This window comes from Streptomonospora sediminis (genome assembly GCF_054778995.1).
Genome location: NZ_BAAGYZ010000104.1, coordinates 1 through 108,026, shown reverse-complemented (window position 1 = coordinate 108,026; position 108,026 = coordinate 1). Strand labels below are relative to the sequence as shown.

Below are 108,026 nucleotides of genomic sequence, written 5' to 3'. Positions count from 1 at the left end.
GGCGGCCAGCCGCGCGTTCTACCGCGATGTGCTGGGGTTGGCGGTCTACCGCGAGTTCGCCACCGGCGGCGGCGAGTACGGGACCGTGTTCTTTCTGGGCGGCGGGTTTTTGGAGCTGTCGGGGCGCAGTGAGCGGGCGCCCGAGCCTGAGGCGGTGCAGTTGTGGCTGCAGGTGCCCGATATCGGCCGGGCCCGCGCCGAGTTGGTCGAACGCGGCGCGGTGATCGGGCGCGAACCCCGGCGCGAACCGTGGGGGCTGGTGGAGATGTGGCTGGCCGACCCGGATGGTCTGGCCGTTTGCGTGGTGGAGGTGCCCGAGGACCACCCGCTGCGCCGCCGCGATTGACCGCCGGGCCCGCCCCCGCCGCGCGGCGTGCCTCAGGTGTCGGGTGCGGCGCAGCGGGCGCGCACATCGGCGGCGCCGCCGGCGCCCACGGCTGCGGCACGCGTGTGGCGGGTGGCCTCCAGTTCGCGGCGCAGCCGTGCGATCTCGCGGGGGGCGAAGGCGGCCACGGCGCGGGGCAGGGCGCCGCGCACGCTCTGCAGCACGGGCAGCCAGCCTTGGCCGTAGATGTGCAGGCGGCGGCGGGCGATACCGGCCAGCAGGCGTTCGACGGCGGGTTCGGGGGCTCCGGTGCGGTTCAGCGGCCAGGGCAGGCGGGCCCGCATGCGGCGCAGCGCGGTGTCGCTGTCGGCGCCGCGGACCATGTCGGTGTCGGTCCAGCTCAGGTAGGCCACCCCCACCCCGACGCCGTGGCCGGCGAGTTCGGGCGCCAGGGCGTGGGCGAAGGCTTCGGCGCCGGCTTTGCCTGCGCAGTAGGCGCCCATGAGCGGTGCGGGGGCCAGGGCGGCCACGGAGGCGACCTGGAGGAGGTAGCCGCGGCTGGCGATGAGTGCGGGGGCGAAGGCGCGGGCGGTGGCGATGCTGCCGAGGAGGTTGACCTCGATGACGCGGTCGAAGGCTTGGGCGGGGGTGTCGGTGAAGGGGCCGCCGGTGGCGATTCCGGCGTTGGCCACGACGATGTCGATGCCGCCGCAGCGCTGTTGGATGTCGGCGGCGATGCGGTGCAGGGCGGCGCTGTCGGTGATGTCGGCTTCGTAGTGGGTGGCGCGGGGGCCGCAGTCGCGGGCGGCGGCGCGCAGTTCGTCGGGTTCCAGGCCGACCAGCACCGGGTGGGCGCCCTGGTCGGCGAGGCGGCGGGCCAGCATGCGGCCCAGTCCGCGGGCGGCGCCGGTGACCACGGCGGTCTTGCCGGCCAGGGCGGGGTGGGTGGGGCCGCTCATGCGGGCTCCTGCTGTTGGGGGCGGGCGGGGGCGAGGTGGGCATCGGCGAGGCCGGCCAGGGCGCGGGCGAGGGTGTCGGGGGCTTCCAGGGGGCTCATGTGGCCGGTGGCGTCGAGTTCGATGAGGCCGCGGCAGTCGGGGAGGAGGCGGGCCATGCGGCGGGCGTGGGTGATGGGGGTGAGCCGGTCGGCGGTGCCGGCGATGAGCAGGGCGGGGGTGTGCAGGCGTTTCAGGCCGCGGTCGAGGTCGAGGTGGGCCAGGACGCGGCCCCAGCGTGCGCGGGGCAGGGGCGGGGCGGCGTGGATGAGGCGGGTGCACATCTCGACGGCGGCGGGGTCGGCGCCGGGGGCCATGGTCGTGTAGTGCAGGGCGGCGCGGCTCAGGCGGGTGCGGGGGCCCAGCGGCAGCGGTGCGCCCAGCAGGAGGCGGTGGGCCAGTGTTGTGGCGCGGGGGAAGCGGTCGCCGCCGGGGATGACGCGGGAGGTCTGGGGCAGGGCGCTGGGGCCGGTGCTGGCCAGCAGGGCGGCGGCGGTGCGCAGGGCGAAGCGGGGGCGGTCGGCGGCGGCCAGCACGGTCATGGCGCCCATGCTGTGGCCGGCGGCGACGGCGCGTTCGCCGGGGGCCAGGGTGGCGTCCATGACGGCGAGCAGGTCGTCGGCCAGTGCGGTGGTGTGGTAGCCGCTGGCGCGGGGGGCTTGGCTTTGGCCGTGGCCGCGCTGGTCGTAGCAGATGAGGCGCATGCGGTGGGACAGGCGGGTGATGAGGGGGTGCCAGAAGGGGATGGAGCAGGTCCAGCCGTGGGCGAGGACTGCGGCGGGGGCATCGGGCGGCCCGTGGATTTCGGTGTGCAGGCGGGTGCCGTCGGGGGAGCGGACGGTGAGCGTGCGGCGGGGGGCGGGCGGGGTGGGCATGGTCGGCGGCTCCTGGGACCGGGCCGGGGCGGCGGCGGGGTCGGGTGGCAACCGAGCCTAAACCATGACAATGGCTGTTGGAAGAGTCGTGTCGCATCCGCGCGGTGCGGCGGTGCCGCCGCACCGCGCGGATGCGGGGACACCGCGGGCACCGGCCGCTAGAATCGCAGGCCGCACCGCACCCTCTGTCCGGAAAGGCTGTTCCATGGATCAGCGGGACCAGGAGCAGGGCCGGGACCTCACCCTTGAGGCGATCCTGGCGGCGGTGCCGCTGTATGCCCCGGTGGGCGGGACCCGGCGGGGCCGCATCAGCTCCACCGCGACCGAGCCGGGCACAGGCGGGCTGCTCAAGGCCGTGGTCGACTTCGGGTCCACGCCCGAGGGCCCCGACACCGGACCGGATCTGGAAATCGCCACCCGCCGCAGCGGTACCGCGCCGGCCGAAGGCGCCGAGCGCGAGCTGCGCGGTTTCTGCGGCGAACGCGATCTGATGGAGCGCCGCTCCCGCGACCCCGGCGCCGCGCAGTCGCTGGCGCTGCCCGCCGACGCCGTGTGGTCGAGCCGCACCCTCGCCCTGGACGGGCGCGAATGCGCCTGCACCGTGTTGTCCACCTCCCACTCCTGGGTGGCGGCGGCGCACGCCGGCGGCGGGATGCTGGTGCGCGTGTTCACCCCCGCGCCGGGCCCGGGCCCGGCGCGGCTGCGCCGCATCACCGACCCCGGCGAACTGCATCCGCTGCGCGGGCGCGGATAGCCCACCGGTCCGCGCCCGCTGCGCGTCGTGTGCGATCCGGCCGGCCGCAGCAGGGGCGCCGGGGGCCCGCAGCGCTCGCGGCATTTTCCGGTCGCACGGATCGCGCCGCGGCATCCGCGTCCTCGGCCGGTACGGTACCCGCCCGGGCGCCGGTCAGAACTGGTCCAAGGCCCGTTCGATCGCGCGGCGGGCCCGGCCCGGCGCCGCCCCATCGTGCTGGAGCTGCATGTCGGCGTTGAGGGCCAGACCGGCGGCCACGATCTCGAACAGCGCCTGGTCGATGTCGAATGCGGCGGGCAGTTCGCCGTTGTCCACCGCTGCGGCCAGGTCCGCCCGCAGCCGTTGCCGCCAGCGCGACCACACCTCGGCCACCGCGTCGCGGACCGGTCCGGGGCGGCCGTCGTATTCGGTCAGCGCCGCGGTCATCAGGCAGCCGCCGGGCAGCAGCGGCGCTTCCAGGTAGCCCACGGAGTTGGCGCACACCGCGCGCAGCCGCCGCAGCCCCGGCGGCTCGGCCAGCGCGGGCTCGACCACCCGGTGCCAGAAGTCCACGAACGCCTTGTCCAGCGTGGAGATCTGCAGTGTCTCCTTGGTGCCGAAGTGCTTGTGCACCCCGGACTTGCTCATCTGAAGCTCTTCGGCGAGCCGGCCGATGGTGATGCCTTCCAGGCCTTCCTCGGAGGCGATCTCGGCGGCGCGGCCGAGGATCCGGCCCTTGGTGGCCTGGGCTTCGGCCGCTGAGCGTCGTGGTGACATGGAACAACTATAGCGTACGTGCGTTCGCCATTGATTTAGCGAACGGTCGTACGATAAGTTCTGTGGCAACCACCGAACACGGGACAACCAGGACAAGGGAGCGCACCATGCGGGTACGGCGGCTGGGCTGGGCCGGACTGGAGATCGAAGCAGGCACCAGGCGGCTGGTGATCGACTACGTACAGGACCTCTCACCGCTGTTCGCGGGATGGAAGCCCGGCCGCGGCCTGGCGGCACCGAGCGGCACGGCCGGGGCCGCACTGCTCACCCACCTGCACCGCGACCACACCGACGCCGCCGCGCTCGCCGGCGCGCTGGCACCGGGCGCGCCGGTGCTGCGGCCGGCGCCCGGCCACGGCGACGACACCGACAACGTCACAACGCTGCCGGCCGAGCGCGAACTGGCCCTGCACGGGTTGGCCGCCGAGGCCGTCGATGCCTGGTCCACCCGCGAAACCGGCCCCTTCCGCGTCACCGCGGTCCCCGCCGTCGACGGGCTGGGCGACCCCCAGCTGAACTGGGTGGTGGAGGCCGAGGGGCAGCGGGTCTTCCACGGCGGCGACACGATGTTCCACGGTTACTGGTGGCGCATCGCGCGCCGGTTCAGCCCGTTCGACGCGGTCTTCCTGCCCGCCAACGGCGCGGTGGTCGACGCGCCGCACCTGCAGCCGCCCAGCCCGCTGCCCGCCGCGATGGACCCAAACCAGGCCGCCGCGGCCGCGGAGATCCTCGGCGCCCGCTACGCAGTGCCGATGCACTACGAAGCCGAGGTGCCGGACAAGATCGCGGGCTACGTCGAGGTCGCCGACCCCGAGGACGCGTTCCGCGCGCACGCCCGAGGGCGCGCGCACGTGCTGGCCGTCGGGCGATGGCTGGACCTGGCAACGTAGGCGGGGACTCCGCCGCGCCCGGACGCAGGAGAGCGTGCCGGCCGGCAGCCACGCGGCGCCGCCGCCACCGCGTTCGGCGGCGCCGCGGGCAGGGCCGGCGGTGCACCGCGGATCAGCAGCAGCCGCCCTGCGGCCCGTCGCCGGGGCCGGGGTCGCCACCGGCCGCGTTCTCGGCGGCGGCGGACTCCTGGGCCGCGGCGGTCAGCAACCGGCGCGGGCCCGGGCCTTGGGCGGCGAGCCGGTCCTGGGGGTTGGACAGCGCGCAGCGCTCCAGCGACAGGCAGCCGCAGCCGATGCAGTCGGTGAGGTCGTCGCGCAGCCGCTCCAGTTGGGCGATGCGGTCCTGCAGTTCGTCGCGCCAGGTCTGGGAGAGCTGCGCCCAGTCCTGGCGGGTGGGTGTGCGGGCCTCGGGCAGCCACCCCAGCGCGTCGCGGATGTCGGCCAAGGGGATGCCCACCCGCTGGGCGACCCGGATGAAGGCGACCCGCCGCAGGGTGTCGCGGCGGTAGCGGCGCTGGTTGCCGGCGGTGCGGCGGCTGGTGATCAGCCCTTTGCGCTCGTAGAAGTGCAGGGCGGAGACGGCCACCCCGCTGCGTTCGGCGACCTGGCCCACGGTCAGTTCTTTGGCCTTCCACGACGGCTGGCCCGACATTCGCTGCCTCCCATCGCACAACATCAACCCTGCTTGAGGTTAACCGGTGCCGACGGCGGAAACGAAACCACTGCAGGGCCGCGGCGGCATCCGGGCGCGGCGCGGCCGGTGCGCAGGCGGGTGCGGCGACTTGGCGCATACCGCTTGCACGCCCATCGGCCCTGGGTGATATTGGGATACCGCACCCGCGGCCTCGGCGTTCACCGCCGCAGACCGGCCGCGGATGCGCCGGGCGCGTGCGAAACCGGGGGAGCAGACCGAGCCGTGCACAACACGACCGCGGGTGCGGGGTCTGGCCCTCCCGGCGCCATCGCGCCCACCGAGGCGGCCGACCACCGCATCGCCTTCGCCGGGCAGGCCGCCAGCGTGGGGGCCATGCGCGACTGGGTCGCCCGGTGCCTGCGCCGCTGCCCCTTCGACCACCCCCCGGAAATGGTCGAGGACCTGCTGGTGTGCGCCAGCGAGATCGGCACCAACGCGGTGCGCCACTCCCGTTCGGGGCTGCCCGGGGGCATCTTCACCGCTTGCCTGTGGCTGCGTTCGGCACAGGTGCGCCTGGAGGTCGCCGACATGGGCCCGCGCCCGGGCCGGCCCACCCTGCCCCGCATCGACCCCGCCGCGCTGGACGACGGCGCCGCCGAGAACGGGCGCGGCCTGGGTTATGTGTACACCTTGTGCAACGGCCGGTGCGGTTCCACAGCGCCGCCCGACCCGCGCGGCCACGCCGTGTGGTGCGAGCTCGAACCCGGCGCGGCATCGGCGGGCTAGCATCGCCGCAGGGGTAGGGGATGCACCGCGGAAAGGGCGGACGATGATCACCAGAATGGGTGTGGCCAGCGTTTTCGTGTTCGATTACGAGCAGGCCAAAAGCTTCTTCGTGGACCGGCTCGGATTCAACGAGCTGTTCGATCTGCGGATGGACAACGGTATGCGGTGGTTGACGGTGACCCCGCCGGCCGATCCGCGGTTCCAGTTGAGTCTGGCGGTGCCGGGCCCGCCGATGCACGACGCCGAGACCGCCGCGGCCATCCGCGGGCTGGTGGCGGCGGGCGCCCTCAGCGGGGGCGCCTGGAACACCGACGACTGCCGCGCCACCCACGCCCAGTACGCTGCGCGCGGCGTGGAGTTCCTGCAGGAGCCCTACGAGGTGCCCTACGGGATCGAGGCGATCTTCCGCGACCCCTTCGGCAACTGGTACAGCCTCAACGAGCTCAATGCCGACGCGCTGGACCCCCAGGCCGCGGCGGAGCATTTCGCCCCCGGCTCGGAGTCCTGACCGCGGCCCGCCGCCGGTTCCGGCACCCGCGCGGGCAGTGCCCGCGTATACGGGCGGTGGCGATCACGGAGAAATGCCCGTCCCAGCGCTGGAACCGGGCATTCCTCCGTGGTCATCAGCGCGTCGGGCGGCCCCGTTCAGGCCGGCACCCGGGCGGTGTCGCGGTCCCATACGCGGTGGCCCGCCAGCACCCGGGCGAAGGCCGCGTAGAACTCGCCGGGGTCGCCGCCGCGGTGGGTGACCACGCCCTGGTCGGCCACTGCGGCGGTGTCGCCGTCGCCGGCCAGCCGCAGGCGGGGCAGCGGCGCGGCTTCCAGCACGCCCACGCCTTCGTGCAAGGCGGCCAGCGGCTTGGCGTGTTTGAACGCCTCGGCCACGAAGTTCAGCGCCAACCCGTCCTCGGCCAGCGATGCGGCCGAGGCGGCGCCGCCGGCCACCACAACGGCGTCGTAGAGCACCGAGGCCACGGTGTGCATGGCCCGGTCCGCACCCAGCGTCTGGCCGTTGGTGGAGCGCAGCCGCCCGTCGTGGGGGGCCAGCACCTCCACCTGCGCGCCGCGTTCGGCCATGGCCTCGCGCAGCCGCAGCACCTCGGCGGCGTTGACGCCGTCGGTGGCCAGGACCGCGATCTGGCGGGAGTAGATGGTGTCGGTGGGCGAGTTGGCCTGGCTCAGGGCCGGTGAGGAGCGGCCGTGGTTGGCGGCCGCTTCGGTGGCCGGCGGGTCGACACCGATGCCGTGGGCGACCTCGGCGGCCAGGGTGTGGTCGATGTGGTTGAGGTGGCCGACGACGCGTTCGCGCACGGCGGTGGTTTCGCATTTGCCCAGTTCGAATTGGAACGCCGAGGTCAGGTGCGCGCGTTCCCAGTCGGCGAGGCTGTTGAGGAAGAGCGTGGCCTGGCTGTAGTGCTCCTTGAAGCTGTCGCTGCGTTTGCGGATCTTGGCGCCGTCGACGCGCTCCTGGTAGTGGCTGTAGGGCGCTTCGCCCAGGTAGGGGCAGCCGCCGCTGAGCGAGTTGGGGAAGTAGCTGGTGCGGCCGCGGTGCACCGCCTGCTGGTTGTAGCCGTCGCGCTGGTTGTTGCTGACTTCGGCGATGGGGCGGTTGACCGGGATTTGCTGGAAGTTGGGGCCGCCCAGCCGGATGAGCTGGGTGTCGAGGTAGGAGAAGTTGCGGGCCTGCAGCAGCGGGTCGTTGGTGAAGTCGATGCCCGGGACCACGTTGGCGGTGTGGAAGGCGATCTGCTCGGTTTCGGCGAAGAAGTTGTCGGGGTTGCGGTCCAGCACCATCTTGCCGACCGGGGTGACCGGTACGACCTCCTCGGGGATGATCTTGGTCGGGTCCAGCAGGTCGAAGTCGAAGGCGAACTCCTGGGACTCGGGCACCAGCTGCAGCCCCAGCTCGTATTCGGGGTACTGGCCGCGTTCGATGGCGTCCCACAGGTCGCGCCGGTTGTAGTCGGGGTCCTTGCCGCCGATCTTCTGGGTCTCGTCCCAGACCAGGGAGTGCGTGCCCAGAAGCGGTTTCCAGTGGAACTTGACGAAGGTGCCTTCGCCGCGTTCGTTGACCAGGCGGAAGGTGTGCACGCCGAAGCCCTGCATCATCCGGTAGCTGCGCGGGATCGCGCGGTCCGACATCAGCCACATCATCATGTGCAGGGTTTCGGGCTGCAGCCCGACGAAGTCCCACAGGGTGTCGTGGGCCGACTGGGCCTGGGGGATCTCGTTGTCGGGCGCGGGTTTGACCGCGTGGACGAAGTCGGGGAATTTGATGCCGTCCTGGATGAAGAAGACCGGCATGTTGTTGCCGACGAGGTCGTAGTTGCCTTCGCGCGTGTAGAACTTGGTGGCGAAACCGCGGACGTCGCGCACCGTGTCGGCCGAACCGCGCGAGCCGGCCACCGTCGAGAACCGCACGAACACCGGGGTGCTCAGGCCGGGGTCGGTGAGGAAGTCGGCGCGGGTGTAGCGGGCCAGCGACTCATAGACCCGGAAGTGGCCGTAGGCGCCGGCGCCGCGGGCGTGGACGACGCGTTCGGGGATGCGTTCGTGGTCGAAGTGGGTGACCTTCTCGCGGAAGTGGAAGTCCTCCATCAGGGTGGGGCCGCGCTCCCCGGCGCTGAGGGCGTTGTCGGTGTCGTCGACGCGCACACCGGTGTTGGTGGTCAGCGCCTGTTGGGAGTGGTCGCGGACTCCGGCGAGCTGGCGGTCCTTCTCGTCGCCGTGGGCCGCCTCGGTGCGGGCGGACTGGTCGCGGGAGAACTCGGACATGGCGGTGCCCCTTCTGCTTGCGTCGGCTCGGGCCGCGGGCGGTGGCTGCGGGCGCGCCCGGCGGCTGGTGCGCCCGTGGCGCCCGCTGACCACAGGCGCCGCGGCCAAACGCGGCAGCGGGGCGGCTGTGGGGCCCGGCACAGGCGGTGCGGGTTCGGTGATCGGCGGGAGCGGCGCGGGTAGAGTCCGGGCACATGCGCGCGGCGCCGCCGTTGCGGCAAGCACCGTTTCACCGAAGTACCCGCAAACCCAACCGCCCTGAAGAGGAGTAGCGAGCGTTATGGCACAGCCCGGTCTGGTGCGCAGCACCCGCAACAAGATGATCGCCGGAGTCTGCGGCGGCCTGGCCCAGCGTTTCGGCATGTCGCCGTTTCTCGTGCGGCTGCTGTTCGTCATCTCCTGTCTGATCCCGGGTCCGCAGTTCATCATCTACATCGCGATGTGGATTGTGATCCCCAAGGAGTCCTGAGGCGCCTGCGGTGCCGCGCCGCGGCGGTTCATTGGGCCGGCTGCGGTGCGGCACCGCCCAGCAGGGCGGCCACCAGTTCGGCGGCGACGCGTTGGTGCGGTTCCCGGGCGCGGTCGCGATCGCCGGGGAAGTGGCTGAGGAAGGCGTGCTGCAGGCATGCGCCCAGCAGCAGGTCGGCCAGGGCCCGGGGGTCGGTGCCGGGGGCGAGCCGACCGTGTGCGCGTTCGGCGGCGAGGTAGCCGGTGAGTGCGGCGGTGATGTTGGCGGGGCCGGTGCCGCGTTCGCCCAAGGCGGTGCGGTGGGCCTGCAGGAGTGCGGGTTCGGAGAACACCGAGGCGGCGATGGGGAAGGTGTCGGTGTAGAAGGAGATGGCCGCTGCGGCGACCTCTTCGAGGGTGGCGGTGACCTCGCCGCGGCCGGCGCGCTGGGGCAGTTGGGCCAGCAGGGCCGGCAGGGCGCTGGGGACGCGTTCGCTGAGCACGGCCACGAACAGGTCGGTTTTGTCGCGGAAGTGCTTGTAGAGGGTCGCTTCGGAGTAGCCGGCGGTTTCGGCGATCTGGCGGGTGGTGGCGCGGGCCAGTCCGTGGCTGCGCATGACGTGTGCGGCGGCGTCGACGATGCGTTCGCGTGTGGGCACGGTGTCCTCCCGGTGGTGGGGCGCGGCGGGGACGGAGCCGGGTCCCCCGCTTGACAGGTGAGTAAGTGCTTACCCACACTACTGGTTAGTGAGTACTCACCAACCAGTGCTTACCCGCCTTGCACACCCCGGGAGACACGATGAACCTCACCCTCATGGGCGCCACCGGCGGCCTCGGCCGCGCCTTCGCCCAACGCGCCTGCGAAGCCGGCCACCGCGTCACCGCCCTGGTCCGCGACCCCGCCCGCATGGACTACGAGCACCCGAACCTGACCACCGCCCGCGCCGATGTCACCGACGCCGGGGCGCTGGCCCCGCTGCTGGCCGGGCGCGACGCGGTCGTCTCGGCGCTGGGCCACCGCGGCAGCGGCCCGGCCACCATCTGCGCCACCGCCGCCCGCAGCACCACCGCGGCCATGGCCGAGGCCGGTGTGGCGCGGCTGGTGGTGGTCAGCGCCGCGGGCATGTTCACCGACGGCGACGGCCCCATCACCCGCATGGTCGCCAAACCCATCCTGCAGCGGGTGCTGCGCGAGAACTTCGCCGACATGCACGCCATGGAGGCCACGGTGCGCGCCAGCGGCCTGGACTGGACGATCGTGCGCCCGCCCCAACTGCTCGACAAGCCCTACACCGGCCGCTACCGCACCGCCGTGGGCACCAATGTGCGCGGCGGCATCCGCATCGGCCGCGCCGACACCGCCGCCTGCATGCTCGACTGCGTGGAAGGAGCCGAGCCCATCGCCGACAGCATCGCACCGGCGTACTGAACGGGCCGGGCCCCGGCGCTTTGGCCGCCTCCGCCGGCGGGATCAGTCCATGCCCGCCGCGGCGATCCGCTCAGGTGGGAGCCGCGGCGCAAGCCGTGCAGCCGGTGGGGGCCGGACCGGGGCGGGGACGGGGGAGCGCCGGGGGGCCGATGTGGCGCTTCTCGCTCTGGCGGAGGCCCGACAGCGCAGCCGTCCGGCTGCGGTGGGGTGGCCGTCGGCGATCAGTAAACCACCCAGCCGGCAAAACGTTGGATTTTTGGACTTTTCGCGCCAGCCGGCCCGGCGCCGGGTCAGTAGATGATGGACACGATCCGGCAGGCCGCCTCGGCGAGGCGGCCATCGCCCCGGATGCGGGCGCGCGCCCGGGCCTGGGCGGGGCCGATGGCGCGCACGCACAACCGCCAGGCGGTGGCCGCGTCCAGTTCGACCTGCGCATCGGCGGACCCGCCGGCCGGGGCTGCCATGGTCCAGGCGCCGCCGGCGGTGGCCTCCGCCGTCCAGGTGCCGCCCGCGGCGCCGGGTACCGCGATGCGCACCCGGGTGCCGGCGGCGGCCGGGGTCGCGCGCAGGGTGTGGGGCAGCGCCCGCATGAACGTATCCAGCACCACCGCCAGAACCGGTGGCGCAGCAGCACCGCCGGCCCCCTCCTCGGCGGCGCCGTCCTCGGTGGCCAGGCCGACCGCCGCGCGGATCTGCTGGCGGTGGGTCCAGTACTCGGTGAGGTCGCGGGCGCCGTCCAGCCACAGCGGGGCCGCGCCGGCCACACCGGCCCAGGAGACCGGCAGCCCCGGGGCGTGCAGGTCGCAGGACCCCCACATCGCGGCGACGCGGCGGCCGGTCAGTTCCAGGGACTCCATCAGCATGGGCGGGCTGATGCGGCGCGCGGCCTGGACCCATTCGCGGTTGGCGCGGTGGATGAAGGTTTCGAACGCTTCGCCGGGGTGGGGCCGGGGCGCGGCGGTGTGGCCGTCGCGCAGCCCCGCCAGCCGGGTGTAGTCGTCGCCGAGGATGTGGGCGGCGGTGTCGCCAACGCTCCAACCGGGCACGGCCGTGGCTCTCCACTGCTGGGGTGCCAGTCCGCCGAGCAGTTCCAGCAGCGCGGCGCGCTCGGGCGCGAACCGGTCGCGGACGTCGATGGGCGGGCCCAGGTGCGCGGTGTCCTCCACGGAGCCGACACTAGTGCGCTTTGTTGGGCCTGCCCACCCCCGCCCGCGCTCGCCGTAGCGGTGCGGCGGGCGGCTCAGGCGCCGGGGGTGATCACGATCTTGCCGCGCAGGTGGCCCTCCTCGCTGCGCCGGTGGGCGCGGGCGGTCTCCTCCAGCGGGAACGCCTGCTCGATGGGCAGGTGCAGCCGCCCCTGCTGCATCAACGGCAGCACCTCGGCGAAAACCTCCTGCAGCGGGGCGCGTCCGGTGCCGCCGCCGGAAAAGTGCACGCCGTGCTCGGCGGCGTCAGGGGCGGCGATGGTGACCACGCGCCGGGATGAGCCCGCCAGCTCCACCGAGACGGCCAACTCCCCGCGGCCCGAGGCGTCCAGGACCGCGTCGACGCCCTGGGGCGCCGCCGCGCGCAGCCGTTGGGCCAGGCCGTCGCCGTAGGTGACGGGTTCGATGCCGCGTTCGCGCAGGAAGGCGTGGTGGCGCGGGCCGGCGGTACCGATCACGGTGGCGCCGCGGGCGACCGCCAGTTGGGCGGCGACCAGCCCCACCCCGCCGGCGACCGCGTGGATCAGTACCCGGCCGCCGGTGTCCACCCCCAGCAGCCCCAGTGTGCGGTAGGCGGTTTCGGCGGGTACCGGCAGGGCGGCGGCCGTCTCGAAGGCCAACCAGTCGGGTTTGGCCGCCAACTGGTCGGCGGGGGCCAGTGCGTGGGTGGCGGCGGCGCCGTCGGCGGCTTTGCCGAAGACGGCCTGGCCCGGGCTCCACTCGTGGACATCGGGGCCCAGCGCCTCGACGGTTCCGGCCAGGTCCAGGCCGGTGCCCGCAGGCTGCTGCAGGGGGCCTTCGGCGAACGCGCCGCTGCGGATCTTCCAGTCCACGGGGTTGACGCCGGCCGCATGCACGCGCACGCGGACCTGCCCGGGGCCGGGCTCGGGCGGGGCGGTCTCGTGCAGTGCGAGTACCTCGGGGCCGCCGTAGCGGGTGTAGCGGATGGCCTGGGCCATGTCGGATCCTCCTGTGCTGGGCTCGGATGGGCGGCGGGGGCGGTGGGGGCCGCGCGCGGTCACTCGGGACCACTGTGGAACCTGAAGGCTGCTTGAGGTCAAGGGGACGTGGGCGGGATCACCACCCGCGGCCGGGCCGGGGCGGGCCGGGGCTCAGCCGCCGAGTGCGCCGGCCAGCGTGCGCAACCGGGTCGCTATCTCCTCGGGGACCCGGGCCAGTTCGACGGGGGCGCCCAGCGCCGCGATCGCCGCGACGAACTGGACCACCAGTTCGGGGGAGTCGGCGCTGAGCCGCACGGTGCAGCGCCCGGGTTGGGTGTCGGTGATCTCGCCGGGCACCGCGGCGAACAGCCCCGAGCGCACCTGCTCGGCGGAGAGGCCGACCACCAGGTGGGCCGTGTGCCGGTAGGAGGCTTCGGCAAAGGAGCGGGCGAGCATGTCGGCGGCGCCGGCACCCGGCAGCGGCCGGGGGGTGAAGTGCCGGCGGGCGGGCGCGGGCCCGTCCATGCGGTCGACGCGGAAGGTGCGCCAGTCGCCGCGGCCCGGGTCGAAGGCCAGCAGGTACCAGCGGCCTTGGGCGGTGACCAGGTGGTGGGGTTCGACGCGGCGCCGGGCGGCGGTACCGGTGCGGTCGCGGTAGTCGAAGGCGATCAGTTCGGCGTCGCGGCAGCACCCGGCCAGGACCGCCAGCACGGCCGGGTCGACGGGCACGGCGCCGCGGTGGGGCAGGGCCGCTGCCGCGCGGCCCATCGCGGCCAGCCGCGGGCGCAGCCGGGCGGGCAGCATCTGCTCCAGCTTGGTCAGCGCCCGCGCGGCGCTTTCGGCGACGCCCGAGGCGCCGCCGCCGGTGGCCGTGGCCAGGGCGATGGCGGTGGCCAGCGCCTCGTCGTCGTCCAGCAGCAGCGGCGGCAGAGCGCGGTTGCCCGAGGCGAGCCGGTAGCCGCCGGCGGTGCCGGTGGTCGCCTGGACGGGGTAGTCCAGGGCCCGCAGCCGTTCGACGTCGCGGCGCAGGGTGCGGGTGCTGGTGCCCAGCCGCTGGGCGAGTTCGGTGCCGGACCATTCGCGCCGGCTCTGCAGCAGCCCGAGCAGCCGCAGCAGCCGCCCGGGCATGTCCTTGCGGGTCGAGGTGTCCATGATGGCTCCACATTCGCACGGCTTGCGGACAAGATGTGGCCGCAAGCCTTCCTAGGGTGGCGCCATGACGCAGACGACACGCGGCGCGCAGTCCGTCGCCGCAGAACTTGACCAGCGCAGTGCCGGGGCGGTGCACACGCCCGGCGGCGGGGGATACGACCGTGCGCGCACCGGCTACCAGCTGCTGGAGCCGCACGCGCCGGCGGTGGTTGTCGAGGCCGCCGCCCGCGAGGACGTGCGCGCCGCCGTCGAGGTGGCCGCCGGGGCCGGGTGGCCGCTGGCCGTCCAGGCCACCGGGCACGGGTTGGGTGCGTCGATGCGGGGCGGGGTGCTGGTGGCCACCGGCGGTATGGACGGCGTCGCGGTGGATGCCGGTGCGGCCGCGGCGCGGGTCCAGGCCGGGGCGCCCTGGAGCAGGGTGGTCGAGGCGGCGGCGCCCTACGGTCTGGCGCCGCTGTCGGGCAGCCTGGCGTCGGTGGGCGCGGTCTCCTACACCTTGGGTGGGGGAGTGGGGCTGCTGGCGCGGCGCTACGGTTTCGCCGCCGACCATGTCCGCGCCGTGGAGGTGGTCACAGCTGAGGGCCGACTGCGCGAGGTCAGTGCCGACAGCGAGCCGGAGCTGTTCTGGGCGCTGCGCGGCGGCGGGGGCAATTTCGGGGTGGTCACCGCGATGGAGATCGGCCTGGTGCCGGTCGCCCGGGTATACGGGGGCTCGGTGTACTTCGACGTCGGTCAGGTGCCCGATGTGCTGCAGGCGTGGGGGCGCTGGACCCGATCGGTGCCCGAGGAGACGACCTCGGCGGTGACGGTGCTGCCGTTTCCTGACACGGCCGGGGTGCCCGAGGTGCTGCGCGGCCGCCATGTCGCCCAGGTCCAGATCTGCCATGCGGGGCCGGCCGAGCAGGGGCGGCGCGTGGTCGAACCGCTGCTGGAGGCGGGCGAGCCGCTGCGTACGACGCTGCGGGAGCTGGCCTATGCCGAGTCGGGGGCGGTGTTCGAGGAGCCCGACCGGCCGCACGGCTACCGGTCGCGCAACCTGCTGCTGGATGCGCTGGAGCCGGCCGCGTTGGAAGAGCTGCTGCGCCGCGGCGGGCCGGGGTCGGATCCGATGTGTGTGGTGGGGCTGCGCCACCTCGGCGGGGCGTTGGCGCGGGCCCCGCGGTCGGCCGGTGCGGTGGGTGGGCGCGGGGCCGCCTACGCGCTGGCGGTGCTCTCACCGGTGGAGCCCGGCGGCGAGCAGCGGGCGCGCGCCCGCCACGATGAGCTGCTGGCACCGTTCGCGGGGCGGGCGGTGGGGCGTTCGCTGAACTTCAGTTTCGGCCCGCTGCCGGAGGCGGAGGTGCGTGCGGCGTTCGATCCGGACACCTACCGGAGGCTGGGTGAGCTCAAGGCGCGCTATGACCCGGGCGGGGTGCTGCGGGCCGCCCATCCCATCGCACCGGCAGGGCCCGCTGCGCGCGGGCGGTAACCGGGGCCGGGCCGGCGGGCCCGTGCCGCGGGGAAGGGGCGGGGCGGAACCCACCTCTTTTCTGATTATTGCATATACAATGGGGGTGATGCCGCGGGCAGGCAGCCAGCAGCACCGGAGGTCCAGCATGCGGGAATGCCCGGGTCCGGCGCCGGACCCGGGCATTCCCGCATGCTCGTTGCCGTGCACCGCCCCGGAAAAGCGGCGACCGCCGCACCGCGCCTGCACGCCCCAAGAAAGACCGGCCCACCCCAAGGTCGAACGGATCGGGAAGGCGGTGGCCGAACACGACCGCGCCCTGGAGCAGCGTGGCCGCGGGTCGGGTCGGTAGGACTTGGTAGAACTTTTTATCAGCGCTGAGAAATCCAGGGACCGAGGTAATCACGGTCGACAAGGTCGCATGTCGGAACGCGAACCAGCACGCCATACGCGTTCGGCTGTGTCTTTGGGGAGCGCGAAGTCGGCGTCGCGGGACATCGTGTCCTGGGGGCTGAACTGTCGCGCCGTATCGACGATTTGAGGAATAAAGCCTCGAATGTCGTCGGCGTCGTCCACGGCGGTGGCGGGGTCGAGGCCGGCGTCGGACAGGCGGGCCTCGATGTGGGTCAACTTTCGGGGGTGACTTCGAACCAGCGGCGCACGGTGACCGCGATTCGGGTGAAGCTGAAACTGATGAGCATGTCGCGTCCTTGGTGACAGTGTGGTGGTGGACGTAGACGAGGTTGGGAGTGATCACCGGGTGTGCGCGCTTAGTTGCTTTGCGAGGTCGGCGAGATCCTCCGCGTAAAGGTCGAACCGGTCGGAAGGCGCAGGCGGGTCTCCGACGGGCCGGGCAACGTAGGCGGTGCGCAGCCCGACGGTCTGTGCGCCTCGGAGGTCCCAGGCATGTGCGGCGACCATGAGCAGTCGCTCGGGAGGTGCGGCGGCGGCCGTGACGGCGAGTTGATAGACGGCGGGTGCGGGCTTGTAGGTTTCGGCGTCCTCGGCGGAGAGTGCCTGGTGCCAGCGCAGGCCAGCGTGGGCATTAAGGCGAACCAGCGCGGTGCGGCTGGCGTTAGACAGCCCGATCAGCGGGAAGCGCTCAGCCAGTCGTGCCAGGCCGGCGGTGCTGTCGGGCCACGGTGACAGCCGTTGACCCGCTCGGCTCAGTGCGGCAATCGCAGCGGGGCCGGTGTTACCGACGGCGTCAGCGACGACTTGAGCGGCTTCGCGGTCGAGTGCGTCGCTGGGGGCCCAGGGTCGATCACCGTCGAGGATGCGTTGTTGCTCGCGTTCGATGTGGGTCTCCCAAAGGGCCTGCAGCCTGTCCAGGCTAGCCTCGGCGGCGGTCGGGGCGTGGTCGCGGATACCGGCGCGGATCCCGGATGGTTCGTCGACGAGCGTGCCGAGTACGTCGAATACGACGACCTTGATATCTGATGCTGACACGCGGAGCCTTTCTCGCAAGGGGCAATGCCGTGCAATTGGATAGGCGTGTGGCCTGTGGTGACTAACTGACCGGGTCGATAGTCGGCGTGGGCAATGGGGTCTAGGGCCGGCACAGCGCGGGAATCCTGACGGATCGCTGGGGCGGACTCACGGGGTGCTCTGACTCATTCGCAGTGTGCTGTCGAGTCGGTCCAGGATTTGTTCGAGGTTCGGAGTAGTGGTGGCGAAGTTGAGTCGTGCGTAGGTCGAACTGGTCAGGTCGGTGTGCTGAGTGAATTCGGCACCGGAGTTGAGGTACACGCGTGCGCGCCGGAGCAGCGCGGCCGCGGGGTCGGGTCCGAGGCCTGCGCGGGTGAAGTCGATCCAGGCGAGGTAGGTCGCCTCCGGGGGGAGGTAGCCGAGCTCAGGGTGGGTGCGGGCCCAGGCGGTGACGCGGTCGCGGTTGCGGGTAAGCAGGTCGGTGGTGGCGTGGAGCCAGTCGTGGGATTCGCGCCAGGCGGCGACGGTGGCGATGCGGCTGAGGACGCTGGGGGTGCCGAAGTAGTCCAGCGGGGCGCGGTCGAGAGCGTCGGCGGTGGGTGTGTAGCCGAGGTGAGCGACCGCGCACCGGGTGCCGGCGAGGTTGAACGCCTTCGTTGCCGACGTCGCGGTGATGGTCAGGTCTTCCACGGCCGGGTCGAGGCCGGCGAAGGGGATGTGCCGGTGCGGTAGGTAGGTGAGGTCGGCGTGGATCTCGTCGGCCAAAACGGGGATGTGGTGGTCGGTCGCGATGTCGGCCAGCCCGCGCAGCTCCGCGGCGCTGAACGTGTGCCCGGTCGGGTTGTGCGGGTTGACCAGCACGAACAGCCGAGGCCGGTCGGCGGCGAAGACGGCGTGGTGTCGGTCAAGGTCGAGTTCCCAGCCCTCTGGTGCGCGGTCGAGGTGTAGTGGCACGATCCGGCGTTGTGCGCGGTGGATCGCGGCGAGGAATGGTGGGTAGTTCGGCACGTGCAGGGCGATGGGGTCGCCGGGCTCGGTGGTGTGTTCGATGACGATCTGCAGGATCTGGATCAGGTCGCTGAACACGTGGGTGCGGCCCTCGCGGAGTTGCCATCCGTAGCGGGACCGCATGCGGTCGGTGAACGCGTCGACGACGGGGTCGCCGTCGGGCCAGTAGGGGTAGCCCAGGTCCTGGCGTTCGATGGTCTCGAGCATGCGGGCGCGGACGGGTCCGGGGATGCCGATGTCCATGTCGGCGACCCAGGCAGGTAGGACGTTGGCGTCGACGGCGGTCCACTTGGCTCCGTGGCCGGCTCGTAGCCGGGTCGGGTCGAGCTCAGGACTGGGTGGGGCACTCATGCGGTCTCCAACGGCCGGACGGGTGCGGCGGTGAGGACGTCGCGCAGGGTCTCCATCTGCCCGTGGTGCTGGGCGAGTTCTTCGAACACGTGCTGCAGCGCGCCGCCCTGGGTGAGGCGGGTGGGCGGGCCGAGGAAGTCCGCGGCGGGTTCTTGGAGCAGGAATTGCTCGGGGTGCGCGTTGGCGACGTCGGTGTGCATCTGGGCGCGCACGGTCGCGCAGCGCTCGACGAGCAGCTCGACCGGGCCGGTGGCGACGAACTCAGCGTCGCGGTCGCGGTCGATCGGACGGCCGCGGACGAACCCGCCGACCCAGGTCTCGATCACGCACAGGCAGTGGTGCAGCAGCGCGTACGGCGAGTTCGCGCCGGGGTAAGCGGACCGGTTCGCGCGCTCGTCGCCGAGCTCGACCACGATCGCGGCCATCCCGTCGAGCGCGCGATCGGTGAAGTACAGGTAGTCCTCACGGCTAAGCATGCAACTCCAATCGTCACCAGTTCAGGAGGTGACGAAGTTTGCACGATTCGGTGTCACCGGTCAAGATGGTGACGTGAGATTCGCGTTCGTGAGCGGCAGTGCGGCACTGGATCTGGCAGGCACGCTGAAGTGGCGTCGGACCGAACCGGAAGAGCTGTTGGCCGGGCCGGCCGACCTGGAGCGCTGGCTCGGCGCCTCCACCGAACTCCCTGGCGACGTCAACGTCACCCAGGACGCGTTCCGGCAGGCCATCAGCCTGCGCGAAGCGGTCTACCAGCTCGCCGCCGACCGGCTCGCCGAGCGCGGGTTCGACCGCCGAGCTCTCGACCTCGTCAACGGCCTCGCCCAAGGTGCGGGCCTGACTGTGCAGCTCAGCGACACCGGAACCCGTCGGACCGGCAGCATCGGCGCCGTCCTGGCCGAACTGGCCCGCGACGCCGTCACCGTCCTCGCCGACCGCGAGGCTCACATGAAAGAATGCGGCCGCCCCGCCTGCACTCGCATCTATCTCGATCGTTCCCGCGGAGCCCGCCGTACCTGGTGTGGCATGGACGAGTGCGGAAACCGCGTCAAGGCCGCCGCCTACCGGGCGCGCAAACGTCGCTCCGACACTGCGGCCGCCTCCTGAGTCGTCTCACGACCAACGCGGCCCCGCTTGACGTCGTCCATGTGGCGGCGTCCTTGACACGGCTGAAATCGTCACCGCCTTGACAAGTGGCGCGGCTCGCTCCGACTATTCAATGCGTCACCGCTTAGACAGGTGATGTTCGTTGATCCGCAGGGAAGCTCGCCTCGGACTCCTCATCCCTGCAGCTACCAGCGCAGCCTGTTCCTGATCATCGCCCCCGCGTGGCTTTTCGACTCGGTCGACCTCGGTGCCCTGACGCACCTGCTTGCCCCGATCAGCTCCGAGTTCGGGCTGGCCAAGCTGCAGGCTGGCCCCGTGGGCAGCGCCACCTTCGCGGGCATGTTCGTCGGCGCCTTTTCCCGCCTGCACGCGGCGCTGGAAAAGCAGCGGATGGGCTATATGCCGGCCGTGTCCTGCTCGACCGCGGTGCCCACTGCGGCGGGCCGGTTCCAGGTAGGGGAGATGGCCGATCGCTTGCCCCGGGCGGCCTGGCAGCCGGTCTCAGCCGGTGCGGGGCCCATGGGCAGCGCTTCTACGGTTGGGCGCTGACCGACCCGCAACAGCCGCAGGAACCGGGGTGCGGGCGGCGCCGGCCCGCACCCCCGCAGACGGCGCGGCCGGGTTTCGGTCCGCCCGCGCGGCAAGCGGCATAACCTCCTGGCCGGGCACACACGGGCGGATGCCCAGAGCTTTTGGCGGGCCGCGCAACCGCGCTATGGTTCCTGCGCCCCGCCCGCGCGTCCGAAAACCCGAGAACACCGTCGCACATGCCATGCTTGCTCCACGGCGCAGGTCCCCTCCACCGGGCGGAGTTCACCCGGCGGACACCGCTGGTTGGAGCAGACCCGGTACACCGGCTGTCAGCACTGCGTACGCGCACCCGGCCGGCGCCGGGCGGGCGCACCCGATGCAGGTCCACTCCCCGAAAAGACAAGGCAGCCCCCGTGAGGATTTCGGTGATCATCCCGGCCTACAACGAGGAAGCGGTCATCGGCCGCTGTCTGGACGCCCTCGTGGCCCAGACCGTGCCCGCCGCGGAGATCGTCGTCGTCGACAACAACTCCGCCGACCGCACCGCCGAGGTCGCCGAGGAGTACGCCCAACACGGGGTGCGGGTGGTGCGCGAGGCCCGCCAAGGCGCGGTCCACGCACGCAATCGCGGGTTCGACGAGGCCACCGGCGACGTGCTCGGCCGCATCGACGCCGACACCATGGTGGGCCCCGAATGGGTCGGCAAACTCGCCGAGTCCTTCGGGCCCGACCCGCGCACCGGCACGAGCCCCGACGCCGTCACCGGCCCTTCCTGGTTCTACGACATCCCGATGCGCCGCGCGGGGCTGGTGGCGCACCGGTTCTTCTGCCACCAGCTCAACCGGCTGCTGTCGGGCCACCCCATGCTGTGGGGCTCCAACATGGCCCTGAGCCGCGACTGCTGGCACCAGGTGCGTCCCCACACCTGCACCGAGCAGGGCATGTGGGAGGACCTGGACCTGGCCGTGCACCTCAACCGCCAAGGGCTGCGGGTGCGCTACGTCGACCGGCTGCGCGTCCCGGTTTCGGCCCGGCGCATCGGCGTCTCGGTCCGCGACCTCTACTCCTACCTGCGGGCCTGGCCCTACACCTACCGCCTCCACGGCCAGCGGCGGGCCGCCAACGGCGCCATGGTCTCCCTGCTCATCGGAATCGTGCTCCTGCGCCCCTGCTCGTTGCTGGTGCGCGTCCACACCCCCTACGACGGCACCCTGTCCCTCAGCCGCCTGTTCCGCCGCTCCACCACCGTCAGCCGCCCCCTGCCCTGACCGGACCGCCCCGGACGGCGCCGGCACGAGGATGCCCGCGCCGCCCGCGGCGGCCGGATCGGCGATGCCGGTGGTTTGCGTCTCGGCGCCGCCGCTGCCGAGCCTGTTGGTGCGGCGCCGCCGGGCGGCCTAGCGTCGGTGGCGGACATCCAAGCGGTTGCCCCGCGCGGTGCGGGGCGCCCGTTCGTGTATCGACCGGCCGCCGGGCGCTTGTGCGCCGGAGGCCGACCAGGGGGAGAAAACAATGGCACGGATCCTGTTCGTCATCACCGGCGCCGATCACTGGACGCTGGCCGACGGCACCAAGCACCCCACCGGCTACTGGGCCGAGGAGGTGGCCGCGCCCTACCGGGTCTTCACCGAGGCCGGCCATGAGGTGACAGTGGCCACCCCGGGCGGGGCGCGGCCGGTGGCCGACGCCGGCAGCCTGGCGCCCGAGGCCAACGGGGGCGAGGAGGGCGCCGCGGCCGTGCGCCGGACGCTGGAGCACATCGCCACCCTGCGCAGCCCGCTGCAACTGGAGGAGGTCGCACTCGGCGACTTCGACGCGGTGTTCTACCCGGGCGGGCACGGCCCCATGGAGGACCTCTCCGGCGACGCCGCCTCGGCCCGGCTGCTGGTGGCCGCGCTGGAGTCGCGCACACCGCTGGGCGTGGTCTGCCACGGCCCCGCGGCGCTGCTGGCCACGGCCCGCCCCGGCGGCGAGTCGCCGTTCACCGGCTACCGGCTGACCGGTTTCACCAACGCCGAGGAACGCCAGGCCGGCTTGGCGGACAAGGCGCCGTGGCTGCTGCAGGACCGCCTGGTGGAGCTGGGCGCCGACTTCGCCGAAGGCGAGCCGTGGGCACCCAACGTGGTGGTCGACGGTTCGCTCTACACCGGGCAGAACCCGGCGTCCTCGGCCCCGCTGGCCACCGAGATGCTCACCGCCCTGCGCTGAGGCAGCACCGCCGGAAGGGGGAAACGAAACCGGCCGGGTGCGGCAAAGCGGGCCGCCGCGCCGCACCCGGCCGGGCAAATGGCCAGGTGGTGGGATTTTCGGCGGTTACCGCGCCACAAAACGGTTACCCATAGCTATCGGCACATCGCGCACAGCAATGGAGGATTCATGGGTATTCGCCCGCTGGTCTATGCCGCCGCCATCACGGGCGCCGCCGCCTGCAGCGCGGTGGCCGGCCCCGCCCTGGGTGCCCAGACCCGCCCCGCACCGGCCATCATCACCTACGACTGCGCAAGTGTGGACTTCAACCCGGGAACCGCCGAGGCCACCGGCTACCAGTGTGTCCGCGGCGATGACGGCCCTCCGGGCACGGTCGGCTACGCCCTCTTCGACCAGGCGCAGGAAGAGGAATACGGCTGCGATGACGTGAGCACCGCCCCGGACCCCGACGGAGGGCTGGTCGTCTCCGGTACCGGCTGCGAGCGAGTGGTCGCGCCATAACCCGCACCGCCGGGGCGCTCCCAGCGGCCCGGCCCCTGGCCACCCCCCTACCGCCCGACCGGCCCGTGCGGATGCACGGCGGCGGTAGCGTCGGCGCGAAGGGTTCGGGGTGCGGGACGGGAAAGGCGGCAGGCGGTGGAGGACGACCAGAACCGGTGGGCCCGGTTGACGGGTGGCGACCAGGGGCGGCGTTATGCGGAGCGGTTCGCCGCGCTAGCCGATTCCGGTGCCGACGTGCACGGTGAGGCCCGTTTCTGCGCCGGGCTGCTGGAGCCGGGGTCGCGGGTGCTCGACGCCGGGTGCGGCACCGGGCGGGTCGCGATCCGGCTCGCCGAGATGGGCCACGCGTGTACGGGCGTGGACGCCGACGCCTCCATGCTGGACCAGGCGCGCCGCCGCGCACCGGAGATGGTCTGGGTGGAGGCCGACCTCGCCGAGGTCGGCGAGCTGGGGTTGGCGCCGGGCTTCGACATGGTGGTGGCGGCGGGCAACGTCATCCCGCTGCTTGGGCCCGGCACCGAGCCCGCGGTCGTGGCGGGGATGGCCGAACTGCTGCGGCCCGGCGGGCTGCTGGTGGCCGGATTCGGCCTCGATGCCGCCCATCTGCCGCTGGATGAGGCCCCGGTGTCGCTGGCCGACTATGACACCTGGTGCGCCGCCGCGGGGCTGGCCCCTTCCAGCCGGCACGCCACCTGGGACGGCGACGCCTACACTAGCGGCGGCTACGCCGTGAGTGTGCACCGCCGCACCTGAGGCCCGGCGCCCTGGTGCCGCGCACCGGCTCGCACGCCGCCGCGCGTTGCCTAGGCTGCGAACAGGCAGGTCGCGGCGCCGGCGCCCGCCGGGGGCGCTGGGCGGCGGCGCGGGTTTTTGGACGATTCCCACAACTGCGGCCGTGTCGGCTCCGTTGGCTGCGACATGGCTTTACCGGCCGGTAGCGGGCAAGGTTGGCCATTGCGGCCGCCGTGCCCGTTGCGGCGCTGCGCACCGCGCGGGCCGCACGGATCGGACGGGGCGGATGGTGCCGGCGGAGGGGCCTTCTGGGTCCGTTGGCCGGCTGCGCGGGGCCCGCCCGGTGCCGCCCGGTGCGGTCGGCGTTGTGTTACCTGGTCAGCCTGCCTGGCCAACCAGTGTGTCTATGAGAAGGGTGCTGTCGGGTGTTCAGTCGTGTCGCCATCGTCAACCGGGGTGAAGCCGCCATGCGGCTCATCCACGCCGTCCGGGATCTGGCAGCCCAGACCGGGGCGCGGATCGAGACCGTGGCGCTGCACACCGACGTCGACCGGGCGGCCACCTTCGTCCGCGAAGCCGACCTGTCCTATGAAATCGGCCCCGCCGCGGCGCGCCCCTACCTCGACCTGGAGGTGCTGGAGCGCGCGCTGGTGGAATCCGGCGCCGACGCCGCGTGGGTGGGTTGGGGCTTTGTCGCCGAGGACCCGGCGTTTGCGGAGCTGTGCGAGAAGGTCGGTGTGACCTTTGTCGGGCCCAGCGCCGAGGCCATGCGCAAGCTCGGCGACAAGATCGGCGCGAAGCTGATCGCCGAAGAGGTCGGCGTTCCGGTGGCTCCGTGGAGCCGCGGCGCGGTCGAAACCCTGCAGGGCGCCACCGACGCCGCCGAGCGCATCGGCTATCCGCTGATGCTCAAGGCGGCCGCCGGCGGCGGCGGGCGCGGCATCCGGGTGATCAACGGCCGCGACGAGCTCGCCGAGGCCTTTGAGCGCACCAGCCAGGAGGCCGCGCGGGCCTTCGGCAGCGGCGTGGTGTTCTTGGAGCGCCTGGTCACCGGCGCCCGCCACGTCGAGGTCCAGGTCATCGCCGACGGCCAGGGGTCGGCGTGGGCGCTGGGTGTGCGCGACTGCTCGGTGCAGCGCCGCAACCAGAAGGTCATCGAGGAGTCGTCCTCGCCGGTGCTCAGCGCAGACCAGGCGGCCGAGCTCAAGGCCTCGGCCGAGCGGTTGGCGGTGGCGGTGGGCTACCGCGGAGCGGCCACCGTCGAGTTCCTGTACCACCCCGGCGACGCGATGTTCGCGTTCTTGGAGGTCAACACCCGCCTGCAGGTCGAGCACCCCATCACCGAGTCCACCACGGGCTTTGACCTGGTCCGGGCGCAGCTGCACGTGGCCGCGGGCCACAAGCTGGAGGGCGAGGTGCCCGCCGAGCGCGGCCACGCCGTGGAGGCCCGGCTCAACGCCGAGGACCCCGACCGCGACTTCGCGCCGTGCCCGGGCCGCATCGCCCACCTGGTGCTGCCCGCCGGGCCGGGCATCCGGGTCGACACCGGTGTCAGCGAGGGCGACACCATCCCCACCGACTTCGACTCGATGATCGCCAAGATCATCGCTTATGGGCGCGACCGCGACGAGGCGCTGGCGCGGCTGCGGCGGGCCATGGCCGAGACAACCGTGGTCATCGAGGGCGGGGCGACCAACAAGAGCTTCGTTTTGGATCTGCTCAACCGGCCCGAGGTCATCGACGCCACCGCCGACACCGGCTGGATCGACCGCGTCCGCAGCCAGGGCGGGCTGGTCTCGCACCGCCACTCCGCGGTGGCGCTGGCCGCCGCCGCCATCGAAGGCTATGAGGAGGAGGAGCGCGCCGAACGGCAGCGGCTGCTGTCGACCGCGTTCGGCGGGCGCCCCCAGGTGCGCCACGACAGCGGCCGCCCGCTGGATCTGAAGCTGCGCGGCGCGGGCTACCGGGTGCGGGTGGCGCGGGTGGGCGCCCACCGGTTCCGCGTCGGGATCGAGGCGGGCACCCAGGCGCGCACCGCCGATGTCGAGCTGGACCGCTTCGACCGCCACACCGGCCATATCGTCGTCAACGGCACCCGTTACCGGCTACTGACCGGCACCCACGGCCCCACCCACCTGGTCGAGGTCGAGGGGGTCACCCACCGCGTCAGCCGCGACGAGGGCGGTGTCGTGCGCTCGCCGGCGCCGGCGCTGGTGGTGGCCACGCCGCTGGAAGCCGGCGCCGAGGTCGAGGCGGGCGCGCCGGTGCTGGTGCTGGAGAGCATGAAGATGGAGACGGTGCTGCGGGCGCCGTTCAAGGCGAAGCTGAAGGAATGCGTCGTCTCGGTGGGCAGCCAGGTCGAGACCGGTGCCCCGCTGCTGCGGCTGGAACCGCTCGGCGACCAGGCCGAGGCGGCTTCGGCCGAGTCCTCCGCCGAACTGGACCTGCCCGCCGCACCGGAGGGCGGCCCGGCCGCGCAGCGGTTCGCGCGCGGGCGCGAGGACCTGCGCAGCCTGCTGCTGGGCTTTGACGTCGACCCCCACGACGAGCGGCGGGTCCTCGACGACTACCTGGCCGCGCGCACGGCGGCGGCGACCGAGGGCCACCGGGTCCTGGACGAGGAACTGGAGCTGGTGGAGGTCTTCGCCGACCTGGCCGAGCTCAGCCGCAACCGCACCGCCGGCGAGGACGGCGGCGACAACCGCGTGCACAGCCCCCGCGAGCACTTCCACACCTACCTGCAGAGCCTGGACGTGGACCGGGCCGGGCTGCCCGAGGCGTTCCAGGCCAAGCTCGCCGCGGCGCTGGGCCACTACGGTGTCGGCGACCTGGAACGCACCCCGCAGTTGGAAGCGGCGGTGTTCCGCATTTTCCTGGCCCAGCAGCGCGCCGCCGCCGACGCCGCGGCGGTGGCGTCGCTGCTGCGCACCTGGCTGCAGGAGCCGCCGCCCGGCGAGGAGCTGCGCGAACCCGCGGGGCTGGCGCTGGAGCGGCTGGTGGCCGCAACCCAGGTGCGTTTCCCGGTGGTCGCCGATCTTGCGCGCGGGGTGGTGTTCGCCTGGTTCGGCCAGCCGCTGCTGCGCCGCAACCGCGCCCGGGTCTATGCCGGTGTCCGCAGACACCTGCGCCACCTGGACGCCCACCCCGACGCGCCCGACCGCGCTGAGCGCATCGCCGAGATGGTGCGCAGCACCGAGCCGCTGGTGCGGCTGCTGGGCCGGCGGCTGCTGCGCCACGACCCCGCCACCATGGACAACACGGTGCTGCTGGAGGTGCTGACCCGCCGCTACTACGGCAACAAGGGCCTGTCGCAGGTGCGCACCCGCCACGCGGCCGGGTGCACGTTCGTCGCCGCCCAGCGCGCCGACTCGGCCGTGGTCTCGGCCGCGGCCGGTTTCGAGGAGCTGGGTGCGGCGCTGGGAGGGCTCGCCGAACTGGCCGCCGACACCGGCCCGCTCGACGCCGACATCTACCTGGCCTGGGAGAACCAGCCCGCCGACTCCGAGGCCATGGCCCAGGCCCTGGCCGAGGTGCTGGCCGCCCACCCGCTGGGCGAGGGGGTGCGCCGGGTCACCGCCACCGTGGCGGGCCGCAGCGGCGCGGTCATGCACCACCACTTCACGTTCCGCCCCGCCCCCGCCGGCGGTATGGACGAGGACCGGCTCATCCGGGGCCTGCACCCCTACATCGCCCAGCGCATGCAGATGGAGCGGCTGGAATACTTCGACCTCACCCGGCTGCCGTCCTCCGACGAAGAGGTCTACCTGTTCGAGTGCGCGGCCCGGGAGAACCCCGCCGATGAGCGGCTCGTCGCCTTCGCGCATGTCCGCGACCTCACCGAGCTGCGCGAAAACGACGGCCGGCTGATCGCGCTGCCCACGGCCGAGGACACCCTGGCCGCCTGCCTCGACTCGATCCGGCGCGCCCGGGCGCGCCGGCCCGCCAAGAAGCGGTTGAGCACCAACCGGATCGTGGTCTATGTGTGGCCGCCCAGCCACATCACCCGCGCCGAGCTGGCGACCATCGCCGAGCGGGTGCTGCCCACCACCGCCGGCGCCGGGCTGGAGGAGATCCTGTTCATCGCCCGGCGGCGCCACCCCGACACCGGCGAACTGGTCAAAACCAGTGTGCAGGTGACCTTCGACGCCACCGGCGCCGCCGAACTGTCGGTGGGCGAGCCGCCCACCGACCCTGTCGAACCCGTCGACGGCTACCGGCAGAAGGTGTTGCGTGCCGGCAGCCGCAACACCGTCTACCCCTACGAGCTGACCGGGCTGCTCGGCGACTTCACCGAGCACGACCTCGACGGCGCCAACGCGCTGGTGCCGGTGGAGCGGCCCAAGGGCCGCAACACCGCCGCGATCGTGGCGGGCACGGTCACCACCCGCACCGGCCGCCACCCGCAGGGCGTGACCCGCGTGGTGCTGCTCGGCGACCCGACGAAGTCGCTGGGTGCGCTCTCGGAGCCGGAGTGCCGCCGCGTCATCGCCGCGATGGACCTGGCCGAGCGCATGGGGGTGCCGCTGGAGTGGTACGCGCTGTCGGCGGGCGCCCGCATCTCCATGGAGTCGGGCACCGAGAACATGGACTGGGTGGCCGCGGCGCTCAAACGCATCGTCGAGTTCACCCAGGACGGCGGCGAGATCAACGTGGTGGTGGCCGGTATCAACGTCGGCGCCCAGCCGTACTGGAACGCCGAAGCGACGATGCTCATGCACACCAAGGGCATCCTGGTGATGACCCCGGACTCGGCGATGGTGCTGACCGGTAAGCAGTCGCTGGACTTCTCCGGCGGGGTCTCAGCCGAGGACAACTTCGGGATCGGCGGCTACGACCGGGTGATGGGCCCCAACGGCCAGGCCCAGTACTGGGCGCCGAACCTGGCCGGTGCCCGCGACGTGCTGATGCGCCACTACGACCACACCTATGTGGCGCCCGGCGAGCAGGCGCCGCGGCGGGCCGCCACCACCGACCCCGCCGACCGCGACGTCAGCGACTTCCCGCACACCGTGGAAGGCAGCGACTTCACCACGGTCGGCGAGATCTTCTCGGCCGAGGCCAACCCGGAACGCAAGAAGCCCTTCGACATCCGCACCGTGATGCGGGCCGTCTCCGATCAGGACCACCCGGTGCTGGAGCGGTGGGCGAACATGGCCGGCGCCGAAACCGCGGCGGTGCAGGACGCGCACCTGGGCGGTATCCCGGTGTGCCTGCTGGGTATCGAGTCGCGGCCGGTGCAGCGGCGCGGGTTCCCACCAACGGACGGCCCCGACTCCTACACCGCGGGCACCCTGTTCCCGCGGTCGTCGAAGAAGGCGGCGCGGGCGATCAACGCGGCCAGCGGCAACCGGCCGCTGGTGGTGCTGGCCAACCTGTCGGGCTTCGACGGTTCACCGGAATCGATGCGCAAGCTGCAACTGGAGTACGGCGCCGAGATCGGCCGCGCGATCGTGAACTTCGACGGACCCATCGTGTTCTGCGTGATCTCGCGGTACCACGGCGGCGCTTTCGTGGTGTTCTCCAAGGCGCTGAACGCCGACATGACGGTGTTCGCGGTGGAGGGCTCCTTCGCGTCGGTGCTGGGCGGCGCGCCTGCCGCCGCAGTGGTGTTCTCCGGCGAGGTCAACGCCCGCACCGCGGCCGACGAGCGCGTCCGGGAACTGGAGGCGCGCGCGGCGGCCACCGCCGGCACGGACCGGGCGGCGCTGACCGCCGAACTCGACGAGCTGCGGTCGGCGGTGCGCGCCGAAAAGCTGGGCGAGGTCGCCGCGGAGTTCGACCGGGTGCACAACGTCCACCGCGCCGTGGAAATGGGATCGGTGGACGCGGTCATCACCGCCGCGGAACTGCGGCCGCGCATTATCGCCGACATCGAAGCGCGGACGGGCTGAGGCTGAGCCCCCGCTGATCCCCGCCGATCTGCGCGCTGGGGCCCACCCGCACCGAGCGGGCGGGCCCCAGCTGGATGGCCAGGGCCCGTTGAGGCCCGAGCGGTGAGGAGGGCGCGTGCGGTTCGCGCTGGAAATACTGGTCGCCGACGTGCCGGCGGAGCAGGTCGATGAGGCTCGCGGCTTCTACACGTCGAGGGCGGCCGGGCATGGTCCCCGCACGTTGGAGGAGTTGCAGCAGGCGCGAGCGGAGAGTCCTGCCCCTGGTTCCGCCGAGCCGCCTGCCACCGAAGAGGTGATCGACGCCGCCGGAGCGCGCGTCGCCGTCCGGATCTGTGCTCCCGCCGGCGCTCCGCCGCGGGGCGTCCACCTGGACATACACGGCGGCGGCTTCTACATGGGCTCCGCAGCCCGCGGTGACCACCGCAACCGCGAGCTCTCCGACGCTCTGGGCATCGCCGTTGTCAGCGTCGACTACCGATTGGCGCCCGAGCACCCCTGGCCGGCGGCACCCGACGACTGCGAAGCGGTGGCGCTGTGGCTCGTCGAAGAAGCCGCTGCCCGCTTCGGCACGTCGCGGCTGTCGGTCGGCGGAAACTCCGCGGGAGCCACCCTGGCCTTGGCGGTCCTGCTCCGCCTGAGGGACCGGGGCGCCGTCGGCCCCTTCACCGGCGCGGTGCTGCAGTTCGGGACCTACGACTTGAGCGCGCAAACCCCGGCCGGTCGCCGCATCGCCGACGAGTACTTCATCCAGGCCTACGCCGGCCACGCGGCCGACCGCGCCGTTGCCGACATCTCTCCCCTCTACGGTGATCTCCGCGGGCTTCCCCCGACGCTGCTGATCGTGGGAAGCGCCGACGTGTTGCTGGAGGACAATCTGGCGCTGGCGGGACGGTTGTCGGCGGCCGGCAACGACGTCGACCTGCGGGTCTACCCCGATGTTCCCCATGGCTTCACGGGCCACCCCACGGCGATGGCCGCCACGGCGCTTTGCTGCGCCGACTCCTGGTTGGGCGAGCGGATGGCGCAGCCGTAGGCACCGGCCGCGATCCGCGAAGGGCCGGCGAGCAGCTCCTCCGCCATCTCCGATGTGCTTTGGTGCGGTAGCAGTTCGGGCGCGCCGGCCGGCAACCAGGGTCTTCTCGCCAGGGTGTCCGGTGCCGGCAAGAGCGGATACTGCGGAGCGGGTGGAGCACCGGGGATCTCGATGAGCGCGAGCAATGGTCACTGGAGGTCGGTGCCCGCAGGTCCGTGGGCAACAAGTCCGGCCGGCCCGGTTCGGATCCGCGCTAATCTTGAAATATTTCCATTTTGCGGGTCCTTTCCTTGCTTATTCGGAATAATTCCCCGTGGCCGCTGTTGCCCGCGTGGCCCACGAAGCGGGTTGATGCACTCTTGTTTACCAAGTATCCGTGGATGAACCGGACGATCGGACATCACCGCAAGCACATCCGCGGCGTTTTCTGGTCCCACTCGGTGTCCGGTGACAACGAAAAACTGCGTGTTCCTCCGTAAGGTCTATATCGTTCCGGTGTTGGCGTTGGTATGGTGTCTGCCATTTCACAGCTCGGAGAGGAGTGGAATGAAAGGGCTCCGCATGAAACTCCGCCGGATCACGAAGATCACCGCAGCCGCCGTGGCCACCGCATTCGTCGCCGCCATCGCCACCCCCGGAACCGCCGCCGCAGCGGATTCCAAAGACGTTTGGCTCTTGGTGAACTATAACGGAGAGACCGGAACCCGTTCCTGGGTCGAGTTCAATGCCGACCCAGGAAACGGCGATCCCGGGGACGCGATCCGCGCATGCGACCGGATCAGGGACCGACACTCGGTGATCGCGGTCCTGCAGTGGAAGGTCAAGGGAAAATGGCGCCACCGGTCCATGGAAAAGCGGGAAAGCTCGGGCCCCGGATGCACATCTTGGAAAACCGGCAATATTCGCGAAGGCACCAAAGTCCGGCTCTCCGGATGTATCAAACCCTATGGGAATTGCCGGGAAAAGACCGGCTACGCTTGATGCTGCTCTTCGCTTGACCGAACCGTTCGCCTTTCCCTTCGGCGGGCGTTATCCCTAGTCGCACCGACCTGCCGCCGGGGCGGTCTCGGGGCCTGAGCCACCCTAGGCGGCTATGGCACAGGCGCAAGTGCTGCTCCAGGTCCGGGACCGCCGCCTCCCAGGCCAAGCGGGTGTAGCGGGCGATCTGCCCATCGGAGGGATTTACCGATCCTCCTCACCCCCCGTCTGCGCTTCGGGTTCGCGGCCGTTGCCGGTGAGCCCGGCCGCGGTCAGGGTGAGGTGGCGGCACAGCAGTTCGGCCGCGGTGCCGGCGTCGCGCGCCAGTGCCGCCTCCTCCAGTCGGCGGTGCTCGCCGGCGCCGTCGCGGTCGGGGTCGCGGTGCGCCGACCAGCGCCGCGCCAGTTCGCTGGCGGTCCACATCCGGTCGAACGTCTCCAGCAGGACGGGGTTGGCGCACCCCTCCAGCAGGGTGCGGTGGAAGACCCGGTGGGCTTCGGACCAGGCGCCGCTGTAGTGCTCGCCCTCCTCGGCGACGTAGGGCGGCGTGCGCGCCAGCCGGTGGTGGGCGGCGCGTACGCGCGACTCCCAGTCGATGTCGCCGCGCTCGATGGACATTCGCAGCATGGCCGGTTCGATGGTGCGGCGGGCTTCGGCGATCTCCTGCCAGCGGCGGTCGGAGAAGGCCGGGACGGCGAAGCCGCGGTTGGGCAGCCGGTCGGCAAGGCCTTCGCCGACCACCCGCAACAGCGCTTCGCGCATGACCGCCAGGCTCACGCCCTGTTCGTTGGCGAGGTCCTGGGGTTTGAGGGCGTCGCCGGGAGCGTAGTCCCCGCGCATGATCGCCTCGCGCAGGTGTGCATAGACCTGCTCGGAGCGCCCTTGCTTCTTCGGCGGGGGCGGGGTGTGGTCCGTGTGAATCATATCTCCAGTTTAGATGATCCGGTGAATAATCGATTATTAATGCTACAGTCGATTCTATGGCCGATGGGAGGGCCGCGGCCGCCGCTGCGCGGCACCGCGGGCCCGGCACCGGCCACCGCACCGCCATCCCGCAGTACGGCCGCAACGGCCGGAAAGGAACGCCGCAATGAGCGCCAACGACCCCTTCGCCCGCCTGCCCGAGGCGGCCCCGTTCACCGTCATCAGCACCACCATCACCGATGGCGCCGCGTTGTCATCGGAGCAGTTCTCCTCCGGTGTCCCCGGCGGCAAGGACGTCTCGCCGCACCTGTCGTGGAGCCGCGCCCCGGAAGGAACCCGCAGCTATGCCGTGACCGTCTACGACCCCGACGCCCCCACCGGGTCCGGGTTCTGGCACTGGGCGGTCGCCGACATCCCCGCCACCGTCACCGAGCTGCCCGAGGGCGCCGGCGACGACACCGGCTCGGGCCTGCCCGCGGGCGCCTTCCAGCTGCCCAACGACGCCCGCGCCCCCCGGTTCATCGGCGCCGCCCCGCCGGCGGGGCACGGCCCGCACCGCTACTTCATCGTGGTGCACGCCCTCGACACCGAGTCCATCGGTGTTGGCACCGACGCCACCCCGGCGGTCCTCGGCTTCACGATGGCCGGCCACATCCTCGGCCGCGCGGTCCTGACCGCCACCGCCGAAACCTTCGCCTGACGACGGTCCACCCAACGCGGTCGGTACCGCCGCCCTGTTCGTAGGGTCCGAGAACAGGGCGGCGGCGCATCACGACGCCGGCTCAGCTCCGCTCGCCGGGCCGCTGCCCCACCGCGGCTGCGCAGCGTCCGCCAGGGGGAGTGCTCCCGACCGCCGTGCCGATTGTCCTTCCTTGGAAATCATGAACCACCGCAATGGTGGCCCCGCCTGTCGGGGGCGAGCAGGGTGGAAAGTACGAAGCGTTCTCCGGTCCGGGCGCTGCAGAGACTGGCTTGCAGACGGGCGGCACGCACGCGGCGCCGCTACCGAGCCGGAGGCGGGAGGGAGCCATCATGGCGGGCGGTACAGGACACCCGGGCATGCTGACCACAGCCTTGGTACTGGGGATCGTCGGAGGCGCACTGGGCATCGTCGCGGCATTCGCAGTGCTGATCTTCGGCGGTATCGGCGCCGCATTCGAGGCTGCTGGCTACGGAGAACTCCTCGGGCTCGGCTTTGCAGCCGTGTTCATCGGCGTTGTCGGGATCGTCGGAGGAGCACTGGCACGGGGAGCGTCGAAGACGGCCGCCCTGCTGCTCCTGCTGTCGGGGCTTGCCGGGTTCATCGCCGTTTCGATGGCATGGCTGATCTCCGGGCCACTGCTGGTCGCCGGTGCGATCCTCGCCTGGTTCGGACGCGCGAAGAAGAGGCCGGCGGAGCCCGCGCCCGCCGACCCGAATCCGGTGATCCAGCGGTCCGATGGTGGTGTCCGCTCCTGAGCACGCCGGGCTTGGGCGGTGACGAGCCCGTGGGAGCACCCGGCCCGGCCGCGGGGGCTGGGCCGGTGGAACGACAGCCGCTCCTTGGCCACCGTGTCTGCTGGGTCTGGCCCGCTGAGCGCGGGCGGGGCGCTCAACCCCTGAGCGCCGCCGCGACCGCCGCCTCGGCGTGCAGCCGGGTGGTGGGGAAGACCGGGACCGGGCTGTCCTGCGGGCCGATCAGCAGCTCGATCTCGGTGCAGCCGAGGATCACGCCTTGGGCGCCGCCGGCGACAAGCCCGCCGATCACCTCGCGGTAGGCCGCGCGCGACTCCTCGCGGACGGTGCCCAGGCACAGCTCCTCGTAAATGACCCGGTGCACCAGGGCCCGCTCGCCGGGGCCGGGGACCAGCACCTCAAGACCGTGCTCGGCCAGCCTGCCCCGGTAGAAGTCCTGCTCCATCGTGAACGCGGTCCCCAGCAACCCGACCTTGCCCAGCCCTGCTGCCGCCACGGCCCGGGCGGTGGCATCGGCCAGATGCAGCAGGGGGACCGAGACCGCTGCGGCCACCGTGTCGGCGACCTTGTGCATGGTGTTGGTGCAGATCAGCACCAGATCCGCCCCCGCGGCCTCCACCGCCTGCGCCGCGTCGGCCAGGACCTCGCCCGCCCGCACCCAGTGCCCCTCGGCCTGCAACCGCTCGATCTCGGCGAAGTCGACCGAGTACAGCACGCACTTCGCCGAGTGCAGCCCGCCCAAGCGCTCCCGCGTCAGCTCGTTGATCAGCCGGTAGTACTCCGCGCTCGACTCCCAGCTCATGCCGCCGATCAGCCCGATTGTTCTCATCCGCCCACTTTTGCACAGGCGGCGCGCGCGGGGATCGTTGTGAAGGGCGGGCGGGCGGGTGGGCTGGGTGAATGGTGGGGTGTGGCCGCGGCCTGCGGGGGATCGGCCGGGCTGCGGAGCTGCAGACTACAGAGTCGTGTAGTCGGTGAGGCAGTCGAAGGAGAGGGAGGCGACCCCGAAGGCCGCCCACACGGTCAGGCCCAGCTCTTCGGCGGGGGTGTGGCCCCAGCCGTCGGACAGTGCGGCGACCAGGTGCAGGCCGCGCCGTCCCGAGATGTCGCCGGTCAGCGGCCGCAGCTCGGGCCAGCGGCGGTGCCCGGCCAGCCGGTCGGCGCGGGTGGGGCCCTCGTCGGTCACCGACACCACGGCCAGCCCCTTCGGCAGCGCACTGATGCTGACCGCGAGCGTGCCGCCGGGGTCGCCGCTGCGGGTGTGCCGGCAGGCGTTGCCGAACAGTTCGGCGACCACCAGTTCGGCGTCGTCGGCGACATCGGGGCGGACACGCAGCGCGGTGCGGACCAGCCGCCGCACCAGCGGGCATTGACCGGTCTCGCCGGGGAACTGCCGGCACTCCGAGACCCCGGCAGTGCCGGGGGCGGGGATGGGGTCGGCGGGCCTGGCGGTAGCGCCGGTGGTGGAGCCGGGAACAGGGCCGGCAGGGCCAGCGGGTTCGTAACGGGTCATGGTCAAGCCGCCTTCCTGAGGAACGGGCGCCGATGCCGCCGGTGGGCGATCGGGTTGCGCTGATGCGCCCCGGTGGGCGGGGGAACGGGCAGCGGTGCCGACACCGGCACCCCAGCGGAGGTGGAGGCCCCCGCCACCACCCCCGCCAGGTGCGCGGCAACGGCCTCCACCTGCGCAGAGTCGGCCCAGCCCCTGCGCCCCCAGACGAACCCCCACCCGCCGTGGGCGTCCTGCACCAGCACCACGGCGATGGTGCGGCCCCGGTGGCCGACGTAGAGCACGGGGTGGGAGGTGCGACCAAGCGCGAGCACGGCCGTGCCACCGAAAGAACGGACAGCGGCGGCGAGCCGGGTGAGGTGGTGGAAGCGGGTATCGCTGTGGGTGGGTGGTCGGATGCGGTGTGTGGTCTTAGCGGACATGAGGAAACCTCCTGCGCGGGTTGCCTGCACGTGCGATCATCGACTTCAATCGACTACCGACAGTAATATATGACTCAAGTCATGTCGTCAAGGTTGCAAGTGACTTAGTCAAAAACACAAGGGGTGACTAGACTGCCACGCATGCAACCCACGTACAGCCCGAGTGTTCGCCGTCGCCGGCTGCGAACACAGCTCTTGCGGTACCGGGAGCGGGCGGGCTTGACGACCGCCCAGGTAGCCAAGGAGCTGAGCTGGCCGCAGATCAAGGTTTCCCGTATCGAGAACGGCTCGAAGAAGTCGGTGAGTCCTGCGGAGCTGGATGCCTTGCTGGACTTCTACAAGGAAGACAACGCGGAGGCCCGGGCGTCGCTCCATGAGTGTGCACGGTTGGCCAAAGAACGCGGCTGGTGGAACCGGTACCGCAGCGTCATGTCCACGGCCCTGCCTGACTTCGAGAACGAAGCTTCGGTGATCAGGACATACGAATGTCAAGTGGTACCGGGGCTGCTTCAAACCCCCGACTATGCGGAGGCGGTCTTCCGCGCTGATCTCGTGCGCAGCGATGCGGAGATCAGGGAGAGGCTCTCCGCCCGGCTCAAACGACAAGAGATCCTTAGCCGGGTCGATCCGCCGATGTACTGGGCGATCATCGACGAGGCGGCGCTACGGCGCACCGTCGGTTCGCCCGAGGTCCTGAGCCAGCAATTACGGCACCTCACCCACATGGCCGCTCGGCACAACATCAATATTTACGTTCTGCCGTTCTCCGCAGGGGCGCACCCATCGACCATGGGCAGCTTCGTCATCCTCGATTTCCCTGATCCGCTGGACTCCAGCATCGGGTATGTGGAGACGTCGGTCTCCAGTTTGTACGTTGAGGAAGGTCGTGATCTCACTGAACTGAACTCCCTCTTTGGTGGTGCTCAGGGTGCTGCTCTGAGCCCGGCACGCTCACTTCAATTCATCAACGACGTCATCGAGTCCATGGAGAGTGAACCAAGTGTCTGATCAGCGAGTATGGCGAAAGGCCAGCTACAGCGGCGCCAACACCAACTGCGTCGAAGTCGCCGACCTCCCCGGCGCCGCCGCGATGCGCGACTCCAAGCACCCCGACGCCGCCCACCTCGTCTTCCCCCCGGCCGAATGGGCCGCATTCCTGCGCAGCGTGGGTGAGGCACGGCTCTAGCCGAAGGGTGAACGGCCCGGAGTGTCCGGCTGTGCCACCGCAAAACCGCAGCGCAAAAACCGGAGGTACCGCCGCGGGAGAGCGGGCTACAGTCGCCGCATGTACGAGCATGCAGACCACTTCGGGCCGGATATCGCCGCCTCCTACGACGACTCCAGCGGCGAGATGTTCGACCGCGACAACATTGAGGCGACCGCCGATGTCCTGGCGCGGTTGGCCGATGGGGGAGCCGCGCTGGAGTTGGGTATCGGAACCGGCCGCATCGCACTTCCCCTCGCCCGCCGCGGCGTCGATGTCCACGGCATCGACCTGTCCACCGCAATGGTGGAGCGGCTGCGCGCCAAACCCGGCGCCGATGCGGTCGGGGTCACCATCGGCGACTTCGCCACGACCCGCGTACCCGGCGAATACGCGCTGGTGTACCTGGTGTTCAACACGATCGGCAACGTCACCAGCCAAGATGCGCAGGTCGACTGTTTCCGCAACGCCGCCGCCCACCTGCGCCCCGGTGGGCGGTTCGTCATCGAGGTGGGGGTGCCCGAGCTGCGCCGCCTGCCGCCGGGCCAGAACATCGTGCACTTCCACACCGGCCCCGCGGAGTGGGCCTTCGACATCTACGACACCGCCACCCAGGCGATGAGCTCGAACTACGTCGAAGTCACCGGCGACGGACGCGGCAGCTACCGCTCGATCCCCTTCCGCTACGTCTGGCCGGCCGAGCTGGACCTGATGGCCCGCATCGCCGGCCTGCAGTTGGCCGAGCGCTGGTCGGGCTGGGCCGGCGAACCCTTCACCCACGAGAGCACCCGCCACGTCTCGGTCTGGCGGAAACCCGCCGACTGAAGCGGCGAACATGCAGAAATGCCCGTCTCAGCGGTGAAAGCCCGGCATTTCTGCATGATCATCGGCGCGCCGGGCGGCTCAGCTGCGCAGGAACCCGGCGAGCCGCTCGCCCTGGCCCAGGATCGCGTGGCCGGTTCCGGTGAGCACGTCCACCTGCGCGTGGGGCAGGCACCGGCGCACGCGTTGGGCGGTGCCGCGGGAGTCGAACATGGCGTCGCGGTCGCCCACGACCACCAGCACGGGCATGGTCAGGCGCTCCAGCACCTGGTCGGAGAACACGGGCAGGCGTTCGGTGCGCGGCTTGAAGTGGCCGAAGGTCTCGACCACGGCGTCCAGCACGGCGGCGTGTTCGGGCCCGTTCAGGCCGGTGAGCGCCCGGGCCGACCGGCGCAGGCCCCAGCGTCCGAACCGGCTCAGTACCAGCGCGCTGAGTACGCGCCCCGTGGTCTGGCGCCCGATGCCGCCCGGGCACAGCAGCCCCAGGCGCTCCACGCGTTCGGGGCGCGAGGTGGCGTAGTCCAGCGCCACCCAGCCGCCGAGGGAGGTGCCGATCACCGCTGTGCTGGTGATGCCGAGCTGTTCGAGTACCTCGTCCAGCCACGCGGCCAGCGCGCCGGAGTCCAAAGGCGGGCGCGCGGGCGCGCTCAGCCCCGGTTCGCCGATGATGTCGAGGGCGTAGACGCGCCGGTCGCGGGCGAGAACGGCGGCGTCCTCGCGCCACATGGTCGTGTTGGCGCCGGAGCCGTGCAGCAGCACGACCGGCGGCGCGTCGGCGGGGCCGCAGGCCACGGCGAAGGTCTGCCCCTGGGAGGTGGGCAGGTGCAGGTGCTCGACGGGAACGGGCCAGGCCTGCAGGTCGCGCTCGTAGCGTTCGCGGAGGTCGCGTTCTGCGGCGGGGGACCGGTAGATCGTGCTCACGGGGCGAGGATCCCTTCGATGTAGTCGAGCAGCCGAGCGGTGTCGGCGGTGCCGCCCAGGACGATGACCTTCATCCGGGACCGGTCGGGGTCGTAGACGGTCTGCACCCGCAGCGGCCGGCCGCCCTGGCGGTCGTGGGTGGCGCTGCTGGTCAGGATGGTGGTGAGCCGGTGGGCGGTGTCGGCGTCGACGGCCTCGATCTCGACGATGCTCGACACCTCGGTGTGGCGCTGCCGGGGTGCCGGGTCGGGGGCGGCGGTTGCCGATGACCGGGTGAAGTCCTCCAGGTCGGCGTGGGAGATCCGGTACTGCTTGCCGATGCGCACGGCGTTGAGCCGCCCGTCGCGGACGTAGTTGCGGATGGTGCGCACGTGCAGGCCGAGTCGTTCGGCGACCTGTTCAACGGAGTAAAAGCGTTCGGTCACGAAACTACTCTATCGTTCCGTATGCATCGGACAAAACGGTGCTTGCCGGAAAATACGGAGTCTCGGGGATAGTTTTCGGTCCGCGGTGGGCGCGGCCCCTCCGGAACCGGGCGCCGGCTGTGCGGGCAACGGGCGGTCCGCGGGGGCCGCTGCCCCGCGCGAAATGCGATTGAGGCGAGACGATGCGCCTTGTTACGGTGGCGCCCATGGCTTTCCTCTTCTTCGTCTGAGTCCGGGCACGGCCCCTGCCGCCGTTTCTGCTGCCCGTCGACCTTTCGTATGCCCAGGGAAAGTTCCATGCGCGATCGCGCCCATAGCGCTCTGCCCTCAGCCGTGCCCGCTGCGGCGCAGCTGTCCGTCAAGTCCGTCACCAAGTCCTATGGCACCCGGACCGTCCTCGACCAGGTCTCCTGCACCGTCCGGCCGGGCGAGAAGGCGGCCGTCATCGGTGAGAACGGTTCCGGCAAGTCCACCTTGCTGCGGCTGCTCGCCGCGGAGGAGCTGCCGGACACCGGGGAGATCACCGTCCGCTTCCCGGGCGGCACCGGCCACCTCGCCCAGAAGCTCGACCTCGATGCGGACTGCACCGTGCAGGACGCCGTCGACCTCGCCCTGACCGAACTGCGCGATATGGAGCGACGGCTCCGCGCGGCGGAGCAGACCCTCGCGGACGCGTCGCACGAGGAGCTCTCCTCCTACGGCGCACTGCTGATCGCCTACGAGGAACGCGGCGGATACGAGGCCGACGCCCGTGTGGATGCCGCCATGCACGGGCTCGGGCTCGCCGGGATCACCCGGCAGCGCCCGCTCGGCTCACTGTCCGGCGGCGAGCAGGCGCGCCTCGCGCTGGCCTGCGTCCTGGCCGCCGCCCCTGAGCTGCTGCTCCTGGACGAGCCGACGAACCACCTCGACGCGGCAGCCGTGGGCTGGCTGGAGGAGCACCTGCGCGCGCACCGCGGCACCATCGTGGCGGTCACCCACGACCGCGGCTTCCTGGAGCGCATCGCCACCACGGTCCTCGAAGTCGACCGGGACGAGCGCACCGTGCGCCGGTACGGCGACGGCTGGGCCGGCTACCGCGCCGCAAAGGCCGCCGCCCGGCGCGGAGCCGAGCAGCGGTACGCGGACTGGGTTGAGGAGGTGGCCCGCACCGAGGAGCTGCTGGAGGCCGCGGGCAGGCGGCTGGCCGCCACCGGCCGCGACCCGAAGCAGGGCTTCGGCAAGCACCGCCGCTCCAGCGAGGCCAAGCTCGGCGGGCAGGTGCGCTCGGTGCGCGAGCGCCTGGACCGGCTGCGGCGCAACCCGGTGGCCAAGCCGCCGGAGCCGCTGCGGTTCACGACGGCGCTGCCGTCGGCGGCCGGCGGCCCGGTCCAGGGCACGCTAGCCGAGCTCGACAACGTACGGGTCGGGCAACGGCTGCGCCTGGACGGGCTCCTGGCGATCGAGCCCGGTGGGCGCCTCCTTGTCGCGGGCGGGAACGGCGCGGGCAAGACGACGCTGCTCCGCGTCCTCGCGGGCGATCTGCAGCCGGACGCGGGCACGGCGCGCCGCCCCGCCCGGATCGGCTACCTCGCCCAGGAACCGCCCGCGCCCGCCACGCGGCTGCCGCTGCTCGCCGCGTTCGCCGCCGGGCGGCCCGGGCTGCCGGACGAGTACGCCGAACAGCTCCTGTCCCTTGGCTTGTTCCGCGAACAAGACCTGCACGTCCCGGTCGCCGCCCTGTCCGTGGGGCAGCAGCGGCGGCTGCAGATCGCGACCCTGGTGACCCGGCCCGCGGACATGCTCGTCCTCGATGAACCGACCAACCACATCGCCCCCGACCTGGTCGAGGACCTGCAGGCGGCGCTGGCGGTGTACCCGGGGGCGGTGGTCGCGGTCTCGCACGATCGCGGTTTCCGTGCGCGCTTCGAAGCCGAGCGGCTGGAACTGCACGCCGGCTACAGGCGCTGATCCGGTGCGGCCCGCCCTGGTCCTGAACCGCGTTGCATCCAGCAATCCACTGAAACAAGGGATCTTATCCATGACCACGTTCCTGACACCGCAACAGCGCACGGCCCGCACCGCCGCCGCCGTCGAGGCGGCCGTCGCGGCCGGGCGGGGGCTCGGCCTGAACGCCGCCGAGCCCGCGGTGCTCCACGACCTCTTCTCGGTCGTCGTCCACCTGGCCCCCTCGCCGGTGGTGGCCCGGATTCCCACCGTCCTGCCCCGCCCGGACGACCTGGCCGCCATCGCGCGCCGCCAGCAGGACGAGCTTGATGTCACGCGGTGGCTGGCCGGACAGGGAATCGCCGTGATCGCGCCCAGCCCGCTCGTGCCGCGCGAACCCGTGCAGTGCGGCGGGTTCTCGATGACATTCTGGCCGTTCGTCGAGGAGGACCGGGACGGCGAACCCGACTACGTCGCCAACGCCGAGAGCGTCGCCGACCTGCATGCGGCACTGCGCGCCTACCCGGGCCGCCTGGAGTTCCTGTCAGCGGCCGACCCGGGGTTCATCGCGGACGGCCTCGCCCGGCTCGACCGGAATCCCGACCTGATCGGCGCGGCCGAGCTCGACCGCGCCCGCCGCCAATGGCAGCTCCTCGAACCCCTCGTACGCTCACGCAGCGCTTTCGAGGCCCGGTTCCCCGGAGTCGGCCTCCAGCCCATCCACGGCGACTCCCCGCCCGCGAACATCTTCCGCGCAGTGGACGGCGACCTCTACAGCGACTTCGAACTGGTCACCCTGGGGCCCGTCGAGTGGGACCTGGCCGCGCTGGGACCCGAGCACGAAGCCGCCTACAACCGCGGCGCGCGGCGAAACGGTACGAGGCCGCTGGACGAAGAGGTCCTCGGCTTCGTCAACGCCCTGGGCATGCTGCGGGTCATCGCCACCCTCACCCTGGTCCCGCAGCTTCCCGAACTGATGGAGTACCTCAAGCCCGCGGTCGACCATTGGCAGACGACGCCCTTCGCCGCCGGCTGAGCCAAAGATTTTGAGCCTGTCGTTGGGGGCGAGGGGGGCCGTACAGGCGGCGCAGGACCCCGCACGGATGTTCCGCCGGCCGCGGTTTGCCGCATTCCGATGTAACAGCTAACGTTACGACTAGAGCCGAGGAGCGAGGGAGGGGGCGCCCGGCGTGAGCGCCAACAGCAGACTGACCATCGCCGCGCACGCCCTGACGTGGATCGGGCTGTATCAGCGGCGCGGCAACAAGGTCGCCACCTCCGAGCAGATCGCGGGGAGCGTCAGCACCAACCCGGTGGTGATCCGCCGCCTGCTGGCCGAGTTGCGCAAGGCGGGGCTGGCCGATTCGCAGCGGGGGGCGGGGGCGGGCTGGATGCTCGCACGGGACCTGGCGGCGATCACGCTGCTCGACGTGTACGAGGCGATCGAGCCGGGGCCGGTCTTCGCCCTGCACCGCGCGGAACCCAATCCCGAGTGCGTCGTGGGCAACGGCATCGGGCCGGCGCTGGCCACCGTGTACGACGAGGTGGAGACCGCCCTGTGCAGGGAGCTGGCCAAGACCACGCTGGAGGACGTACTGCAAGACATCTTGCAGGCCGCCTGACCTCGGACCCCTGACTTCCCTTGACCGAGGGAGGTCATATGCATACCCATAAATGTAACCAAAATGGTTACTTCAAGGAACCGGAGTATCCCATGGGACAGCTTGACGGCAAGACCGCCCTCGTCACCGGCGCCTCCAGCGGCATCGGCCTGGCCATCGCCCGCCGTTTCGCCGCCGAAGGCGCGACCGTCTACCTCACCGGCCGCCGCAAGGCCGAGCTGGACGCCGCCGCCGCGCAGGTCGGCGGCATCGCCGTCCAGGGCGATGCCGCCGACCTCGGCGACCTCGACCGGCTCTTCGCCCAGATCGCCGACCGCAGCGCCGGCCTGGACATCGTGGTGGCCAACCACGGAGTCGGCGAGTACAGCCCGCTCGGCACGATCACCGAAGAGGAGTACGACCGCACCACCTCGATCAACCTCAAGGGCACGGTCTTCACCGTCCAGAAGGCGCTGCCGCTGCTGACGGACGGCGCCTCGGTGCTGCTGCTCTCCTCCAGCACGGCCCTGCGGGCGGCCCCCGGCCTGGGCGTCTACGCCGCCACCAAGGCCGCGATCCGCAGCCTCGCCCGCACCTGGGCAGCCGAGCTGGCCGACCGCGGAATCCGCGTCAACACCCTCACCCCCGGCGATGTCACGACCCCGGGCGGGGACGAACTCCGCGCCGCCTTGCCGCAGGACGACCGCTCCACCGCGGCCGAGCCCGCCCCGCTGACCCCGCTCGGCCGGATCGGCCGTCCCGACGAGGTCGCCGCCACCGCCCTCTACCTGGCCGGCGACCAGAGCACGTTCACCACCGGCGCGGAACTGCTCGTCGACGGCGGCGCCACCCAGCTGTAGGGCCTGCACCGGCGGCGCCCGCCAGGCGCGCCGTCGCAGGACTCGCGCTTGGCGGGCTCGATGCCGCGCCGCGCGGGCTTCCGCGGCCCGTTTCCCCCGCCGGACCGGCAGGGGAAACGGGCGATGCTCTGCGCCGCACCGCCCGACTAGGCTTGGGGGCCGGTGAAGGGCGGCGCCATGGTTCGACACGTGTTCCGGCCCGGCGGCAGGGCTTCCGCCGAGTTCCTCGACCGCACGCGGAAGTTCTCGGTGTGCCTCACGGCGCTGCTGTGCATGTGGCTTTTCGGCAACCTCTACGAGTCCGCCGTCTGGAACCTCGGCCTCATCGCCGATCCCCGGCCCGGAACGGTCGCCGGGGCCCTCGCCCCCGGCAGCCCCGTCTACTACTACCTGCCGTGGACCCCGCTGAGTGCCGTCTTGGCGGTCGCGCTGCGCGTGCGCTTCGGCGCGATCGCTCCCGCGCACATCCGGCGCGGCTGGAACGCGGCCATCGGCCTCGTCGTGTGCGCGATGCTCATGAAGGTCTTCCTCATCACCCAGGTCAACCCCGTTTTCCGGGAGCCCGATACGCCCGTCCGCGCCGTCCGCGACCAGGCGGTGCTCTGGGGCGTCGTCAACGCGGCGGTCATCGCCGCGCTGGCGTCCGCCATCGTCCTGATCACCGCCGGGCGCCGTCCCGGCGGGTGACCTGCGGTCCCGGTTGCCTACCCGGCGGCCGGTCCCGCTGTCAGCGCCGCCGCAAACGCCTCCACCGGCTGCTCGCCCGCCAGACTGGTGCCGTCGGCGAAGCGGAAAGCGGGCACGGAGGTATCGGTGAACCCCAGGCCGCGGACCCGTTCCAGTTCGGTGCGGAGTTCGGCGGCGCCGCCCGCGCCGAACCGGACGCCCGTCTCGGCGGCCAGGCGCACCAGGACGCCGGAGTCGGCGACGTTGGTGCCGTCGGTGAAGTAGGCGCGGAACAGCCGCTCGGCCATGGCCTCGCCCCGGCCCTGCTCCGCGGCCTGGGCGATCAGCCGGTGGGCATCGAAGGTGTTGGTCGAAACCACCCGGTTGAAATCCACCTCCAAACCGTCGGCGGCCCCGAAACCGGTTGTGGCCACGACCTCGCGGGCGGCGGCCGCGCCGCGGGCGCGGCGGTGCGTCTCATACAGGGGCTCCCCGGCGGGGGCGGCGCCGGGCCGGAACCGGTACGGCAGGAAGACCGTTTCGACGCTGCCGCCGCCGGCGCGCACCTGCTCGGCCGCGCGCCGGTAGCGGGTGAACACCAGGTAGGACAGCACGCACGCCACGTCCAGCACCGCTTCGACCCGCTGCGCGGGGCGCCCGCCGCCGGTGGCGGCGATGCCGCTGCGCTCCCCGCTCACCACGGCATCGGCCCATCGGCCGCGAAGAACCCGCCCGTGGGTCCTCCGGTCCCGGCCACGGCCATGCGCACGATGATCTCCGCGCCCTCCTCGACGGGCTGCGGCCCGGTGTGCTGGTTGAAGTCGGTTGCGGTGTGCCCGGGGTCGACCGCGTTGATGCGCATGCGCGGGTAGGCGTGGGCGTACTGCACGGTGGCCATGTTCAGCGCCGCCTTCGACGAGCCGTAGGCCGGCGCCGGAATCCAGGTCGGCACGCGCGCGGCCCGCAGTTCGGGGTCGGTCGCCAGCGCAATGGACCCCAGCCCGCTGCTGACGTTGACGACGACGGGCGCGGCGCTGTTGTCCAGCAGCGGCGCAAAGGCGTGGATCATCCGCACGGCGCCGAAGACGTTGGTGTCGTAGGTGGCCTGCATGTCCGCGGCGGTGATATCGGCGGCGCCGAGCCGCGGTCCGATGATCCCGGCGTTGTTGATGAGCACATCAAGGCGGCCCGTTTCGCGCGCCACCTGCTCGGCGGCGGCGCGCACCGAGGTGTCGTCGGTGACATCGACCAGCAGCGGGCGCGCGCCCACCTTCTCCGCCGCCGCGCGGGCGCGGTCCGGGGCGCGCCCGCCCAGCAGCACGTCGTGGCCTGATTCGGCCAGGCGCCGTGCGGTCTCCAATCCCAGGCCGCGGGTGCCTCCGGTGATGAGGGTTGTCGTTGTTGCCGTTGCCGTGTCCATGCCTTCCAGCGTCGGTACCGGCCGCCTGCGCAGCCAGTAGCCGCTTTTTCCTGGGAAAGGCGGTACCAGGGTGCGGCCCGGGCTGCGGCGCGTCGCCCTCACCCGCCCGCCCGGACCGCGCTGGTGCCCGCGTGTTGCCGGTGGCCTTCTGCCTGCGGCCGCTCGCGGAGCCGGTAGCGGTACTCGCCCGGGGGCATGCCCCGTGCACGCCGGAAGGCGCGGCTGAACGCGTGCGGCGAGGCGTAGCCGACCGCGCCCGAGATCGACTCGACCGGCTCGTCGGTGTCGCGGAGCCGGACCGAGGCCAGGTCCATGCGCCACTGCGCCACATAGGCGCCCGGCGTCTGGCCGAGGGCGGACCGGAAGCGCCTGGACAGCGTCGTCCGGGAGACCGCCGTTGCGGCCGCCAGGGACGCGGTGGTCCAGAGGCGCTCCGGCCGGTCGTGGACGCACATCAGGGCGTCGCGCACGACCGGATCGCGCATCGCGCCCAGCCATGAGCCGGTCCGCTCCTCGGGGTGGCGGGCCAGCCAGACGCGGATGAACTGGATGAGCAGCAGGTCGACGATGCTGTTGACGGCGGCGGTGGTGCCGATCTGCGGCCGCGCGAGCTCCGCCGTGAGCAGCTCGACGGTCTTGCCGAGCTGCGTGTTCTCCCGGCCGGTGACGTGCATGGGCCGGGTGAGGGAGGTGAGCACCGGCGTCGTCACCTCCGGGTCCTGCTCATAGTGCAGGACGAGCACTTCGGTCTGCGCCGGTGCCGAGCCCAGCTGCATGGCGCTGCCGTCGGCGAGGGCTTGTTCCGTCGCCGTGCGGTCGCAGGGGATCATCGCCGTACCGGATGCGCCGGCTATCCCGTGGGCGGTGTCCGGCGGCAGCAGGACGGCCTCTCCTGCCTGCACCTCCAGGGGTGTGGCGCCGGGGACGTGCAGCCACATCGTGCCGCGCGAGACCACGTGCAGTGCCGCCCCCGGATAGTGGCCCAGCCACAGGCCCCAGGTGCCGCCGGCCTTCAGCGCCACCCCGAGCGCGCCCCGCGCACCCGATACGCGCAAGGCCTCCGCGAGTACGTCCATCGTTGCCTTCCCATCGGTGGTGCTCAGGCCACGTCCAGCACGATCTTGCCGCGGACCTGCCGCGCGAACAGTGCCTGGACGGCGTCGTGTACGTCCTGCCAGTCGCCGCGCATTCCGACCGGTGACGAGAGCCTGCCTGCGGCCATGAGGCCCAGCAGGTCCGTCAGTTCCCCGCTGGTCGGCGCCATGTCGCCGTAGGTGGCGATGCTGCGGGGTTCGCCGAATCCGAACAGGGCCTCGGCCGGGAACGTGGTCTCCTGCCCCGAGGAGTAGCCGACCAGGTGGATGGTGCCGCCCTCGGCGAGGCGGTCCCACGCCTGGGCCACCAGCGGCCCGCCGACCGTGTCCAGGACGACGTCGAACCGGTCGCCGGACTCGGCGAGGTCGGTCAGGACCGGATCTGCGCCGAGGTCGCGGAGTCCGGCGGCCCGCTCCGGCGAACCCACGAGTGCCGTCACCCGGGCGCCCGCCAGTGCCGCCAACTGGACGGCGAAGTGCCCCACGCCCCCGCTGGCGCCGGTGATCAGGACGTTGCGCGCCAGCAGCGAACGTTTGCGCAGCACCCGCAGCGCGGTGACTCCGGCGATCCCCAGCGCGGCGCCATCGGCCGGATCCACGCCCTCGGGGACGGTGCCGAGCGAGGCGGGGCTGACCGCCATCCGCTCCGCCCACGCGTGGGGGGACATCCCCACCACAACACGCGTGCCTTCGGGCGGCCCCGAGCCGTCGGCTGCGGCGCGCACCACGACACCGGCCGCGTCGTGGCCGTGCACAGCGCCGACCGGCCACTGGTGGACGTAATTCAGCTCTCCGAAGTTGAGAGCGATGTGGTGTATCTCGACCAGCGCCTCGCCGCTGGAGGGCACGGGCTCATCGACATCGGCGAACCGGACGGGGCCGGACTCGCCGTGATCGACCACAAGGGCGCGCATAGGTGTTTCCTTCTCTAATGGAATGGATGCGCCTGGACACTCGGCGCGGAGGAGCGGGGGTGCGCGCGAATGCCGCGCTGCCGCCTCTTAGAACCCTACGCAGCACCAGCTCAGCGACCAGTCCCGTAAGACTCGAACAGTTGACCATCTGTAGCAGTGCGGCCCGCGCGCGGTGTCTGCCCGGTTTGCCGGCAACCAGCCCTACGGTGGAGCAATGAGCGAGAACGTCCGCGCAGGGGCGGCCGGGCCGGGCCCCGGCCGGCTGGGGGCCGCGCTGCGCCGGTGGCGCGACCGGGTCGCGCCCGGCGAGGTGGGGCTGCCCGCGGGGCGGCGCCGGCGTGCCGGGGGGCTGCGGCGCGAGGAGCTCGCGCAGTTGGCGGGCATGTCGGCCGACTACATCGTCCGGCTGGAGCAGGGCCGGGCGACCTCCCCTTCGCCGCAGATCCTCACTGCGCTGGCGCGGGCGCTGCGCTTGTCCGCAGAGGAGCGCGGCCACTTGTTCCACCTGGCCGGGCGGTTCGACCCGGGCGCGGAACGGGCCCCGGACCGGCCGGCACCGGGCGTGGCGCGCCTCCTCGACCGGATGGCCGACAGCCCGGTCGGCGTCTACGACGCGGCCTGGAGCCTGGTCGCCTGGAACCGGCCGTTCGCGGCGCTGATGGGCGATCCCTCCGGGCTCACCGGGCTCGAACGCAACGTGGTGTGGCGCCATTTCACCGGGCGGGCCACCCGCGTGCGCCACACCGGGGACCAGCGGGTGCGCTTCGAGGCGGCGGTGGTCGCCGACCTGCGCGGGGCCGCGGCCCGCTACCCGCGCGACGAGCGCCTGCAGTCGCTGGCGGCCGACCTGTACAAGGCCAGCCCGCGCTTTGCCGCGCTGTGGGACTCGGGCGAGGTGGGCGAGCACCCCAGCAGCTCCAAGGTCGTGCACCACCCCGATGCCGGACCGGTGGAGCTGGACTGCGACGTGCTGGCGGCGCCCAGCGGCGGCCAGCACATCGTCGTCTACACCGCCGAACCCGGCACTGAGGCGGCCCGGCGGCTGCGACTGCTCGGCGTGGCCGCCCCCGACTCCGGCACCGGTTCCGGTCCCGAGCCGGTGCCGTGGCCGCCGGGCGCGGACGACCCGCCCCAGCAGTGACAGCGGGGGCGGGGGGCTGCCGGGCGGCGCCCGCCCGCCCATCGGTGCGCCGCTTGGCGGGCGCGGTTTCGGCCGGGTCGGCGGACCGGACCGGCCGAAACCGTTGTCACAGGCTCAGCACCAGATCGCGGACCGCTGCCGGCTGGGACAGGAACGGGTGGTGGCCGGCGTCGAGTTCGACGACGTTGCCGGCCCGGCGGGCGAACTCGCGCTGCAGCCGCTCCGGGGTGCCCTGGTCCCGCGTGCAAACGAGGTACGTCGAGGGGACCTGCCGCCATGCGGCCGCCCCGACCTGCTGGCCGGTCACCTGCACGCTCTGCCGGGCGAGGTGGTCCGCCGCCTGCTCCTGGACCTCGGTGTCGCAGTCCTGCAGGAACGTGTCCACGAGCATTTCGGGGCGGACCCCGAACGTGCCGGAGTCGGGGTCGATGTCGAGGAACGGGGCCGGGCCGCCGTCGCTGAACTCCGACAGGCTCTGGCCGGTCTCGGGCAGGTAGCTGGAGATAAGCAGCAGGTGGCGCAGCGATGCGATTCCCGCGCAGGCTTCGGCGGCGACGATGCCGCCGTAACTGTGGGCGGCCACAACGGTCGGCTCATCGCCGTCCTGCAGCACCCGGCGCACCGCGGCGACATCCTCGGCCAGCCCTGGACCGTCGGCGCCACCGGGCAGGTCGCCCTCGCCGCAGCTCGGCAGCGCCGCGGCCTCGCTCGCCACCCCGCGCTCCTGCAGCAGTTCGGCGGTGCGGTGCCACCACCACGACCCGTCCCGCACGCACGCCCCATGCACGAACACGACCCTCATCGTTACCTCCACGTCTTCATCGACCGTCCTGCCACATTAGACGTAATGCTTATTACGTGAAAAAGTGGGGTCGTGGGCAGACGACCGCAACCGCACATCAAGGACCGGCTACTGGATGCCTGCGCCGATCACGCCCTCGCGCACGGCCTTCCCGACCGGCTTGAGCCGCTGGCCACCGCCGCCGGCACCTCGGCGCGCATGCTCATTTACCACTTCGGCACCCGCGACGCCCTGCTGCGGGCGGTCCTCGGGCGCGCGCGCCAACGCCAACTCGACATGTTCGGCGAACTCCTGCGGGCGCAGCCCGGCGAGCTCTACACAGCCACCCTGGACCGCGCCTGGACCGCTATCACCGGCCCGGAAGGGCAGCCGTACCTGCAGATGTTCGGCCGGCTGCGCGAGAGTGCCGAACAGCGGTTGTGGCCCGACTTCCGGCGCACCGCGACGACCGACTGGCTCGGGCCGCTGGAGGAGGGCCTGGGCAGCATCGGCCGACCGGACCTTGCGACACTCGTTCTCGCCGTCATCCGCGGTCTGCTGATGGACCTCGACGCCACCGGAGACACCGCCCGCACCGACCGCGCCTTCCGCGACTTCCTCGGTTCCGTCGAGCACCTGTCCAGCGCCTGACTCATGGCCCTCACGCGGCTGTGGCGGCCTGGCAGCGGGTGACGTCGTGGTCGGCCATCTTCCCGGTCACCCGGGTGTCCTTAGCCGCCGTTTCGCTCCGGTCGGCTGCCCGGGGTTACCGGCCGCCGGTGGCCGCCGCGGGCTCGGTGGCCGCGAACGGGCCGCCGGGGCCGAAGACCAGGTCGGCGAAGCGTTCGCCGATGCGGCGGTGCCCGGCCGGGTCGGGGTGGAGCCGGTCGGGCATCGGCAGTTCGGCTGCGTCGGCCTCGCCGTAGAGTTCGCGGCCGTCGAGGTAGTGCAGGTGCGGGTCCTCGGCGGAGCGCTGCTGCACGATGCGGGCGAGTTCGGCGCGGATGGCGTTGAGGGTCAGCCGCCCATCGGCGTTGCCGGCCGGGGTGCCGGCGGCTTGGAACCGGATCCGGCCCTGGCTGGTCCCGGTGAGGTCGGGGACGGTGGGTCCGGGGGTGTCCTCGTGGATGGGGCACAGGATGGGCGAGACGACCAGCAGTTCGGTGGTGGGGTGGCCGCCTTCGCGGATGGTGTCGAGGAAGCCGTGCACGGCCGGGGTAAAGGCGCGCATCCGCATCACGTCGGCGTTGACCAGGTTGATGCCGATCTTGATACTGATCAGGTCGGCGGGGGTGTCGCGGATGGTGCGGGCGGTGAACGCGTCGAGCAGGGCGCTGCCGCCCAGGCCGAAGTTGATCAGCTCCGCGCCGCCGCGGTAGGCGGCCACCGCCGGCCAGGTCGTGGTGGGGCTTGCGGCGTCGGATCCGTGGCTGATCGAGCTGCCGTGGTGCAGCCAAACCCGGCCGCGCGGCTGCGGCACCGCTTCGACGGGGGCGTCGGAGCGCAGCGCGACAAGCTCGGCGATCTCGTTGTGGGGCAGCCAGATCTCGACGTCCTTCATCGCTCCGCCCAGGCCGGTGAACGCGGCGGTGGCGACCGGGCCGGTCCGGGTCCGGGTGGCTCCGGTGGCCATGTCCACGGTCCGCACGTTGCCGCCGTCGACGGTTGTCGCGCCGGCGGGGCGGCCGTCGACGAACAGGTCGTAGACGCCGTCGGGGCGGTCGGGCGCGTCGTCGTAGACGAGCTTGGTGCGCAGCACGTCCAGCTTCAGGGCCGTGGCTCGGGTGCGCACCACCAGCCGCACACCGGAGGGTTGGGCCGCGGCCGTGGTCAGGGCCGTATCGGTGGACAGTGCACGGGCGCGGGCGGGCAGCCGGTGCGGCAGTATCCCGTTCTCGGTGTGCTCCAGGTCGATGGCACCGCGCAGGAGGCCGGCGGTGATGGGCGTGGTGATCCAGCCGGCCTGCGCACAGGCGGCGGGTTCGGCGGGGCCGGGGGAGGAGACAGGACGTTCGGTCATGGGTTCATCATCCCAATCCACTTCGCCCTCGCGTGGGCTGGTGCCCGCCTCCTCGTCGACGCCCGGGCAGACCGAAGAGGAAGCGACAGCAGAAGTGTGCGGACACGCTCTCCGAGGCGCTGCGCGCGCAGCTGGACGGTTCGGGTGTCGGCGTCGTCGAAATCGCCGGCCGTCGCCACGGGGGTCAGGAGAAGGTGAACCCGAACGCGCTGCCGGTCGGCGACTACCTGACCGAGGCCATGGACCTGCTCGCCCAGGAGCCCACTCCGCACGAGGTCCTGGTCGAGAAGGTCCGCATGCACCGCTGGGCCGAACGCGACGGCACCTACGACGACCTCGTCGCCCAGCGCGCAAAGGCGCTGTCCAGGCTCCCCGGCCGCCAGGGCTGAGCCCCGTCGCGGATCGAGGAGGATCGGTCCGGAATTGTGCGCCTGTACGCTCGGCCATCCAGATGTACCGATCCTCCTCGCACCCGCTGAGCGCAGCGTTCACATGCCCAGCGCGTCGGCCAGGAGGTCGACCTGGCTAGGGTCGGGGTCGTTTCCGGTGAAGATCAGTTCGTCGCAGCCGGCACGGTCGAACGCGGTGACCGCCGCCGCGACCTGGTCGGGTGTGGTATGGGCGATCGAGATCCCGTACTGGACGTGTTCATGGCCGGCAAAGGCGTAGTAGGAACTGATCGAGCGCCTGACCGCAGCGTCGGCGTGCGGACCGAGCGCGTACATTACCGCGGCGACGATGCGCGGTGAACCGTGCCTTCCCGCGTCGTGCCACGCCTGCCTGACCCGCGGAGCGAAGTCCTGGACGTCCTCGGTGGTGGCGTCGCCGGCGATCCATCCCGCGCCGCGGGTTGCGATGCGGCGCAGGGCCGCCGGCGAGGACGCACCGAACAGAAGCGGTGGCCCGCCCGGTGTCGCCGGGAGCAGACCGGTGCCGTCCACCGGGTGGTCGGCGAGGCGGTCGAGGAGGGCGTCGAGTTGCTTGCCGCGGGTGGTGTAGTCCACACCGCTGGCGGTGAAGTCGTCTTCGCGGATCCCGGGTGCGAGGCCGAGTTGCAGCCGGTTGGGTCCGCTCAGGTGGTCGAGTGTGGCGACCGCTTTGGCGAACAACCGGTGGTTGGTGTGCAGCGGGGCGAGTAGGACGCTGGTGAGCAGGCGGATCCGGGAAGTTGCTCCGGCAGCGGCGGCCAGTGTGAGCAGTGGTTCCGGTGTCGACCACTGCAGGCGGTCGTTGACGGCGAGGGTGGAGAATCCGCGCGCTTCGGCGCGGCGGGCCCACTCCAGGAGGTTCCTGCCCTCGCTCCAGGGGGCGTGGCCGGGAAGCCCGATGCCGATATCCATCGCTCTCACCGGGCCCCTTCGCTCTGTCGTCGCGGGGCGGTGAGGGTCGACCTGTCGAGGGTCTTTCGCAGGTGCGCTCGCAGGTCGGTGCTGGCCAGGAACGGGGCCGGAATGTAGCCGGGGTTGTAGCCGGTGATCGAATAGAAGCTCGCGTCGGAGCCCATAGCGGGACTGCTCCTTATTCTGTGGGACTCTCTCGGATCCGTGCAGGACTCTAAAACCTCAACCGCAGATGAGGTCAATCGCCGGTTCCAGCGATTGCTTGGCCTTGGTCCGCATCCGACCGACTACCAATAGCGATCACAGGGGCGGCGGGCCATGGTGACCGCGTGCCCTACCGGCCCCGCCACCTGGCAGGGGTGGATTCGCGGCACCCTTCGACCTGGGCTCGCGCGCCCTGCTGTTCCTCGGCCGCGAGGGCGTCGGGATGAACCCCCGGGGCGAAGGGCTTCCGCAGTGGCCGATCGACGTCGGTGGCGGCCCGGCAACGGCGCGGGCCGCCACCCCGGGGCCCCGAAAGCGCTGCCCGCCCTGCTCGCGGCGATACCGGAGGACGGCGCCGCACTGTTCCGGCACCACCGGCACCGGCCCCGCTACGCTGGCAGCGCGGCCGGTGCGTGCCGGTCGGCGACTACCTGGCCGAGGTCATGGAGCTGCTCGCCCAGGAGCCCACTCCGCACGAGGTCCTGGTCGAGAAGGTCCGCATGCACCGCTGGGCCGAGCGCGACGGCACCTACGACGACCTCGTCGCCCAGCGCGCCAAGGCGCTGTCCATGCTTCCCGGCCGCCAGGGCTGAGCCGCACCGGCCGATGGGCCGCCGGCCGAGCCGGGTCGTGGCCGTGCGGCCACGGCCCGGCGGCCGGATCCGGACGCGTCCCGCCCCTTCTTTTTAACGACCTTCCGTAGTACTACTGGACGTAGAACTACAGGGGGTAGGGGGACGGATATGCGCGTTCTCATCGCAGGTGCCGGAGTCGCCGGGCTGGCGGCGGCCCGCGGGCTACTGGCCGCAGGCCACGACGTGACCGTGCTCGAACGGGCGCCGGCCCTGCGCACCGGCGGCTGCGCGCTCACGCTCTGGCACAACGCCACGGCGGTGCTCGCCGGCCTCGGCGTCGACCTCGGCGGAGCAGGCCGGCGCCTGGACGCCGTCGATGTCCGCAGCGCCAAAGGGCGCCCGCTGATGACCGTGGACACCCGGCGGCTCAGCACCCCGTACAACACACCGGCGCTGGTGCTGCCCCGCCGGATACTGCTGGCCCGCCTCGCCGCAGGGCTCCCGGACGGAACCGTCGCCTTCGGCTCGCGCCTGAGCCGCCTGCGCGACGACGGCCGGTCCGTGCACGCCGAAACCGAGGACGGCACCCGCCACACCGCCGACCTGCTCATCGGTGCCGACGGCATCGGCTCCCAAGTGCGGACCGAGCTTTTCGGCGCCGGCCCGGCGGTGACCGCGCGCCCCACCGGCGCCGCCACCTGGCAGGGCCTGATCGCAGCACCCTTCGACCCGGGTCCGCGCGCCCTGCTGTTCCTCGGCCGCGAGGGCGATGTCGGCATGCACCCCGCGGGCGAAGGGCTGCTGCAGTGGCTGATCGACGTCCCCTGGCGGCCCGGCGACGGCTCGGGCCGCCGCCCCGGGGCGCTGCAGGCGCTGCGGGCCAAGTACGCGTCGTGGGCGTCGCCCGTGCCCGAACTGCTCGCGGCGATGTCGGAGGACGACGTCGAACTGTTCCCGCACCACCGGCACCGCGCCCCGCTGCACTGGCACCGCGGCCGGTGCGTGCTGGTCGGCGATGCCGTGCACACGATGCCGCCGATCCTCGCCCAGGGCGCAGGCCAGGCGCTGGAGGACGTCGCGGTGCTGCTGCGCGTGCTCGGCGGCGCGGGTCCCGCACCGGCGGCAGGCGGCCCCATCAGCCGGGACCCGGCCGATGCGCTGCGCCGCTACGGCCGGGCGCGGCGGCGCCCGGCCGCGCTGGCGGCGGCGGTGGCCACCAACGCCGTCGCCACCTCCGGCCCGCGGACCCTCTTCCAGAGCGAGGCGGCGCTGGCCCCGGCCGCCGCCATGCCCGACCGGATGGCGACCGGGCTGTTCGGCATGCTCATCCGCGGGGTCAGCGCCCGCCGGCCGGAGCCGGGCCGCACCGGCGCCGCCGCGGCGCCCCACCGCACCGATACCGGCAGCGAATCCACCGACGAATCCGGCACCGCGCTACCAAGGAGGAGCACCCCATGAAGGTCGGGATGATAGGCAACCACTACCCCCGCGCAGACCACCGCGAGGCGTTCATCGCACGCATGCAGCACGTCGCCGCCACGTTCCGGTCCATGCCGGGGTGCCTGGCCGCCGACTGCTGGCTGCCCGATTCCGGCGACGCGGTCGTCTCCACGGTGCAGTGGGAGTCCGAGGAGGCGATGGCGGCATCGTTCGCCGCGCTGGAGCACACCGACGTCGACATCGCCTACGACGAGCGCGAAGTGCGTCCCCGGGAGATCGTCCGCCTCACCGCGCTGTGACGACGGCGTGCGCGGCGGGCCCGGCCGGGTTCAGCCTGCGGCCGGGCCCGCCGCGGCGGTTCGCTCGCGGATGAGGGCCTCGACGCCGTCCAGGATGCAGGCGAGGCCGAAGGCGTAGTCGAAGCGGCGCTCGGTGGCGGGGGTGTCAGGCGGGTAGTCCAACGCGCCCGCATCGATCGCCGCGCGCAGGTCGGGCAGCCGTTCGGCGTCGGCGAGTCCGCCGAGCCGGGCGCTGTGGGCGGCGACCGACTCCGCCGACGTCGCCGGCCCCGGTTCCGTGCTCGCCCCCTCGCCCGCCTTCCGCGCGACCTCATCATGCGCCTGGGCCTGCGGCACATGGCCCGCACCGGCAACGACCCGAGCCGGTGGATCTACGACCACCGCATCGAATGGGCCCCGCCGGCCGCGGCCGGCGGGGCCGGCAGCGCCTCGGCGCGCGGCTGACAGCTGACACGGCCGCGGGCTCAGGCCCCGGCACCGCCGTCGACCTGCAGGATCGCCCCGTTGACGTAGGAGGCACGGTCGCTCAGCAGCCACGCGGCGGCTTCGGCGATCTCGCCGGGGTCGGCGATACGGCCCAGCGGGGACATGGTCTTCATGTAGTCCATGACGCCGGGCGTGTGCTCCTCCCAGGCGCGGACCATCTCGGTCAGGGTGGCGCCGGGGGAGACGGCGTTGACCCGGATGCCTTCGGGGCCGAAAGTGCGGGCCGCCGACTCGGTGAGGCTGTTGAGGCCCCGCTTCATCGCCCCGTAGACGGGCAGCTCGGGGTTGGCCCGCAGGCTGCCGACGCTGGAGTTGTTGACGATCGCCCCGGTCCCGGCGGTGGCGCGGATCGCGGCGACCTGGGCGGACATGGACAGCCACGGGCCCTTGAGGTTCACGGCGTAGACGTGGTCGAAGCCGCTCTCCGGCGTCTGATCCATCGGGCCCGGCGGCACGTTCGACGCCCCGTTGTTGAAGGCGGCGTCGAGCCGGCCGTACAGGTCCACGGCGCGGTCGACGGCGGCGCGCACACTGTCCGCGTCGGCGAGGTCGCAGACCACGTGGTCGGCGGTGCCGCCGGCCGCCCGGATCTCGGCGGTCACCGCTTTGAGCTGGTCCTCGGTCCGGGCCGCCAGCAGTACCCGGGCACCTTCGCGGGCGAACAGCCGCGCCGCGGCGGCGCCGATGCCGCGTCCGGCACCGGAGATGAAGACGGCCTTGCCGGCCAGCAGGCCCGGCTCGGCGGTGGGGGTGGCGGTGGATGTGTCGGTGTTGGCTGTTGCGTTCATGGTGGCCAGCCTGCGCCGAGCGCCCGATCCCATCCAGGCACCGCCGGTGCCGGGTACCGCCGGTACCTGGCTCGCGCGGCGGCGCACCGGCACACTGGGGGAGTGGACAGACAAGAGCTGGCATCGTTCCTGCGCAGCAGGCGCGAGCGGATCGCCCCCGCCGACGTGGGGCTGCCCGCCGGGCCGCGCCGCCGCACCCCGGGGCTGCGCCGCGAGGAAGCGGCGCAGCTGGCGTTCATCTCGACCGAGTACTACACGCGCTTGGAGCAGGCCCGCGGCCCGCACCCCTCGCGCGAGGTACTGTCCGGGCTCGCCCGGGCGCTGCGCCTGGACGACGCCGAACGCGCCTACCTCCACGACCTCGCCGGCACACCGCCGGCTCCGGCGCCCGGGCCCCCGCGCGAGGTCCGCCAGAGCATCCTGGACCTGCTGGAGCGGCTGCCGCTGGCCGCGGCGATCGTAACCTCGGCGATCCAGGAGGTGATCGCCTGGAACGATCTGGCTGCCGCCCTCATGGAGGACTTCTCCGCCGCGAGCCGGCGCGACCGCAACCTCGCGCGCCGGGCCTTCCTCGGGCCGCCGGCACTGTTCGGCGTGTCCGACATCTCCGCTTTCACCGACAACGCGCCCCGGACCCTGCGCGCGGCCGCCGCCCGCTACCCCGACGATGCCGAGACGGCCGATCTGGTGGCCGAACTCCTGGCCGGCAGCGAGGATTTCGCCCGGCGCTGGGCCGCCCACGACGTATCCGCCGAGCCCGGCCTGCGCAAGACCTTCCAGCACCCGCAGGTCGGGGCGATCACCGTCAACTGCGATGTCCTCGACATCACCGACCGCGACCAGCAGGTCGTCATTTACACCGCCGCCCCCGGCTCCCCGTCGGAAAAGGCCTTGCGGCTGCTCTCGGTCATCGGCACCCAACGCATGGACGCACCCCGCTAAACGGCAGCGCGAGGCGGGGCGCCCGGCCGGCCGTAGCGGTCGGGCGCCGCAGGACATGGCGCCGGTACACGCCCCTCAGCCGCGCCGGGCCCAGAACAGCGCGTGCCCGCCATCGCCTTCGGGAACGAACTCCTCCCGCACGACGCGCATACCGGCTCGGCCGATCCAGTCCCGGTTGGTCGCCGCATCCGCGTGGCTCCACCACATGGCGGTCCCGCCGCCCAACCAGTCCTCGTCGACGCCGGTCCAGGCGCTGTGGCCGGTGGTGGCGACGAACCAGCCGCCGGGCCGCAGCCATGCGGCGATTTTCTCCAGCAGCGGCAACTGCTCGGCGAGCGGGATGTGGATGAGCGCGTACAGGCAGACCACCGCGTCGAACCGCTCCGGTGCGAAATCCGCGGTGACGGCGTCGGCGCAGCAGAACTCGGCCTGCGGTACCTGTTCCCGCGCCCTGCGGATCTGGCCTTCGCTGATGTCGATGCCGGTGACGCGGTGGCCCGCCGCCGCCAGCGTGCCGGCGACGGGAACCCCGCTGCCGCACCCCACATCCAGCACCGCGCTCCCGGCCGGGATGCGCCGGCGCAGTTCGGCGATCCACGGCCGGTACTTGCCCTGGACCCCGTATGCCTGCTCATAGCGCAGGCCGAGCGCATCATAGCCGCGCCGGACCAGTTCCTTGGGATCGCCAATGTCCATGCCGGGCCACGCTAGCCACCCGCGGCAGGGGCGGCGAACCGTTTTCCCGGACCGGCAACGACGGCGCCGAACCACCGCAGCATGAACCACCGGCACAAACCACCGGTGGCCCGGCCGGGGCCCTCAGTCGATGACCGCGGTGGCCTCGACCTCCACCAGCAGGTCGGGTTCGGCCAGTGCGGCGACGCCTATGCCGGTGAGTGGCGGGAGCGGGGTGCCGCCCAGCTTTTCGGCGGCTCGGGAGACCCCTTCGACGAACAGGGGCATCTTGTCGGGGGTCCAGTCGACGAGGTAGACGGTCAGTTTCGCCACGTCGTCGAAGGTGGCGCCGGCCGCGGCCAGGGCGGTGGCGATGTTGAGGTAGCACTGCTCGGCCTGGGCGGCGAGGTCGCCCTTGCCGACCGTGCCGCCGTCGCCGCCCCAGGCGACCTGGCCGGCGACGAACACCAGTTTCGATCCGGTGGCGACCGACACCTGCCGGTAGATGCCGACCTCCGGCAGCCCGTCGGGATTCACCAGGGTAATGGCCATGGTGGCGCTTCCTCTCCTCCTCGGCGCCGCGGCGCGGGCCCGCTCGCGCAGGCCCGCGGATCCCGGCGCACTCGCTCACTTGCGGTTACTGGGGAACCGTAAGAGAGTGGCCGCTGAAAAGGAAGAACGCACTTTTCAGTGACTGGGGAACCCGATGGTGACAAACAAGTTCAGCGGCTCGCCCGCCGATGAAGACCTGACACGTGCCGACTCCCTGGCGCGGGAGATCTTCTCCGACGTCGCCAACAAGTGGGCGTTTCTGATCATCGAGTTCCTCGGCCAGGGCACGTTGCGCTTCAGCGAGCTGCACACCCGGGTCGAGGGCATCAGCCACAAGATGCTCACCCAGAACCTGCGCATGCTGGAGCGCAACGGCCTGGTCGAGCGGACGGTGCACCCGACCGTGCCGCCGCGGGTCGAGTACAGCCTCACCGAACCCGGCGAAGGCCTGCGCGCGACGGTCGGCTCGATGTGCGACTGGACCCACCGCTACCTCGGTGACATCGAGGCTTCGCGCCGCCGCTTCGACGGCTGAGGGGCCGGGCTCGGGCGCGGCCGGCCCCTCAGCGGCCGGGATCGGCGATCCGCACGCGGTCGCTTTCGCCGTCGGACAGAAACGACGCCAGTTCCCGCCCCTGCTCGGCGACACCGGCATGCTCGTCGCGGGTGAAGCGGCGCAGCGGGGCGACGGCCACCGTGCCCGCGCCGGCGCGGTCTCCGGCGCCGTATTCGACGGTCCAGGTCGCGGCGACCCGGCCGTCGACCAGGACCACGCGCGCGCCGGCGACCGACAGGCCGCGGTCGGCGTCGTCGATGATCCGGCTGCGGTCGTGGTAGCCGAGGACCGCGTTGTCGAACGCCGGCAGGAACCGCACCGGCGCGGGGGTGTCGGGGTCGGGGCGCGGCGCATCGGGCAGGTCCAGCAGTTCCCGGCCGCGCTCGTCGCGGAAGGAGACCAGCTCCTCGCGCAGGGCCTTGACCGCTGCCGGCAGCCCGGCCAGGCCGCACCAGGCGCGCAGGTCGGACGATGCGGCGGGTCCGAACGCGGCCAGGTAGCGCCGCAGCAGCGCCTGGCCCGCCGGGTCGGAGCCGTCCGCCGGCAGCGGGGCGATCCCGCGGCCCAGCCAGGCCGTCATCGGGAGGTTGCGCACGCCGCCCTTGGTCCGCCACAGTCCGCGCGGCGGCAGTTGCACCATCGGGACCAGCGCGGCGACCAGCATCTCCCCGAGCGCGCGCGTACTCACACCGGGCCACCGGCCGGCGAGCTCCCGCGCGAGTCCCGCCATCGAGCGGGCCTGGCCATCGGCCATCACCGCCCGGCCCGCCGCAGCGAGTTCGGCGAGGTCCACACCGCCGAACTCGCTGCGGTAAACCCCCAGTACCCGCTGGCGCAGCATGGCGTCGTGGCGGGCCCGCCAGGCCAGCGCGTCCTCGGCCGCGACAAGGTGGACGGTGCGGCGCATGAGGTGGGTCCGTACCACGCCGCGCCCGGTCAGCAGGTCCGACAGCTCCGCCGGGTCGAACGCGCGCAGCCGCGCCCACAGCCCGATGAACGGCTCCTGGGGCTCCTGCGCCTGCATGCCGCACAGGTGGGCGACGGCGTCGCGCGCCGGCAGGTCCGCGCGGTCGAGCAGCAGTTGGCGGGCGAGCGTGGCGCGGTTGAGCGCCCGGGTGCTGAGGACGGTCATCAGGTCGAGGTCCGCCCGTCGATCGTCTCGCGCAGGATGTCGGCGTGGCCGGCGTGCTGGGTGGTCTCGGCGATGACGTGCAGCAGCACCCGGCGCACGCTGTACACCTCTTCCTGCGGGTTCCACGGCGCCGGCGGCAGCGTGTGCGTCGCGGACAGGTCGGGGATGGAGGCGACCATCTCGTCGGTGCGGGCGGCGACCTTCTCGTAGCGCTCCAGGATTGCGGGCAGGGTGTCGCCGGGCAGCATCGTGAAGTCGTTCTGGCGGTCGATCGCCCACTGCGGGAACTCGCGCGCGGTACCGGCCATGAGGTCGGCCGGGGTAACACCGTCGGGCAGGTCGAAGGTCATCGCCGCGGGGCCTTCGAGGACGAACCGCAGCCACGACTCCTCCACGGAGGCGACATGCTTGATCAGCCCGCCCAGGCACAGTGCGCCGGCGGTCGGACGCGCACCGAGCTGCTCGTCGGTGAGTCCGTGCGCGGCGCGGGTCAGCGCCGCCCGCGCGGCTGCGAGTTCGGTGATCAGGTCGGCGCGCTCGCTGGCCAGCGGCGTGGCGGGTGCGGTTTGCGCGGTCATGGCGGAGTCCTTCCGGTTGTGCTCCGTTGCGATCTGGGGACCACATTGGCAGCAGAGGCGGACAGGTTTTGTCCTGTTCTTGCGGCAGGATGGATTCATGGCGAAAACTTCGGCCCGGCTGCTGCAAGTGCTCTCCCTGCTGCAGGTGCGCCGGGACTGGCCGGGGGAGGTGCTGGCCGAGCGGCTGGCGGTGAGCCCGCGCACCGTGCGCCGCGATGTCGACCGCCTGCGCGAACTGGGTTACCCGATCGTGGCGGCCAAGGGGCCCGAGGGCGGATACCGGCTCGGCGCCGGCGCGGACCTGCCGCCGCTGCTGTTCGACGACGAGCAGGCCGTCGCGCTGGCCGTGGCGCTGCAGATCGCCGCCACCTCCGGCGCCGGCATCGAGGAGGCGGCGGTACGCGCGTTGAACACGGTCCGGCAGGTGATGCCGGCCCGGCTGCGCCGCCGCATCGACATGCTCCAGGTAACCGCCGTCGACAACGCCCCAGCCGAGGTGAGACCGCAGGTCGGCGGCAGTGTGCTGATGGCGCTCAGTGCGGCTGTCCACGCCTGCGAGGTGTTGCGCTTCGACTACGCGGCCGTCTCCGCGCCGAGCGCTGCCGATGCAGGCGTTCCGGTGCCGCCGCGCCGGGCCGAGCCCCACCACCTCGTCACGTGGGGCGGGCGCTGGTACTTGGTGGCCTGGGACCTCGACCGCGGGGACTGGCGCACCTTCCGGGCCGACCGGATCACCCCGCGAACTCCGACCGGGCCCCGTTTCCGCCCGCGCGATGTGCCCGGGGGCGATGTGGCGGCCTTTGTCGCCAACCGGTTCAAAGGCAGCGCGGACGGATGGCCGTGCCGCGGCGAGGTGGTGCTGGACCTGCCCGCGGAGGCCGTGTCCCGTTTCGTCCGCGACGGTGTCGTCGCGGAACTCGGGCCCGACCGCTGCCGCGTCGTTGCGGGTTCGTGGTCCTGGGCCGGCCTGGCCGCCGCCATCGGCATGTTCGACGCCGACTTCGAGGTCGTCGGGCCGCCCGAACTCAGCGACGCCGTCGCCCGCCTGGCCGCCCGCTACGCCGCCGCAGCGCCTTCGGACGGTTGAGCCCGACGATCGGTGCACCCGGCGCACTGATGACCATGCAGAAATGCCCGGATTTTACAGCTGAGACCGGCATTTCTTCATGATCATCGCCAGCCTTCCGCACGCCCCAAGGCCAGCCGCTAGGAGGCCCTGCTCAGGGCGGGGTCGGTGCGCCAGGCGATGGCCAGATCGGACAGCGGGACGCCGAGGACCTCGCTGAGCCTGACGATGGTGCCGAAGGCCGGTGTGGGCAGCCGGCCGGTCTCGATCTTGCGGAGGGTTTCCGGCGAGATATCCGCCGCCATGGCCACTTCGGCGGGATTGCGTCCGGCCCGGGCGGAGCGCAGCGCCGCCCCGAGGCGTCGGCCCGCTTCGATCTGTTCGGGGGCGAGCGGATGGCGAACCATGCGCACATGCTAAAGCCGCGGGTACCCGGCGGCAACCGTGCGCGCCACTGGTATAAATATACCTATCGTCCGCCCCGGAGAGTCGAGGACCAACGTGATCGAGCACAAAACACCCAAAGACATCGAGCGTATGCACACCACCGGGCGGTTCGTCGGCCAGGTGCTGGCCGAACTCGCCGACCTCGCCGAAGTAGGGGTCAACCTGATGGACCTGGAGCACCATGCGCGCCGCCGGATCAAGGAGCGCGGCGCGGAGTCCTGCTACTGGGACTACGAGCCCTCGTTCGGCAAAGGCCCGTTCCGCAATGTGGTGTGCCTCTCGGTCAACGATGCGGTGCTGCACGGGTTGCCGCACAGCTACAAGCTGCGCGATGGGGACCTGCTGACCATGGACATGGCGGTGGTCATCGACGGCTGGGCGGCGGACGCGGCCCGCTCCGTTATCGTCGGCACCCCTGCCGAGCGGGATGTGCGGCTGGTCGAGGCCACCGAGGTCGCGCTGGAGGCCGCGATCAAGGCCGCCCAGCCGGGCAACAGGCTCGAAGACATCTCGGCGGCCATCGGCGCGGTCGCCGCGCAGTACGGCTACCCGGTCAACCTGGAGTTCGGCGGGCACGGCATCGGCCGCACGATGCACGAGGACCTGCATATCCCCAACAACGGCCGCCCCGGCCGCGGCCGGAAGCTGCGTCCCGGCCTCACGGTCGCCATCGAGCCCTGGTTCGCCGCCGGCACCAACAAGATCGTCTTCGACCCGGACGGCTGGACCATCCGCTCGGCCGACGGCTCGCGCACCGCTCATTCCGAGCACACGGTCGCCATCACCGAAAACGGCCCTCTGGTGCTCACCCGGGCCCCGAGCGGCGGCGCGGGGACGCCAGACCGACCGGCGCCATCGGCGACCGAACGCTGACACGGGCGCGATCGGGGGCGGGGTCCGTTTGCGCGGCTTGCGCGGGCCGGCCCGTTCGGCTCGGCCCGGTCGGGCGGAACATTGACAGCCTAGGTTAATGCCATTAGCTTTTAGCTAACGACATTAGCTTGTTGCTGTCCGGGAGATGCCATGACCGAATACCTTGCCGTCGACGACGGCACGATCGCCTACGACGTGTCGGGGACCGGCCCGCTGGTCGTGCTCGCGCACGGTATGGGCGACAGTCGCGCCGCCTATGGCGCCGTGGTCCCGCCGCTGGTGGCGGCGGGCTACCGGGTCGCTGCGGTGGACCTGCGCGGCTGCGGCGAATCCAGCGCCGACTGGCCGGAGTGGAGCCGCACCGCCATCGCCGGCGACCTGCTCGCCCTGATCCGCCACCTGGGCGGCCCGGCCGTGCTCGTCGGCCACTCGGTCTCCGGCGGCGCCGCCACCATCGCCGCGGCGCAGGAACCCTCGCTGGTCACCGCGGTGGTCGAGTTGGCGCCGTTCACCAGAAAGCAGTCGGTCCGCCTCGGCGACCTGCGGGTGAAGCGGTTCCGGCAGGGCATGCTGCGGCTGCTCGGTACGACCGTCTTCAGCAGCGTGGCGCTGTGGGGCTCCTACCTCGACGTCGCCTACCCCGGCGCGAAACCGGCCCACTGGGCCCAGCGGCGCGGCCGCGTCGAGGCCACCCTGCGCGAACCCGGCCGGATGAAGGCCCTCAAAGGCATGGGCGGCAGCGCCCCCACCGACGCCGGCGCGCAGCTCGGCAACGTCGGCTGCCCGGTGCTGGTGGTGATGGGCACGCAGGATCCCGACTGGGCCGACCCGCACGCCGAGGGGTCGGCGGTCGTCGACGCCCTGCCCTCGGGCCTGGGCCGCCTGGAGATGATCGAGGGCACCGGCCACTACCCGCACGACCAGTTCCCCGACCAGGTGGTTTCGCTCATCCTCTCCTTCCTGCGATCGGACGCCGCCCATGCCTAGGGCCGGACTGGACCCGGCGGCCGTGGTCGCCGCAGGCGCCGACATCGCCGACGAGGTCGGGGCGGCCAACCTGACGATGGGGCTGCTGGCCGAGCGGGTGGGGGTACGCACCCCGTCGCTGTACAAGCACGTGGGCGGCCAGGACGACCTTAACCGGCGCATCGCGGTCCTGGCGTTGAGTCAGGCCGCCGAAGCCGTCGGCGGCGCGGTCCAGGGGTGTGCGGGCCGCGACGCCCTGGCGGCCGCGGCGCGCGCCTTCCGCGCCTTTGTCCTGGAGCATCCCGGCCGCTATGCCGCCACGATCGGCGCGGAACCGACCGGTCCGGACGATCCGCTGGCCGTCGCAGGCCAGCGGCTGCTCGATGCATTTATGTCGGTTCTGAGCGGCTACGACATACGCGAGTCGGAGGTTGACCACGCGCTGCGGATGATCCGCAGCCTCTGCCACGGCTTCGCCACGTTGCAGGCGGGCAACGGCTTCCAGTGGAGCGCCGACACCGACGAGAGCTTCGAGTGGCTGATCGCCTTCACCGACCGGGGGCTGCGGGCATGCTGAGGCGGCCGCACCGGTCGGAGACCGGCGCGCGTGCGGCCGTCCCTCCGTGCTGTGGCCGCGGGGCGGTTGCGGCGGCGTGCGGCGTGCGTGCGGGGACCGCCGCACGCCGCAGGAGTCCGCGGCGGCCTTGGGTTTGCTAAACGGAACCGTGCTCCGTATGGTTAAACGGTACGGTGTTCCGTTTCCGTTGCCGCCGGCGGCAACGGGCCGGAGGCCGCGCCCGCAGCACCACTGCGGCCACCGCAACGCAGACCACCCGCAACGCAAAGGACACCTCTCATGCAGTACCGCACCTTGGGCCGCACCGGTGTGCAGGTCAGCTCCCTTGCGCTCGGCGCAATGAACTTCGGCCGGATCGGGGGCACCACCCAGGAAGAGGTCACCGGCATCGTCGACGCCGCCCTGGAGGGCGGGATCAACCTCATCGACACCGCCGACGCCTACAGCGGCGGCGAGTCCGAGGAGCTGCTCGGCAAGGCCATCGCCGGCCGCCGCGACGACATCGTGCTGGCGACGAAGGCGGGCCTGCCCATGGGCGAGGAGCGCAACCACCGGGGAAGCTCGCGCCGCTGGCTGACCACCGAGCTGGACAACAGCCTGCGCCGCCTCGGTGTCGACCACGTCGACCTCTACCAGATCCACCGGTGGGACCCCGCCACCAGCGACGAGGAGACGCTGTCGGCGCTGACCGATCTGCAGCGCGCGGGCAAGATCCGCCACTTCGGCTCCTCGACGTTTCCCGCCTACCGCCTCGTGCAGGCCCAGTGGGCCGCCCGCGAGCACCGCCTGAGCCGCTATGTCACCGAACAGCCCAGCTACTCGATCCTGCAGCGCGGCATCGAGACCCATGTGCTGCCGGTGACCGAGGAGTACGGGCTCGGTGTGCTGGTGTGGAGCCCGCTGGCCTCGGGCTGGCTCTCGGGCGCGGTCCGTCAGGGCCGGGAGGTCGCCACCCACCGCTCGGCGTTCATGCCGCAGCGCTTCGACACCGCAATCCCCGCCAACCGGGCCCGGCTCGATGCCGTCGAGCAGTTGGCCGCGGTCGCCGACGAGGCCGGCCTGACCATGATCCAGCTCGCGTTGGGGTTCGTGACCGCGCACCCCGCCGTGACCAGCGCGCTCATCGGCCCCCGGACGCTGGAGCACCTGCACTCCCAGCTCGCCGCCGCCGACACCGTCCTCTCCGCCGACGTACTCGACGCGGTCGACGCGATCGTTGCTCCCGGCACCGACCTGGCCGCGCACGAGAAGACCGACACGCCGCCCGCGCTGCTCGACGCCTCGCTGCGGCGCCGCTGACCGTCCGAGGAGCGGGGCGGGATCCTGCTCCCTTGCTCCGCAATCCGCAACCCCGGTATCCGGCCCGGCCGGTCCGCGCGTAAGCGGGCCCCTGCCGTACCAGGCAAGGGGCCCGCACTCGTGAACGCACGCGAGGGCCCGGCGCGGCCGCCACGCTGAGGCGGGGTGCCTACTAGGAGTAGTAGAACCACCAGCTCCCGCCGATGGGCGGATATTGGAAGCAGGCGCTGTCGATGTCGTAGTAGCGGTTGTACTCGTTGCGGGCTGATATGCAGCTGTCTTCGGTGTCGTAGGGGCCAGCGGTGCTGGCGGCGCTGGCGGTTGCCCCGAAGGTGAAGACCACCGCCCCGGCGAAGACGACAGCGACCAGACCCTGCAGCAAACGCGTCATGTAAGTGCTCCCTGTGTCCCGTGTCAGCGGCGTCTTTCCCGCGGGGGGATCACGCCGAAGGAGCCTCCTGTGTACCCCGCGGCGCCTGCGGGGGGCGAGGCACTTCGATATCTTTCGAAGTACCGCACCCGGTCCTCCCGCAGGCGCTCTGCGTGCGCAGGGCGGTTGGCGGAGTGGCCGTTGGGCCCGGAACGGGAAAGCCGACTGAACCGCGGGCGCCGCGGAGGAAGCCGGTGCAGCCGGTCCGCCTCGCCGGTCTGCCGTCTACGCGCCTATGCCGCCGCGGTGGTCACTCGGGTTGGCAGCGCTGGCCGGTGCGCCAGTTCGCGGTGGCGTTGCCGATGACGGTGCCGAGCTTGTCGCGGGCGCTGACCAGCTCGCCGATCTTCGCGTCGATACGGGCCTGTTCGGCCGAGAGCCGGTCGATCAGTTCCGGTGTCGCCCTGCCGTCGACGACGTGCGGCAGCATCTCCAGGATCGCCCTGCCCGACAGTCCGGCCGCGTAGAGCTGCTGGATGAGCCGGACGCGCTCGACCGCGCTGTCGGGGTAGTGGCGCTGGCCGCCGGCACTGCGTCGGGGGGTGAGCAGGTCCCGTTCCTCGTAGTAGCGCAGGGCGCGAACGCTGACACCGGTCCTGGTGGCGAGCTCGCCGATACGCATCAGTCCCCCCGAATATGACCTGCACCACACATCTTGCCTCTGACGTTAACGTCAGCTTTTAGCGTAGCGCATGAGGCCGCACCCCCTGCCGGAACCGTCGACACGGGCTCGGGCATGCGCAGCCCACCGATACGTGCGCCGGCCGCGGCGGGTGGCGGCGGCCCCGCCACCCGGCACCGACGCAGAAACAACAGCGAAAGAGAACGCTCCCATGCAGCCGACAAGAACCACCGCAACCGCAGCAGGCGCACCCGAAACCGACCCGGCGGCCACCGGCGTCGCCGCCTACGCGCCCGCGCCCATCGTCTCGACCAAGCCGGTGGTGCTACCGGCGCCGGGCCGCGGCACGGACCTGCACGTGCGCGTGTCCGCGCCTGCGACAGGCCGCGACCTGCCCGTCATCGTCTTCTCGCACGGCTTCGGCTCGTCGCTGGAGGGCTACGGCCCCCTGGTCGATTTCTGGACCGCCCGCGGTTTCGCGGTCATCCAACCCACCCACCTCGACTCCAAGACGCTGAGCCTGGCCGCCGACGACCCCCGCAGGCCGCGGTTCTGGCGTTTCCGCGTCGAGGACATGCGGCTCATCCTCGACCGGCTGGACCTGCTGGAGGCCGCCGTGCCCGGACTCCGCGGGCGCCTGGACCGCAGCCGCATCGCCGCGGCCGGACACTCCTTCGGCGGCCAGACGGCGGGCATCCTGCTGGGGCTGCGCGTCGCCGACCCGCAGGACGGTGCCCCAGCGGACCTGTCCGATGCGCGGGTCAAAGCCGGCGTACTGCTGGCCACGGCCGGCCGGGGCGGTGACTCCTTGACCTCGTTCGCAGCCGAGAACTTCCCGTGGCTGCGGGCTCCGGAGTTCGCGGACATGACCACGCCGGCCCTCGTGGTCATGGGGGATGCCGACCACCTCCCGCTCACCGTCCGCGGACCCGACTGGACGGCCGACCCCTACCTGATGAGCTCCGGCGACAAGAGCCTGCTCACCCTGTTCGGGGCCGAGCACTCGCTCGGCGGAATCTTCGGCTACGACGCCAAGGAGAACACGGACGAGAACCCGGAACGGCTCGCCCTGATCCAGCGGGCCACCTGGGCCTACCTCCGCCATGCCCTCGGCATCGACGGCTCCGACTGGTCGGCGGCACACAAGACGCTGTCGGAGGGTAGCCACCCGCTGGGTCGGATCGAGTCCAAGTGATGCCGCCCGCGTGAATCCCGGACGCCGCGGTGCACGGCTCCGCCCCCGCGAGCGCGGGGCGGAGCCCGCGGCGCGGAGCCGGTGAAATCCATCGGAGGTTTTTCGCGGGGGGATGTCGAGAACCCGCGCGCGGTTACGTCCCCGGTGGTGAACACGGCCACAATGGGTTGTACCGCAACAAGGAGAACACGATGGCCAAGTACCTGCTGCTGAAGCACTACCGGGGCGCGCCGGCAGCCGTCAACGACGTGCCGATGGACAAGTGGACGCCGGAGGAGGTTTCGGCCCACATGCGCTACATGGAGGACTTCGCCGCTCGGCTGGAGGAGACCGGCGAGTTCGTCGACAGCCAGGCGCTCTCGGACCAGGGCACCTTCGTGCGCTTTGACGGCGAGGGGCGGCCGCCGGTCACCGACGGCCCGTTCGCCGAAACCAAGGACCTGATCGCGGGTTGGATGGTGATCGACGTCGAGACCTACGAGCGGGCGCTGGAGTTGGCCGCCGAACTGTCCGCGGCGCCGGGCGCGGGCGGCGAACCGATCCACGAGTGGCTTGAGCTGCGCCCGTTCATGGGTGCGGCCCCGACCATCCCGGAGTGACGCAATGGTGGACGAGGACCTGCTGCGGCGGCTCACCCCCGCCGTGATCGGGATCCTCGTCCGCCGCGGAGCCGGTTTCGCGGCGGCCGAGGACGCCGTGCAGGACGCCCTGGTCGAGGCCGTGGACTCGTGGGCTCAGGGCCCGCCGCGCGACCCCAAGGGCTGGCTGGTCACCGTGGCCTGGCGCAAGATGATCGACGCTGCCCGCGCCGATACCTCCCGGCGCCACCGCGAGGAACGCGTCGAAGGCGAGCCCGCGCCCGGCCCGGGCGAGGCGACCGACGACACGCTGCAGCTGTACTTCCTGTGCGCACACCCGTCCCTGACACCGGCCTCGGCCGTCGCGCTCACGCTGCGCGCGGTCGGCGGCCTGACCACGCGCCAGATCGCACGGGCCTACCTCGTGCCGGAGGCGACCATGGCCCAGCGCATCAGCCGGGCAAAACGCACCGTCTCCTCGGTGCGGTTCAACCGCCCCGGCGACATCGCCACCGTGCTGCGCGTGCTCTACCTGGTCTTCAACGAGGGCTACTCCGGCGATGTCGACCTTGCCGGCGAAGCGATCCGGCTCACGCGCCAACTGGCGGCCAGGACCGACCATGCGGAGGTCGCGGGCCTGCTCGCGCTCATGCTGCTGCACCACGCCCGGCGCCCGGCCCGCACCGGCGCCGACGGCAGCCTCGTGCCGCTGGCCGAGCAGGACCGCGGCCGGTGGGACACCCGCCTGATCGCCGAAGGCGTCGACCTGCTCCAACAGGCGCTGGCCCGCGACCGGCTGGGCGAATTCCAGGCCCAGGCCGCCATCGCGGCGCTGCACGCCGACGCGCAAACGGCCGAGGAGACCGACTGGGTGCAGATCGTCGAGTGGTACGACGAACTGGTGCGCCTCACCGGCAGCCCGGTGGTCCGCCTCAACCGGGCCGTCGCCCTCGGCGAAGCCGACGGCCCGCACGCCGGACTGGCGGCCCTGGCCGAACTGGACCCCGCGCTGCCCCGGCACACCGCGGCTGCGGCCTACCTCCACGAACGCGCCGCGGATCCGGCCACCGCAGCACGGCTCTACGCCGAAGCCGCCCGGTCAGCACCCAACCTGGCCGAACGCGACCACCTCACCCGCCAGGCCGCACGCCTCAACACCCGCCTACGCGGCTGAGCCCGCGGGGGCGGTGTGGGCGCCCCCGCGCTACACTGCCCGCCGCAGCGGGGCCGGCGCCCGGCCGCGGTAGCCGGCAGGTTTGAGCGGAAGGTGCACCGGCTTCGCGCGTGTCCCCTCCGCCCCCGGAAAGGCCGCCCATGCCCGCCCCGCCCCTGACAGCCGCCGTCGTCGCCGACGGACACACCGCGGTAAGCCCGGTGCTGTCCCCCGACGGGCGGTGGGTGGCCTACGCCGTCACCGCCCCCGGCTCCGGTTCCACCTCGGCACGCCCGGTAAGCAATCTCTGGATCGCCGCCTCCGCCGACGCGGCGGCGCCCCGGCGGCTCACGGGCGGGAGGACCGCCCGCGACCACCGGCCGCGGTGGGCACCCGACTCCCGGCGCCTGTACTTCCTGTCCGACCGGGACGATCCGGAGCAGAGCGCATCCCGGCCGTACCGGATCAACGCCGACGGGACCGGGCTGCACGCCCTCACCGGCCCGGGAACCGACGTGGCCGACCACCGGCCGGTACCCGGCACCGCAACGGTGGCGGTGGTGGTCAGCGACCCCGACCTCCGGGGAACCGCGCCGCGGGTGTGGGGCGGTCCCGAACCCCGCGACCGGTTGGCGCTGCTGGATACGGGCACCGGCCGGCTGCGCCCGCTGCCCGTCCTGGGTGAACGGCACGTGTTGGAGACGGCCGCCCGCCCCGACGGCGCCGCGCTTGCCGTGATCACCCGGCCGGGCCGCGAGCACGACCCCGTCCGCTCGCGGTGGGACCTGCTCGTCGTGGAGCCGGGCACCGGGCGGGTCAGTGACCTGGGCGAACTCGGGTGGGACGCCAACTCGCCGGTCTGGTGGCACGACGGCGGCCACTGGCACATCTGCCACCTGGCGATGGACCCCGGCCCCGACGGCGCGCAGGCGGTGTTCGACGTGGCCGCGGCCGCGGCGGTCCCGGAGCACACCAACCTGACCGCGGGCCTGGACCGCTGCCCGGTCGAACTCGTCCAGGCCGACGGCGGGCCGCCGCTGGCCCTGTTCGCCCACGGGCTCGATACCGAGATCCACCGCCTCGATCCCCACATCCGCCGATTCGCCCGGACCCAGCGCACGCCCGGGCTGTTGGAGTCGCTGAGCTGCGACCGCACCGGAAGCCGCGTCGGGGTGGTGGCCGCCGGCGCCCGCGAAGCCGGGCAGGTGCACAGCGGCCCTGCCGACGGCCCGCTGGCCCGGCTCACCCGCCTGCGCCCCGAACTCGACCGCTTCGCCTGGGCCGGCCGGGAACGCCTGTCCTACCCGGCACGCGACGGGCTGTTCGACCTGGACGGGCTACTGCTCACCCCCGTGGGCGCCGCGCCGGACGATGGGCCGTTCCCCCTGGTCACCTGGGTGCACGGGGGTCCCTACAGCCGCTATGCCGACCGGTTCACCCTGAGCCCGCACGCCCCCGCCCAGTGGCTGGCCCACGCCGGTTACGCGGTGTTCCTGCCCAACCCCCGCGGCGGGATGGGCCGCGGGCGGGCGTTCGCCGAAGCGGTGGTGGGCGCGTTGGGTGCGGGGGAGTGGTGCGATATCGAAGACGGTATCGACCTGCTCGTGCAGCGGGGCGTGGCCGACCCCGGTCGGCTCGGGATCGGCGGGTGGAGCCACGGCGGGTTCCTGGCGTCCTGGGCGGTGGGACGCACCGACCGGTTCGCGGCGGCGGTGGTGGGCGCGGGTGTCAGCGACTGGGGGATGCTGGCCGCCACCGGCGAGGCCGGGGCCGATGAGGCGGGGCTGAGCGGCAGCGTCGGTTGGGAAGGCCCCGGCCCCCACCCCCATGACGCGGTCAGCCCCGTCTCCTTTGCTTCCCGTATCCGCACCCCGGTGCTGATCCTGCACGGCGACGAGGACACCAATGTGCCCGTTGGCCAGGCCGTCTACCTGCACCGGGCGCTGCGCCGGTTCGGGGTCGAGCACGAGTTCGTACGCTATCCGGGCGAGGGCCACGGCATACACGGCCGCGACAACCAGATCGACGTGCTGGAACGAACCAGAACATGGTTCGGTCGGTGGATGGCCCCAGGAAAAGATCATCCGCCGGCGGACCGCGGCGCCCGGTAGGTCAGCTTGCGCAGCAGCACCTCCGCCGGGCCCCGCCGCCCGGCCCGCTCCAGCGCCGCCGCACCGGCCACGGTCACCGCCCAGGTGGCCACGGCCAGCACCGACGCCGACCAGCTCGACAAGTGCGCGCCCACGCCCAGCCCCCAAGCGGTCAGCACCGGCCCCCACACCAGCGACTGCGCCAGATACCCGCTCATCGACCGCCGGCCCAGTGCCGCCAGCCACTGCACCGGCCGTGCCGCGGCCGCCGCACGCCCGCTCAAGCGGTGCGCCAGCAGCCCGAACAGCGCCGCATACCCGACCCCGGCGAAGATCCCGGCGAAGAAGTGCAGCCCTGTCAGCGCCGGCGTCGGAGCGAACCCGACGGGCGTCGTGTGCTGGAGAGCGAGCACCGCACCGCTGGCCCACCCCGCGGCGATTCCCCACACCGCAAACCGCCGCAGCAGCACCAGGTGCCGACCCGGCTCGTCCAGCAGCCGGTGCCGCGCCGCCAACGTCCCCATCAGAAACGCCGTCGGCAGCGCCAATGTCGCGATCGCGGAGAACAGCTGGATCGTCCACATCTGGAGCCGCGCCACCGCCGAGGAAGCATAGGAGGGTTCGGCGATACTGGCCCGCTGCAGCTCAACCCCTGCCGCCGCAGCGCTGCCATCGGGCGTCGTCAGCGCGCCGACCAGGGTGACCAGGGACATCAGCGCGCCCAGGCCCAGTAGGACACCGATCCAGATCTTGAGTGTGCGGTCGGAGCGGCCGAAGAACAGCGGCACCATGATCAGGCCGATCAGCCCGTAGACGCCGATGATGTCGCCCTGCCACACCAGCAGCGCGTGCACCGCCCCGAAGGCGATCATCCACAGATGGCGCCGGCGCAGCAGCCGGCGCGCTTGGACGGCACTGGTTCCCTTGGCCGTCTGGCGCGTGTACATCTGCCCGATGCCGTAGGCGAACAGGAATCCGAACATCGTGTGGACCCGGGCATCCACCACGATGAGCGTGAACCCTTGGGCGATCTTGTCGGCCACACCTCCCTGCGCCGGGTGCATCCCCGCCATACCCACCTCGGCGGCATAGAGGAAGTACGGGGTGTGCGCCAGCGCGATCAGCAGCAGCATCATCCCCCGCGCCAGGTCGGGTGCCAGGGAGCGCTCCGATAGCGGAGTCGGGCGCACCGGGCCGCTGACCGGCGGGGTCGGTACGCGATCGGGATTGCGGGTGCTCATGGTGTCCTTTCGGCGGGGGCGGGCTGCCTGCGCTGCGACGTGGCCGGGTGCAGCGGGCCGGAGTGCGCGCTCGGCGCCGCCCGGCACATCGGTGGGACAGGGACCCTGCCGGTGAGCCGGAGCGGCAGCAGGATGAGCGGTGCGCAGGCTCCGATCGCCTCGTTGCCCGGGGGACCGGCGGCCCTCCGGCCGGCACCGGCCACACTCCAACACGCTGTGCTAGTGGCAATGTGAGACTAACACAGCGTGCTAGTACGGCGTGCTAGTAGGGTGGGAGCGGAGGTGACCATGACCGAACCGTCGAGTGCGAACCCGAGTTCGCGCGACAGGATCCTCGCCGCGGCCATGACGATGGTGAGTGAGGATCCCACCGCCCGGCTGAGCGTGCGGGCGGTCGCCGCCAAAGCCGGGGTGAGCACGGGCTCGCTTCGCCACCACTTCCCCACACAGCGCGCCCTGCAGGACGCGGTGCTCGCCGGCATCTACGAACTGGCGTTTCCGGGCGATCCGATCCACGACACGGCCACACCCGCGCGGGAGCGGCTCGTCGACTGCCTGCGGCAGATACTTGCGCCTACCGGTCCCGGAACGCAGGCCAAAGAGGTATGGGGCCGGATCTACGAGGAACTCATCGCCCCTGAGCCGACCGAGGAGTCCCGAGCGGCCTACCTCGCCATGGAGCGGCAGATGCAGCACCGGGTCGAATACTGGCTGTCGGTCCTCGCCGAAGAAGGCGCACTGCCCGGCGGCGACAACGCCCAGCGCGCGAGGTTCCTGCTGACCGTCATCAACGGCCTCTCGGTGGAACGCGCACTCCCGGGCGCGGAGCCCCTGCTCACCACCGAGACCGCAACCTTGTTCACCGCCGTCGACGGCTTGCTGGGCGGTTGAGCAACCGGGCCCGGGACATGCCTTAGCGCGGGGGCCGCGCCCCGTTGCGGCCGTGCGGTTGCAACCAGGCGCGGCACCGCACGCCTGTGACCAGGTGCGCTGCAGCCGCGAACCGCCGTATCGCCCCCCTCGGGCCCATGCTCATAGTTTCGTTGGTGTAATTACGTAACTTGGCGACTTAAATATGAAACAAAAAACGAAACAGGGTCCATATCCTGGCTTCCGATAAGCGGGCCTTATCGGAAGTCAGGGGTCCAGGGGTGCCGCGGGGCCGATCGGGGGCTGCAACGGAACTCCGGAGCCTGCCCGGCACAGCCTCGCCGACCGCTCCGGCGAGCCCGTGCTCGACCTCTGCCGCGAACACGGCATCGCCTAGGTGCCCTACTTCCCTCTCGGGGCGGGCTTCGCCGGCCTGCCCAAGGCCGCCGACCGGCCTCGGTCCTGGAGGCGCTGCGCGCCGCCGCGGTGATGGCCCGCAGCCGCAAGCACTTTCGGGCCGCCGGCATCGCCGCTCCCGCGGAACTCACCGCGGGGTCGTGGAAGCGGCCGAAAGTAACCAACGGGTAGCTGAAGCTGGAGAGGGTCGGCTCTCCTCGCTCGGCTCCAGTGCCGGATGTGCCCGCCCAACGCGCAACTCGGCGAGGTCGGGGATGTGGTTGTAGAGCGTGCCGGGGTTGCAGGCGGTCAGCGCTGAGACACTTTGCGGTTTGCCTAAAGCCATTAGGCAAATATAATCTCCCGTTAGGTGGAAGGGAGAGGCTTGTGCAACGTGAGGGACTGACCCCGGAACGGCTCACCCGTGCGGGTGCGGATCTGGCCGACGAGGTCGGCTTCGACCGGGTAACCCTGTCGGAGCTGGCGAGGAGGTTCGACGTCAAGGTGGCGAGCCTGTACTCGCACCTGGGCAGCTCCGAGGAGCTTCTTAAGCGGATCGCCCTGCTGGCTCTGGAGGAGATGGCCGAGCGCGCCGCCGAGGCGGTGGCCGGGCGGGCCGGCAAGGATGCGCTCACGGCGCTGGCCCACGTCTACCGCGACTACGCCCGCGAGCACCCGGGCCGCTACGCCGCCGCCCAGTACCGGCTCGACCCGGAAACGGCGGCCGCGAGCGCGGGCATGCGCCATGCGCGCATGACCCGGGCGATCCTGCGCGGCTACGACCTGGCCGAACCCGAGCAGACCCACGCGGTGCGGCTGCTGGGCAGTGTCTTCCACGGCTACGTGAGCCTGGAGATGGGCGGCGGCTTCAGCCACAGCGCTCCCGACACCGACGAGACCTGGGCACGGACCTTGGACGCCGTCGACGCGCTGCTGCGCAACTGGCCCGCTCCCTGACATCCGCGCCGCGCGCCCCAACCGCTCTCCACCCGCCGGTCCATCCGGCCCCGACGACCACGGCAGGCAGGCCCACCTCATGCACGCACCGCAGACCACCGTCACCACGCCCATCACCGCCGATCTACTGCGCGGCGCCCAGGAGCTGGAGCACACCGAGCGCGGGGCGCTGCCGCACCGGCTGCCCGCCTGGGCCCGCGCCCAGTACACCGACCCGCAGCTGGCCATGGCGGAGTCGCAGCCCTCAGGCGTGCGACTGGCCTTCCACACCCGCGCCACCGCCGTCGAGCTGGACGCGCTGCCCACCAAGCGCATCCATGCGGGCCTCCCGCCGCGTCCCGACGGCGTCTACGAGCTGTTCGTCGACGGCCGGCGCGCCGACAGCGCCGTCCTGAGCGACGGCGACACGGTGACCGTCGACATGGCCACCGGAAACACCGAGCACCGGGACGGCCCGGTCGGTACCCTGCGCTTCGCCGGCCTGCCGGAGCGGGCCAAGCGCGTCGAGATCTGGCTGCCGCACAACGAGACCACCCGGCTCGTCGCCCTGCGTACCGACGCACCGGTCGACCCGGCCGACGACCGCGGCCGCCGCGTGTGGCTGCACCACGGCAGCTCCATCAGCCACGGCTCCGACGCCGCCGGTCCCACCATGACCTGGCCCGCACTCGCCGCGCGGATCGGCGGGGTCGAGCTGGTCAACCTCGGCCTGAGCGGCAGCGCCCTGCTCGACCCCTTCACCGCCCGCACCGTGCGGGACACACCCGCCGACCTGATCAGCCTCAAGATCGGCATCAACCTGGTCAACGCCGACCTGATGCGCCTGCGCGCATTCACCCCGGCGGTGCACGGATTCCTCGACACCGTCCGCGAAGGCCATCCCCGCACGCCGCTGCTGGTGGTCTCGCCCATCCACTGCCCGATACACGAAGACACCCCGGGCCCCGGCGCCTTCGATACCGCGGCCCTGTCCGCCGGAAAGATCCGGTTCGCGGCCTCGGGCGACCCGGACGAGCGCGCGGCCGGCAAGCTCACCCTGGGAGTCATCCGCGACGAGCTGTTGCGCATCGTCCGCCGGCGTGCGGCCGGCGACCCGCACCTGGCCTACCTGGACGGCAACGACCTCTACGGAGCCGCGGACTTCGCCGAACTGCCGCTGCCCGACGGGCTGCACCCCGACGCCGACGCTCACCGCCGCATGGGCGAGCGCTTCGCGGATCTGGCGTTCGGCGACGGCGGGGCGTTCGCCCGCGCCGCCGGCTGAGCAGCGCCAACCGGCCGACCGGGAGACGGCGCCCAACTGCGAAGAGGTGGACGCGCCTCCACCGGAACAAGCCGTCACCGTCGCAGATACGCGGATTGCGGTTACGACTCGCAGCATGACGCACCTCTTGTCCCGGGAGATTCGGCTACCCAACGCGGAACAGGCCGGCCGCTACTGGTTGGGTTGAGATGGCAGCGCGTCCAGACGCGGTTTCGAAAGCGGTGGTGATATATATGCCGCTGCAACCTACCTCGGAGTCCGCCGAAACCGGGCCGAACCGCAAAGCAGCCGTGGGGCGCTGGCCGGATCCCGGCGGTAAGCACGGTTGTGGGTACGTCCGGGAAGCGGACACCGGCTCGCCCCCGTCGCGTGCACGAGCTCATGCAGGTCGTCGGCCATCGCGGCGATGGTGCGCGCCTGGCGGCCCTCGGAACGGCCGACGCCGGCACGATCGTAGGTCACGACCGTCGCCATTTCGGGCAGTTCGTTATCGAGTTCCCGCCCCCAGCCGCCGTCGATCCCCTGGCCGGTGCCGCCACCGTCCAGTACGACGGTGGGCCCTCGGCCGCGCACCTGGGCGCACAACCGCCGCCCGTTGACCTCGGCCATGCCCAACCGCCCTGCGGCCGGGGGACGGGGGCCCGCAGATGCGGGGGGCCTGCGCGAGGCGGCGGGGGCGGGGACCTATCCGCACCTCTCCGCCACTCTGCCGGTGCTCACCAGTACGGACTTCACGGCACATTTCGAGTTCGGATTGGGGGTGCTCCTGGACGGGCTGCGGGCCGTACGGCAGTAAGCCCGGTGGCGGTGGCCCCCACTGGGAACCCCCCGCCGGACGTGCCCGGGCTTCCCCCGCCGACCGCCGTCGCAACCATGAAGCGGAGAGTTTTCCGGTTGTGCTAGTTTCGGAGCCTCCTCCGCTTATTGGTGAACCCACGTCGTTTCAGGAGCCGCGATCATGTCCACCACCGGCACCGCCGTGCCCCCGCGTCCGCGCCCGGGCGGAACCGCCCACCTGGGCGGGCGCCCGGTCTCCCGCATCGGATACGGCACAATGCAGCTTGAGCACACCGCCGACGAGTCCGCCCTTGCCGTGCTGCGCCGAGCCGTCGAGCTGGGCGTCGACCACCTCGACACCGCCGGGTTCTACGGCGCCGGCCGCGTCAACGCGCACATCCGCGCCGCCCTGCACCCCTACCCCGACCACCTGGTGCTGGCCACCAAGATCGGTGCCACCACCGACCCCGACGGCCCTCACGGACTGCGTCCGGCACAGCAACCCGCCCAGATGCGCGCCGAGGTGGAAACGAACCTGCGCGCGCTGGGCCTCGAACGCCTCGACGTGGTCAACTTCTATCCCATGGACGGCACGCCGGGTACCCCCGCCGACCAGCGGGTCGACTTCGACGACCAACTCGCCGAACTCATCGCCCTGCGCGACGCCGGACTGATCGCGGGCTTCGGGCTGAGTCACATCGACACCGGCCGGCTGCGCCGCGCCCTGCCCGCCGGTGTGGCCTGCGTGCAGAACGCCTACAGCCTCGCCGACCGCTCCGAGGAACCCGTGCTCGACATCTGCCGCGAGCACGGCATCGCCTGGGTGCCCTACTTCCCGCTCGGATCGGGGTTCGCGGACCTGCCCAAGGTCACCGACCGGCCGGCCGTGCAGGAGACGGCGGCGCGCCTGGGCGCGACGCCCGCCCAGGTCGGGCTGGCCTGGGTGCTCGCCCGGGGACCGCAATCACTGCTCATCCCCGGCACCCGCAGCATCGCCCACCTGGAGGAGAATCTCGCCGCCGGAGACGTCCTGCTCGACGACGCGGCCCTGCGCGCACTGGAGGCCTGAGCGGCGCAGGCGAGGGCGGGGAGGTGGTCGGCGAGGACCACCGCTCCGTGCCTACATCAACCGCCCGCTGAGCACACGATCGAGCGCCGCCCGGCCTGCGGGTCCCCAGGCCGGTTTGCCGCCCGGAAGGCCCCGGTCGCCGTTTCGGCCCATCAGCATGAGGAACAGGCTTTTCAGGGCGGCCAGCCCGCGGGCGCGCCGGATCGTGGCCTCGTCCACCTGCGTGTATTCGCCGAAGAAGCGTGCGGCGCCGCCCGCAGGAAGGACCACCCATGCGGCCGCGAGGTCCCACGCCGGGTCACCGGCGAACATGTCACCAAAGTCGATCACGCCCGCGAGCGTCCCGTCCGAGACGATGACGTTTGCGGGATGCAGGTCACCGTGCACCCATACCGGCGGGCCGCCCCACTCGGCGGCGGCAACGGCATCGTCCCAGACGGCGCGGACCCCGTCGGCGATGCCACCGGGGACAACGTCGTGGAAGAAGTGGTCGAAGCCGTCCGTGTACTGCCGGGGGTGAGCGCCGCGGTCCGATGCGGCCGGCGCCTCGGGGGGTGCCTCCACGTGGAGCGCTCTGAGGAAACCCGCCAACGCGTCGGCCGCGTGGTCGCCGCTGCTGATCGAGGCGCGGTCCAGTGGCTCGCCGGGAACCCACGTCACGATGGTCCAGGGCTTCGGGAAGCGCGCGGACGGTTCGCCGATCCGTACAGGGACCGGGACCGGGAGCGGTAGGCGCGGGGCCAGGACGGGCAGCCACCGGCGCTCCTTGCGTTGGAGGTCGGGGGCACGCTCCGTCCGCGGTATGCGCACGGCCAACCCGTCCCCAAGGCGCCACTGCCGGTTGTCCCATCCGCCCGCCACCTCGCGTATGGCCGGCCCTGCCAGGTCAGGGTGCTGCTCCTGAAGCAGGCCGTGGACCACCTCTGCGGTGATCTCGATCTCGGCGTCGGTCATATGACGCGACGGGCGGTTTCGTCGGGGGCGGCGTCGGCGACTCTGCGGACGAGGGTGTCGACGAGCTCGTCGGCGGTGGTGCTCCACTTGGCCGGGCCGAGGTGGCCGGTGAGCTCCATGCCCGCGATGCCGTGGGCGCCGGCCAGGAGCAGGGCGCCGTAGTGGGGTGCGTCCTGCTTCCCGATGAGGGCGGCGACGATGGCCAGGAACTCGTTCTGGAAGCGTTCGGCCGCCTGGACGGCTGCTGCTGGCCCGCCCGCCGCACCGCACAGCTGGTCGCGCACGCGGTCGGGCCCGTTCCGGTGTTGCCGGAAACGGTGTTCGCTGGGCCAGAACAGTATCTGGTAGAGGTGCGGCTGGTCGCGGCCGATGCCGACAAGGGCGCGTAGGGCACCGCTCAGCTGCTCGGCGGCCGACAGGGCCGGGTCGGTGCGCAGGGCATGTACGCGGTCGCCGATCCGCTCCCAGCCTTCGACCGCGATGCTGGCCAGCAGGCTGTTCTTGTCGGCGAAGTGCCGGTAGGGCGCTCCCCGTGTCACACCAGCCCGCGCACCCACCTCGCGCAGGGTGACGGCTTCGGGGCCGCCGGAATCCAGCAGCTCGGCGGCCGCGTCGAGCAGGGCGCGGCGGGTGAGGGCGGCGGATTCCGTGCGGGTGACCATGGCACCCATCATACAGTTGACATTGTCATCTGAAATGCTACCTTTGTTAAGGTGACAACGTCATCTGAAGTTCGGAAGCTCATCGTCGTAACCGGCGCCTCAACGGGCATGGGCGCCGCAACCGCCCGCGAACTGGCGCGCCGGGGATTCCACGTCCTGGCCGGGGTGCGGCGCGACCGCGACGCAGCGGCGCTGCGGTCGACCGGGATCGAACCGGTCATCCTCGACATCACCGAGTCGGCGCACGTGGAGGCGCTGGCCGCGCGGGTCTCCGACGACCCGCGCGCGCTGCACGCGCTCGTCAACAACGCCGGCATCCAGGTCAACGCCCCTGTCGAGGCAATGCCGCTCGCGGAGTGGCGGCGGGTTTTCGAGGTCAACCTGTTCGGCCACATCGCCGCCACTCAGGCGCTGCTGCCTGCGCTGCTGCGCAGCAAGGGCCGTGTGGTCAACATCAGCTCAATCGGCGGCACGGCCGCCATGGCCACCTACGGCGCCTACGCCGGCGCGAAGTTCGGCCTGGAGGCGGTCAGCGACTCGCTGCGCCGGGAGGTCGCGCCGCTGGGCGTGCAGGTGGTCGTGGTGCGGCCCGGCGGTGTCCGCACGGAGATCGCCGGCCGCGGTGCCGAGGAGGCGAACCGGCTGGCCGCCGGGATGACACCGGAGCAGCAGGAGCGCTACGGCGGCCTGGTCCAGGCGAACAATGCGCTGATGGCCTCGGGCACCGCTGCGGGCGTAAGCGCCGGCACCGCCGCCCGGATCATCGCCAAGGCCGCGACGGCACCCCGACCGCGCACCCGCTACACCATCGGCCGCGACGCCGCCCTGATCACCCGCCTGACCCGGATCCTGCCCGACCGCGCCCTCGACCGCATCCTCGCCGCCAACCTGCGCCGCCTCCGCCCCAAGGAGTCCGGGGCCGCGGCAAGCACGCCCGAACACCGCGCCGGCTAGGGCGGGCGACGGCGGCGGCATGCCGAGCCCGCCCGTTGGCGATCCGATGGTGCGCCCCCGGTGCACTGTATGGCGGCCGCGCGTCTAGGCGTGCTGCGCTGTGCCGTAGCGCAACCCGTCATAGAGGGTCGTGGCGATCAGATGCGCGTCGTCCTGCCACCCTTCAGCCCGCATCCCGCAGATGCCGCCGAGGGCGCGCAGGACGACGCGGCCGCTGATGCCGCTGCGGATGCGTCCTGCTGCAACACCTGCGGTGAGCAGCTCCTCCAGCGCCCGCTCCATCTCGGCGCGCGTGTCACCGAAGACCGGCGAATCGGTCGCCATGATGCTCTCCATCAGCTCGCCCATCCCTCTGCTCACCGCCGCGTGCTCGATGAGCAGCAGCAGGAAGGTGCGCAGGGCTTCGTCCGGCGGGTGCTCGGCGAGCAGCCGGGCTGGGGCCGCGCAGAGTTCGGCGACCTCCTGGCGGTACACCTCTGCGACAAGCACCTCGCGCGTTTCGAAGTGGCGGTAGAGGGTGCCCACGGCCACGCCGGCCCGCCGGGCGATCTCCTCGACATGGGCGTCGTCGTCGGCGAGGAATGCCTCCCGCGCAGCGGCCAGGAGCGCTTCGCGGTTGCGGCGGGCATCGGCGCGCAACGGACGTGGTGGGGGCAATGGTCCTCCATAAGGTGAGTCGGACTCCGTTTAGGTGTACAGTTTCCGGAGTCGGACTCACTTTAGTGGAGGAGTACACCCGTGACGATCGAACACGACGGGCTGGCCGGCCTGCGAGTGCTGGTGACCGGCGCAAGCCGGGGGCTGGGGCAGGCGACCGCCCGCCGCTTCGCCGCAGCCGGTGCCACCGTGCTGGCGGCTTCCCGAACCGCGCCCCCCGATGACCTGCCCGCTACCTTCATCCCCGCCGACCTGCGCTCCGAGGAGGGGGCGGCCGAACTCGGCCGGCGGGTGACCGACAGCGTCGGAGGCGTCGACGTCCTCGTCAACAACGCCGGAGCCACCGCCGGGCCCGTGGCGACCCTGGACCGCACGGACGCCTCCTGGCTCGCAGACCTGGAGATGAACCTGCTCAGCGCGGTCCGGCTCGACCGGGCGCTGGTTCCCGGAATGGTCGAGCGCGGCTCCGGCGCCGTGGTGCACGTCTCCTCCATTGCCGCGCGCCTTCCCCAGCCCGCCGAGGCGTCCTATGCCGCATCGAAGGCGGCGCTCAACGCCTACGCGAACTGGCCACCGCTGTAGGCGACCACGGCGTACGCGTGGTGTGCGTGCTGCCGGGCTTCGTCGTCACCGAAGGCGCGGCCGACCACCTCCGGCGGTTGGCCCACGACCAGGGTGTCAGCATCGGCGAAACCCAACAGCAGGTCGTCGACCACCTGCAGGTACCGATGGGGCGCCCAGGCGAACCCGAGGACGCCGCGGAGCTGATCGCGTTCCTGGCCTCCGACCGCGCCAAATGGCTCACCGGCGCGCAGTTCAGGGTCGACGGCGGCATCATCCCCACGGTCTGAAACCGGCCCCGCACACGAATCGAGGAGAGAGACCATGAACATCAGCCTGACGTCGCTCATCGTGGACGCCGCCGACCTGGAGAGCGAAAGCTCGTTCTGGCACCAACTGCTCGGCGGATCGGTCACCAGGACGGCGACGCACCATTTCCTGCAGGCCGAGGGCCTGCCCGTGATCGTGGTCCAGCACGCGCCGGGACAGGTGCCGCCGCAGTGGCCCGACGGGGCCTCCCAGCAGCTGCACTTCGACCTCGCCACGGACGACTCGGCGACCGCGGAGACGCGGGTGCTCGCCGCCGGCGGCCGACGCCTGCGGCCGGCCGGCGCCGCCACTGGTCAGGGCTCCCGGGTGTATGCCAGCCCGGCCGGACATCCCTTCTGCCTCCGCTCGACCTGATCCCCGCTGGTTCCCGGGCGCCCGACCGGCCCGACCGAGCAGGCTCGACCCGGGCGGGGCGGCCGGGTGCACCGCTCGGAGCTTGCCTTCGAGTCGGCTCGAAGGTCTACATTCGCCGGTATGACCGTGCTGCACGTCTCCGAACTGGCCGAACGCTCCGGCGTTCCGGCATCCACCCTGCGTTTCTACGAGCAGCAGGGCCTGCTGCGCGCGGACCGCTCGCCGGCCGGGTACCGCCTGTTCACCGAGGACACCGTCGACCGGCTCGCGTTCATCGCCACCGCCAAGCTGCTGGGGCTGGACCTGGGCGAAATCGCCCGCATCATGGCCGTACGGGACCAGGGCTCGTGCGCCCGGGTACGCGCCGACCTTCGCCCCCGGGTGGAAACGCGCATCGCCCAGGCCCGGGCCCGCAGCGCCGAGCTGGCGGCGTTCACCGCACGGCTGGAACAGGCACGCGCACACCTGCGCGGCCCCGATCCCGCCGGACCCTGCAGCCCCGCGTGCGCCAACCTGCACACACGCACCCCGGAGCGGCCGCCGGCGAAGGCGGCCGAAGCGGCCGCGCGCCGCCTGCTCCCCCTGATTTCCGCGGCCGGGGGCGGGCGCGCGGTCGCGTGCACCCTGGACGCCACCGCCCAGGACGAGCGCCTGCGGGAGTGGGAGCGGGTCCTGGACGGCGCCGACCGCACTCCCATCAAGGGCGGGCTGCGCCTGCACCTGTCCGGCGCGGCCGACACCGCCGAACTCGCGCGCCTGGTCGCGGCCGAACGGAGATGCTGCAACTTCATCGTCTTCGACCTGCACCTGGGCGAGCGCACCGTCCTGGAAGTGCGGGCGACCACCCACGCCCAAGACCTGCTCGCCGAGATCTTCGCCGGCCGGCCCTGACCGACCGTCCGATGCGGTCCGCGACGCATCCCGCCCCACCGGCGCTGACGGCGCCGGCCCTTCCACCTGGCCGCGGAACCTCCGGCAACCGCGAGCGCCGGGTTCCTCGCTCCTCCCTGGTGCGCCGTCCCGGCCCCGCCGGTGGATGTGCGCCAACGCGCCGGCGGTGCCCGCCGCCGGCTACATCGGGGCATTCGCCAGGCAGGCGCGGGCGAAGTCGGCGAAGGAGCGGGGCGGGCGGCCGGTCAGGCGCTGGACCGTGTCGGTGACGCGGTCCTCGCGGCCCGCGGCGATGGCGGTGTCCACACCGACGAGCGCCGCCGCGAACGACTCCGGCATGCCCGCGTCCAGGTTGCGCCGGACCAGCTCGGCCACCGGGGCCGGCACGTGGCGCACCGGCCGCCCCGTGGCCGCGGCGATGATCGCCGCCACCTGTGCATACCCCAGCGACTCGGGCCCGGTCAGCTCATACTCACCCGCCACCGCCTCCGGAGCCAGCAGCACCTCCGCCGCGACGGCCGCGACGTCGGCGGCGTCGATCCAACCGAGCCGCCCCGAGCCGGTCGCCGAGCGGATCTCGCCGCGTGCACGGATGCCCGCAGCCACCGGGTGCACCCCGGTGAAGTTCTGCATGAACCCCGCCGGACGCAGCAGCGCCCACTCCGGAAACGACCGCACGGCCGCATCCAGTCCGGCGGCGCCGGACCCATCACCCAGTACCGCCAGTGAGCCCAGCAGCACCACCCGCCGCACCCCGGCCGCCCGCGCCTCCGCCAGGAACGGCCCGACCATCGCCAACGGGTCCAACGTCAGCGGCGGCGGCACCAGGTACACGGCCGCCGCGCCGGCGAGCGCCCGGGCATGGGTGGCGGGGTCGGCCCAGTCGAAGGGCACGCCGCCGGGGCCGGGCGTGCGTGCGGCCACGCGCACGTCCGCACCGCGGACCCGCAGCGTCTCGGTGAGGAGGCGGCCGGTGTTGCCGGTGCCTCCGGTGACCAGGATCGTCATGTGTCCAACTCTTTCCGCAGTGTTTGCAGGCCGCCGGCAGCACGCGCGGCCTGAACCGGGCTCCAGTAGTCGCGGTACTCGGTGATCGCGCCGTCCTGCACCGTGATCACGGCTATGTAGTCCATCCGGTAGGGGGCGCCCGTGCGCACCGTTCGACCTTCGGTACTGAACTCGGCGACGATGGTTTCGGGTGTCCCCGCAGTGCGGTGCACCTGCACCGCGGGGACACCCGAGACGTCGTACACGCCGGGATATCCGGCCAGGTAGCCGCGGACCGCCTCCCGACCGCTCAACCGGGTGGGCGCCCCGGCCTCGGCGAACGGGAACACGGCCGCGCCCTCCGGCGCCCACAGCCCGGCGACGCCGTCCATGTCCTTGGCCACCAGCAGTTCCAGCATCCGCCGGAACACCTCCTCGGGTGATCGCTCCATGCCCGCCTCCGCTGTTGGGGCCCTCTTGCGGTCGGCCCGTCCCCGAACACGTTGGCGGGTCGGCCCGCGCGGGGGAACGGCCGCGTTGTCCCCGGACCAGTGGTCCGTGGCTCGCCGGGCACGCGCGTGGCAGGCTGAGTGCGTGGACAAGCGAGAACTCGGCGGATTCCTGCGCGCCCGCCGCGAGGCGCTGGGCCCGGCCGACGCCGGACTGGCCGAGACCGCGGGCGGGCGCGCGCGGCGCACTCCCGGGCTGCGGCGCGAGGAGGTCGCCGACCTCGCCGGGGTTTCGGTGAACTACTACGAACGGCTGGAACAGGCCCGGGCGCCGCGGCCGTCACCACAGGTCATCGACGCGATCGGGCGGGCCCTGCGGTTGTCGGAGGGGGAGCGGGCGCACCTGTCCCGGCTCGCCGGGCACGGGCCGTCGGCGCGCTGGGGCCCGGCCGAGCAGGTTCCGCCGGGGGTGCTCGCGCTACTGGAGCGGCTCGGCCCGGTCGCCGCCTACGTCTGCAACGCCCGCCATGACATCGTCGCCTGGAACGACCTGGCGGCCGCACTGATAACGGACTTCGGCGCGCTGGAACCGGCCCAACGCAACGTACTGCGGTTGGCCATGCGCCTGGGCCCCGCGGTGTGCTCGGCGCATCCGGAGGCGGCGGGCGGATTCGAGGCGCAGGTGGCCGCGCAGTCGCGCACAGAGCTGACCCGCCGCCCCGACGACGCCGCACTGCGGCGGCTGGTCGGCGAGTTCGCCGAGCAGGCGCCGGGGTTCGCGGCGGCCTGGCGGCGGAACGACGTCCGACCGCGCGCAACGCTGCGCAAACGCGTCGACCACAGCGAACTCGGCGTGCTCGACCTCGACTGCCAGACCCTGACCGTGCCGGGCGGGGACCTGCGGGTGATCATGCTCAGCGCGGAGCCGGGCACCCTCGACCACGACAAACTCACCCGCCTCCAGCTCCGCCGCGCGGTCGGCGAACCCTCGGCGCGCCCGTAGGCGGGGGCAGCCTGCCGCGGCTGCGCTCGGACGGCCGGAGAGCCGCACCGGCGCCGGTGCCGCGGCAGGCTGCGGGGTTGCGCGGCGGCCTCCGGCCGGGCGCTGCAGGGCTGTGGCCGCTTTCTCCGGAACCCCGTTCCAGAGCGGACGGCCCCGCCCGCACCGCGGGCACCGTCCGCGGAGACGGGCAACGGGCAGGTGGGCCTGCCCGCCGCCCGCGGGGACGCCATCACCAGGCGCGGCCGCCGGCGATCTCCTGGCCGGGGCGGTGGATCCCGAACGTCCACTCGCGTTCCTCGGGGTCGCGGACCCGGCAGGCGTAGTTGCCCCATTCGGTCCAGGCCGGCTCCCATACGGGCGTTGCGCCGGCCGCCAGGGCATCGGCCCAGACCGCGTCGACCGCCGCCGTGTCGGCGACGGCGATATAGGTGCAGATACCGACCGTGGCGCCGCGCGGGGCCGGGTGGTCGTAGTCGGCCCCGGCCTCGTCGAAGACGATCACGGCGGCGGCGCCGCGCCGGAGTTCGGCGTGGGCGACCGAGCCGTCGCCGGCCTCGAACCGCATGGTGTTGGTGAATCCCAGCGCCCGTTCCAGCCAGTCGATGGCCGCGGCGGCGTCGCGGTAACCGAGCATGGTGTGCAGGCTCAGGACGGTGGCGTCGCCGCCGGTTTCGGTGCTGCCGTTTTCGTTCTCACTCATGGGCGCAGTCTCGCGCCGGCTCCGGTCAGCCGCCGTCCTCTTCTCGGGCCGGCCCGGCGGCGGGGCCATCGGGGCATCGGCCGCGGTCAGGCGCAGCAGTGCTCGGACCGCTTCATGCCGCGGCCGGCCGCAGCGGCAGCGCGGCCACCACCTCATAGCCTCCGCCCGCGCGAGGCCCTGCGCGCACGGAGCCGTCGTAGGCCGCCACGCGCTCGCGCATGCCCTGCAGACCGTGGCCGGCTCCATTGGCTGCGGAGGCTGCGCCGCGGCCATCGTCGACGACCCGTACTTCCAGGATGCTGTCGCCGTAGTGAAGCTGCACGCGGGCGCGGCTCACCGCCGGCCCGGCGTGCTTGAGCGTATTGGTCAACGCCTCCTGCACCACCCGGTAGACGGCGAGTTCGACCCCGGCCGGCAGTTGCCGCTCCACGCCCCCCACGGTTAGCGCCACCGGCAGCCCTGCGCGGCGCATCTGGTCGATCAACCGGTCGAGCTGCTGCACACCGGGCCGCGGCGCGTACCCGTCTTCCTGCGCTCCGTCGCGCAGCACACCGAGGATCCCGCGCATTTCGGCCAGCGCGGACCGTCCCGTCTCGGAGACGGTCTCCAGCGCGCCTTTGGCCCGCGCCGGGTCGGTGTCGATCGCGAATGCGGCACCGTCGGCCTGCACGACCATCACGCTCAGGTTGTGGGCCACCACGTCGTGCATTTCGCGGGCGATGCGCGCCCGCTCCTCGGCGATCGCCGCCTGGGCGCGGGCATCGCGCTCGCGTTCCAGCCACTCCGCACGCTCTTCCAAGCCGCGGAGATAGCTGCGGCGGACATTGGCATAGAGGCCGGTAACCGAGCAGAGCATGATGAGGAACGTGTATGTGGCGAACGCGTTCCAGTCGCTCCAGCCGGCGTAGGGGGACTGCACCAGCATGAGCACCAATCCGAGTTCGACCGTTGCCGAGGCGGCCAGTGCCCACACGAACCGGCAGTGCGCCGCCACCGTGTACAGGGCGACGATGACGGCAAAATCCGCCCAGGTCGGGGACGAGCCGAAGACCAACTTCAGCAGGGCTACCGCGGCGACGACCGCGAATACACTCAGCGGGAATCTGCGCCGCAGTACCAGCGGCAGCAGCAGCGCGGGGGTGGCGACGGCGGTGCCGATGGAGGCGGGAAGCGCGAGCACGTACAGCAGCAGAAAGGGCGCCGTCCAGGCAGCATCGACCAATGTTGCATTCCGCCGCAGCCACCCTTGGATTCGGCCGAACATTCACTCAGTCTAGGATTCCCGATCCGGGAATTCCGGCGAATGCGCAAGGGTGGCCGGGAACGTTTCGCCGGCAGTCCGACCGCTATAGGGCCCCGTTGGGGCGGGGAGCCATCCGGGATCCGGACGCACGTCTGGCCATCCGGCGCAGCACCATGGGGGCGATCGCGAATCCGAGGACCGCCCATGCCCCCAGGGCACCGGCCATCTCCAGGTACCGCCAGGACCCGCCGATCTCGGCGTTGGCCGCCGCGTCCGGCAGTATCGCCGCACGCATTCCCAGACCGATCCAGTAGAGCGGCAACGCTTGGCCGATCCACTGCAGCCACTGGGGCAGGGCCGTCAGCGGGTAGACCAGTCCGGATATGGCCACCAGGCCCATGAACAGCAGCGTGACGAAGCGGAAGTTGCGCGGGTTGGTGAACAGTGAGCCGAAGATCGCCCCGAACGGCAGTGTGGCGGACATGCCCAGCGCCAGTACGCCGACCAGCATGAGCCACCGCGTCGGGGAGCCCAGATCGAGGCCGTCGAACAGGAATCCGGCCGGGATGAGAGCGAGGAGGAGGGTGGCGATACACATTCCCGATTGGCTCGCCACTTTGCCGATGAGGTAGCCCAGCACTCCGTTCGGTGTCACCTTGGCGCGTAGCAGCGTGCCGTCGTCGCGCTCCATGATGAGCATGATGGCCAGGCCGATCATCCCGGTGAGCATGAGGTTCATCGCTAGGAGTCCGGGGATCGCCCACGTGCCGATGGCGATCTCGCCTCCCAAGACCGTGCTGTCGGCCAGGAAATGCAGCACGGTGAGCGCGATGATCGGGAAGATCAGGTAATTGAGCATCTGGCCGGCGTTGTGCCGGAGCTCGATCCGCCCGCGGGACAGCCCTGCGCGGATGGCGGTTACGCGGGAGTCCACCTACCCGCCTCCTTCCGGGTGCTCGGCTCTGCGGTGTGCCGCCCGGATTCGAACTCGCGCACCATGCTCAGATAGGCGTCCTCCAGGCGCGGCCGCCGAACCTCCAGGTCGCCGATCGCCGCGCCGTGTTGCGCGAACAGTTCGTGCACGAAACCGGTGGCGTCCTCGACCGCATGCGCGTACTGCTCGCCGCCGCGGGTGAACCGGACCTCGGCCCTGCCCTGGATCTGCGCGGCGAGTTGGGCGGGGGTGCCGTCGGCCACGATCGCCCCGCCCAGGAGGATCAGGATCCGGTGGGCGAGTTTCTCGGCTTCATCCAGATCGTGGGTGGTCAGCACGATCGTGGTGTCCTCCAGGTCCGACAGTTGTGCCACCAGCTCGTGGAACTCCTGCCGGGCCTCGGGGTCGAAACCGACGGTCGGCTCGTCCAAGAACAGCAGTTCGGGCCGGCCCACGAGGCCGATGGCCACATCCAGGCGGCGCCGCTGCCCGCCGGAAATTTTTGTGAGCGCAGTGTTCGCCTTTGCGGCCAGTCCGACCCGGGCCAGCAACTCGTCCGGGTCGTAGGGCCGGGGACGGTGCGGTGTGCCAAAGGGAACGTAGTAGCGGCCGAGGTGTTCGAGTAGTTCGCGTACGCGCCACTGGCGGTGGTCGCGCCAGGACTGCAGCACGACGCCTATCCGTGCGCGCCAGGCCTCGCCTCCGCCGCCCGGGTCGGTTCCCAGGACACGCACGCGGCCGGCGGAACGTTTCCGGAGTCCTTCCAGGATCTCGATGGTGGTGGTCTTGCCCGCGCCGTTCGGGCCGAGCAGGCAGGCCACCTCGCCCTGGCGTATGCGCAGGTCCACCCCGTGCAGCACCTCGGTGGAGCCGTACCGCATGCGCAGCCCGTCGGTCTCGATGACCGGCTCCGTATCAGGTGGGTCCGGCTCGCGGGATACGTTGGTGAAAACGGCTTTCGAGGAAGTTGTGTCCTGCGGTGCCCGGTTACTGCTCGTTGCCCGTGCCATTTATCGAACAAGGCCCCTCGGTGCAGTGGTGCTGTATCGGTAAAGCCGCGGCTGCGGCACAGGCGTGTCCGCTTTCCAGCGGCGCGGCCCTCCGGCGTGTGCCGCGGCAGCAAACCGCTTCGGACGGCGCTGTTCCGGCGGAGGACTTGTTGTGGGACGGCGGTCGCGCCCCACAACAAGCAGGTCCGGCGCCGACCGGCGATCGCCTATCGGCCCACCCCGAGGAGTGGAACCGCCGATCATCGCCTGAAACGGCGGCTGCTCCTGGTTCGTTCAGGGTGTGTTCGCAAACGGGCCGGCACCGGGACCTTGTCATGCATTCCGCTCACTCCTTTGAATGGTCCAGGAACGGAAGGATCTGTTCATCGTGCGGCCCGAGGAATTCACCGGTCTGGTCGGTGAATTCGCCCAACTCGGTGACGGCCGGAGCCTCGTACGCGTCAGCGCCCATCTGGCACCTCCTTTCCTATTCGAGAGGAAACCCCCGCGGTCGAGGGGTGGTCAAGACCGGTCGGCCAAAGGCCAGCCGTCTTCGATCTGCCCGCCGATACCGGCGCCGGTCTGGTCGGTGAATTCGCCCAACTCGGTGACGGCCGGAGCCTCGTACGCGTCAGTACCCATTTGACACCTCCTTTCCTATTCGAGAGGAAACCCCCGCGGTCAAGGGGGCCGGCTAATCCCGGCTGGTGTAAGGAATGAAGCCTTCGTAACTAAAGCCGAGACCGGCGCCGGTCTGGTCGGCGAAGTCGCCCAACTCGGTGACGGCCGGAGCCTCGTACGCGCCAGTACCCATTTGATACCTCCTTCCCAACTCAGGGGAACAAGGGTGGCCGGTGGCGGCCCCCGTCACCGGCCACCCGGGTCAGGGCATTCTTTCGAATCGTAGAACGGAAGAATACACTCCGGGTAAATACTACCGATAAATTCTCCCGTTTCCACTGCAAATTCCCCCAGCTCCGTGACTTCTGGGGATTCGTAAACGCCCGTACGCATATCACACCTCCTTTCTCCCTAGGTTTCCCGCGGCACGATTCCCGCCGCGGGCGCCTGCGGCGGCCGCCTTTCCACTCGGCGGGACGGTGAAGAAGGTGCGGTAGCAGGAGCTGTCCAGCGGCTCGCCCACCATCCGGTCCTCGGCCTCGATCCAGGCATGGGCGGCGAAGGGAGGTGCGGCGACCACCCCGACGCACCAGGTCGGCCAGGTGCCGCGCAAGCGGCACAGCAGCGCCACCGAGACGGAGCGGACAAGGCAGGCCGAACGTCCGCGGCACCGCGGGCTCACGGTGAGGATCTGGTCGCGGGCCAGCTTGGCCTCGGTATGGCACGCCGGCCGCGCGCCTGCGGCCAGACGGGCGAGCGATCGGCGCATCCGCCGGGGCGGTATGCGGCGGCTGAGAACCGCCGCCGCAGGCACGATCACGCCGATGAGCAGCCTGCCGACCAGACCGGGCCGCACCGGGGTCTCCGGGAGCATTTCGCTCATTGCACCACCTTGAGGTCGCGCAGGCGGGTGAGTAGCGCCTCGGCGTCCGCCAGTGCCCTGCTGCGGTCGATGCCGAACTCCGCCGCGAGCCGTTCGGCCGCCTGCTCGGCACCGCCGCCGTGCTCGACGGTGTCCAGGATCAGGGCCGCGGTCGGGTTTGCATGCCAGTAGAACCCGCTGGCCTCGTCGAGGATCACGTCGCCGTAGTCGGTGCGCACCCGCGAGATCCCGTCGCGGATGGAGTAAGCCGCCATTACCGGCCCCTTTCTGCATCGGTCCGGGCTTTGCCGAACGCGGCCACCTGGTTGCGCAGGAACATCGCCGTGTTGATGGCTTCGAAGACATGAGGCGGCGGCGCGGCCTTGGGATCGGGCCGGGTCGTCTCGGCCAGCTTGTCCATGTCGACCAGTCCCCGGTCCGTCAGGCCCGATTCGTCGTAGAGCGCGCGGAGCTCCCCGTGGTGGGCGGCGAACCCTCTTACGGCCTGGGGCGACCCGCCGACCTTTGTGGTGCGGCGCAGGGATTCCTCCGGCAGCAGACCGCGCATCGCGGCTTTCATCAGGGGTTTCCACTCGGCGGGGGAATCGCGCTCTTCGCGCCGCACGGCCAGGACCGCCTCGGCGACGCGGTCGTCGAGCAGCGGGCTGTCATGAACGACACCGGCGGCGGGGCCGACCTGGCCGAGTCCGCGCGCGCTGCGTGCTCCCTCACGCAGCATGAACAGTTCCACGTGCGCCCCGCGGTCGGCACCTAGGGGAGCGGCGGCGCCGGCGACCTCGCGGAGTTTCGCGGCCACCACATGGCGGCCGTCGGCCGACAACCACGGCGGTAGTCGCGTGGGAGGAGACCAGTCGCTGATCCGCGGGAAATCGGGCGAGTCCGTACTCAGCCCGGTGGTGACGGCCCGGTACAGCCACGTGCGGTAGGTGCCGCCTTCCAGGAGTTGGCGCACTGTGGTGCCGATGCGGTGGCCGTCGGCGGCGTGGGCTTCGCGTGCCCGGCGCCAGGCCAGCAGCGGACGCTTGCGGAACAGCGCGTGCTCCCAGGGGTCCAGCCGGCTCATCAGATGGTCTCCACCGATGCCGGTCAACTGGATGGCGACGCCCCGGCGTGCGCTGTCGCGGAGGCCGTGCAGGACCCGGGGTGCCGCCATCGCGGCTTGGGAGGGTTCTTCGAACCGGGCGTGCACGTCGAGCAGCCCGCCGAAGAAGTCGGGCATGTCGTCGGTCGATCCCACGACGTGCTCGTGGACCCCCGGCATGCTCGGCAGCGCGCAGCGTGCCCAGTCAAGGTCCTGGCGCCCGCCCGGGTCGTTGTTGTACATGGTCCTGGCGAGGACACCGGTGGGGCCGGTGGCGGCGAAGTAGCACAGGGGAGTGGAATCCATCCCGCCGGAGAGGTCGCAGGCGACCGGCCTGCCCGATGCGGTCCGGGCACCGACCGCCGCTTCGAGCGCGTCGCGCAGCCGTTCGGCGCCCTGTGCCCGCGACAGCCGCGGCTCAGGGCGGCGCCACCACGTGCCGAGGTTGTAGGCGCGGCCCCCGCGGTCCACGGTGACGTAATCGCCGGGACCGACCGGCTGGAGCCCGCTCCACAGCGGGACCTCCGCGAGCGGGTGGGGCAGTGGCGGCCGCATCAGCCGCAGCGCCAGCGCCGTGCGGTCGATCGGCAACCCGCCGAGTTCGGCCAGGACGTCGGCCCGGTCGCAGACCACCCGCACACCGTCGATGAGCGCGTGGTAGACCCGGTGCACTCCTATGGCGGACCCCTGGGCGTAGACCAGGCCGCCGAGCGAGCCGACGACGCAGAAACTGCCGGCGAACCGCGCGGATATCCCGGTGGCATCGCCCACCGACCGGAGCCCGTCGCTGATGCGGCCGAGCCGGCCGGTATCGGGTTCCGCCGAACCGATCAGCGCCAGGCGGTTGGGGCCCGCGCCGTGGACCGCCACCTGTGCGTGGGGCAGGCAACCGATCAGCCACGGGCGTCCCGACGGATGGTTTGCGGCGACTTCGCAAGAGGGCATGACCCGATCGGCGATCGGCCCGGCAGCGTCGTTGTCGGGAAGCGCCAGGAAGAACCACGCCCCGGATCCGGACGTCAGACGCATGATCGGCTCCGCGCATGCCGGCGCCCGGAGCGTAGGGATCCCCGGGTCTCCAACCTCTCCTCCATGGCACCTGCACCCCTGTTTCCTTGCGGCCGCACCGTTCCGGTAACACGGTCCCGGTAGGGATCCGGTCGTACGCACCCGCCGTCCGCCTTTTCCCGTTTCCTTTTGCAAAGGAAAAGCGGGGCAGGGCACTGTGGCCTCGTACGCACCGGGAAGAGCCGGCCGGGCACTGGCCGCAAGAGCGGCAGACCGGAATTTACGCGAAAGTGTCCGGACGCGTTGCTGCCGATCGGGCATGTCTCGTGATCAAAGAACGACGGGTTATCCGTTGCAACCGAATGTAACCACCCCGACCCCCGGTTTCAAGGACGAATTCAAGCCCCAATGGAACCGATCACCCGCACCGCAACGGCCGGCGACCCGGTTGGCCTGCCGTTACAGGCTTTATGGAATCCACTCCGGCACCCCTGTCCGGGTCCGGCCAATGCTGTTGAATTTCTTGCCCTCCCTTAACCGGCAATGCGGCCACAGCATAATTCCGACATAATTCAAAAACGGTCGAGATGCACAATTGCGGGATTTCGTGCCATTTTCGTCAAACTACCGCAAACCACTGCGCACCCGTTATTCCGGGTGGGATCGGAAGGGGTCCTACGCCAGCCTGCGGGCAATGGCGCGATCCGCGGCGCCGTCCGAACGGTCCGCCGTACAACGGCCCCGACCGCGCGTGCCCCTTGCGCCACGCCCCGTACGACCTGCAGGCGAGATGGGTATCCGCGTCATCCCCGAGAATGACCGCGAACATCATCCTGTGGCCAGATGCCCTGCGGTGCCCGCGTGGGACACCGTGGACCAGTGCCTGAAATGATCACTACTCACGGGTTGACCAAGACCTACGGCGGCCGACCGGTCGTGGAGAATCTGGATCTGCACGTGCCGCAAGGGTGCGTCTACGGCTTCCTGGGGCCCAACGGGTCCGGGAAGTCCACCACGATGAAGATGCTGCTGTCGCTGGTGCGCCCCACATCCGGCGAGATCCACATCATGGGCCGCCCCATGACGCGGGCGACCCGCCGCGAACTGCTGGGCGGCATCGGCTCGCTCATCGAATCCCCGCCTGCGTACGGACACCTCACCGGCCGCGAGAACATGCGCGTGGTGCAGCGGTTGCTGGGTCTGAGTAACCGCCAGGTCTCCGAGGCGGTGCAGACCGTGCGCCTGCAGGAGCATCTCGACAAGCCGGTCCGCAATTACTCACTCGGTATGAAGCAGCGGTTGGGGATCGCGATGGCGCTGGCCCGCGATCCCCGGTTGCTGATCCTTGACGAGCCCACCAACGGCCTCGACCCCGCCGGGATCGACGAGATCCGCCACCTGCTCAAACTGTTGGCCGATAGCGGGATCACGGTGATGGTCTCCAGTCATCTGCTGGGCGAAATCGACCGGACGGCCACCGTCCTCGGCATTCTCGGCAACGGCCGCATGCTCTTCCAGGGCACCCGCGACCAGTTGTTCGCCCGGTCCATTCCCGACGTGCTGATCGACACGTCCGATCCCGAACGCGCGGGTGCCTTGGCCGCGCGGTGGCAGGCGACCCGCAACGGCGCCACCGTGCGCGTACCCGGCCTCGACCACGCGACCACGGCCCGCATGGTTTCCCACCTCGTCCGCGAAGACGTCGACATCTTCGAGGTCCGCCGCGACACCCAATCCCTCGAAGACGTTTTCATGAACCTCACCGGGGGGCAAGGGCTGTGATCGGCCGTGCCGTGGCGAACGAGTTCGCCAAGATGCACCGCCTCCGCGCGGTTCCCGTCGCGGCCGCGCTGGTGGCCGGTGTCGTCGCGATGACCTGCCTCACGCTCACGGGGCAGGGCTTCCGGGAGTCGGTGGGGGATCCGTCCCCACAAGCCTGGCGGTGGCTACTCGGCGGACTGGCGCTGGCGGTTTCGCTGGTCTCGCCCATCCTGCTGGCGGTGCTGGCCAGCCGGCAGGTCGATATCGAGAACCAGGGCAACGGCTGGCTGTTTTCCCGGACCGCAGGGCTGGAGCCCGGATACCTGTGCCGGGTCAAATTCGTGGCCACCGGTGCGATCGTGGTGGCCGCCACCCTCCTGCAGACCGGGCTGGTGTACGGAATCGGCAAGCTGGCCGGCATCGCCGCCCCGCTACCGGCCGGGCAATGGGCGGCCTACACCGCTTCGATCGCGGTCGTGAACCTGGTGCTGCTCGCGTTCCACCTGGTGCTGTCGGCGCGCATCGCCAACCAGCTCGTGGGGCTTGGCGCGGGTGTGCTGGGCGTGTTCGTGACCGTGTCCACCACCGGAATGCCCGGTTGGGCGGCCCACCTGCTGCCCCCGTGGGGGTACTACGCACTGGCCACACCCGTCGACGCCCGCACGGGCGGCGTGGCCGCGTTGGACCCGCCGCACCTGAGCGTGCTCGTCCTCGGTATCGCGGGCGGCGCTTTGTTCCTGCTCTTCACCCGCCTGTTCGACCGTCAGGAGGCCTGACCCATGGGTTCGGTCCGAGCCGAGTTCCTCAAGCTGAAGCGTTCGCTGAGCTGGGGGGTGGTGGTGCTGCTACCGCTGATGGCGGTCGCCACCGGAGCGCTCAACACGGTCGTCGCAGGCCAGGGGTTCGCCGACGTCTGGCACACCCTGTGGATGCGCGTGATGGTCTTTTACGGACTGTTTCCGCTGGCCGTGGGGGTCGCCGCGTTGGCCTCGCTGGTGTGGCGGGTCGAACACCAGAGCGGCAACTGGAACGCGCTGATGGGCCGGCCGGTGCCCAGCCTGCATGTGGTGGGCGGCAAGGTGGCGGTCTTGGCTGCGCTGGCGGCGGCCATGCAGGCGGTGCTGGTGGTGGGTGTCGTGGTCACCGGCAAGCTGGTGTTCGCGCTGCCCGGGATGCTGCCGGCCCGGTACCTGCTGGTCAGCGCCGTCATCGTGCTGGCGTGCCTGCCCGTGGCGGCGCTGCAGTCGGGCCTGTCGATGCTTATGCGTTCGTTCGCCGCCCCGGTCGCCGTGGCCCTGCCGGGCGCGGTCGCCGGGGTGCTGCTGGTGGTTGCCAAGCTCGAAATCCCGATGATGCTCCTGCCCTATGGCCTGCTCACCCGGGCCACCCAGTTGGGCACCGGGACCTTCGTCGACAGCGGAACGGTCACCGCCGGGACCGTGGCCGCCATCGCGGTTGCCGCCCTCGCACTTACCGCGGCGGTGACCGCCGGGTCCTCGGCCATCCTCGACCGCCGCGACATCCGGTAGCGGCCGAGGCGGGGGAGAGGGCGGGTGCAGCCGGCGCGCGGGGCGGTGCGCGCGGCGGGGTGGCGGGTTACTAAGGTGCTCGGTCGTGACCGAACCTTCCTATGCGGACGCGACCCGGGCGGCCTATGACGCGGTGGCCGCCGACTACGCCGCCTTCTTCACCGGAGCGCTGGACGCCCAACCGCTGGACCGGGCGCTTTTGGCGGCCTTCGCCGAACGGGTGCGCGCCGCCGGCGGCGGGCCTGTGCTCGATGCCGGGTGCGGGCCCGGACGGGTGACCGGCTACCTCGCGTCGCAGGGCCTGGCCGTGGCCGGGCTCGACCTGTCGGCGGCGATGGTGGAGCTGGCCCGGCGCGAACAGCCCGCGATCGGCTTCACCCGCGGGTCGATCACCGCGCTGGGCATCGCCGACCGGTCGCTGGCCGGTCTCGTGTCCTGGTACTCCCTGATCCACCTGCACCCCGACGACGCCCCGCTGGCGCTGGCCGAGTTCGGGCGCGTCCTGGCTCCGGGCGGCTTCCTGCAGCTGGCCTTCCAGGTCGGCAGCGAGCCGCTGCGGTTCGAGGAACCCTTCGGCCACTCCGCGCCGCTCGACTTCCACCGCCTGGACCCCGACCGCGTCGCCGAGCAGCTCAACGGCGCCGGGTTGCAGGTCTGCGAACGCACGGTGCGCGCCCCTGAAGGCCGCGAGACGACACCGCAGGCCTACCTGCTGGCCCGCGCTGCCCGCTAAGCCCTGTTTAATAGGTCCTGATCGATCGGGTCTGCCCGGCGTGCCGGTGCCTGCGCGGCAGCGAGGTCTCCGGTGGACCGATGAACCTTGAAGAAGCCGACCCGCACGCAGGCACCGGTGGTGGCCCGGCCATGGCGGCCGGTGCGTCCGGGGGCCGGGGCGGGCACGGGTCCGCTGGGCGGCCTTGCCCGCGGCCGGCAACAGGTGACCTGGGGCGGAAAAGCAGCACCGACGGCCGCGGGCGGCGGGGGCGGACGACGCACCGACCCTGCGGAAATGCCCAAACATCAAGGCTGAGACGGGCATTCCTGCATGATCATAAAACGGGAATCCGACATAGCGGGCGCACGGCCACCCCGCAACCCGACATAACGGACACGCACACGCCCACCGGGCCGCTGCAGGCTCCAGCCCAGCCGCACCGAAGCCCGCGACAGCACCACCCCCGTCACCGCCGCCACCACGCGGCTGACCCGTTCCAGAGTCCACAGATCCGACTCGAAGCCGCGGGCCCGGGCTCCCTGCTCCAACGCGGTGCGCACCCGCTCCACCCGGGCATCATCGAGTTTGGGCGGGCGGCCGCCGGCCGCGGCCGCCCGAGCCCTCAGGGAGCGGTCGGGGGCGCGCTCATTGCTGCCGCCAGGAACGTGATCGCCCAGCGCTGGGCCGGTTCGGCGCCGGCCGGGGGTTGGCGGTGGCTGGTGTCGACGCGGTCCACGGCCGCCACGGCGAGGATTCCCCGCATCCGGAACGACAGTTCTTCGGGGGAGAGGCCGGGCAGTGCGCGCGCGAAAGCCGCCAGGTAGCGCTCGCGCACGGTGTCCTCGGCCGGGCCGGTCCAGGCGCGCATCTCCTCGGCCGGGTCGCTGAGGATCGCCACGATCAGCCGCGACGTCCGGGCGCCGCCCTCGTCGCCGGCCGGCATCCCCTCGAACAGCGGCCCGGCGAACGCCTCCACCAGGTCGCTGACCGGCGGGTCCGGTGTCCGGGCGAGCAGGCGGTCGAGCCCGGCGCATTGCGCGGCGGTGAGGGGCTCGACCGCGCGGCGGGCGACCTCGGCCATGAGTTCGGCTTTCGAGCCGAAGTGGTAGGCGACGGCGGCCAGGTTCGCTTGGGCGCGGTCGGTGATCGCGCGCACCGACGTGCCGCGGAAACCGCGCTCGGCAAAGAGATGTTCGGCTGCGTCGAGGATCTTGGTGCGGGTGTCGGGTGGCGCCATGGGTGCGTACTATACAGTCGTTTGAATCAAACAAACGTTTGACTGAATCGGTACGGAGAAGGGCTGCCATGAAACTGCTCGTGTACGGTGCCGGAGTCGTCGGCAGCCTGTTCGCCGCCCGGCTGTATGAGGCCGGGCACGACGTTGCGCTCCTCGCCCGGGGCAGGCGCCTGGCCGCCCTGCGCCGACACGGCGTGCAGCTCGCCGAGGCACACAGCCCGGCCGTCCGGCAGGTACCGGTGCCGGTGGTCGAGCATCCCGACGGCGGCTACGACCTGACCGCGGTCTTCGTCCGCACCCATCAGATCGACGCGGTGCTGGAGTCACTCGCCGGCCTCGGCGGCGACGTGCTGTTCCTGCACAACTGGGCGGCCGGCCCGGAGCCGCTGGGCGCCGTGATCGGCCACGAGCGGGTGCTGCTCGGCTTCGGCACTGCCGGCGGCACGATGGACGGCGACGTGGTCCGCTACCGCGCGGCCAACTTCGTGACCCGCCGGGTTGCGACGCCGATCGGCGAACCCGACGGCCGGACCAGCCCGCGGCTCGAACGGATCGTGCAAACGTTGCGCACCACCGGGATCAACGCCAAGACCGAGCCGCAGATGGATGCCTGGCTCAAGACGCACGCCGCGTTCGAGGTGCCGCTCGGGCAGGCCGTGCACACCGCGGGCGGCCCGCATGCGCTGGCCGGCGATCCGGACGCGGTGCGCGGCATGCTCGGCCTGATGCGGCAGAACCTGGCCGCCATGCCGGCGCCGCCGGTCCCTCGCGGGTTCGCTGCGTTGCGGACCCTGCCGGAAGGACTGCTCGTGGCCATGCTGCGGCGTTTTCTGCGCAGCCCGACGGCCCTGCACAGCGGACTCAGCGACGCCTCGCCCGCGGCAAAGGCCGAACTGGAGCGGCTGGCCGCGCAGATGCGCGCCAATGCGAAGGTCCGGTAACGACACACGGCCCGCGCCCGGCCGGGCCGCATTTCGCGCGCAGGTGCGGCCGCGGCCTCCTCCCGACACCCGCGGCCGGTCGCGTCGCCGGCCCGCCGCCGCGTTCGTGCGGGCGGCTTACCGGCCCCGGGGCCCGGTCGCGTCACTTGGCGTGTGCCAGTGCCTGCTGCGCTGCGGTGCTCCACTGCGGTGCCTGGGCGCGGCCGGCGACGCGGGCGGCCTGGTGGTAGTGCTCGGCCGCCGCCGCGTGGCGGCCCAGGCCCTGGGCGAGGTCGCCCAGGTAGTGGGCGACCGGCCCCAGGGTCAGCAGGCCACTGCCCGCACCGGCCAGCTCATCGGCGGCCGGCAGCAGCCGGTTGTAGGCGCGCCGCATCGCCGCACGGTCGCCGGCGGCCACCGCGGTGCGCGCGCCCAGGCAGGTCAGCGCCTCGTTGAGCAGGCCCCAGGGCGCCTCGGGCGGCGGCTGGGGCGGGTCGGCAGCGCCGGGGTCCTGCACCAGCGGATTCACCCACGGCGCGTACGGCCCCCAGTCGGCACCCGCCACCTGCGCCGCGTCCTGTGCCGGGAGCCCGTTCTGCAGGCGCAGGCACAGCAGCGCCAGCGGCACGATGCCCTCCTCCATCCCCGGCATCTGGGCGCCCGACAGGCGGGCTCCGGCGGTGCGGTAGGCGGTTTCGGCCGCCTCAACCCGGCCGGCCGCGGCCGTGCGCAGGGCCGCATACCACCGGGTGAACACACCCACGTGCCCGATCTCGTAGCGCTCGCCCAACCGCTGGGCGGCCGCGGCGTGGTGGTCGGCGGCGGCGAAGTCGGCCAGGGCGCTGTGGGCCTGCAGCAGCACCAGCCGCCCCAGCACCTCGAAGGCGACCAGGCCGCTGCCCGCGGCGGTCTCGACCAGTTCGGCGCCGATGCCCGCGCGCCGCCGCGCACCCCCGGCGCGCTGGAAGGACTGCATGAACGAGGCGTTGAGTGCCAGACACAGCAGCGCGGGATCGCCGTCGGCGCGGGCGATGGCCTCGGCCCGGCGGGCGGCGTCGGGGCCGCGGTCGCCGGCGGCGCCGCGCAGTTCCAGGGCCAGGGCCGCCAGCAGCCGGGCGCGCTGCCGGGTGGCCTCGGCGGGCAGCGCGGCCAGGGTGCGTTCGGCCGCGCCGGCCAGGCGCCGCGACAGGTCCTCGTCGTCGTTGCGCGGCCACACGGCGGGCACGTCGAAGGCGGTGATGACGTGGGCGGTCAGTTCGGGATCGCCCAGCCGCTCGGCCGCTGCCACGGCGCGGCCGCGGTGGGTGCGCGACTCCTCCAACCGGCCGGTGACGGCCAGCGCCCGCACCATGCCCATGACCGCCTCCAGCCGCGCCCGTTCGTCGGCCGAGCCCGCGCGGTCGTGGGCGGTGAGGGCCTCGCGCCACAGCCGCGCCGCTTCGTGCGGGGCGAAGCGGTCCTCGGCGCTGCGGGCCGCACTGCGCGCGTAGCCGGCCGCCTTGTCGGCGGCACCGGGCGTGTCGGCGCGGGCGAAATGGTGGGCCAGCGAAGCGGCGTCGTCGGGGCGCAGCCGTTCGATGGCCTGGGCGGCGGCGCCGTGCCAGCGCGCGCGCCGGGGCCCGGAGATGCCCTCGTAGACGGCATCGCGCACCAGGACGTGGGAGAAACGCAGCCGGTGCGGTTCGGGTTCGGTGAGGAAACCGGCCTCGATCGCGGCCTCGGTGGCCTCCAGCGCGTCCTCGCCGGTGCCGGCGAGGCCGGCGAGGACGCCGGGGTCGATGTCGCGGCCGATGACGGCGGCCTGGCGCAGCAGCCGGCGGGGGGCGGGCGCAAGGAGCTCCAGGCGGTGGCGGATGACGTCGCCCACGCCGGGAGGAACGGCTTGCAGGGCGGCGGCGCCCTGGTCGGCGAAGAGCCGCGCGAGTTCGCGGGCGTAGAAAGGGTTGCCGCCGCTGCGGCGGTGGATGGCGCGCACGGTCGCGGGCTCGGCGCGGCCGTCGGCCAGGGCGGCGACGAGTTCGCCGGTGGCCTCGTGCGAGAGCCCCTCCAGGTAGACGCGGAGTGGTTCGCGGGGTGCCAGCCGCGCTAGTGCGGCGGCCAGCGCCGGGCCGATGTGGTCGCTGCGGTAGGTGCCCACCAGCAGCACCGGCCCGGGCACCGGCTCGCCGGCCAGGGCGCTGAGCAGCTCCAGGGTTTCCTCGCCCGCGCGGTGCAGGTCGTCGGCGACCAGCAGGACGGGGCCGCGTTGCGCGGCCGCGGCCACCAGCGCGGCGGCGCGGCGCTGGGCGCGGAACCGGGCCGCAGCGGGGTCTGCGCCGGAACCGGTGGTGGCCGCCGGCTCCGGCGGGGCGGTGCCGCCGGCGGCCGGGACGGCGCGGGGGGCCAGTTCGGCGGCGATGCGCTCCCAGGGCCACACCGGCGGGGCGCCGTCGTGTTCGGGGTTGTCGCCCCAGGCAGTGGTCCATCCGCGCTCGGCCAGCCGCTCGCCCAAGGTGCGGGCCAGCGCGGTCTTGCCGGCGCCGGCGCCGCCGGAGACCAGTGCGGTGGTGACCCGGCCGGCGCCGGCGGTGGCGGCGGCGCGTTCCAGCTGCGCCAGTTCTGCGTCGCGGCCCACAAACGGGGCCGCGCCGGGTCCTTGGGGCGGCGCCGGTGCGGCGGCAGGCGGCGGGTCGGCAGCGGCCGGAGCGGGAGCGGGTTGGGGGTGCGGGGCCGCCAGGTGCGGCTCCTGGGCGAGGATGTCGGCTTCGAGCCGGCGCAGCTCGGCCCCGGGGTCCACACCCAGTTCCGCGGCCAGCACGCGCCGGGCCCGGCGCAGCGCGGCCAGCGCGTCGCCCTGGCGGTGGGCGCGGTACAGCGCCAAGGCCAGCAGCCGCCAGGCGTTCTCGCGCAGCGGATGGGCGCTGACCTGTTCCTGCAGATCGGGGGCCGCCTCCACGGCCCGGCCCAGCTGCATGAGCGCATCAGCGCGGCGCTCCACCGCCAGCAGCCGCAACTCCTCCAACCGGTCGGCCTCGGCGCGCGCCCAGGCCGAATCGGCGAACTCGGCGTAGGCGGGCCCGCGCCACAGGCTTAGGCCCTGCTCCAATTCCTCCAGCGCGGGCCCGGCCCGGCCCGCTTCCAGCAGTGCGGCGCTGTCGGTGACGGCGGCCTCGAAACGCCGGGCGTCGACGGCGCCGGGCGCCAGCCGCAGCGCATAGCCCGGGGGAGCGGTCACCAGCAGCCGGGCGGGCCGGCGTGGCGCCCGGTCGGGTTCCAGCGCGCGGCGCAGGTCGGCGACAAAGGTGCGGATCGCCGCCACCGCGCCCTCGGGCGGGTGGGCGCCCCACAGGTCCTCGACGAGCCGGTCCAGGGGCACGACCCGTCCGGCGGCAATGACCAGCCGCGCCAGCACGGCCCGCTGCCGCGGCCCTTTCAGCGCCAGCGGCCCGGCGGGGCCCGCGGCCTCCAGCGGGCCCAGCACACCCACCGCCACCGCTGCCTGCTCTGTCCCGTTGCTGGTCACGAACCCACTGTAGGGGCGGCCCGCGGGGGCGCCGACCCGGCGGCGCCGGCACTCAACCGGTACTGATCGGTTGCTCACCTGCGCCCGGCAGGCTCATTAGCGCATCGCAAGAACAGCTGCAACGAGCCGAGGAGTCATTGTGGAACCACGCATCAGCGGATTCGACTACCAGCAGGTGCCCGTGGGCGAGGGGGTGTCGCTCAACGCCGCCGTCGGCGGTTCGGGCAGCCCCATCGTGCTGCTGCACGGCTTCCCCCAGACCCACCTGATGTGGCGCCACGTCGCCGCCGACCTGGCCGCCGACCACACCGTCATCTGCCCCGACCTGCGCGGCTACGGCGACAGCGACAAGCCCGCCGACACCGACGGCCACACCTATTCCAAGCGGACCATGGCCGCCGACACGGTCGCGCTGGCGCGCGCCCTGGGCCACGACCGCTTCGCCCTGGCCGGCCACGACCGCGGCGCGCTGGTGGCCGTGCGGGCCGGGCTGGACCACCCCGAGCACATCACCCACCTGGCGTCGCTGGACGTGCTGCCCACCCTGGACATGTGGGAGGCGCTGCACGGGCGCACCGCGGCCGTGGGCTTCCACCTGTACCTGATGGCCCAGCCGCCGGGCCTGCCCGAACAGCTGATCGGCGCGGCCCCCGACGCGTTCTTCGGCCACTTCCTGGACGTGTGGGCCAACAACCCCGAGGCGATCCCGGCCGAGATACGCGCGGCCTACCTGGCCAAGTCGGCGGCGGCGGTGGAGTCCATCGTCGCCGACTACCGGGCCTCGGCCGGGGTGGACGTCGACCACGACCTGGCCGACCGCAGCGCAGGCAACCGGTTGGCCATGCCGGTGTCGGTGCTCCAGCAGGACTGGGGCGCGGCCCTGGGTTATGACGCCGCCGCCGTGTGGCGGGCCTGGGCCGACGACCTGCGCCACGCGACGGTCTCCTGCGGCCACTTCATGGCCGAGGAGGCCCCGGCCGAGGTCGTCAAGGCGCTGCGCGGCCTGCTGTCCGCATAGGCGCCGGGCGGGGCGGCGCCTACGCCAAAACGCGTTTTTTGCCGCAATGGCAACGGTGTTTGTCGTCTCTGCCGCCCAGCGGCGAGGATTCCCGGTAGCAGGTCCGACGGCGGTGCGCGCCGCTGCGCACACCCCCAACGTGCGCCGCGGCGCGTGCCGCCGGCTACCCGAGGAAGGACGCACCGATGAGTGGGTACACCGAAGAGGACGGCCAGGAACCCGGCAAGTACTGGGACGACCGCTACAGCGAAAGCGACCGCGTGTGGAGCGGCGACCCCAACGCCGCCCTGGTCGCCGAAGCCGCCGACCTGTCGGCCGGCACCGCCCTGGAGTTGGGCTGCGGCGAAGGCGCCGACGCCATCTGGCTGGCGCGGCGCAACTGGCGTGTCACCGCCGTGGACGTCTCCGCGGTGGCGCTGGAGCGGGCCGGCCGCCACGCGGCCGAGGCAGGGGTGGCCGACCGCATCGGTTTCGAGCGCCACGACCTGGCCGAGACCTTCCCCGACGGCCGGTTCGACCTGGTGGCGGCGAGTTTCCTGCACTCGCGCGGCGACATGCCCCGCGAGCGGATCCTGCAGCAGGCCGCCGCCCGGACCGCTCCTGGCGGGGTGCTGCTGATCGTGGGCCATGCCGGCCACGCCACCTGGGAGGACGCTGAGCACGAGCAGGTGCGGCTGCCCACCTCCGCCGAGGTACTGGAGTCGCTGGAACTGGACCAGGACCGGTGGCAGGTCCTGCTCAACCAGGAACGCCGGCGCGAGCACCCGAGCCCGGGCGGCCACCACGCCGACAGCATCGTCAAGCTGCGCCGCAGCACCGGCTGAGCAGCGCTGGCCCCGGTTTGCAGCGGCACCGCTGCAACCCGGGGCGGGCGGGCCGCCAACGCGCCGCGGCGCTGCAGCACCGCCCGCCCCCGCCGGGCATAGGCTGGCGCCGCCACCCGCGCCGCGCGAAAGGAACACCGTGACCGACCGGCTCGCCCCGATGCCCGCCGACTGGCAGAGCGCACTGGCCATCGTCGCCCACCCCGACGACCTGGAGTACGGCGCGGCCGCGGCCATCGCCCACTGGATCGACGGCGGCCGCCGCGTGTCCTACCTGCTGGCCACCCGCGGCGAAGCCGGAATCGCGACCATGGAACCCGCCCAAGCCGCCCCCGTGCGCGAACGCGAGCAGCGCGCCGCCGCCGCCGTCGTCGGCGCCGCCTCCGTGGAGTTCCTCGACCACCGCGACGGCGTCGTCGAGTACGGTCCGGCGCTGCGCCGCGACCTGGCCGAGGCGATCCGCCGCCACCGCCCCGAACTGGTCATCACGATCAACCACCACGACACCTTCGGCGGCACCGCCTGGAACACCCCCGACCACCGGGCCGTGGGCCGGGCCGCGCTGGACGCCGCCGCCGACGCGGGCAACAAGTGGATCTTCACCGACCCGGCCGAGGCGGGCGTGCAGCCCTGGGACGGGGTGCGGTGGGTGGCGGTGGCCGGATCGCCCCAGCCCACCCACGCCGTCGAAGCCGAACCCGGAACGGAACGCGCCGTGCGTTCCCTGCTGGAACACCGCGCCTACATCGGCGCGCTGACCGACACCGCCCCCGAAGAGTACTGCCGCGGCGTCGTGGCCGCGGTGACCGAGGAAGCCGCCCCCCGCTTCGGCGGCCGGCCCGCCGTCGCCTTCGAACTGTTCGCCCGCTAGGTGTCCTGCTTGATCAGTGGGTTGACGACCATGCAGCAGTGCCCGGAATTCACAGCTGAGACAGGCGTTTCTGCATGATCACCGCCGGCCCGGCGCAACCAGCGCGGCACCGCCCCGCGTGCTCGCCGCCGGCCTGGGCCTGTCCCGCGGCGTGGTCGCCGAGCACCGCTACGGTCGCAGCGGTGGTCTTCGACTGGCGGGGCCCCTGGCGCTGACTCCGACCGACCGGAAGTGGCCGCCGCGGCCCTGCGGCCCGCCGGCCGCACCGACTCGGCCCAGGCCGCCGACGAGGTCGTGGACGGCTTGCACGCTGCGCCGGGCCGGCACCGGCTGATTGCGGCCGCGAGCCGGCGCTGACCCGGCGGATCCCCGCGCCTAACCCTGCTGCGCCAGCGCCTGTTGGACCGCCCGCTCCACCGGGGTGGGCGAAGCCGCATCCGGGTCGAGTTCGGCGGCGGGTTCCAGCGGCGGCTGGGCCATGAAGCGGGGCGTGGTTCCGCGGTGCGGCTGGGCGGAGTGGACCAGGAACGGGTGGCACAGGAACACGTCGCCGGACCGCCCGGTGGCCGAGACCACCGGCCGGTCGCCGCTGGCCGCAACGGCCGCGCCGCACAGCTCCAACCAGTTGCGCCCGCCCTGGGCCAGCAGCGGCGGGACGTCGCGGTGCGAACCGGTGCGCAGCAGGGTGGGCGCGTCCTGGTCGCCGACGTCGGAGAACAGGAACAGCATCAGCAGCGCCCGCCCGTGCGAGCGCAGCGTCATCGGGTCGGTGTAGCCGGCGTCCAGGTGCCAGCCGTCGTCGCCGGGAGGGTCCGGGCTGGGGAACCGCACCGGGAAGGTGCCCAGCCCCTGCGGGCGGTGCCAGCGCCGCGGTCCCACCAGCTGGTCGAAGGCCTCGTGCAGCACCGCGGTGTTGGCGGCTTCGCGGAACGGGGCACTCGACAGGCCGGGGATGCGCACCACGGGCCGGGTCCAGGTGGCGGGATCGTCGGGATCGCACCCGGTGGCCTGCCAGAGTTCGGCGCGGCAGCGCGCGGCGACCTCGGGCGGCACCGCACCGCCGATCCGGACGAATCCGTCGCGGATGAACGTTTCGATTTCTGCGCCGGAGAGCATCGTGTCCCTTCAACTGCGGATGGGGGCCGGGGGGTAGGGGCGCCCGGTGCGGACGGGACCGCCGGGGGCCGCCGGGCGCCCTCCAGCACACTGGGTTGAAACGACTGCGCGCAACCGGTTTTCCGGCGGAGCCCGCGCCCGGCGGGCGGCCCGCCGCCATCGACGATTCCACGGAGGTCCACATGCTTGTTCCCCGGTTCCTGGGGGCCGTGACGATCGCCTTCAGCGCCGCGATCATGGCCCGCCCGCGCCTGATGGCCGACCCCAGCGGCTACACCGGCCCCGACGGGCGTGTGCCGCGCGACATCGAACTCCTCATGTACGGAATCGGGACGCGGGACATGGCTCTGGGCGCGCTGATGCTGTGCGCACCCAATCCGGCGGCCATGCGGGCGGCGGTGGCCGCACGGGTGGCGGCAGACACCGGCGACCTGCTCATTTTCGGCACGCGCCTGCCACGCGCCGAACAGCGGCTCAAGATCGGTGCGGCCGCGGCCGGGTGGGCCGCGGTGTGCGCCTACAGCCTGCGCCACATCCCCGCCGCCGCGCCGCC

General features: G+C 72.3%; 118 protein-coding genes and 1 pseudogene (1 of these 119 running past the window's edge). 63 read left to right on the top strand and 56 right to left on the bottom strand.

The annotated features are described in order from the left end of the window. A protein-coding gene (locus ACYVD5_RS20825) for a VOC family protein (protein ID WP_461002781.1) crosses the window boundary here: on the top strand, positions 1-346 show its 3' portion. 47 nt of this gene lie to the left of the window's left edge; 346 of the gene's 393 nt are visible here — the last part of the coding sequence; the start codon falls outside the window, past its left edge; it ends in the stop codon at positions 344-346. Positions 347-378: 32 nt separating this feature from the next. Here ACYVD5_RS20825 and ACYVD5_RS20820 read toward each other — a convergent pair whose 3' ends face one another. Together ACYVD5_RS20820 and ACYVD5_RS20815 are read right to left on the bottom strand one after the other, a co-directional pair. Then, positions 379-1,284 (bottom strand): SDR family oxidoreductase, encoded by a 906-nt coding sequence (locus ACYVD5_RS20820; RefSeq protein ID WP_461002780.1) that lies wholly within the window; start codon positions 1,282-1,284, stop codon positions 379-381. Next, a complete protein-coding gene (locus tag ACYVD5_RS20815) occupies positions 1,281-2,195 on the bottom strand; it encodes an alpha/beta fold hydrolase (RefSeq protein ID WP_461002779.1) in 915 nt (304 codons plus the stop codon). Before ACYVD5_RS20815 ends, ACYVD5_RS20820 begins: the two co-directional genes overlap by 4 nt. Positions 2,196-2,400: 205 nt before the next feature. Between ACYVD5_RS20815 and ACYVD5_RS20810 the strand changes: the two genes are divergently transcribed. Further along, positions 2,401-2,949: a hypothetical protein gene (locus tag ACYVD5_RS20810; protein WP_461002778.1), complete on the top strand. Its 549-nt coding sequence runs from the start codon at positions 2,401-2,403 to the stop codon at positions 2,947-2,949. A 153-nt stretch (positions 2,950-3,102) separates the two neighbouring features. Here the strand turns inward: ACYVD5_RS20810 and ACYVD5_RS20805 are convergent, their stop codons facing one another. After that, entirely contained in the window at positions 3,103-3,705 is a 603-nt protein-coding gene (locus ACYVD5_RS20805) for a TetR/AcrR family transcriptional regulator (RefSeq protein ID WP_461002777.1), read from the bottom strand. 62 nt (positions 3,706-3,767) lie between these two features. Between ACYVD5_RS20805 and ACYVD5_RS20800 the strand changes: the two genes are divergently transcribed. After that, the gene (locus ACYVD5_RS20800; RefSeq protein WP_461002776.1) at positions 3,768-4,595 is read left to right on the top strand and encodes an MBL fold metallo-hydrolase; all 828 of its coding nucleotides are present in this window, start codon (positions 3,768-3,770) and stop codon (positions 4,593-4,595) included. A gap of 112 nt (positions 4,596-4,707) precedes the next feature. Here the strand turns inward: ACYVD5_RS20800 and soxR are convergent, their stop codons facing one another. Continuing rightward, positions 4,708-5,247: a redox-sensitive transcriptional activator SoxR gene (soxR, locus tag ACYVD5_RS20795; protein WP_461002775.1), complete on the bottom strand. Its 540-nt coding sequence runs from the start codon at positions 5,245-5,247 to the stop codon at positions 4,708-4,710. Between the two features lie 264 nt (positions 5,248-5,511). Here soxR and ACYVD5_RS20790 point away from each other — a divergent pair, with 264 nt between their 5' ends. Together ACYVD5_RS20790 and ACYVD5_RS20785 are read left to right on the top strand one after the other, a co-directional pair. Then, positions 5,512-6,015 (top strand): ATP-binding protein, encoded by a 504-nt coding sequence (locus ACYVD5_RS20790; RefSeq protein WP_461002774.1) that lies wholly within the window; start codon positions 5,512-5,514, stop codon positions 6,013-6,015. Between the two features lie 43 nt (positions 6,016-6,058). After that, a complete protein-coding gene (locus ACYVD5_RS20785; RefSeq protein WP_461002773.1) occupies positions 6,059-6,523 on the top strand; it encodes a VOC family protein in 465 nt (154 codons plus the stop codon). A 137-nt stretch (positions 6,524-6,660) separates the two neighbouring features. Here the strand turns inward: ACYVD5_RS20785 and ACYVD5_RS20780 are convergent, their stop codons facing one another. Next, positions 6,661-8,790, bottom strand: a complete 2,130-nt coding sequence (locus ACYVD5_RS20780; protein WP_461002772.1) for a catalase — start codon at positions 8,788-8,790, stop codon at positions 6,661-6,663. Positions 8,791-9,070: 280 nt separating this feature from the next. Here ACYVD5_RS20780 and ACYVD5_RS20775 point away from each other — a divergent pair, with 280 nt between their 5' ends. After that, entirely contained in the window at positions 9,071-9,259 is a 189-nt protein-coding gene (locus ACYVD5_RS20775) for a PspC domain-containing protein (protein ID WP_461002771.1), read from the top strand. Positions 9,260-9,287: 28 nt separating this feature from the next. Here the strand turns inward: ACYVD5_RS20775 and ACYVD5_RS20770 are convergent, their stop codons facing one another. After that, entirely contained in the window at positions 9,288-9,896 is a 609-nt protein-coding gene (locus ACYVD5_RS20770) for a TetR/AcrR family transcriptional regulator (protein ID WP_461002770.1), read from the bottom strand. Between the two features lie 140 nt (positions 9,897-10,036). Between ACYVD5_RS20770 and ACYVD5_RS20765 the strand changes: the two genes are divergently transcribed. Continuing rightward, on the top strand, positions 10,037-10,666 hold the full coding sequence (locus ACYVD5_RS20765) for an NAD(P)-dependent oxidoreductase (RefSeq protein ID WP_461002769.1): 630 nt from the start codon (positions 10,037-10,039) through the stop codon (positions 10,664-10,666). 290 nt (positions 10,667-10,956) lie between these two features. On the opposite strand, the gene ACYVD5_RS20760 is transcribed toward ACYVD5_RS20765, so the two are convergent. The 3 genes from ACYVD5_RS20760 to ACYVD5_RS20750 form a co-directional block, all read right to left on the bottom strand. Then, complete coding sequence (locus tag ACYVD5_RS20760; RefSeq protein WP_461002768.1) at positions 10,957-11,832, bottom strand: maleylpyruvate isomerase N-terminal domain-containing protein; 876 nt, start codon at positions 11,830-11,832, stop codon at positions 10,957-10,959. Positions 11,833-11,906: 74 nt separating this feature from the next. Further along, the gene (locus ACYVD5_RS20755; protein WP_461002767.1) at positions 11,907-12,830 is read right to left on the bottom strand and encodes an NADP-dependent oxidoreductase; all 924 of its coding nucleotides are present in this window, start codon (positions 12,828-12,830) and stop codon (positions 11,907-11,909) included. A gap of 153 nt (positions 12,831-12,983) precedes the next feature. After that, on the bottom strand, positions 12,984-13,964 hold the full coding sequence (locus tag ACYVD5_RS20750) for a helix-turn-helix transcriptional regulator (protein ID WP_461002766.1): 981 nt from the start codon (positions 13,962-13,964) through the stop codon (positions 12,984-12,986). 64 nt (positions 13,965-14,028) lie between these two features. Between ACYVD5_RS20750 and ACYVD5_RS20745 the strand changes: the two genes are divergently transcribed. Next, on the top strand, positions 14,029-15,432 hold the full coding sequence (locus ACYVD5_RS20745; RefSeq protein ID WP_461002765.1) for an FAD-binding oxidoreductase: 1,404 nt from the start codon (positions 14,029-14,031) through the stop codon (positions 15,430-15,432). A 381-nt stretch (positions 15,433-15,813) separates the two neighbouring features. On the opposite strand, the gene ACYVD5_RS20740 is transcribed toward ACYVD5_RS20745, so the two are convergent. The 4 genes from ACYVD5_RS20740 to ACYVD5_RS20725 all read right to left on the bottom strand — a co-directional run bounded on the left by ACYVD5_RS20740 (position 15,814) and on the right by ACYVD5_RS20725 (position 18,674). Beyond that, the gene (locus ACYVD5_RS20740; RefSeq protein ID WP_461002764.1) at positions 15,814-16,041 is read right to left on the bottom strand and encodes a hypothetical protein; all 228 of its coding nucleotides are present in this window, start codon (positions 16,039-16,041) and stop codon (positions 15,814-15,816) included. A gap of 123 nt (positions 16,042-16,164) precedes the next feature. Then, positions 16,165-16,860 (bottom strand): haloacid dehalogenase type II, encoded by a 696-nt coding sequence (locus ACYVD5_RS20735; RefSeq protein ID WP_461002763.1) that lies wholly within the window; start codon positions 16,858-16,860, stop codon positions 16,165-16,167. A gap of 147 nt (positions 16,861-17,007) precedes the next feature. Further along, positions 17,008-18,198, bottom strand: a complete 1,191-nt coding sequence (locus ACYVD5_RS20730) for a MalY/PatB family protein (RefSeq protein WP_461002762.1) — start codon at positions 18,196-18,198, stop codon at positions 17,008-17,010. Next, on the bottom strand, positions 18,195-18,674 hold the full coding sequence (locus ACYVD5_RS20725; RefSeq protein ID WP_461002761.1) for a DinB family protein: 480 nt from the start codon (positions 18,672-18,674) through the stop codon (positions 18,195-18,197). The genes ACYVD5_RS20730 and ACYVD5_RS20725 overlap by 4 nt, the downstream gene beginning before the upstream one ends. Positions 18,675-18,747: 73 nt before the next feature. On the opposite strand from ACYVD5_RS20725, the gene ACYVD5_RS20720 reads away from it, so the two are divergent. The 9 genes from ACYVD5_RS20720 to ACYVD5_RS20680 all read left to right on the top strand — a co-directional run bounded on the left by ACYVD5_RS20720 (position 18,748) and on the right by ACYVD5_RS20680 (position 31,179). Continuing rightward, positions 18,748-19,302 carry a CGNR zinc finger domain-containing protein gene (locus tag ACYVD5_RS20720; protein ID WP_461002760.1) on the top strand — a complete coding sequence of 185 codons (555 nt, stop codon included), beginning with the start codon at positions 18,748-18,750 and terminating at the stop codon, positions 19,300-19,302. Between the two features lie 135 nt (positions 19,303-19,437). Next, complete coding sequence (locus ACYVD5_RS20715; RefSeq protein ID WP_461002759.1) at positions 19,438-19,851, top strand: hypothetical protein; 414 nt, start codon at positions 19,438-19,440, stop codon at positions 19,849-19,851. A 395-nt stretch (positions 19,852-20,246) separates the two neighbouring features. Then, positions 20,247-21,101 carry a glycosyltransferase family 2 protein gene (locus ACYVD5_RS20710; protein ID WP_461002758.1) on the top strand — a complete coding sequence of 285 codons (855 nt, stop codon included), beginning with the start codon at positions 20,247-20,249 and terminating at the stop codon, positions 21,099-21,101. 244 nt (positions 21,102-21,345) lie between these two features. Then, positions 21,346-22,041, top strand: a complete 696-nt coding sequence (locus ACYVD5_RS20705) for a type 1 glutamine amidotransferase domain-containing protein (protein WP_461002757.1) — start codon at positions 21,346-21,348, stop codon at positions 22,039-22,041. Between the two features lie 168 nt (positions 22,042-22,209). Continuing rightward, a complete protein-coding gene (locus ACYVD5_RS20700; protein WP_461002756.1) occupies positions 22,210-22,542 on the top strand; it encodes a hypothetical protein in 333 nt (110 codons plus the stop codon). A 135-nt stretch (positions 22,543-22,677) separates the two neighbouring features. Continuing rightward, entirely contained in the window at positions 22,678-23,295 is a 618-nt protein-coding gene (locus tag ACYVD5_RS20695; RefSeq protein WP_461002755.1) for a class I SAM-dependent DNA methyltransferase, read from the top strand. Between the two features lie 404 nt (positions 23,296-23,699). Beyond that, the gene (locus ACYVD5_RS20690) at positions 23,700-29,165 is read left to right on the top strand and encodes an ATP-binding protein (protein ID WP_461002754.1); all 5,466 of its coding nucleotides are present in this window, start codon (positions 23,700-23,702) and stop codon (positions 29,163-29,165) included. A gap of 115 nt (positions 29,166-29,280) precedes the next feature. Beyond that, on the top strand, positions 29,281-30,198 hold the full coding sequence (locus ACYVD5_RS20685) for an alpha/beta hydrolase (RefSeq protein ID WP_461002753.1): 918 nt from the start codon (positions 29,281-29,283) through the stop codon (positions 30,196-30,198). Between the two features lie 546 nt (positions 30,199-30,744). After that, on the top strand, positions 30,745-31,179 hold the full coding sequence (locus tag ACYVD5_RS20680) for a hypothetical protein (RefSeq protein ID WP_461002752.1): 435 nt from the start codon (positions 30,745-30,747) through the stop codon (positions 31,177-31,179). A gap of 201 nt (positions 31,180-31,380) precedes the next feature. On the opposite strand, the gene ACYVD5_RS20675 is transcribed toward ACYVD5_RS20680, so the two are convergent. Next, the gene (locus ACYVD5_RS20675) at positions 31,381-32,100 is read right to left on the bottom strand and encodes a GntR family transcriptional regulator (RefSeq protein ID WP_461002751.1); all 720 of its coding nucleotides are present in this window, start codon (positions 32,098-32,100) and stop codon (positions 31,381-31,383) included. A 166-nt stretch (positions 32,101-32,266) separates the two neighbouring features. Between ACYVD5_RS20675 and ACYVD5_RS20670 the strand changes: the two genes are divergently transcribed. Further along, positions 32,267-32,800, top strand: coding sequence for a YbhB/YbcL family Raf kinase inhibitor-like protein (locus ACYVD5_RS20670; RefSeq protein WP_461002750.1), 534 nt, complete (start codon positions 32,267-32,269; stop codon positions 32,798-32,800). 359 nt (positions 32,801-33,159) lie between these two features. Beyond that, complete coding sequence (locus tag ACYVD5_RS20665; protein ID WP_461002749.1) at positions 33,160-33,558, top strand: hypothetical protein; 399 nt, start codon at positions 33,160-33,162, stop codon at positions 33,556-33,558. A gap of 133 nt (positions 33,559-33,691) precedes the next feature. Here ACYVD5_RS20665 and ACYVD5_RS20660 read toward each other — a convergent pair whose 3' ends face one another. From ACYVD5_RS20660 to ACYVD5_RS20650, 3 genes are all read right to left on the bottom strand, one after another. Continuing rightward, the gene (locus ACYVD5_RS20660) at positions 33,692-34,384 is read right to left on the bottom strand and encodes an aspartate/glutamate racemase family protein (protein ID WP_461002748.1); all 693 of its coding nucleotides are present in this window, start codon (positions 34,382-34,384) and stop codon (positions 33,692-33,694) included. 126 nt (positions 34,385-34,510) lie between these two features. Then, positions 34,511-35,068, bottom strand: a complete 558-nt coding sequence (locus ACYVD5_RS20655) for an ATP-binding protein (RefSeq protein WP_461002747.1) — start codon at positions 35,066-35,068, stop codon at positions 34,511-34,513. 2 nt (positions 35,069-35,070) lie between these two features. Beyond that, positions 35,071-35,487 (bottom strand): hypothetical protein, encoded by a 417-nt coding sequence (locus ACYVD5_RS20650; RefSeq protein ID WP_461002746.1) that lies wholly within the window; start codon positions 35,485-35,487, stop codon positions 35,071-35,073. Positions 35,488-35,628: 141 nt separating this feature from the next. Here ACYVD5_RS20650 and ACYVD5_RS20645 point away from each other — a divergent pair, with 141 nt between their 5' ends. The 3 genes from ACYVD5_RS20645 to ACYVD5_RS20635 all read left to right on the top strand — a co-directional run bounded on the left by ACYVD5_RS20645 (position 35,629) and on the right by ACYVD5_RS20635 (position 37,516). Then, on the top strand, positions 35,629-36,495 hold the full coding sequence (locus ACYVD5_RS20645) for a helix-turn-helix domain-containing protein (RefSeq protein ID WP_461002745.1): 867 nt from the start codon (positions 35,629-35,631) through the stop codon (positions 36,493-36,495). After that, on the top strand, positions 36,488-36,673 hold the full coding sequence (locus ACYVD5_RS20640; RefSeq protein WP_461002744.1) for a DUF397 domain-containing protein: 186 nt from the start codon (positions 36,488-36,490) through the stop codon (positions 36,671-36,673). The genes ACYVD5_RS20645 and ACYVD5_RS20640 overlap by 8 nt, the downstream gene beginning before the upstream one ends. Before the next feature lie 99 nt (positions 36,674-36,772). Further along, positions 36,773-37,516: a class I SAM-dependent DNA methyltransferase gene (locus ACYVD5_RS20635; protein ID WP_461002743.1), complete on the top strand. Its 744-nt coding sequence runs from the start codon at positions 36,773-36,775 to the stop codon at positions 37,514-37,516. Positions 37,517-37,594: 78 nt separating this feature from the next. On the opposite strand, the gene ACYVD5_RS20630 is transcribed toward ACYVD5_RS20635, so the two are convergent. Both ACYVD5_RS20630 and ACYVD5_RS20625 read right to left on the bottom strand, forming a co-directional pair. Beyond that, entirely contained in the window at positions 37,595-38,434 is an 840-nt protein-coding gene (locus tag ACYVD5_RS20630) for an alpha/beta fold hydrolase (RefSeq protein WP_461002742.1), read from the bottom strand. Next, positions 38,431-38,859 (bottom strand): helix-turn-helix domain-containing protein, encoded by a 429-nt coding sequence (locus ACYVD5_RS20625; RefSeq protein WP_461002741.1) that lies wholly within the window; start codon positions 38,857-38,859, stop codon positions 38,431-38,433. Before ACYVD5_RS20625 ends, ACYVD5_RS20630 begins: the two co-directional genes overlap by 4 nt. A gap of 297 nt (positions 38,860-39,156) precedes the next feature. Here ACYVD5_RS20625 and abc-f point away from each other — a divergent pair, with 297 nt between their 5' ends. From abc-f to ACYVD5_RS20600, 5 genes are all read left to right on the top strand, one after another. After that, complete coding sequence (gene abc-f / locus ACYVD5_RS20620; protein ID WP_461002740.1) at positions 39,157-40,809, top strand: ribosomal protection-like ABC-F family protein; 1,653 nt, start codon at positions 39,157-39,159, stop codon at positions 40,807-40,809. 70 nt (positions 40,810-40,879) lie between these two features. Then, entirely contained in the window at positions 40,880-41,821 is a 942-nt protein-coding gene (locus ACYVD5_RS20615) for an aminoglycoside phosphotransferase family protein (RefSeq protein WP_461002739.1), read from the top strand. A gap of 154 nt (positions 41,822-41,975) precedes the next feature. Next, positions 41,976-42,407, top strand: a complete 432-nt coding sequence (locus ACYVD5_RS20610; protein WP_461002738.1) for an Rrf2 family transcriptional regulator — start codon at positions 41,976-41,978, stop codon at positions 42,405-42,407. 92 nt (positions 42,408-42,499) lie between these two features. Continuing rightward, on the top strand, positions 42,500-43,246 hold the full coding sequence (locus tag ACYVD5_RS20605) for an SDR family NAD(P)-dependent oxidoreductase (protein WP_461002737.1): 747 nt from the start codon (positions 42,500-42,502) through the stop codon (positions 43,244-43,246). A gap of 177 nt (positions 43,247-43,423) precedes the next feature. Next, entirely contained in the window at positions 43,424-43,933 is a 510-nt protein-coding gene (locus ACYVD5_RS20600) for a hypothetical protein (RefSeq protein WP_461002736.1), read from the top strand. A 17-nt stretch (positions 43,934-43,950) separates the two neighbouring features. On the opposite strand, the gene ACYVD5_RS20595 is transcribed toward ACYVD5_RS20600, so the two are convergent. The 4 genes from ACYVD5_RS20595 to ACYVD5_RS20580 form a co-directional block, all read right to left on the bottom strand. Next, positions 43,951-44,610: a DsbA family oxidoreductase gene (locus ACYVD5_RS20595; RefSeq protein ID WP_461002735.1), complete on the bottom strand. Its 660-nt coding sequence runs from the start codon at positions 44,608-44,610 to the stop codon at positions 43,951-43,953. After that, positions 44,607-45,332: an SDR family NAD(P)-dependent oxidoreductase gene (locus ACYVD5_RS20590; protein WP_461002734.1), complete on the bottom strand. Its 726-nt coding sequence runs from the start codon at positions 45,330-45,332 to the stop codon at positions 44,607-44,609. The genes ACYVD5_RS20595 and ACYVD5_RS20590 overlap by 4 nt, the downstream gene beginning before the upstream one ends. 98 nt (positions 45,333-45,430) lie before the next feature. Continuing rightward, the gene (locus ACYVD5_RS20585; protein WP_461002733.1) at positions 45,431-46,408 is read right to left on the bottom strand and encodes an AraC family transcriptional regulator; all 978 of its coding nucleotides are present in this window, start codon (positions 46,406-46,408) and stop codon (positions 45,431-45,433) included. 23 nt (positions 46,409-46,431) lie between these two features. Continuing rightward, positions 46,432-47,340, bottom strand: a complete 909-nt coding sequence (locus ACYVD5_RS20580) for a zinc-binding dehydrogenase (RefSeq protein WP_461002732.1) — start codon at positions 47,338-47,340, stop codon at positions 46,432-46,434. 214 nt (positions 47,341-47,554) lie between these two features. On the opposite strand from ACYVD5_RS20580, the gene ACYVD5_RS20575 reads away from it, so the two are divergent. Beyond that, positions 47,555-48,481, top strand: a complete 927-nt coding sequence (locus tag ACYVD5_RS20575) for a helix-turn-helix transcriptional regulator (RefSeq protein WP_461002731.1) — start codon at positions 47,555-47,557, stop codon at positions 48,479-48,481. A gap of 106 nt (positions 48,482-48,587) precedes the next feature. Here the strand turns inward: ACYVD5_RS20575 and ACYVD5_RS20570 are convergent, their stop codons facing one another. Then, on the bottom strand, positions 48,588-49,283 hold the full coding sequence (locus ACYVD5_RS20570) for an alpha/beta hydrolase (protein ID WP_461002730.1): 696 nt from the start codon (positions 49,281-49,283) through the stop codon (positions 48,588-48,590). Between the two features lie 72 nt (positions 49,284-49,355). Between ACYVD5_RS20570 and ACYVD5_RS20565 the strand changes: the two genes are divergently transcribed. After that, positions 49,356-49,913 carry a TetR/AcrR family transcriptional regulator gene (locus ACYVD5_RS20565; protein ID WP_461002729.1) on the top strand — a complete coding sequence of 186 codons (558 nt, stop codon included), beginning with the start codon at positions 49,356-49,358 and terminating at the stop codon, positions 49,911-49,913. 115 nt (positions 49,914-50,028) lie between these two features. Here ACYVD5_RS20565 and ACYVD5_RS20560 read toward each other — a convergent pair whose 3' ends face one another. Beyond that, positions 50,029-51,282, bottom strand: coding sequence for a GDSL-type esterase/lipase family protein (locus ACYVD5_RS20560; RefSeq protein ID WP_461002728.1), 1,254 nt, complete (start codon positions 51,280-51,282; stop codon positions 50,029-50,031). A 194-nt stretch (positions 51,283-51,476) separates the two neighbouring features. On the opposite strand from ACYVD5_RS20560, the gene ACYVD5_RS20555 reads away from it, so the two are divergent. Next, positions 51,477-51,671: a hypothetical protein gene (locus ACYVD5_RS20555; protein ID WP_461002727.1), complete on the top strand. Its 195-nt coding sequence runs from the start codon at positions 51,477-51,479 to the stop codon at positions 51,669-51,671. A gap of 99 nt (positions 51,672-51,770) precedes the next feature. On the opposite strand, the gene ACYVD5_RS20550 is transcribed toward ACYVD5_RS20555, so the two are convergent. Together ACYVD5_RS20550 and ACYVD5_RS20545 are read right to left on the bottom strand one after the other, a co-directional pair. After that, positions 51,771-52,622 (bottom strand): LLM class flavin-dependent oxidoreductase, encoded by an 852-nt coding sequence (locus ACYVD5_RS20550; protein ID WP_461002812.1) that lies wholly within the window; start codon positions 52,620-52,622, stop codon positions 51,771-51,773. Positions 52,623-52,627: 5 nt separating this feature from the next. Further along, a complete protein-coding gene (locus ACYVD5_RS20545; RefSeq protein WP_461002726.1) occupies positions 52,628-52,786 on the bottom strand; it encodes a hypothetical protein in 159 nt (52 codons plus the stop codon). Between the two features lie 453 nt (positions 52,787-53,239). Between ACYVD5_RS20545 and ACYVD5_RS20540 the strand changes: the two genes are divergently transcribed. From ACYVD5_RS20540 to ACYVD5_RS20530, 3 genes are all read left to right on the top strand, one after another. Continuing rightward, positions 53,240-53,419, top strand: coding sequence for a hypothetical protein (locus tag ACYVD5_RS20540; protein ID WP_461002725.1), 180 nt, complete (start codon positions 53,240-53,242; stop codon positions 53,417-53,419). A 150-nt stretch (positions 53,420-53,569) separates the two neighbouring features. Then, positions 53,570-54,859, top strand: coding sequence for an FAD-dependent monooxygenase (locus tag ACYVD5_RS20535; RefSeq protein WP_461002724.1), 1,290 nt, complete (start codon positions 53,570-53,572; stop codon positions 54,857-54,859). Continuing rightward, entirely contained in the window at positions 54,856-55,140 is a 285-nt protein-coding gene (locus tag ACYVD5_RS20530; RefSeq protein ID WP_461002723.1) for an antibiotic biosynthesis monooxygenase family protein, read from the top strand. The genes ACYVD5_RS20535 and ACYVD5_RS20530 overlap by 4 nt, the downstream gene beginning before the upstream one ends. Positions 55,141-55,170: 30 nt before the next feature. On the opposite strand, the gene ACYVD5_RS20525 is transcribed toward ACYVD5_RS20530, so the two are convergent. Further along, positions 55,171-55,476, bottom strand: coding sequence for a hypothetical protein (locus tag ACYVD5_RS20525; RefSeq protein WP_461002722.1), 306 nt, complete (start codon positions 55,474-55,476; stop codon positions 55,171-55,173). Positions 55,477-55,604: 128 nt separating this feature from the next. Continuing rightward, positions 55,605-56,414, bottom strand: a complete 810-nt coding sequence (locus tag ACYVD5_RS20520; RefSeq protein ID WP_461002721.1) for an SDR family NAD(P)-dependent oxidoreductase — start codon at positions 56,412-56,414, stop codon at positions 55,605-55,607. A gap of 102 nt (positions 56,415-56,516) precedes the next feature. On the opposite strand from ACYVD5_RS20520, the gene ACYVD5_RS20515 reads away from it, so the two are divergent. Next, the gene (locus tag ACYVD5_RS20515) at positions 56,517-57,356 is read left to right on the top strand and encodes a helix-turn-helix transcriptional regulator (protein WP_461002720.1); all 840 of its coding nucleotides are present in this window, start codon (positions 56,517-56,519) and stop codon (positions 57,354-57,356) included. Between the two features lie 75 nt (positions 57,357-57,431). Here ACYVD5_RS20515 and ACYVD5_RS20510 read toward each other — a convergent pair whose 3' ends face one another. Together ACYVD5_RS20510 and ACYVD5_RS20505 are read right to left on the bottom strand one after the other, a co-directional pair. Further along, entirely contained in the window at positions 57,432-58,052 is a 621-nt protein-coding gene (locus tag ACYVD5_RS20510) for a class I SAM-dependent methyltransferase (protein ID WP_461002719.1), read from the bottom strand. 123 nt (positions 58,053-58,175) lie between these two features. Further along, positions 58,176-58,583 carry a RidA family protein gene (locus ACYVD5_RS20505; RefSeq protein ID WP_461002718.1) on the bottom strand — a complete coding sequence of 136 codons (408 nt, stop codon included), beginning with the start codon at positions 58,581-58,583 and terminating at the stop codon, positions 58,176-58,178. A 154-nt stretch (positions 58,584-58,737) separates the two neighbouring features. On the opposite strand from ACYVD5_RS20505, the gene ACYVD5_RS20500 reads away from it, so the two are divergent. Beyond that, a complete protein-coding gene (locus ACYVD5_RS20500) occupies positions 58,738-59,118 on the top strand; it encodes a winged helix-turn-helix transcriptional regulator (protein WP_461002717.1) in 381 nt (126 codons plus the stop codon). A 28-nt stretch (positions 59,119-59,146) separates the two neighbouring features. Here ACYVD5_RS20500 and ACYVD5_RS20495 read toward each other — a convergent pair whose 3' ends face one another. Together ACYVD5_RS20495 and ACYVD5_RS20490 are read right to left on the bottom strand one after the other, a co-directional pair. Further along, positions 59,147-60,271 (bottom strand): winged helix DNA-binding domain-containing protein, encoded by a 1,125-nt coding sequence (locus tag ACYVD5_RS20495; RefSeq protein ID WP_461002716.1) that lies wholly within the window; start codon positions 60,269-60,271, stop codon positions 59,147-59,149. Continuing rightward, the gene (locus tag ACYVD5_RS20490; RefSeq protein ID WP_461002715.1) at positions 60,271-60,849 is read right to left on the bottom strand and encodes a DinB family protein; all 579 of its coding nucleotides are present in this window, start codon (positions 60,847-60,849) and stop codon (positions 60,271-60,273) included. Before ACYVD5_RS20490 ends, ACYVD5_RS20495 begins: the two co-directional genes overlap by 1 nt. A 97-nt stretch (positions 60,850-60,946) precedes the next feature. Here ACYVD5_RS20490 and ACYVD5_RS20485 point away from each other — a divergent pair, with 97 nt between their 5' ends. Beyond that, positions 60,947-61,936 (top strand): helix-turn-helix transcriptional regulator, encoded by a 990-nt coding sequence (locus ACYVD5_RS20485; RefSeq protein ID WP_461002714.1) that lies wholly within the window; start codon positions 60,947-60,949, stop codon positions 61,934-61,936. Positions 61,937-62,055: 119 nt separating this feature from the next. Here the strand turns inward: ACYVD5_RS20485 and ACYVD5_RS20480 are convergent, their stop codons facing one another. Continuing rightward, entirely contained in the window at positions 62,056-62,322 is a 267-nt protein-coding gene (locus ACYVD5_RS20480) for a helix-turn-helix transcriptional regulator (RefSeq protein WP_461002713.1), read from the bottom strand. A gap of 94 nt (positions 62,323-62,416) precedes the next feature. Between ACYVD5_RS20480 and map the strand changes: the two genes are divergently transcribed. From map to ACYVD5_RS20460, 4 genes are all read left to right on the top strand, one after another. Further along, positions 62,417-63,235, top strand: a complete 819-nt coding sequence (gene map / locus ACYVD5_RS20475; RefSeq protein ID WP_461002712.1) for a type I methionyl aminopeptidase — start codon at positions 62,417-62,419, stop codon at positions 63,233-63,235. Between the two features lie 150 nt (positions 63,236-63,385). Then, entirely contained in the window at positions 63,386-64,222 is an 837-nt protein-coding gene (locus ACYVD5_RS20470) for an alpha/beta fold hydrolase (RefSeq protein WP_461002711.1), read from the top strand. Continuing rightward, positions 64,215-64,778 (top strand): TetR/AcrR family transcriptional regulator, encoded by a 564-nt coding sequence (locus tag ACYVD5_RS20465; protein ID WP_461002710.1) that lies wholly within the window; start codon positions 64,215-64,217, stop codon positions 64,776-64,778. Before ACYVD5_RS20470 ends, ACYVD5_RS20465 begins: the two co-directional genes overlap by 8 nt. Before the next feature lie 279 nt (positions 64,779-65,057). Beyond that, a complete protein-coding gene (locus ACYVD5_RS20460; RefSeq protein ID WP_461002709.1) occupies positions 65,058-66,077 on the top strand; it encodes an aldo/keto reductase in 1,020 nt (339 codons plus the stop codon). 172 nt (positions 66,078-66,249) lie between these two features. Here the strand turns inward: ACYVD5_RS20460 and ACYVD5_RS20455 are convergent, their stop codons facing one another. Beyond that, positions 66,250-66,468 (bottom strand): hypothetical protein, encoded by a 219-nt coding sequence (locus tag ACYVD5_RS20455; protein ID WP_461002708.1) that lies wholly within the window; start codon positions 66,466-66,468, stop codon positions 66,250-66,252. Between the two features lie 289 nt (positions 66,469-66,757). Continuing rightward, positions 66,758-67,129 (bottom strand): MerR family transcriptional regulator, encoded by a 372-nt coding sequence (locus ACYVD5_RS20450; protein ID WP_461002707.1) that lies wholly within the window; start codon positions 67,127-67,129, stop codon positions 66,758-66,760. Positions 67,130-67,340: 211 nt separating this feature from the next. Here ACYVD5_RS20450 and ACYVD5_RS20445 point away from each other — a divergent pair, with 211 nt between their 5' ends. From ACYVD5_RS20445 to ACYVD5_RS20430, 4 genes are all read left to right on the top strand, one after another. Then, positions 67,341-68,324, top strand: a complete 984-nt coding sequence (locus ACYVD5_RS20445) for an alpha/beta hydrolase family protein (RefSeq protein ID WP_461002706.1) — start codon at positions 67,341-67,343, stop codon at positions 68,322-68,324. Between the two features lie 191 nt (positions 68,325-68,515). Further along, the gene (locus tag ACYVD5_RS20440) at positions 68,516-68,923 is read left to right on the top strand and encodes a YciI family protein (protein WP_461002705.1); all 408 of its coding nucleotides are present in this window, start codon (positions 68,516-68,518) and stop codon (positions 68,921-68,923) included. 7 nt (positions 68,924-68,930) lie between these two features. After that, positions 68,931-70,076 carry an RNA polymerase sigma factor gene (locus ACYVD5_RS20435; RefSeq protein ID WP_461002811.1) on the top strand — a complete coding sequence of 382 codons (1,146 nt, stop codon included), beginning with the start codon at positions 68,931-68,933 and terminating at the stop codon, positions 70,074-70,076. Between the two features lie 140 nt (positions 70,077-70,216). Next, positions 70,217-72,166, top strand: a complete 1,950-nt coding sequence (locus tag ACYVD5_RS20430) for a S9 family peptidase (RefSeq protein WP_461002704.1) — start codon at positions 70,217-70,219, stop codon at positions 72,164-72,166. Here ACYVD5_RS20430 and ACYVD5_RS20425 read toward each other — a convergent pair. After that, positions 72,136-73,386, bottom strand: coding sequence for a DUF418 domain-containing protein (locus ACYVD5_RS20425; RefSeq protein WP_461002703.1), 1,251 nt, complete (start codon positions 73,384-73,386; stop codon positions 72,136-72,138). The two genes, ACYVD5_RS20430 and ACYVD5_RS20425, sit on opposite strands and share 31 nt — an antisense overlap. A gap of 288 nt (positions 73,387-73,674) precedes the next feature. On the opposite strand from ACYVD5_RS20425, the gene ACYVD5_RS20420 reads away from it, so the two are divergent. From ACYVD5_RS20420 to ACYVD5_RS20410, 3 genes are all read left to right on the top strand, one after another. Continuing rightward, a complete protein-coding gene (locus ACYVD5_RS20420) occupies positions 73,675-74,277 on the top strand; it encodes a TetR/AcrR family transcriptional regulator (protein WP_461002702.1) in 603 nt (200 codons plus the stop codon). A gap of 762 nt (positions 74,278-75,039) precedes the next feature. Continuing rightward, positions 75,040-75,609, top strand: a complete 570-nt coding sequence (locus ACYVD5_RS20415; RefSeq protein ID WP_461002701.1) for a TetR/AcrR family transcriptional regulator — start codon at positions 75,040-75,042, stop codon at positions 75,607-75,609. 79 nt (positions 75,610-75,688) lie between these two features. After that, positions 75,689-76,873 (top strand): SGNH/GDSL hydrolase family protein, encoded by a 1,185-nt coding sequence (locus tag ACYVD5_RS20410; RefSeq protein ID WP_461002700.1) that lies wholly within the window; start codon positions 75,689-75,691, stop codon positions 76,871-76,873. A 246-nt stretch (positions 76,874-77,119) separates the two neighbouring features. Here the strand turns inward: ACYVD5_RS20410 and ACYVD5_RS20405 are convergent, their stop codons facing one another. Further along, on the bottom strand, positions 77,120-77,482 hold the full coding sequence (locus tag ACYVD5_RS20405; protein ID WP_461002699.1) for an alpha/beta fold hydrolase: 363 nt from the start codon (positions 77,480-77,482) through the stop codon (positions 77,120-77,122). Here ACYVD5_RS20405 and ACYVD5_RS20400 point away from each other — a divergent pair. After that, positions 77,481-77,669, top strand: a complete 189-nt coding sequence (locus tag ACYVD5_RS20400; protein ID WP_461002698.1) for a TetR/AcrR family transcriptional regulator C-terminal domain-containing protein — start codon at positions 77,481-77,483, stop codon at positions 77,667-77,669. The two genes, ACYVD5_RS20405 and ACYVD5_RS20400, sit on opposite strands and share 2 nt — an antisense overlap. 162 nt (positions 77,670-77,831) lie before the next feature. Beyond that, positions 77,832-78,719: an aldo/keto reductase gene (locus ACYVD5_RS20395; protein ID WP_461002697.1), complete on the top strand. Its 888-nt coding sequence runs from the start codon at positions 77,832-77,834 to the stop codon at positions 78,717-78,719. A 51-nt stretch (positions 78,720-78,770) separates the two neighbouring features. Here ACYVD5_RS20395 and ACYVD5_RS20390 read toward each other — a convergent pair whose 3' ends face one another. Continuing rightward, a complete protein-coding gene (locus tag ACYVD5_RS20390; protein WP_461002696.1) occupies positions 78,771-79,673 on the bottom strand; it encodes an aminoglycoside phosphotransferase family protein in 903 nt (300 codons plus the stop codon). Next, entirely contained in the window at positions 79,670-80,335 is a 666-nt protein-coding gene (locus tag ACYVD5_RS20385) for a TetR/AcrR family transcriptional regulator (protein WP_461002695.1), read from the bottom strand. The genes ACYVD5_RS20390 and ACYVD5_RS20385 overlap by 4 nt, the downstream gene beginning before the upstream one ends. Positions 80,336-80,386: 51 nt before the next feature. Here ACYVD5_RS20385 and ACYVD5_RS20380 point away from each other — a divergent pair, with 51 nt between their 5' ends. Then, the gene (locus ACYVD5_RS20380; protein ID WP_461002694.1) at positions 80,387-81,289 is read left to right on the top strand and encodes an SDR family NAD(P)-dependent oxidoreductase; all 903 of its coding nucleotides are present in this window, start codon (positions 80,387-80,389) and stop codon (positions 81,287-81,289) included. A gap of 84 nt (positions 81,290-81,373) precedes the next feature. Here the strand turns inward: ACYVD5_RS20380 and ACYVD5_RS20375 are convergent, their stop codons facing one another. Then, on the bottom strand, positions 81,374-81,946 hold the full coding sequence (locus tag ACYVD5_RS20375) for a TetR/AcrR family transcriptional regulator (RefSeq protein ID WP_461002693.1): 573 nt from the start codon (positions 81,944-81,946) through the stop codon (positions 81,374-81,376). 81 nt (positions 81,947-82,027) lie between these two features. Here ACYVD5_RS20375 and ACYVD5_RS20370 point away from each other — a divergent pair. The 3 genes and pseudogenes from ACYVD5_RS20370 to ACYVD5_RS20360 all read left to right on the top strand — a co-directional run bounded on the left by ACYVD5_RS20370 (position 82,028) and on the right by ACYVD5_RS20360 (position 84,082). Next, a pseudogene (locus ACYVD5_RS20370) lies at positions 82,028-82,797 on the top strand (oxidoreductase). Between the two features lie 34 nt (positions 82,798-82,831). Beyond that, positions 82,832-83,191 carry a VOC family protein gene (locus tag ACYVD5_RS20365; RefSeq protein WP_461002692.1) on the top strand — a complete coding sequence of 120 codons (360 nt, stop codon included), beginning with the start codon at positions 82,832-82,834 and terminating at the stop codon, positions 83,189-83,191. Positions 83,192-83,311: 120 nt separating this feature from the next. Next, positions 83,312-84,082 (top strand): MerR family transcriptional regulator, encoded by a 771-nt coding sequence (locus ACYVD5_RS20360; RefSeq protein ID WP_461002691.1) that lies wholly within the window; start codon positions 83,312-83,314, stop codon positions 84,080-84,082. A gap of 180 nt (positions 84,083-84,262) precedes the next feature. On the opposite strand, the gene ACYVD5_RS20355 is transcribed toward ACYVD5_RS20360, so the two are convergent. Together ACYVD5_RS20355 and ACYVD5_RS20350 are read right to left on the bottom strand one after the other, a co-directional pair. After that, complete coding sequence (locus ACYVD5_RS20355; protein WP_461002690.1) at positions 84,263-85,090, bottom strand: NmrA family NAD(P)-binding protein; 828 nt, start codon at positions 85,088-85,090, stop codon at positions 84,263-84,265. Next, positions 85,087-85,521 carry a nuclear transport factor 2 family protein gene (locus ACYVD5_RS20350; protein WP_461002689.1) on the bottom strand — a complete coding sequence of 145 codons (435 nt, stop codon included), beginning with the start codon at positions 85,519-85,521 and terminating at the stop codon, positions 85,087-85,089. The genes ACYVD5_RS20355 and ACYVD5_RS20350 overlap by 4 nt, the downstream gene beginning before the upstream one ends. A gap of 142 nt (positions 85,522-85,663) precedes the next feature. Between ACYVD5_RS20350 and ACYVD5_RS20345 the strand changes: the two genes are divergently transcribed. Beyond that, complete coding sequence (locus ACYVD5_RS20345; RefSeq protein WP_461002688.1) at positions 85,664-86,521, top strand: helix-turn-helix transcriptional regulator; 858 nt, start codon at positions 85,664-85,666, stop codon at positions 86,519-86,521. Between the two features lie 229 nt (positions 86,522-86,750). On the opposite strand, the gene ACYVD5_RS20340 is transcribed toward ACYVD5_RS20345, so the two are convergent. The 10 genes from ACYVD5_RS20340 to ACYVD5_RS20295 form a co-directional block, all read right to left on the bottom strand. Continuing rightward, positions 86,751-87,221: a VOC family protein gene (locus ACYVD5_RS20340; protein WP_461002687.1), complete on the bottom strand. Its 471-nt coding sequence runs from the start codon at positions 87,219-87,221 to the stop codon at positions 86,751-86,753. A 112-nt stretch (positions 87,222-87,333) separates the two neighbouring features. Next, entirely contained in the window at positions 87,334-88,485 is a 1,152-nt protein-coding gene (locus ACYVD5_RS20335; protein ID WP_461002686.1) for a sensor histidine kinase, read from the bottom strand. Between the two features lie 82 nt (positions 88,486-88,567). Next, a complete protein-coding gene (locus tag ACYVD5_RS20330; RefSeq protein ID WP_461002685.1) occupies positions 88,568-89,398 on the bottom strand; it encodes an ABC transporter permease in 831 nt (276 codons plus the stop codon). Then, on the bottom strand, positions 89,383-90,279 hold the full coding sequence (locus tag ACYVD5_RS20325; RefSeq protein WP_461002810.1) for an ABC transporter ATP-binding protein: 897 nt from the start codon (positions 90,277-90,279) through the stop codon (positions 89,383-89,385). The genes ACYVD5_RS20330 and ACYVD5_RS20325 overlap by 16 nt, the downstream gene beginning before the upstream one ends. A 454-nt stretch (positions 90,280-90,733) precedes the next feature. Continuing rightward, a complete protein-coding gene (locus ACYVD5_RS20320) occupies positions 90,734-90,859 on the bottom strand; it encodes a lasso RiPP family leader peptide-containing protein (protein ID WP_461002684.1) in 126 nt (41 codons plus the stop codon). 50 nt (positions 90,860-90,909) lie between these two features. Next, positions 90,910-91,029 (bottom strand): lasso RiPP family leader peptide-containing protein, encoded by a 120-nt coding sequence (locus tag ACYVD5_RS20315; RefSeq protein ID WP_461002683.1) that lies wholly within the window; start codon positions 91,027-91,029, stop codon positions 90,910-90,912. Positions 91,030-91,081: 52 nt separating this feature from the next. Continuing rightward, entirely contained in the window at positions 91,082-91,201 is a 120-nt protein-coding gene (locus tag ACYVD5_RS20310; RefSeq protein ID WP_461002682.1) for a lasso RiPP family leader peptide-containing protein, read from the bottom strand. 201 nt (positions 91,202-91,402) lie between these two features. Further along, positions 91,403-91,891, bottom strand: coding sequence for a lasso peptide biosynthesis B2 protein (locus tag ACYVD5_RS20305; RefSeq protein WP_461002681.1), 489 nt, complete (start codon positions 91,889-91,891; stop codon positions 91,403-91,405). Beyond that, positions 91,888-92,145 (bottom strand): lasso peptide biosynthesis PqqD family chaperone, encoded by a 258-nt coding sequence (locus ACYVD5_RS20300; RefSeq protein WP_461002680.1) that lies wholly within the window; start codon positions 92,143-92,145, stop codon positions 91,888-91,890. The genes ACYVD5_RS20305 and ACYVD5_RS20300 overlap by 4 nt, the downstream gene beginning before the upstream one ends. Further along, on the bottom strand, positions 92,145-94,001 hold the full coding sequence (locus ACYVD5_RS20295) for an asparagine synthase-related protein (RefSeq protein ID WP_461002679.1): 1,857 nt from the start codon (positions 93,999-94,001) through the stop codon (positions 92,145-92,147). Before ACYVD5_RS20295 ends, ACYVD5_RS20300 begins: the two co-directional genes overlap by 1 nt. Positions 94,002-94,859: 858 nt before the next feature. On the opposite strand from ACYVD5_RS20295, the gene ACYVD5_RS20290 reads away from it, so the two are divergent. The 4 genes from ACYVD5_RS20290 (at position 94,860) to ACYVD5_RS20275 (ending at position 98,003) form a co-directional block, all read left to right on the top strand. Next, the gene (locus ACYVD5_RS20290) at positions 94,860-95,762 is read left to right on the top strand and encodes an ABC transporter ATP-binding protein (RefSeq protein ID WP_461002678.1); all 903 of its coding nucleotides are present in this window, start codon (positions 94,860-94,862) and stop codon (positions 95,760-95,762) included. Positions 95,763-95,773: 11 nt separating this feature from the next. Beyond that, positions 95,774-96,517 carry an ABC transporter permease gene (locus ACYVD5_RS20285; RefSeq protein ID WP_461002677.1) on the top strand — a complete coding sequence of 248 codons (744 nt, stop codon included), beginning with the start codon at positions 95,774-95,776 and terminating at the stop codon, positions 96,515-96,517. Between the two features lie 3 nt (positions 96,518-96,520). Next, positions 96,521-97,270 carry an ABC transporter permease gene (locus ACYVD5_RS20280; protein ID WP_461002676.1) on the top strand — a complete coding sequence of 250 codons (750 nt, stop codon included), beginning with the start codon at positions 96,521-96,523 and terminating at the stop codon, positions 97,268-97,270. Positions 97,271-97,355: 85 nt separating this feature from the next. Further along, entirely contained in the window at positions 97,356-98,003 is a 648-nt protein-coding gene (locus ACYVD5_RS20275) for a class I SAM-dependent methyltransferase (RefSeq protein WP_461002675.1), read from the top strand. A 604-nt stretch (positions 98,004-98,607) separates the two neighbouring features. Here ACYVD5_RS20275 and ACYVD5_RS20270 read toward each other — a convergent pair. Next, positions 98,608-99,222 (bottom strand): TetR family transcriptional regulator, encoded by a 615-nt coding sequence (locus ACYVD5_RS20270; RefSeq protein ID WP_461002674.1) that lies wholly within the window; start codon positions 99,220-99,222, stop codon positions 98,608-98,610. Positions 99,223-99,290: 68 nt separating this feature from the next. Between ACYVD5_RS20270 and ACYVD5_RS20265 the strand changes: the two genes are divergently transcribed. Then, positions 99,291-100,163, top strand: a complete 873-nt coding sequence (locus ACYVD5_RS20265) for a ketopantoate reductase family protein (RefSeq protein ID WP_461002673.1) — start codon at positions 99,291-99,293, stop codon at positions 100,161-100,163. Between the two features lie 142 nt (positions 100,164-100,305). Here ACYVD5_RS20265 and ACYVD5_RS20260 read toward each other — a convergent pair whose 3' ends face one another. Beyond that, positions 100,306-103,644 (bottom strand): BTAD domain-containing putative transcriptional regulator, encoded by a 3,339-nt coding sequence (locus tag ACYVD5_RS20260; RefSeq protein WP_461002672.1) that lies wholly within the window; start codon positions 103,642-103,644, stop codon positions 100,306-100,308. Between the two features lie 139 nt (positions 103,645-103,783). Here ACYVD5_RS20260 and ACYVD5_RS20255 point away from each other — a divergent pair, with 139 nt between their 5' ends. From ACYVD5_RS20255 to ACYVD5_RS20245, 3 genes are all read left to right on the top strand, one after another. Continuing rightward, positions 103,784-104,662, top strand: a complete 879-nt coding sequence (locus tag ACYVD5_RS20255) for an alpha/beta fold hydrolase (protein ID WP_461002671.1) — start codon at positions 103,784-103,786, stop codon at positions 104,660-104,662. Positions 104,663-104,847: 185 nt separating this feature from the next. After that, entirely contained in the window at positions 104,848-105,486 is a 639-nt protein-coding gene (locus ACYVD5_RS20250; protein ID WP_461002670.1) for a class I SAM-dependent methyltransferase, read from the top strand. 139 nt (positions 105,487-105,625) lie between these two features. Then, entirely contained in the window at positions 105,626-106,357 is a 732-nt protein-coding gene (locus ACYVD5_RS20245; RefSeq protein WP_461002669.1) for a PIG-L deacetylase family protein, read from the top strand. A 375-nt stretch (positions 106,358-106,732) separates the two neighbouring features. On the opposite strand, the gene ACYVD5_RS20240 is transcribed toward ACYVD5_RS20245, so the two are convergent. Next, positions 106,733-107,473, bottom strand: a complete 741-nt coding sequence (locus ACYVD5_RS20240; RefSeq protein WP_461002668.1) for a phytanoyl-CoA dioxygenase family protein — start codon at positions 107,471-107,473, stop codon at positions 106,733-106,735. Positions 107,474-107,655: 182 nt separating this feature from the next. Here ACYVD5_RS20240 and ACYVD5_RS20235 point away from each other — a divergent pair. Then, positions 107,656-108,026 (top strand): hypothetical protein (locus tag ACYVD5_RS20235; RefSeq protein ID WP_461002667.1); only part of this gene is annotated, 371 nt, incomplete at its 3' end.

Bases quoted from the DNA above. Each gene is read 5' to 3' on its own strand.
- ACYVD5_RS20820 (WP_461002780.1), bottom strand. From the start codon at position 1,284: ATGAGCGGCCCCACCCACCCCGCCCTGGCCGGCAAGACCGCCGTGGTC.
- ACYVD5_RS20815 (WP_461002779.1), bottom strand. From the start codon at position 2,195: ATGCCCACCCCGCCCGCCCCCCGCCGCACGCTCACCGTCCGCTCCCCC.
- ACYVD5_RS20810 (WP_461002778.1), top strand. From the start codon at position 2,401: ATGGATCAGCGGGACCAGGAGCAGGGCCGGGACCTCACCCTTGAGGCG.
- ACYVD5_RS20805 (WP_461002777.1), bottom strand. From the start codon at position 3,705: ATGTCACCACGACGCTCAGCGGCCGAAGCCCAGGCCACCAAGGGCCGG.
- soxR (WP_461002775.1), bottom strand. From the start codon at position 5,247: ATGTCGGGCCAGCCGTCGTGGAAGGCCAAAGAACTGACCGTGGGCCAG.
- ACYVD5_RS20785 (WP_461002773.1), top strand. From the start codon at position 6,059: ATGATCACCAGAATGGGTGTGGCCAGCGTTTTCGTGTTCGATTACGAG.
- ACYVD5_RS20780 (WP_461002772.1), bottom strand. From the start codon at position 8,790: ATGTCCGAGTTCTCCCGCGACCAGTCCGCCCGCACCGAGGCGGCCCAC.
- ACYVD5_RS20775 (WP_461002771.1), top strand. From the start codon at position 9,071: ATGGCACAGCCCGGTCTGGTGCGCAGCACCCGCAACAAGATGATCGCC.
- ACYVD5_RS20765 (WP_461002769.1), top strand. From the start codon at position 10,037: ATGAACCTCACCCTCATGGGCGCCACCGGCGGCCTCGGCCGCGCCTTC.
- ACYVD5_RS20755 (WP_461002767.1), bottom strand. From the start codon at position 12,830: ATGGCCCAGGCCATCCGCTACACCCGCTACGGCGGCCCCGAGGTACTC.
- ACYVD5_RS20750 (WP_461002766.1), bottom strand. From the start codon at position 13,964: ATGGACACCTCGACCCGCAAGGACATGCCCGGGCGGCTGCTGCGGCTG.
- ACYVD5_RS20745 (WP_461002765.1), top strand. From the start codon at position 14,029: ATGACGCAGACGACACGCGGCGCGCAGTCCGTCGCCGCAGAACTTGAC.
- ACYVD5_RS20730 (WP_461002762.1), bottom strand. From the start codon at position 18,198: ATGAGTGCCCCACCCAGTCCTGAGCTCGACCCGACCCGGCTACGAGCC.
- ACYVD5_RS20725 (WP_461002761.1), bottom strand. From the start codon at position 18,674: ATGCTTAGCCGTGAGGACTACCTGTACTTCACCGATCGCGCGCTCGAC.
- ACYVD5_RS20715 (WP_461002759.1), top strand. From the start codon at position 19,438: ATGTTCGTTGATCCGCAGGGAAGCTCGCCTCGGACTCCTCATCCCTGC.
- ACYVD5_RS20705 (WP_461002757.1), top strand. From the start codon at position 21,346: ATGGCACGGATCCTGTTCGTCATCACCGGCGCCGATCACTGGACGCTG.
- ACYVD5_RS20700 (WP_461002756.1), top strand. From the start codon at position 22,210: ATGGGTATTCGCCCGCTGGTCTATGCCGCCGCCATCACGGGCGCCGCC.
- ACYVD5_RS20680 (WP_461002752.1), top strand. From the start codon at position 30,745: ATGAAAGGGCTCCGCATGAAACTCCGCCGGATCACGAAGATCACCGCA.
- ACYVD5_RS20675 (WP_461002751.1), bottom strand. From the start codon at position 32,100: ATGATTCACACGGACCACACCCCGCCCCCGCCGAAGAAGCAAGGGCGC.
- ACYVD5_RS20670 (WP_461002750.1), top strand. From the start codon at position 32,267: ATGAGCGCCAACGACCCCTTCGCCCGCCTGCCCGAGGCGGCCCCGTTC.
- ACYVD5_RS20665 (WP_461002749.1), top strand. From the start codon at position 33,160: ATGCTGACCACAGCCTTGGTACTGGGGATCGTCGGAGGCGCACTGGGC.
- ACYVD5_RS20660 (WP_461002748.1), bottom strand. From the start codon at position 34,384: ATGAGAACAATCGGGCTGATCGGCGGCATGAGCTGGGAGTCGAGCGCG.
- ACYVD5_RS20655 (WP_461002747.1), bottom strand. From the start codon at position 35,068: ATGACCCGTTACGAACCCGCTGGCCCTGCCGGCCCTGTTCCCGGCTCC.
- ACYVD5_RS20650 (WP_461002746.1), bottom strand. From the start codon at position 35,487: ATGTCCGCTAAGACCACACACCGCATCCGACCACCCACCCACAGCGAT.
- ACYVD5_RS20645 (WP_461002745.1), top strand. From the start codon at position 35,629: ATGCAACCCACGTACAGCCCGAGTGTTCGCCGTCGCCGGCTGCGAACA.
- ACYVD5_RS20635 (WP_461002743.1), top strand. From the start codon at position 36,773: ATGTACGAGCATGCAGACCACTTCGGGCCGGATATCGCCGCCTCCTAC.
- abc-f (WP_461002740.1), top strand. From the start codon at position 39,157: ATGCGCGATCGCGCCCATAGCGCTCTGCCCTCAGCCGTGCCCGCTGCG.
- ACYVD5_RS20615 (WP_461002739.1), top strand. From the start codon at position 40,880: ATGACCACGTTCCTGACACCGCAACAGCGCACGGCCCGCACCGCCGCC.
- ACYVD5_RS20605 (WP_461002737.1), top strand. From the start codon at position 42,500: ATGGGACAGCTTGACGGCAAGACCGCCCTCGTCACCGGCGCCTCCAGC.
- ACYVD5_RS20600 (WP_461002736.1), top strand. From the start codon at position 43,424: ATGGTTCGACACGTGTTCCGGCCCGGCGGCAGGGCTTCCGCCGAGTTC.
- ACYVD5_RS20590 (WP_461002734.1), bottom strand. From the start codon at position 45,332: ATGGACACGGCAACGGCAACAACGACAACCCTCATCACCGGAGGCACC.
- ACYVD5_RS20585 (WP_461002733.1), bottom strand. From the start codon at position 46,408: ATGGACGTACTCGCGGAGGCCTTGCGCGTATCGGGTGCGCGGGGCGCG.
- ACYVD5_RS20580 (WP_461002732.1), bottom strand. From the start codon at position 47,340: ATGCGCGCCCTTGTGGTCGATCACGGCGAGTCCGGCCCCGTCCGGTTC.
- ACYVD5_RS20575 (WP_461002731.1), top strand. From the start codon at position 47,555: ATGAGCGAGAACGTCCGCGCAGGGGCGGCCGGGCCGGGCCCCGGCCGG.
- ACYVD5_RS20570 (WP_461002730.1), bottom strand. From the start codon at position 49,283: ATGAGGGTCGTGTTCGTGCATGGGGCGTGCGTGCGGGACGGGTCGTGG.
- ACYVD5_RS20560 (WP_461002728.1), bottom strand. From the start codon at position 51,282: ATGACCGAACGTCCTGTCTCCTCCCCCGGCCCCGCCGAACCCGCCGCC.
- ACYVD5_RS20550 (WP_461002812.1), bottom strand. From the start codon at position 52,622: ATGGATATCGGCATCGGGCTTCCCGGCCACGCCCCCTGGAGCGAGGGC.
- ACYVD5_RS20545 (WP_461002726.1), bottom strand. From the start codon at position 52,786: ATGGGCTCCGACGCGAGCTTCTATTCGATCACCGGCTACAACCCCGGC.
- ACYVD5_RS20535 (WP_461002724.1), top strand. From the start codon at position 53,570: ATGCGCGTTCTCATCGCAGGTGCCGGAGTCGCCGGGCTGGCGGCGGCC.
- ACYVD5_RS20530 (WP_461002723.1), top strand. From the start codon at position 54,856: ATGAAGGTCGGGATGATAGGCAACCACTACCCCCGCGCAGACCACCGC.
- ACYVD5_RS20520 (WP_461002721.1), bottom strand. From the start codon at position 56,414: ATGAACGCAACAGCCAACACCGACACATCCACCGCCACCCCCACCGCC.
- ACYVD5_RS20510 (WP_461002719.1), bottom strand. From the start codon at position 58,052: ATGGACATTGGCGATCCCAAGGAACTGGTCCGGCGCGGCTATGATGCG.
- ACYVD5_RS20505 (WP_461002718.1), bottom strand. From the start codon at position 58,583: ATGGCCATTACCCTGGTGAATCCCGACGGGCTGCCGGAGGTCGGCATC.
- ACYVD5_RS20500 (WP_461002717.1), top strand. From the start codon at position 58,738: ATGGTGACAAACAAGTTCAGCGGCTCGCCCGCCGATGAAGACCTGACA.
- ACYVD5_RS20495 (WP_461002716.1), bottom strand. From the start codon at position 60,271: ATGACCGTCCTCAGCACCCGGGCGCTCAACCGCGCCACGCTCGCCCGC.
- ACYVD5_RS20490 (WP_461002715.1), bottom strand. From the start codon at position 60,849: ATGACCGCGCAAACCGCACCCGCCACGCCGCTGGCCAGCGAGCGCGCC.
- ACYVD5_RS20485 (WP_461002714.1), top strand. From the start codon at position 60,947: ATGGCGAAAACTTCGGCCCGGCTGCTGCAAGTGCTCTCCCTGCTGCAG.
- ACYVD5_RS20480 (WP_461002713.1), bottom strand. From the start codon at position 62,322: ATGGTTCGCCATCCGCTCGCCCCCGAACAGATCGAAGCGGGCCGACGC.
- ACYVD5_RS20470 (WP_461002711.1), top strand. From the start codon at position 63,386: ATGACCGAATACCTTGCCGTCGACGACGGCACGATCGCCTACGACGTG.
- ACYVD5_RS20465 (WP_461002710.1), top strand. From the start codon at position 64,215: ATGCCTAGGGCCGGACTGGACCCGGCGGCCGTGGTCGCCGCAGGCGCC.
- ACYVD5_RS20460 (WP_461002709.1), top strand. From the start codon at position 65,058: ATGCAGTACCGCACCTTGGGCCGCACCGGTGTGCAGGTCAGCTCCCTT.
- ACYVD5_RS20455 (WP_461002708.1), bottom strand. From the start codon at position 66,468: ATGACGCGTTTGCTGCAGGGTCTGGTCGCTGTCGTCTTCGCCGGGGCG.
- ACYVD5_RS20450 (WP_461002707.1), bottom strand. From the start codon at position 67,129: ATGCGTATCGGCGAGCTCGCCACCAGGACCGGTGTCAGCGTTCGCGCC.
- ACYVD5_RS20445 (WP_461002706.1), top strand. From the start codon at position 67,341: ATGCAGCCGACAAGAACCACCGCAACCGCAGCAGGCGCACCCGAAACC.
- ACYVD5_RS20440 (WP_461002705.1), top strand. From the start codon at position 68,516: ATGGCCAAGTACCTGCTGCTGAAGCACTACCGGGGCGCGCCGGCAGCC.
- ACYVD5_RS20430 (WP_461002704.1), top strand. From the start codon at position 70,217: ATGCCCGCCCCGCCCCTGACAGCCGCCGTCGTCGCCGACGGACACACC.
- ACYVD5_RS20425 (WP_461002703.1), bottom strand. From the start codon at position 73,386: ATGAGCACCCGCAATCCCGATCGCGTACCGACCCCGCCGGTCAGCGGC.
- ACYVD5_RS20420 (WP_461002702.1), top strand. From the start codon at position 73,675: ATGACCGAACCGTCGAGTGCGAACCCGAGTTCGCGCGACAGGATCCTC.
- ACYVD5_RS20410 (WP_461002700.1), top strand. From the start codon at position 75,689: ATGCACGCACCGCAGACCACCGTCACCACGCCCATCACCGCCGATCTA.
- ACYVD5_RS20400 (WP_461002698.1), top strand. From the start codon at position 77,481: ATGCCCAACCGCCCTGCGGCCGGGGGACGGGGGCCCGCAGATGCGGGG.
- ACYVD5_RS20405 (WP_461002699.1), bottom strand. From the start codon at position 77,482: ATGGCCGAGGTCAACGGGCGGCGGTTGTGCGCCCAGGTGCGCGGCCGA.
- ACYVD5_RS20395 (WP_461002697.1), top strand. From the start codon at position 77,832: ATGTCCACCACCGGCACCGCCGTGCCCCCGCGTCCGCGCCCGGGCGGA.
- ACYVD5_RS20390 (WP_461002696.1), bottom strand. From the start codon at position 79,673: ATGACCGACGCCGAGATCGAGATCACCGCAGAGGTGGTCCACGGCCTG.
- ACYVD5_RS20385 (WP_461002695.1), bottom strand. From the start codon at position 80,335: ATGGTCACCCGCACGGAATCCGCCGCCCTCACCCGCCGCGCCCTGCTC.
- ACYVD5_RS20365 (WP_461002692.1), top strand. From the start codon at position 82,832: ATGAACATCAGCCTGACGTCGCTCATCGTGGACGCCGCCGACCTGGAG.
- ACYVD5_RS20360 (WP_461002691.1), top strand. From the start codon at position 83,312: ATGACCGTGCTGCACGTCTCCGAACTGGCCGAACGCTCCGGCGTTCCG.
- ACYVD5_RS20355 (WP_461002690.1), bottom strand. From the start codon at position 85,090: ATGACGATCCTGGTCACCGGAGGCACCGGCAACACCGGCCGCCTCCTC.
- ACYVD5_RS20350 (WP_461002689.1), bottom strand. From the start codon at position 85,521: ATGGAGCGATCACCCGAGGAGGTGTTCCGGCGGATGCTGGAACTGCTG.
- ACYVD5_RS20340 (WP_461002687.1), bottom strand. From the start codon at position 87,221: ATGAGTGAGAACGAAAACGGCAGCACCGAAACCGGCGGCGACGCCACC.
- ACYVD5_RS20335 (WP_461002686.1), bottom strand. From the start codon at position 88,485: ATGTTCGGCCGAATCCAAGGGTGGCTGCGGCGGAATGCAACATTGGTC.
- ACYVD5_RS20325 (WP_461002810.1), bottom strand. From the start codon at position 90,279: ATGCGGTACGGCTCCACCGAGGTGCTGCACGGGGTGGACCTGCGCATA.
- ACYVD5_RS20320 (WP_461002684.1), bottom strand. From the start codon at position 90,859: ATGGGCGCTGACGCGTACGAGGCTCCGGCCGTCACCGAGTTGGGCGAA.
- ACYVD5_RS20315 (WP_461002683.1), bottom strand. From the start codon at position 91,029: ATGGGTACTGACGCGTACGAGGCTCCGGCCGTCACCGAGTTGGGCGAA.
- ACYVD5_RS20310 (WP_461002682.1), bottom strand. From the start codon at position 91,201: ATGGGTACTGGCGCGTACGAGGCTCCGGCCGTCACCGAGTTGGGCGAC.
- ACYVD5_RS20305 (WP_461002681.1), bottom strand. From the start codon at position 91,891: ATGAGCGAAATGCTCCCGGAGACCCCGGTGCGGCCCGGTCTGGTCGGC.
- ACYVD5_RS20300 (WP_461002680.1), bottom strand. From the start codon at position 92,145: ATGGCGGCTTACTCCATCCGCGACGGGATCTCGCGGGTGCGCACCGAC.
- ACYVD5_RS20295 (WP_461002679.1), bottom strand. From the start codon at position 94,001: ATGCGTCTGACGTCCGGATCCGGGGCGTGGTTCTTCCTGGCGCTTCCC.
- ACYVD5_RS20280 (WP_461002676.1), top strand. From the start codon at position 96,521: ATGGGTTCGGTCCGAGCCGAGTTCCTCAAGCTGAAGCGTTCGCTGAGC.
- ACYVD5_RS20270 (WP_461002674.1), bottom strand. From the start codon at position 99,222: ATGGCGCCACCCGACACCCGCACCAAGATCCTCGACGCAGCCGAACAT.
- ACYVD5_RS20265 (WP_461002673.1), top strand. From the start codon at position 99,291: ATGAAACTGCTCGTGTACGGTGCCGGAGTCGTCGGCAGCCTGTTCGCC.
- ACYVD5_RS20250 (WP_461002670.1), top strand. From the start codon at position 104,848: ATGAGTGGGTACACCGAAGAGGACGGCCAGGAACCCGGCAAGTACTGG.
- ACYVD5_RS20240 (WP_461002668.1), bottom strand. From the start codon at position 107,473: ATGCTCTCCGGCGCAGAAATCGAAACGTTCATCCGCGACGGATTCGTC.